At 65.6% G+C, this 114410-nt stretch carries 98 protein-coding genes, 1 pseudogene and 1 riboswitch (2 of these 100 running past the window's edge); of the genes and pseudogenes, 49 read left to right on the forward strand and 50 right to left on the reverse strand.

Translation table 11 applies throughout. The features are described 5' to 3' along the window. The 11 genes from hutH to DN387_RS07050 form a co-directional block, all read left to right on the forward strand. Positions 1–252 carry the end of a histidine ammonia-lyase gene (gene hutH / locus DN387_RS07000; RefSeq protein ID WP_054915779.1) on the forward strand. It extends 1281 nt beyond the left edge of the window, so 252 of the gene's 1533 nt are visible here — the last part of the coding sequence; its start codon lies beyond the left edge, outside the window; it ends in the stop codon at positions 250–252. Between the two features lie 93 nt (positions 253–345). Further along, entirely contained in the window at positions 346–1740 is a 1395-nt protein-coding gene (locus DN387_RS07005) for an amino acid permease (RefSeq protein ID WP_054915778.1), read from the forward strand. Positions 1741–1755: 15 nt separating this feature from the next. Then, positions 1756–2988: an imidazolonepropionase gene (hutI, locus tag DN387_RS07010; protein WP_054915777.1), complete on the forward strand. Its 1233-nt coding sequence runs from the start codon at positions 1756–1758 to the stop codon at positions 2986–2988. Then, positions 2973–3776, forward strand: a complete 804-nt coding sequence (hutG, locus tag DN387_RS07015) for an N-formylglutamate deformylase (RefSeq protein ID WP_054915776.1) — start codon at positions 2973–2975, stop codon at positions 3774–3776. Before hutI ends, hutG begins: the two co-directional genes overlap by 16 nt. Positions 3777–3947: 171 nt before the next feature. Further along, the gene (pip, locus tag DN387_RS07020) at positions 3948–4919 is read left to right on the forward strand and encodes a prolyl aminopeptidase (RefSeq protein ID WP_043862174.1); all 972 of its coding nucleotides are present in this window, start codon (positions 3948–3950) and stop codon (positions 4917–4919) included. Further along, complete coding sequence (gene dtd / locus DN387_RS07025; RefSeq protein ID WP_054915775.1) at positions 4916–5353, forward strand: D-aminoacyl-tRNA deacylase; 438 nt, start codon at positions 4916–4918, stop codon at positions 5351–5353. Before pip ends, dtd begins: the two co-directional genes overlap by 4 nt. Before the next feature lie 262 nt (positions 5354–5615). Beyond that, positions 5616–7331 (forward strand): glucan biosynthesis protein G, encoded by a 1716-nt coding sequence (locus DN387_RS07030; RefSeq protein WP_078479895.1) that lies wholly within the window; start codon positions 5616–5618, stop codon positions 7329–7331. Further along, on the forward strand, positions 7324–9897 hold the full coding sequence (mdoH, locus tag DN387_RS07035; protein ID WP_054915773.1) for a glucans biosynthesis glucosyltransferase MdoH: 2574 nt from the start codon (positions 7324–7326) through the stop codon (positions 9895–9897). The genes DN387_RS07030 and mdoH overlap by 8 nt, the downstream gene beginning before the upstream one ends. 175 nt (positions 9898–10072) lie before the next feature. Further along, the gene (locus tag DN387_RS07040; RefSeq protein ID WP_043862230.1) at positions 10073–10873 is read left to right on the forward strand and encodes a transporter substrate-binding domain-containing protein; all 801 of its coding nucleotides are present in this window, start codon (positions 10073–10075) and stop codon (positions 10871–10873) included. A 76-nt stretch (positions 10874–10949) separates the two neighbouring features. Further along, positions 10950–11912 (forward strand): amino acid ABC transporter permease, encoded by a 963-nt coding sequence (locus DN387_RS07045; RefSeq protein ID WP_043862170.1) that lies wholly within the window; start codon positions 10950–10952, stop codon positions 11910–11912. Next, complete coding sequence (locus DN387_RS07050; protein ID WP_043862229.1) at positions 11905–12639, forward strand: amino acid ABC transporter ATP-binding protein; 735 nt, start codon at positions 11905–11907, stop codon at positions 12637–12639. The genes DN387_RS07045 and DN387_RS07050 overlap by 8 nt, the downstream gene beginning before the upstream one ends. A gap of 85 nt (positions 12640–12724) precedes the next feature. On the opposite strand, the gene DN387_RS07055 is transcribed toward DN387_RS07050, so the two are convergent. From DN387_RS07055 to ubiE, 12 genes are all read right to left on the reverse strand, one after another. Next, entirely contained in the window at positions 12725–14656 is a 1932-nt protein-coding gene (locus tag DN387_RS07055; RefSeq protein ID WP_123753318.1) for a methyl-accepting chemotaxis protein, read from the reverse strand. A 139-nt stretch (positions 14657–14795) separates the two neighbouring features. Continuing rightward, complete coding sequence (locus DN387_RS07060; protein WP_054915771.1) at positions 14796–16712, reverse strand: methyl-accepting chemotaxis protein; 1917 nt, start codon at positions 16710–16712, stop codon at positions 14796–14798. A gap of 176 nt (positions 16713–16888) precedes the next feature. Beyond that, positions 16889–18805, reverse strand: coding sequence for a methyl-accepting chemotaxis protein (locus DN387_RS07065; protein ID WP_054915770.1), 1917 nt, complete (start codon positions 18803–18805; stop codon positions 16889–16891). Between the two features lie 138 nt (positions 18806–18943). Continuing rightward, positions 18944–19651: a 16S rRNA (uracil(1498)-N(3))-methyltransferase gene (locus DN387_RS07070; protein WP_043862166.1), complete on the reverse strand. Its 708-nt coding sequence runs from the start codon at positions 19649–19651 to the stop codon at positions 18944–18946. After that, positions 19648–20433: a twin-arginine translocase subunit TatC gene (tatC, locus tag DN387_RS07075; protein WP_043862165.1), complete on the reverse strand. Its 786-nt coding sequence runs from the start codon at positions 20431–20433 to the stop codon at positions 19648–19650. Before tatC ends, DN387_RS07070 begins: the two co-directional genes overlap by 4 nt. Beyond that, the gene (tatB, locus tag DN387_RS07080; protein ID WP_043862164.1) at positions 20430–20846 is read right to left on the reverse strand and encodes a Sec-independent protein translocase protein TatB; all 417 of its coding nucleotides are present in this window, start codon (positions 20844–20846) and stop codon (positions 20430–20432) included. Before tatB ends, tatC begins: the two co-directional genes overlap by 4 nt. A 4-nt stretch (positions 20847–20850) precedes the next feature. Continuing rightward, positions 20851–21120 (reverse strand): twin-arginine translocase TatA/TatE family subunit, encoded by a 270-nt coding sequence (locus DN387_RS07085; protein WP_043862163.1) that lies wholly within the window; start codon positions 21118–21120, stop codon positions 20851–20853. A gap of 23 nt (positions 21121–21143) precedes the next feature. Continuing rightward, positions 21144–21479, reverse strand: coding sequence for a phosphoribosyl-ATP diphosphatase (locus DN387_RS07090; protein ID WP_043862162.1), 336 nt, complete (start codon positions 21477–21479; stop codon positions 21144–21146). A 1-nt stretch (position 21480) separates the two neighbouring features. Then, entirely contained in the window at positions 21481–21873 is a 393-nt protein-coding gene (hisI, locus tag DN387_RS07095) for a phosphoribosyl-AMP cyclohydrolase (RefSeq protein WP_043862161.1), read from the reverse strand. Between the two features lie 72 nt (positions 21874–21945). Further along, complete coding sequence (ubiB, locus tag DN387_RS07100; protein ID WP_043862160.1) at positions 21946–23550, reverse strand: ubiquinone biosynthesis regulatory protein kinase UbiB; 1605 nt, start codon at positions 23548–23550, stop codon at positions 21946–21948. Continuing rightward, the gene (locus tag DN387_RS07105; RefSeq protein ID WP_043862159.1) at positions 23547–24170 is read right to left on the reverse strand and encodes an SCP2 domain-containing protein; all 624 of its coding nucleotides are present in this window, start codon (positions 24168–24170) and stop codon (positions 23547–23549) included. Before DN387_RS07105 ends, ubiB begins: the two co-directional genes overlap by 4 nt. Then, positions 24170–24940 (reverse strand): bifunctional demethylmenaquinone methyltransferase/2-methoxy-6-polyprenyl-1,4-benzoquinol methylase UbiE, encoded by a 771-nt coding sequence (gene ubiE, locus DN387_RS07110; RefSeq protein WP_054915769.1) that lies wholly within the window; start codon positions 24938–24940, stop codon positions 24170–24172. The genes DN387_RS07105 and ubiE overlap by 1 nt, the downstream gene beginning before the upstream one ends. A 125-nt stretch (positions 24941–25065) precedes the next feature. Between ubiE and DN387_RS07115 the strand changes: the two genes are divergently transcribed. The 3 genes from DN387_RS07115 (at position 25066) to DN387_RS07125 (ending at position 26759) form a co-directional block, all read left to right on the forward strand. Then, a complete protein-coding gene (locus DN387_RS07115) occupies positions 25066–25341 on the forward strand; it encodes a polyhydroxyalkanoic acid system family protein (RefSeq protein ID WP_043862157.1) in 276 nt (91 codons plus the stop codon). 199 nt (positions 25342–25540) lie between these two features. After that, positions 25541–25963, forward strand: a complete 423-nt coding sequence (locus DN387_RS07120) for a phasin family protein (protein WP_043862156.1) — start codon at positions 25541–25543, stop codon at positions 25961–25963. Between the two features lie 10 nt (positions 25964–25973). Then, positions 25974–26759, forward strand: coding sequence for a phasin family protein (locus DN387_RS07125; protein ID WP_054915768.1), 786 nt, complete (start codon positions 25974–25976; stop codon positions 26757–26759). Positions 26760–26901: 142 nt separating this feature from the next. On the opposite strand, the gene DN387_RS07130 is transcribed toward DN387_RS07125, so the two are convergent. From DN387_RS07130 to gshB, 14 genes are all read right to left on the reverse strand, one after another. After that, a complete protein-coding gene (locus DN387_RS07130; RefSeq protein WP_043862154.1) occupies positions 26902–27516 on the reverse strand; it encodes a TetR/AcrR family transcriptional regulator in 615 nt (204 codons plus the stop codon). Positions 27517–27529: 13 nt separating this feature from the next. Further along, on the reverse strand, positions 27530–29212 hold the full coding sequence (phaC, locus tag DN387_RS07135) for a class II poly(R)-hydroxyalkanoic acid synthase (protein ID WP_043862153.1): 1683 nt from the start codon (positions 29210–29212) through the stop codon (positions 27530–27532). 118 nt (positions 29213–29330) lie between these two features. Continuing rightward, positions 29331–30182, reverse strand: coding sequence for a poly(3-hydroxyalkanoate) depolymerase (gene phaZ / locus DN387_RS07140; protein WP_043862152.1), 852 nt, complete (start codon positions 30180–30182; stop codon positions 29331–29333). A 57-nt stretch (positions 30183–30239) separates the two neighbouring features. Then, positions 30240–31919: a class II poly(R)-hydroxyalkanoic acid synthase gene (gene phaC, locus DN387_RS07145; RefSeq protein WP_043862151.1), complete on the reverse strand. Its 1680-nt coding sequence runs from the start codon at positions 31917–31919 to the stop codon at positions 30240–30242. Positions 31920–32269: 350 nt separating this feature from the next. After that, positions 32270–32647, reverse strand: a complete 378-nt coding sequence (locus DN387_RS07150) for a gamma-butyrobetaine hydroxylase-like domain-containing protein (protein ID WP_043862150.1) — start codon at positions 32645–32647, stop codon at positions 32270–32272. 94 nt (positions 32648–32741) lie between these two features. After that, a complete protein-coding gene (gene hslU, locus DN387_RS07155; protein WP_054915767.1) occupies positions 32742–34079 on the reverse strand; it encodes an ATP-dependent protease ATPase subunit HslU in 1338 nt (445 codons plus the stop codon). A 77-nt stretch (positions 34080–34156) separates the two neighbouring features. Then, complete coding sequence (gene hslV / locus DN387_RS07160; RefSeq protein ID WP_028945572.1) at positions 34157–34687, reverse strand: ATP-dependent protease subunit HslV; 531 nt, start codon at positions 34685–34687, stop codon at positions 34157–34159. A gap of 143 nt (positions 34688–34830) precedes the next feature. Further along, positions 34831–36102 (reverse strand): dihydroorotase, encoded by a 1272-nt coding sequence (locus DN387_RS07165; RefSeq protein WP_043862148.1) that lies wholly within the window; start codon positions 36100–36102, stop codon positions 34831–34833. Further along, positions 36099–37103 (reverse strand): aspartate carbamoyltransferase catalytic subunit, encoded by a 1005-nt coding sequence (locus DN387_RS07170; RefSeq protein WP_043862147.1) that lies wholly within the window; start codon positions 37101–37103, stop codon positions 36099–36101. Before DN387_RS07170 ends, DN387_RS07165 begins: the two co-directional genes overlap by 4 nt. Before the next feature lie 12 nt (positions 37104–37115). Continuing rightward, positions 37116–37634, reverse strand: coding sequence for a bifunctional pyr operon transcriptional regulator/uracil phosphoribosyltransferase PyrR (pyrR, locus tag DN387_RS07175; RefSeq protein ID WP_054915766.1), 519 nt, complete (start codon positions 37632–37634; stop codon positions 37116–37118). A 59-nt stretch (positions 37635–37693) separates the two neighbouring features. Then, a complete protein-coding gene (gene ruvX, locus DN387_RS07180) occupies positions 37694–38128 on the reverse strand; it encodes a Holliday junction resolvase RuvX (protein ID WP_043862145.1) in 435 nt (144 codons plus the stop codon). Next, entirely contained in the window at positions 38128–38697 is a 570-nt protein-coding gene (locus DN387_RS07185; RefSeq protein WP_043862144.1) for a YqgE/AlgH family protein, read from the reverse strand. The genes ruvX and DN387_RS07185 overlap by 1 nt, the downstream gene beginning before the upstream one ends. Before the next feature lie 781 nt (positions 38698–39478). Beyond that, positions 39479–40384 carry an energy transducer TonB gene (locus DN387_RS07190; protein ID WP_054915765.1) on the reverse strand — a complete coding sequence of 302 codons (906 nt, stop codon included), beginning with the start codon at positions 40382–40384 and terminating at the stop codon, positions 39479–39481. 99 nt (positions 40385–40483) lie between these two features. After that, the gene (gene gshB / locus DN387_RS07195) at positions 40484–41437 is read right to left on the reverse strand and encodes a glutathione synthase (protein WP_043862142.1); all 954 of its coding nucleotides are present in this window, start codon (positions 41435–41437) and stop codon (positions 40484–40486) included. A gap of 210 nt (positions 41438–41647) precedes the next feature. On the opposite strand from gshB, the gene pilG reads away from it, so the two are divergent. From pilG to DN387_RS07230, 7 genes are all read left to right on the forward strand, one after another. Further along, complete coding sequence (gene pilG, locus DN387_RS07200; protein ID WP_043862141.1) at positions 41648–42058, forward strand: twitching motility response regulator PilG; 411 nt, start codon at positions 41648–41650, stop codon at positions 42056–42058. Positions 42059–42106: 48 nt separating this feature from the next. Further along, positions 42107–42472 carry a twitching motility response regulator PilH gene (pilH, locus tag DN387_RS07205; protein WP_043862140.1) on the forward strand — a complete coding sequence of 122 codons (366 nt, stop codon included), beginning with the start codon at positions 42107–42109 and terminating at the stop codon, positions 42470–42472. Continuing rightward, on the forward strand, positions 42469–43023 hold the full coding sequence (locus tag DN387_RS07210; protein ID WP_078479846.1) for a chemotaxis protein CheW: 555 nt from the start codon (positions 42469–42471) through the stop codon (positions 43021–43023). The genes pilH and DN387_RS07210 overlap by 4 nt, the downstream gene beginning before the upstream one ends. Positions 43024–43038: 15 nt before the next feature. After that, on the forward strand, positions 43039–45087 hold the full coding sequence (locus tag DN387_RS07215; RefSeq protein WP_043862138.1) for a methyl-accepting chemotaxis protein: 2049 nt from the start codon (positions 43039–43041) through the stop codon (positions 45085–45087). 35 nt (positions 45088–45122) lie between these two features. Continuing rightward, positions 45123–50441: an Hpt domain-containing protein gene (locus DN387_RS07220; RefSeq protein ID WP_054915801.1), complete on the forward strand. Its 5319-nt coding sequence runs from the start codon at positions 45123–45125 to the stop codon at positions 50439–50441. Beyond that, on the forward strand, positions 50434–50898 hold the full coding sequence (locus DN387_RS07225) for a chemotaxis protein CheW (RefSeq protein ID WP_043862137.1): 465 nt from the start codon (positions 50434–50436) through the stop codon (positions 50896–50898). The genes DN387_RS07220 and DN387_RS07225 overlap by 8 nt, the downstream gene beginning before the upstream one ends. 77 nt (positions 50899–50975) lie before the next feature. Then, a complete protein-coding gene (locus DN387_RS07230) occupies positions 50976–51593 on the forward strand; it encodes a hemolysin III family protein (protein ID WP_043862136.1) in 618 nt (205 codons plus the stop codon). Between the two features lie 69 nt (positions 51594–51662). On the opposite strand, the gene DN387_RS07235 is transcribed toward DN387_RS07230, so the two are convergent. Both DN387_RS07235 and DN387_RS07240 read right to left on the reverse strand, forming a co-directional pair. Beyond that, on the reverse strand, positions 51663–52382 hold the full coding sequence (locus DN387_RS07235) for a 16S rRNA (uracil(1498)-N(3))-methyltransferase (RefSeq protein WP_043859631.1): 720 nt from the start codon (positions 52380–52382) through the stop codon (positions 51663–51665). A 107-nt stretch (positions 52383–52489) separates the two neighbouring features. Continuing rightward, positions 52490–53896 (reverse strand): adenosylmethionine--8-amino-7-oxononanoate transaminase, encoded by a 1407-nt coding sequence (locus tag DN387_RS07240; protein ID WP_043859630.1) that lies wholly within the window; start codon positions 53894–53896, stop codon positions 52490–52492. A 190-nt stretch (positions 53897–54086) separates the two neighbouring features. Here DN387_RS07240 and DN387_RS07245 point away from each other — a divergent pair, with 190 nt between their 5' ends. The 3 genes from DN387_RS07245 to DN387_RS07255 all read left to right on the forward strand — a co-directional run bounded on the left by DN387_RS07245 (position 54087) and on the right by DN387_RS07255 (position 57261). Next, entirely contained in the window at positions 54087–55853 is a 1767-nt protein-coding gene (locus DN387_RS07245) for a flavin monoamine oxidase family protein (RefSeq protein ID WP_054915764.1), read from the forward strand. Positions 55854–56098: 245 nt separating this feature from the next. Then, positions 56099–56650: a cytochrome b gene (locus DN387_RS07250; protein WP_043863618.1), complete on the forward strand. Its 552-nt coding sequence runs from the start codon at positions 56099–56101 to the stop codon at positions 56648–56650. Between the two features lie 32 nt (positions 56651–56682). After that, on the forward strand, positions 56683–57261 hold the full coding sequence (locus tag DN387_RS07255) for a YceI family protein (RefSeq protein ID WP_043863617.1): 579 nt from the start codon (positions 56683–56685) through the stop codon (positions 57259–57261). Positions 57262–57326: 65 nt separating this feature from the next. On the opposite strand, the gene DN387_RS07260 is transcribed toward DN387_RS07255, so the two are convergent. The 4 genes from DN387_RS07260 to ahcY all read right to left on the reverse strand — a co-directional run bounded on the left by DN387_RS07260 (position 57327) and on the right by ahcY (position 62717). Further along, a complete protein-coding gene (locus DN387_RS07260) occupies positions 57327–59219 on the reverse strand; it encodes a DEAD/DEAH box helicase (RefSeq protein ID WP_043863616.1) in 1893 nt (630 codons plus the stop codon). A gap of 222 nt (positions 59220–59441) precedes the next feature. Next, entirely contained in the window at positions 59442–60227 is a 786-nt protein-coding gene (locus tag DN387_RS07265) for an ABC transporter substrate-binding protein (protein ID WP_043863615.1), read from the reverse strand. Between the two features lie 138 nt (positions 60228–60365). Beyond that, complete coding sequence (gene metF, locus DN387_RS07270) at positions 60366–61211, reverse strand: methylenetetrahydrofolate reductase [NAD(P)H] (protein ID WP_043863614.1); 846 nt, start codon at positions 61209–61211, stop codon at positions 60366–60368. Between the two features lie 96 nt (positions 61212–61307). Further along, positions 61308–62717: an adenosylhomocysteinase gene (gene ahcY, locus DN387_RS07275; RefSeq protein ID WP_054915763.1), complete on the reverse strand. Its 1410-nt coding sequence runs from the start codon at positions 62715–62717 to the stop codon at positions 61308–61310. 21 nt (positions 62718–62738) lie between these two features. Continuing rightward, positions 62739–62844, reverse strand: a riboswitch (S-adenosyl-L-homocysteine riboswitch). 183 nt (positions 62845–63027) lie between these two features. On the opposite strand from ahcY, the gene DN387_RS07280 reads away from it, so the two are divergent. Then, a complete protein-coding gene (locus DN387_RS07280) occupies positions 63028–63426 on the forward strand; it encodes an acyl-CoA thioesterase (protein WP_043863612.1) in 399 nt (132 codons plus the stop codon). Here DN387_RS07280 and DN387_RS07285 read toward each other — a convergent pair. Continuing rightward, complete coding sequence (locus tag DN387_RS07285; RefSeq protein WP_254506035.1) at positions 63402–64733, reverse strand: cation:dicarboxylase symporter family transporter; 1332 nt, start codon at positions 64731–64733, stop codon at positions 63402–63404. The genes DN387_RS07280 and DN387_RS07285 overlap by 25 nt on opposite strands. Before the next feature lie 45 nt (positions 64734–64778). After that, positions 64779–65192, reverse strand: a complete 414-nt coding sequence (locus DN387_RS07290) for a VOC family protein (RefSeq protein ID WP_043863611.1) — start codon at positions 65190–65192, stop codon at positions 64779–64781. 92 nt (positions 65193–65284) lie between these two features. Here DN387_RS07290 and DN387_RS07295 point away from each other — a divergent pair, with 92 nt between their 5' ends. Continuing rightward, on the forward strand, positions 65285–66166 hold the full coding sequence (locus DN387_RS07295) for a LysR family transcriptional regulator (protein ID WP_054915762.1): 882 nt from the start codon (positions 65285–65287) through the stop codon (positions 66164–66166). Here DN387_RS07295 and DN387_RS07300 read toward each other — a convergent pair. Then, on the reverse strand, positions 66150–67385 hold the full coding sequence (locus DN387_RS07300; protein ID WP_054915761.1) for a sodium:proton antiporter: 1236 nt from the start codon (positions 67383–67385) through the stop codon (positions 66150–66152). The genes DN387_RS07295 and DN387_RS07300 overlap by 17 nt on opposite strands. A gap of 170 nt (positions 67386–67555) precedes the next feature. Here DN387_RS07300 and DN387_RS07305 point away from each other — a divergent pair, with 170 nt between their 5' ends. Together DN387_RS07305 and DN387_RS07310 are read left to right on the forward strand one after the other, a co-directional pair. Further along, the gene (locus DN387_RS07305; RefSeq protein WP_043863608.1) at positions 67556–68389 is read left to right on the forward strand and encodes a DMT family transporter; all 834 of its coding nucleotides are present in this window, start codon (positions 67556–67558) and stop codon (positions 68387–68389) included. A gap of 23 nt (positions 68390–68412) precedes the next feature. Next, a complete protein-coding gene (locus tag DN387_RS07310) occupies positions 68413–68799 on the forward strand; it encodes an MAPEG family protein (RefSeq protein ID WP_054915760.1) in 387 nt (128 codons plus the stop codon). A gap of 1 nt (position 68800) precedes the next feature. On the opposite strand, the gene DN387_RS07315 is transcribed toward DN387_RS07310, so the two are convergent. Then, positions 68801–69958, reverse strand: a complete 1158-nt coding sequence (locus tag DN387_RS07315) for a murein transglycosylase A (RefSeq protein WP_054915759.1) — start codon at positions 69956–69958, stop codon at positions 68801–68803. Between the two features lie 131 nt (positions 69959–70089). On the opposite strand from DN387_RS07315, the gene DN387_RS07320 reads away from it, so the two are divergent. Then, positions 70090–70533, forward strand: a complete 444-nt coding sequence (locus DN387_RS07320; RefSeq protein WP_173925103.1) for a cytochrome c — start codon at positions 70090–70092, stop codon at positions 70531–70533. A gap of 98 nt (positions 70534–70631) precedes the next feature. Here the strand turns inward: DN387_RS07320 and DN387_RS07325 are convergent, their stop codons facing one another. From DN387_RS07325 to DN387_RS07340, 4 genes are all read right to left on the reverse strand, one after another. Beyond that, positions 70632–71027 carry a DUF1090 domain-containing protein gene (locus tag DN387_RS07325; protein WP_236171640.1) on the reverse strand — a complete coding sequence of 132 codons (396 nt, stop codon included), beginning with the start codon at positions 71025–71027 and terminating at the stop codon, positions 70632–70634. A gap of 59 nt (positions 71028–71086) precedes the next feature. Continuing rightward, entirely contained in the window at positions 71087–72739 is a 1653-nt protein-coding gene (gene ligB / locus DN387_RS07330; protein WP_054915758.1) for an NAD-dependent DNA ligase LigB, read from the reverse strand. A 112-nt stretch (positions 72740–72851) separates the two neighbouring features. Continuing rightward, positions 72852–74042, reverse strand: a complete 1191-nt coding sequence (gene metK, locus DN387_RS07335) for a methionine adenosyltransferase (RefSeq protein ID WP_043863602.1) — start codon at positions 74040–74042, stop codon at positions 72852–72854. Between the two features lie 19 nt (positions 74043–74061). Beyond that, the gene (locus DN387_RS07340; protein WP_043863601.1) at positions 74062–75057 is read right to left on the reverse strand and encodes a metalloregulator ArsR/SmtB family transcription factor; all 996 of its coding nucleotides are present in this window, start codon (positions 75055–75057) and stop codon (positions 74062–74064) included. A 257-nt stretch (positions 75058–75314) separates the two neighbouring features. Between DN387_RS07340 and tkt the strand changes: the two genes are divergently transcribed. From tkt to DN387_RS07385, 9 genes and pseudogenes are all read left to right on the forward strand, one after another. Beyond that, positions 75315–77312, forward strand: a complete 1998-nt coding sequence (gene tkt / locus DN387_RS07345; protein ID WP_043863600.1) for a transketolase — start codon at positions 75315–75317, stop codon at positions 77310–77312. Positions 77313–77462: 150 nt separating this feature from the next. Then, positions 77463–78530 carry an erythrose-4-phosphate dehydrogenase gene (gene epd, locus DN387_RS07350; RefSeq protein WP_043863599.1) on the forward strand — a complete coding sequence of 356 codons (1068 nt, stop codon included), beginning with the start codon at positions 77463–77465 and terminating at the stop codon, positions 78528–78530. A gap of 12 nt (positions 78531–78542) precedes the next feature. Then, a complete protein-coding gene (locus DN387_RS07355; RefSeq protein ID WP_043863598.1) occupies positions 78543–79706 on the forward strand; it encodes a phosphoglycerate kinase in 1164 nt (387 codons plus the stop codon). Positions 79707–79738: 32 nt separating this feature from the next. Continuing rightward, positions 79739–79957 carry a hypothetical protein gene (locus DN387_RS07360; RefSeq protein WP_043863597.1) on the forward strand — a complete coding sequence of 73 codons (219 nt, stop codon included), beginning with the start codon at positions 79739–79741 and terminating at the stop codon, positions 79955–79957. A gap of 51 nt (positions 79958–80008) precedes the next feature. Further along, positions 80009–80335 (forward strand): MliC family protein, encoded by a 327-nt coding sequence (locus DN387_RS07365; protein WP_043863596.1) that lies wholly within the window; start codon positions 80009–80011, stop codon positions 80333–80335. Between the two features lie 100 nt (positions 80336–80435). Then, positions 80436–81500, forward strand: a complete 1065-nt coding sequence (fba, locus tag DN387_RS07370) for a class II fructose-bisphosphate aldolase (protein ID WP_043863595.1) — start codon at positions 80436–80438, stop codon at positions 81498–81500. 264 nt (positions 81501–81764) lie between these two features. Next, positions 81765–83873, forward strand: a pseudogene (locus DN387_RS07375) (putative bifunctional diguanylate cyclase/phosphodiesterase); the annotation flags it as partial. A gap of 61 nt (positions 83874–83934) precedes the next feature. Continuing rightward, a complete protein-coding gene (locus tag DN387_RS07380) occupies positions 83935–84435 on the forward strand; it encodes a YgjP-like metallopeptidase domain-containing protein (protein ID WP_043863594.1) in 501 nt (166 codons plus the stop codon). 17 nt (positions 84436–84452) lie between these two features. Beyond that, positions 84453–84749 (forward strand): helix-turn-helix domain-containing protein, encoded by a 297-nt coding sequence (locus DN387_RS07385; RefSeq protein ID WP_043863593.1) that lies wholly within the window; start codon positions 84453–84455, stop codon positions 84747–84749. Between the two features lie 68 nt (positions 84750–84817). Here DN387_RS07385 and DN387_RS07390 read toward each other — a convergent pair whose 3' ends face one another. Continuing rightward, on the reverse strand, positions 84818–85270 hold the full coding sequence (locus DN387_RS07390; RefSeq protein WP_054915757.1) for a GNAT family N-acetyltransferase: 453 nt from the start codon (positions 85268–85270) through the stop codon (positions 84818–84820). A 242-nt stretch (positions 85271–85512) separates the two neighbouring features. Between DN387_RS07390 and DN387_RS07395 the strand changes: the two genes are divergently transcribed. Continuing rightward, positions 85513–86250: an ABC transporter substrate-binding protein gene (locus tag DN387_RS07395; protein ID WP_043863591.1), complete on the forward strand. Its 738-nt coding sequence runs from the start codon at positions 85513–85515 to the stop codon at positions 86248–86250. Here DN387_RS07395 and yccS read toward each other — a convergent pair whose 3' ends face one another. From yccS to putA, 8 genes are all read right to left on the reverse strand, one after another. Next, on the reverse strand, positions 86251–88431 hold the full coding sequence (gene yccS / locus DN387_RS07400; protein WP_043863622.1) for a YccS family putative transporter: 2181 nt from the start codon (positions 88429–88431) through the stop codon (positions 86251–86253). 121 nt (positions 88432–88552) lie between these two features. Further along, positions 88553–89734, reverse strand: coding sequence for an NAD(P)/FAD-dependent oxidoreductase (locus DN387_RS07405; RefSeq protein WP_054915756.1), 1182 nt, complete (start codon positions 89732–89734; stop codon positions 88553–88555). Positions 89735–89855: 121 nt separating this feature from the next. Continuing rightward, positions 89856–91193 (reverse strand): ATP-dependent RNA helicase DbpA, encoded by a 1338-nt coding sequence (dbpA, locus tag DN387_RS07410; RefSeq protein ID WP_229589801.1) that lies wholly within the window; start codon positions 91191–91193, stop codon positions 89856–89858. A 105-nt stretch (positions 91194–91298) separates the two neighbouring features. Next, positions 91299–92726 (reverse strand): multidrug transporter subunit MdtD, encoded by a 1428-nt coding sequence (gene mdtD / locus DN387_RS07415; RefSeq protein WP_043863589.1) that lies wholly within the window; start codon positions 92724–92726, stop codon positions 91299–91301. A 110-nt stretch (positions 92727–92836) separates the two neighbouring features. Further along, positions 92837–94168, reverse strand: a complete 1332-nt coding sequence (locus DN387_RS07420; protein ID WP_054915755.1) for a TldD/PmbA family protein — start codon at positions 94166–94168, stop codon at positions 92837–92839. Continuing rightward, positions 94168–95610: a TldD/PmbA family protein gene (locus tag DN387_RS07425; protein WP_054915754.1), complete on the reverse strand. Its 1443-nt coding sequence runs from the start codon at positions 95608–95610 to the stop codon at positions 94168–94170. Before DN387_RS07425 ends, DN387_RS07420 begins: the two co-directional genes overlap by 1 nt. 31 nt (positions 95611–95641) lie before the next feature. Further along, positions 95642–97444, reverse strand: coding sequence for an acyl-CoA dehydrogenase (locus DN387_RS07430; protein WP_054915753.1), 1803 nt, complete (start codon positions 97442–97444; stop codon positions 95642–95644). 204 nt (positions 97445–97648) lie between these two features. After that, complete coding sequence (gene putA / locus DN387_RS07435; RefSeq protein WP_054915752.1) at positions 97649–101602, reverse strand: trifunctional transcriptional regulator/proline dehydrogenase/L-glutamate gamma-semialdehyde dehydrogenase; 3954 nt, start codon at positions 101600–101602, stop codon at positions 97649–97651. A gap of 351 nt (positions 101603–101953) precedes the next feature. Here putA and putP point away from each other — a divergent pair, with 351 nt between their 5' ends. The 9 genes from putP to DN387_RS07480 all read left to right on the forward strand — a co-directional run bounded on the left by putP (position 101954) and on the right by DN387_RS07480 (position 112710). Beyond that, positions 101954–103438 (forward strand): sodium/proline symporter PutP, encoded by a 1485-nt coding sequence (gene putP / locus DN387_RS07440; protein ID WP_054915751.1) that lies wholly within the window; start codon positions 101954–101956, stop codon positions 103436–103438. 128 nt (positions 103439–103566) lie between these two features. Then, the gene (locus DN387_RS07445; protein ID WP_043863583.1) at positions 103567–104403 is read left to right on the forward strand and encodes a 23S rRNA (adenine(2030)-N(6))-methyltransferase RlmJ; all 837 of its coding nucleotides are present in this window, start codon (positions 103567–103569) and stop codon (positions 104401–104403) included. A 211-nt stretch (positions 104404–104614) separates the two neighbouring features. Beyond that, complete coding sequence (locus tag DN387_RS07450; protein ID WP_043863582.1) at positions 104615–106372, forward strand: carbamoyltransferase; 1758 nt, start codon at positions 104615–104617, stop codon at positions 106370–106372. Next, the gene (locus tag DN387_RS07455; RefSeq protein WP_054915750.1) at positions 106356–107486 is read left to right on the forward strand and encodes a glycosyltransferase; all 1131 of its coding nucleotides are present in this window, start codon (positions 106356–106358) and stop codon (positions 107484–107486) included. Before DN387_RS07450 ends, DN387_RS07455 begins: the two co-directional genes overlap by 17 nt. Continuing rightward, positions 107486–108382, forward strand: a complete 897-nt coding sequence (locus DN387_RS07460) for an antimicrobial resistance protein Mig-14 (protein WP_054915749.1) — start codon at positions 107486–107488, stop codon at positions 108380–108382. Before DN387_RS07455 ends, DN387_RS07460 begins: the two co-directional genes overlap by 1 nt. Further along, positions 108379–109800, forward strand: coding sequence for a PIG-L deacetylase family protein (locus DN387_RS07465; protein ID WP_054915748.1), 1422 nt, complete (start codon positions 108379–108381; stop codon positions 109798–109800). The genes DN387_RS07460 and DN387_RS07465 overlap by 4 nt, the downstream gene beginning before the upstream one ends. Beyond that, positions 109797–110753, forward strand: coding sequence for a glycosyltransferase (locus tag DN387_RS07470; RefSeq protein ID WP_054915747.1), 957 nt, complete (start codon positions 109797–109799; stop codon positions 110751–110753). Before DN387_RS07465 ends, DN387_RS07470 begins: the two co-directional genes overlap by 4 nt. A gap of 33 nt (positions 110754–110786) precedes the next feature. Further along, positions 110787–111554 (forward strand): glycosyltransferase family 2 protein, encoded by a 768-nt coding sequence (locus DN387_RS07475; protein WP_043863577.1) that lies wholly within the window; start codon positions 110787–110789, stop codon positions 111552–111554. Further along, positions 111544–112710 carry a hypothetical protein gene (locus DN387_RS07480; protein WP_054915746.1) on the forward strand — a complete coding sequence of 389 codons (1167 nt, stop codon included), beginning with the start codon at positions 111544–111546 and terminating at the stop codon, positions 112708–112710. The genes DN387_RS07475 and DN387_RS07480 overlap by 11 nt, the downstream gene beginning before the upstream one ends. Positions 112711–112743: 33 nt before the next feature. On the opposite strand, the gene DN387_RS07485 is transcribed toward DN387_RS07480, so the two are convergent. Next, positions 112744–113382, reverse strand: coding sequence for a phosphotransferase (locus tag DN387_RS07485; protein ID WP_043863575.1), 639 nt, complete (start codon positions 113380–113382; stop codon positions 112744–112746). Between the two features lie 115 nt (positions 113383–113497). Between DN387_RS07485 and msbA the strand changes: the two genes are divergently transcribed. Further along, positions 113498–114410 carry the 5' portion of a lipid A export permease/ATP-binding protein MsbA gene (gene msbA, locus DN387_RS07490; protein ID WP_043863574.1) on the forward strand. Its footprint extends 890 nt past the window's final position, so 913 of the gene's 1803 nt are visible here — the first part of the coding sequence; its start codon is at positions 113498–113500; its stop codon lies beyond the right edge, outside the window.

Below are 114410 nucleotides of genomic sequence, written 5' to 3' on the forward strand. Positions count from 1 at the left end.
CTGTGGGAAATGGCCGAGAACACCCGCGGCGTGCTGGCCGTGGAATGGCTGGCCGCCTGCCAGGGCCTGGACCTGCGCACCGGCCTCAAGACCTCGCCCAAGCTGGAGCAGGCGCGCCAGGCCCTGCGCGGCCAGGTCGCGCACTACGACAAGGACCGTTTCTTCGCCCCCGACATCGAGGCGGCCATCGCCCTGCTGGCCGCGGGCACGCTGACCGGCCTGCTGCCGGCCAAGGTGCTGCCCAGCCTCTGACGCCACCGGCTGGCCGTGCAGGCCAGCCGTCTGCCGCGCGAACCCTGGCGGGTTCGCGCTGCTTTTCGCCTACAAAAAAAACAGGAACGCGAAATGCAATCTCAAGCACAAGGTCTCAAGCGCGGGCTTACGGCCCGGCACATTCGATTCATGGCACTGGGCTCGGCCATCGGCACCGGGCTGTTCTACGGTTCGGCCGCGGCCATCCAGATGGCCGGCCCGGCGGTGTTGCTGGCCTACCTGATCGGCGGCGCGGCGGTGTTCATGGTGATGCGTGCACTGGGTGAAATGGCCGTGCACAACCCGGTGTCCGGCTCGTTCGGCAAATACGCCAGCACCTACCTGGGGCCCATGGCCGGCTTCGTGCTGGGCTGGACCTACGCCTTTGAAATGATCATCGTGTGCCTGGCCGACGTCACGGCCTTCGGCATCTACATGGGCTTCTGGTTTCCCGAGGTGGCGCGCTGGGTGTGGGTGCTGGGCATCGTGTTCCTGATCGGCGGGCTCAACCTGTGCAACGTCAAGGTGTTCGGCGAGATGGAGTTCTGGCTGTCGCTGCTCAAGGTCGGCGCGATCGTGGCGATGATCCTGGCCGGTTTCGGCATCATGGCCTTCGGCCTGGCCAATGCCGAGGCGGGCAACACGGTGGGCATCGGCAACCTGTTCGATCACGGCGGTTTCATGCCCAACGGTGTCGGCGGCCTGATCGCCTCGTTCGCGGTGGTGATGTTCGCCTTCGGCGGCATCGAGATCATCGGTATCACCGCCGGTGAAGCCAAGGACCCGCAGCGCGTGATCCCCAAGGCGATCAACGCCGTGCCGCTGCGCATCCTGCTGTTCTATGTGCTCACCCTGTTCGTGCTGATGTGCCTGTACCCCTGGCCGCAGATCGGCAGCCAGGGCAGCCCGTTCGTGCAGATCTTCAGCAACCTGGGGATCGGTTCGGCGGCCACGGTGCTCAACATCGTGGTGATCTCGGCGGCGGTGTCGGCCATCAACAGCGATATCTTCGGTGCCGGGCGCATGATGTACGGCCTGGCCGAGCAGGGCCACGCGCCCAAGGGCTTCTCGAAGATCTCGCGCCACGGCGTGCCGTGGATGACCGTGCTGGTGATGGGCGCTGCGCTGCTCGGTGGCGTGGTGCTCAACTACCTGATTCCGGAAAACGTGTTCCTGCTGATCGCCTCCATTGCCACCTTTGCTACGGTATGGGTGTGGCTGATGATCCTGGTGACCCAGGTGGCCATGCGCCGCAGCATGAGCCGCGAAGAGATCGCGCAACTGAAGTTCCCGGTACCGTTCTGGCCGTATGGGCCGGCCGCAGCCATTGCCTTCATGCTGTTCGTGTTCGGCGTGCTGGGCTACTTCCCCGACACCCAGGCGGCGTTGATCGTCGGCGTGGTGTGGGTGGTGTTCCTGGTGGCCGCCTACTGGCTGTGGTGCAAGCCGCGTGGCACGGTAACGCAGCCGGTGTCGACGCCTCAATAGTTACGGAGACTGTGCATGAAAACCCTCTGGCAGCACTGCCATGTGGCAAGCATGGCGCACGGCGCCTACTCGATCATCGAGGACGCGGCCATTGTCACCTGCGCCGGGCGCATCGAATGGATCGGCCCGCGCCAGGCGCTGGCAGACCCTGTGCCTGACAGCACGGTCGACCTGGGCGGCGCCTGGGTCACCCCCGGGCTGATCGACTGCCACACCCACGCGGTGTTCGGCGGCAACCGCAGCGGCGAGTTCGAACAGCGCCTGCAGGGCGTGAGCTACGCCGAGATCGCCGCCCAGGGGGGTGGCATCGCCAGCACCGTGCGCGCCACCCGCGCCGCCAGCGAAGACGAGCTGTATGCCAGCGCCCTGCGCCGGGTGCAGGCCCTGATGCGTGATGGTGTGACCACCCTGGAGATCAAGTCCGGCTACGGCCTGGACCTGGACAACGAGCGCAAGATGCTCAAGGTGGCGCGCCGGCTCGGCGAAACGCTGCCGCTGACCGTGCGCAGCACCTGCCTGGCGGCGCATGCCTTGCCGCCCGAGTACGCCGAGCGCGCCGACGACTACATCACTCACATCTGCGAGCAGATGCTTCCGGCGCTGGCTGGCGAAGGGCTGGTGGACGCGGTGGATGCGTTCTGCGAATACCTGGCGTTTTCGCCGGCGCAGGTCGAGCGGGTGTTTCTCAAGGCCCGCGAGCTGGGCCTGCCGGTCAAGCTGCATGCCGAGCAGCTGTCGTCGCTGCACGGTTCGAGCCTGGCGGCGCGCTACCAGGCACTGTCGGCCGATCACCTGGAGTTCATGGACGAGGCCGATGCCATCGCCATGGCCCAGGCCGGTACGGTGGCGGTGCTGCTGCCGGGGGCTTTCTACTTCTTGCGCGAAACCCAGCTGCCGCCGATGGACGCGCTGCGCAGGCACGGCGTGAAGATCGCGATTGCCAGCGACCTCAACCCCGGCACCTCGCCGGCCTTGTCGCTGCGCCTGATGCTGAACATGGCCTGCACCCTGTTTCGCATGACCCCCGAAGAAGCCCTGGCCGGTGTCACCGTGCATGCCGCCACGGCGTTGGGGCTGGGCGACAGCCATGGCTCGCTGGAGGTCGGCAAGGTGGCCGACTTCGTGGCCTGGGACATCGAACGGCCGGCAGACCTGGCCTACTGGCTGGGCGGCGACCTGCACAAGCGGGTGGTGCGCCACGGCGTTGAACTGACCGATAAAGGGGAGGCTGCATGGACAAGGTCGTGAGTTTTCACCAGGGTACGCTGCCGCTGCTGGTCAGCATTCCCCATGCCGGGCTCAGGCTGACCCCGGCGGTCGAGGCCGGGCTGGTGGACGAGGCCAGGGGCCTGCCGGACACCGACTGGCACATTCCCCGCCTGTACGCCTTTGCCCGTGAGCTGGGCGCCAGCGTGGTGGTGGGCGAGTATTCGCGCTTCGTCATCGACCTGAACCGGCCCGAGGATGACCAGCCGCTGTATGCCGGCGCCACCACCGGGCTGTTTCCGGCCACGCTGTTCGAAGGGCAGCCGCTGTTCAAGGCGGGGCTGGAGCCGAGTGCGGCCGAACGGGCGGGCTACCTGGAGGCCATCTGGCGGCCGTATCACGACACCCTCACCGGCGAGCTGGCGCGCCTGCGCGAGCAGTTCGGCTACGCGTTGCTGTGGGATGCACACTCGATCCGCTCGGTGATCCCTCACCTGTTCGACGGCACGTTGCCGGACTTCAACATCGGCACCTTCAATGGCGCGAGCTGCGACGCGGCGCTTGCCGAGCGGGTCAGGGCGGTGGCGGCCGGCGCGCAGGGCTACAGCCATGTGCTCAACGGGCGCTTCAAGGGCGGGCACATCACCCGTCACTATGGCGCCCCGGCCAACAACGTGCATGCGGTGCAGATGGAACTGGCGCAGTGCAACTACATGGAGGAGGTGGCGCCGTTCACCTACCGCGACGATCTGGCGCAGCCGACCCAGCGGGTGCTGGAGCAGATGCTGGTGGCGATGCTGGGGTGGGGGCGCGAGCGTTACCCGGCATAGGACCGCGGCGCTGCCTTCGCCGGCAAGGCCGGCTCCTGCAGACGGTTGCGAACCGGTAGGAGCCGGCCTTGCCGGCGAAGGGGCCCGAAAGCCGAACACAGGTACATGCTCAAAGCGCATTTCGGGTTTATGATGCCCAACGGCAGCCTATTTCCCCACACGGAGTGCGTAATGCAGACCTTGTACCCGCAGATCAAACCCTACGCCCGGCACGATCTGGCCGTGGAAGCACCGCATGTACTGTACGTCGATGAAAGCGGTTCCCCGGAAGGTCTGCCCGTGCTGTTCATTCATGGCGGCCCGGGCGCCGGCTGCGATGCGCAAAGCCGCTGCTATTTCGACCCCAACCTGTACCGCATCGTCACCTTCGACCAGCGCGGCTGCGGTCGCTCCACCCCGCACGCGAGCCTGGAGAACAACACCACCCAGGCCCTGATCGAAGACATCGAGCGTATCCGCGAGCACCTGAACATCGAAAAATGGGTGCTGTTCGGCGGTTCCTGGGGCTCGACCCTGGCCCTGGCCTACGCCCAGACTCACCCCGAGCGCGTGCAGGGGCTGATCCTGCGCGGCATCTTCCTGTGCCGCCCGCAGGAAATCGAATGGTTCTACCAGGCGGGTGCCAGCCGACTGTTCCCCGACTACTGGCAGGATTACATCGCGCCGATCCCCGCCGACGAGCGCGACGACCTGGTCAAGGCCTTCCACAAGCGCCTTACCGGCAACGACCAGATCGCCCAGATGCATGCGGCCAAGGCCTGGTCCACCTGGGAGGGCCGCACCGCGACGCTGCGTCCCAACCCGCTGGTGGTCGACCGCTTCTCCGAGCCGCAACGCGCCCTGTCGATTGCCCGCATCGAATGCCACTACTTCATGAACAACGCGTTCCTGGAGCCCGACCAGCTGATCCGCGACATGCCGCGTATCGCCCACCTGCCGGCGGTGATCGTGCACGGTCGCTATGACGTGATCTGCCCGCTGGACAACGCCTGGGCGCTGCACCAGGCCTGGCCCAACAGCGAGCTGAAAGTGATTCGCGACGCCGGTCACGCCGCCTCCGAGCCCGGCATCACCGATGCGCTAGTGCGCGCCGCCGACCAGATGGCCCGGCGCCTGCTCGACCTGCCGCTGGAAGAAGCGTGAAGGGCCTGCTGCAACGCGCGCGTGGCGCGCGGGTAGAGGTCGACGGCGAGATCGTCGGGTCCATCGACCAGGGCCTGCTGGTGCTGGTCGCCGTCGAGCCCGGCGACACCCCGGCCCACGCCGACAAGCTGCTGCACAAGCTGCTCAACTACCGGGTGTTCAGCGACCCCCAGGGCAAGATGAACCTGTCGCTCAAGGACATCGACGGCGGCCTGCTGCTGGTATCGCAGTTCACCCTGGCTGCCGACACCCAGAGCGGCCTGCGCCCGAGCTTTTCCACCGCCGCGCCACCGGCACTCGGTGCCGAACTGTTCGATTACCTGCTGGCCCAGGCGAGGCTCAAGTACCCCACGGTGGCGAGCGGGCGTTTCGGTGCGGACATGCAGGTTCACCTGGTCAATGATGGCCCTGTGACATTTATGCTACAAGTATGAAGGTGAAAAGGCCGCTGCTTGCATGAAAACAGCGGCTTTTCAGCATAAATAGTTGCTTGGCCCTGATGCGTTGTAACGCGGCCTGCTGGATAATCGCGCGAAATGTGGGCCTGCGTTCGCAGGCCCGTTTTACTCTGACTTGAGCATCGTCCGGAACCGTTTGGGGAATCATTGTGCCCTTTCGGAGTCCGAACAGTGCTCGCCAACCCGGCATACGTCGCTGGCCGTTGGTTCTTTGATCTGTTTTCGGCGAGGGTTGCTCGTGATTGTAAGTCCCTGTAATGCACCAAGAACTTCCGCCAATCGGCTGCGCAAGGCCTTCGTGGCAGCCTCTGCACTGGTCTGCCTGCTCAGCGCGGGCCAGCTCTGGGCGTTCAACCTCGACGACGTGGCAGCCAAGGCCAAAGACCTGGCCGGGCAGAAGTACGAAGCACCCAAGAGCAACCTGCCGGCCGTGTTCCGTGACATGAAGTATGGCGACTACCAGAAGATCCGCTTCCTGCAGGACAAGGCCGAGTGGGCCCAGGACAAGACCCCGTTCAAGCTGTCGTTCTACCACCAGGGCATGCACTTCGACACGCCGGTGCGCATCAACGAAGTCACCGCCAACAAGGTGCAGGAGATCAAGTACGACCCGAGCCGCTTCGACTTCGGCGACGTGCAGTTCGACCCCAAGGCCACCGACAAGCTCGGCTACGCCGGCTTTCGCGTGCTGTACCCGATCAACAAGGCCGACAAGCAGGATGAAATCATGACCCTGCTTGGCGCCAGCTATTTCCGCGTGGTCGGCAAGGGCCATGTGTATGGCCTGTCGGCCCGTGGCCTGGCCATCGACACCGCGCTGCCGTCGGGCGAGGAGTTCCCGCGCTTCACCGAGTTCTGGGTCGAGAAGCCCAAGCCGACCGACAAGCACCTGGTGATCTACGCGCTGCTCGATTCGCCGCGCTCCACCGGCGCCTACAAGCTGACCCTGCGCCCGGGCACCGACACCATCGTCGACGTCAAGTCCAGGGTGTACCTGCGTGACCACGTCAGCCGCCTGGGCATCGCCCCGCTGACCAGCATGTTCCTGTTCGGCGGCAACCAGCCGTCCAAGGTGCCCAACTACCGCCCTGCGCTGCACGACTCCGAAGGCCTGTCGATCCATGCGGCCAACGGCGAATGGCTGTGGCGCCCGCTCAACAACCCCAAGCACCTGGCCGTGAGCAACTTCAGCGTCGAGAACCCGCGTGGGTTCGGCCTGCTGCAGCGCCAGCGCGAGTTCAGCCAGTTCGAAGACCTCGACGACAACTACCAGAAGCGCCCGAGCGCCTGGATCGAGCCGAGCGGCGACTGGGGCAAGGGCACCGTCGACCTGGTCGAGATCCCGACCGCCGACGAGACCAACGACAACATCGTGGCCTTCTGGAGCCCGGAAAAACTGCCTGAGCCCGGTGTGGCATCCGAGTTCAACTACCGCCTGCACTGGACCATCGACGAGTCCGAGTTCCACTCGCCGAACCTGGGCTGGGTCAAGCAGACCCTGCGCTCCACCGGTGACGTCAAGCAGTCCAACCTGATCCGCCAGCCCGATGGCAGCATCGCCTTCCTGGTCGACTTCGAGGGCCCGGTGCTGGCCGCCCTGCCGGAAGATGCGAACGTGCGCAGCCAGGTGACCACCGACGACAACGCCGAAGTGGTCGAGAACAACCTGCGCTACAACCCCGAGATCAAGGGCTGGCGCCTGACCCTGCGCCTGAAGGTCAAAGACCCGAGCAAGGCCACCGAAATGCGCGCCGCGCTGCTGCGCGACGTGCCGGTCGAACAGCCCAAGCCGGCCAAGCCTGCCAAGCAGGACAAGGCCGCTGCCAAGCACGCCAAGCAGGAAAAACCTGCCCAGCCGCCAGCCGCCGATGCGGCGACCACCACCGGGACACCGGCCACCACCGAACAGGTGTTGACCGAGACCTGGAGCTATCAGTTGCCTGCCGATGAGTAACTCTTCACAAAGGCCGGAATCGCTTGGCGAGTACCTGGCCCATCTGCCCCTGAGCGACGAGCAGCGCGCCGAACTGGCCAGCTGCAATTCGTTCAGCGAGCTGCACCGACGCCTGTCGGCGCAGCCGCCGGTGGGTGAAAACGGTTCGGTACAGGGTTCGGTGGGCAGCCGCCTGACCCTGGACAGCGCCGCGGAACTGGAAGAGGCCGAGATGCTCGCCCTCGACGCCAGTGGCCGGGTGTGCCTGAAGGCCACCCCGCCGATCCACCGCACCCGGGTGATCCCCGAGCCATGGCGCACCAACATCCTGGTGCGCGCCTGGCGCCGGGTCACCGGACGTACCAACGCGCCGGCGCCTGAACAGCGCGAGCTGCCCAAGGCGCGCTGGCGCTGGGTGGGTTCGATGCGCCGCTACATCCTGCTGGCGTTGATGCTCGGCCAGACCGTGGTCGCCGGCTGGTACATGAAGGGCATCCTGCCGTACCAGGGCTGGTCGTTCGTCGACCTCGACGAAATCATGCACCAGTCGTTCATGCAGACCGTCACCCAGGTGTGGCCATATGCGCTGCAGACCAGCATCCTGATCCTGTTCGGCATTCTGTTCTGCTGGGTGTCGGCCGGTTTCTGGACCGCGCTGATGGGCTTTCTGGAACTGCTCACCGGGCGTGACAAGTACCGGATTTCGGGCAGCAGCGCCGGCAACGAACCGATCGAGGCCGGGGCGCGCACCGCACTGGTGATGCCGATCTGCAACGAAGACGTGGCCCGGGTGTTCGCCGGCCTGCGTGCGACCTTCGAGTCGGTGGCGGCCACGGGCAACCTGGACCGCTTCGACTTCTTCGTGCTCAGCGACACCAACGACACCGACATCGCCGTGGCCGAACAGCAGGCCTGGCTGGACGTATGCCGCGAGGCCAAGGGCTTCGGGCGCATCTTCTACCGTCGCCGTCGTCGCCGGGTCAAACGCAAGAGCGGCAACCTCGACGACTTCTGCCGTCGCTGGGGCGCGGACTACCGCTACATGGTGGTACTCGACGCCGACAGCGTGATGAGCGGCGAATGCCTCACCAGCCTGGTGCGGCTGATGGAAGCCAACCCCGACGCCGGGATCATCCAGACCGCGCCCAAGGCGTCGGGCATGGATACCCTGTATGCGCGCATGCAGCAGTTCGCCACCCGGGTGTACGGCCCGCTGTTCACCGCCGGCCTGCACTTCTGGCAGCTGGGCGAGTCGCACTACTGGGGCCACAACGCGATCATCCGCATGAAACCCTTCATCGAGCACTGCGCCCTGGCGCCGTTGCCGGGCAAGGGCGCCTTCGCCGGTGCGATCCTGTCCCACGACTTCGTCGAAGCCGCACTGATGCGCCGTGCCGGCTGGGGCGTGTGGATCGCCTATGACCTGCCGGGCAGCTATGAAGAGTTGCCGCCCAACCTGCTCGACGAGCTCAAGCGCGATCGGCGCTGGTGCCACGGCAACCTGATGAACTTCCGCCTGTTCCTGGTCAAGGGCATGCACCCGGTGCACCGTGCGGTGTTCCTCACCGGGGTGATGTCGTACCTGTCGGCGCCGCTGTGGTTCTTCTTCCTGGTGCTGTCGACCGCGCTGCTGGCGACCAACACCCTGATGGAGCCGCAGTACTTCCTCGAGCCGCGTCAGCTCTACCCGCTGTGGCCGCAGTGGCACCCGGAAAAAGCCATCGCGCTGTTCTCCACCACCATCGTGCTGCTGTTCCTGCCCAAGCTGCTGAGCATCATCCTGATCTGGGCCAAGGGCGCCAAGGAGTTCGGCGGGCGCATCAAGGTCACCCTGTCGATGCTGCTGGAGATGCTGTTCTCCATGCTGCTGGCGCCGGTACGCATGATCTTCCACACCCGCTTCGTGCTGGCCGCGTTCCTGGGCTGGGCCGCGACCTGGAACTCGCCACAGCGTGACGACGACTCCACCCCGTGGAGCGAAGCGGTGCGCCGGCATGGCCCGCAGACCCTGCTGGGCGTGGCCTGGGCGCTGCTGGTGGCGTGGCTGAACCCGAGCTTCCTGTGGTGGCTGGTGCCGATCGTGGGCTCGCTGATGCTGTCGATCCCGGTGTCGGTGATTTCCAGCCGCACCAACCTGGGCCTGCGCGCCAAGGACGAGAAGCTGTTCCTGATCCCTGAGGAATACGCCACGCCGCAGGAGCTGCTGGCCACCGACCAGTACACCCACGAAAACCGCTGGCATGCGCTGAAGGACGGGTTTGTGCGGGCCGTGGTCGACCCGCAACAGAACGCCCTGGCTTGCGCCCTGGCGACCGCGCGCCATGGCGTGGCGGAGGTGGTCGAGCGCAACCGCGCCGAGCGCATCGCCAAGGCCCTGGAAGTCGGCCCGGCCGCGCTGGATGGCGCCACGCGCCTGGCGCTGCTCAGCGACCCGGTCGCCCTGGCACGGCTGCACAGCCGCGTGTGGGCCGAAGACAACCGCGCCTGGCTGGATGTGTGGCGTGAGTCGATTGCCAACGACCCGCACTCGCCGCTGTTGCCGCTGCACCCGCAGCACGAGGGGCAGGCCGCACTCGCCGGGACCTGATCTGCGGGCCCCTTCGCCAGCAACGCTGGCTCCTACAGGTCATCCGTGCCGTTGTAGGAGCCGGCTTTGCCGGCGATGTTTCACTCCTTTTTCTGATACCAACAACGCCCCCCATGCGTTAGCATCCCCCCCGATAATAAAACTCGAAGTTTTCCTGCTGGGGGATCTGGTGATGATGAAAAAGTATCTGTCGATGCTGATGATCGGCGTCGCGGCACTGATGACGGTGAACGCTGCACAGGCAGCCGGCGCCATCGATGACGCGGTCAAGCGCGGCACCTTGCGCGTAGGCATGGACCCTACCTACATGCCGTTCCAGATGACCAACAAGCGTGGCGAGATCATCGGCTTCGAAGTCGATATCCTCAAGGCCATGGCCAAGTCCATGGGCGTCAAGCTGGAAACCGTCTCCACCGCCTACGACGGCATCATCCCGGCCCTGATGACCGACAAGTTCGACATGATCGGCAGCGGCATGACCCTGACCCAGGAGCGCAACCTCAAGCTCAACTTCAGCGAACCCTTCATCGTGGTCGGTCAGACCCTGCTGATCCGCAAGGAGCTGGCCGGCGAGATCAAGACCTACAAGGACCTGAACAACGAGAAGTACCGCCTGACCTCCAAGCTCGGCACCACCGGTGAAATGGTCGCCAAGAAGCTGATCGGCAAGGCCAAGTACCACGGCTACGACAACGAGCAGGAAGCGGTGATGGACGTGGTCAACGGCAAGGCCGACGCCTTCGTCTACGACGCCCCGTACAACGTGGTGGCAGTGAACAAGGCCGGCGCCGGCAAGCTGCTGTTCCTCGACGAGCCGTTCACCTTCGAACCGCTGGCCTTCGGCCTGAAGAAGGGCGACTACGACAGCCTGAACTTCATCAACAACTTCCTGCACCAGATCAAGCACGACGGCACCTACGATCGAATCCACGACAAGTGGTTCAAGGACACCGCCTGGCTGAAGGACATGGAATAAGGCCGCGGCCCCACGCCCGGTTCGAAACCCGACGCGCAGGCTGGCCCTGCGCGTTCGCTTTTACGGAAGTACCCCCGTGATCAAACACAAGAAAGCCCAGTGGCCCTGGCATGGGCTGACGGCGCTGGTCCTGATCGGTCTGGCGCTGAGCCTGTATTACGCAACCTCGGTGATCTCCTACGAGTGGCGCTGGAACCGCGTGCCGCAGTACTTTGCCTATCAGGCCGAAGTTGCCCAGCGCGCCGCCGAAAACGGCGTGATCGAGGCGATCGAGCGCAAGGGCGACATGGCCCGTGTCACCTTGCGTGACGAGAGCGGCGCCGAACAGGTGCTGAACGTCGAGCAGGCCAGCCTGCAGATGGACCGTGGCGACGACGTGGCCGAGGGCGACCTGATCGGCGTGACCCACCAGTGGGCCGCCGGGCCGCTGGCCTGGGGCCTGTTCACCACCTTGTGGATCTCGGTGGCGGCGGGGGTGCTGGGGTTGGTGATCGGCCTGTTCGCCGGCCTGTGCCGGCTGTCCAGCAATCCGACCCTGCGCGACCTGTCGACGGTGTATGTCGAGCTGGTGCGCGGCACGCCGCTGCTGGTGCAGATCTTCATCTTCTACTTCTTCATCGGCACCGTGCTCAACCTGTCCCGCGAGTTTGCCGGGGTGGCGGCACTGGCGCTGTTCACCGGCGCCTATGTCGCCGAGATCGTGCGCGCCGGGGTGCAGTCGATTGCCCGGGGCCAGGGCGAGGCGGCCCGTTCGCTGGGCCTGAGCGCCGGCCAGTCGATGCGCCACGTGGTATTGCCGCAGGCGTTCAAGCGCGTGCTGCCGCCGCTGGCCGGGCAGTTCATCAGCCTGGTCAAGGACACCTCGCTGGTGTCGGTGATCGCCATCACCGAACTGACCAAGAGTGGCCGCGAGGCGATCACCACCTCGTTCTCCACGTTCGAGATCTGGTTCTGCGTCGCCGGGCTGTACCTGCTGATCAACCTGCCGCTGTCGCATTTCGCCAGCCGGCTCGAGCGGAGGCTTGCGCAAAGTGATTGAAGTCCGTGACCTGGTAAAAGTCTTCGACACCCGTGGGCAGGTGGTGCGTGCGGTGGATCACGTCAGTACCGACGTGGCCAAGGGCGAAGTGCTGGTGGTGCTGGGCCCGTCGGGCTCGGGCAAGTCGACCTTCCTGCGCTGCCTCAACGGCTTGGAAACGTTCGACGAGGGCACCGTGGCCATCGACGGCCTGCAACTGGCCGACCCGAAGACCGACGTGAATGCCTACCGGCGTGAAGTCGGCATGGTGTTCCAGCACTTCAACCTGTTCCCACACATGACCGTGCTGGAGAACCTGTGCCTGGCGCAGAAGGTGGTGCGCAAGCGTGGCAAGGCCGAGCGTGAGGCCAAGGCGCGTGCGTTGCTGGAGAAGGTGGGCATTGCGCAGAAGGCCAACGAGTTTCCCTCGCGCCTGTCTGGTGGCCAGCAGCAGCGCGTGGCGATTGCCCGTGCGCTGGCGATGGAGCCGAAGGTGATGCTGTTCGACGAGCCGACCTCGGCGCTGGACCCGGAGATGGTTGGCGAGGTGCTGGACGTGATGAAGACCCTGGCCCTGGAAGGCATGACCATGGTCTGTGTGACCCACGAAATGGGCTTTGCCCGGGAAGTGGCGGACCGCGTGCTGTTCTTCGACCATGGCAAGTTGCTGGAAGATTCGCCACCGGAGGCGTTCTTCACTGCGCCGAAGGACCCACGAGCCCAGGCGTTCCTGCGCCAGGTGCTGTAACCGCAGCGTGGCCTTCGCCAGCAAGGCTGGCTCCTGCAGGGTTTCGCCGCACCTGCAGGAGCCAGCCGTGCTGGCGAAGGGGCCGTTACAGGCTGAACCGCCCGACCAACGTCTGCAACTGCCCCCCCAGCCGCGCCAGCTCCACGCTCGACGCCGCAGTCTGTTGGCTCGCCGTGGTCGTCTGATCGGCAATATCCCTCACCGTCATCACATTGCGGTTGATCTCCTCGGCCACCGAGCTCTGCTCTTCACTGGCCGTGGCGATCTGCTGGTTCATGCCCTGGATGCTCGACACTGTCTCGGTGATCTGCCCCAGCGCCGCGCCCGCCCGCCGGCTCAGTTCGACGCTGTCGCGGCTCAGGTCGCGGCTGCTGTCGAGCAGGTGCACCACCTGCGCCGTACCACTGTGCAGGTTGCCGATCAGCTCCTCGATCTCCTCGGTGGACTGCTGGGTACGCTGGGCCAGGCCGCGCACTTCATCGGCCACCACCGCAAAACCACGCCCGGCCTCGCCCGCCCGCGCAGCCTCGATGGCGGCATTGAGCGCCAGCAGGTTGGTCTGCGAAGAAACCGACTTGATCACATCCAGGATGCTGCCGATACGCTCGCTCTCCTGGGCCAGCTGCTGCATGGCCAGGATCGACTCCTCCACCTGCCTGGCCAATTGCTCGATCTGCCCGATGGCGTCGTTGACCACCTGGTTGCCTTCGCGCGCCTGGCTGTCTGCGGCAGTGGCTGCCGCCGAGGCGAACTCGGCGTTGCGCGCCACCTCCAGTACCGTGGCGGCCATCTCGTTCATCGCGGTGGCCACCTGGTCGGTCTCGTCCTTCTGGTTGCCGGTCATCACCTGGGTGCGCTCGGCGACACTCGATAGCTCGCCCACCGCAGCGGTCAACTGGCCGGTGCCCTGGCCGATGCCACCGATCAGCTCGCGCAGGCTCAGGGCCATCTGCTGCATGCTGTTCTGCAACTGCCCCAGCTCGTCCTGGCGTGATACCCGCAGGTCGCTGCGCAGGTCGCCCTTGGCGATGCATTGCGCCGCTTGCAGTGTGCGTCTGAGCGGTTCGGTGATCTGGCGCGTGATCAGCCACGCGGCCAGGCTGCCGAGTACTAGCGCCAGCAAGGCGATGACGCTGAGCATGCTGCGCGCCTCGAGGGCTTCTTCGTCGCGCAGCTGGATCTGGTGTCGGGTCAGTACGCGGCTGGCATCGCGCAGCTGGTTGCCCATGGTCTCCAGCCCGCCCTGAAGCTGCTCTACCGCAATGGCGGCCTGGCGGTAGCGGTCCAGCAACTGCACATAGCTGGCGAGCGCGGCGGTAGTGGCCTGCAGGTCGCTGGGCGGCAGGTTGCGCCTCAGATCGGCCAGGCTGGCCTGGGCGGCGCCGAGCGCGCTGGCACCCACCTGCTCGAAGGCACTCAGCGGGCTGAAGGTATAGGCCGGGGCGCGGCTTTGCTGGCCGGCGGTCTCGATGTGTCGTGCAAGCGTTGCGAACAGGCGCTGCTCCGAGGCCTGCCGTTCGCTGCCCTGGCGCTCGCCCAGCAGGGTCTTCTGCTCCAGCGTGTCGATGCCGTCGAGCAGGCGCTGCTCCTGTTCACGCAGGGCGGTTTCGTGCGTATGGCGCGTGCCGACGGCCTGCTGCAAGGTGTCGAAGTCGCGCACGAACTGGCCGACCACCTGCTGATTGGCCGTGATCACCTGGCGGTCGGCCGCATCGTCGAACTGCCCCAGCATGCTCTGCAGCAGGCGCTCCAGTTCGGTCAGGGTCGCGCTGATCCTGCGCCTGCTCTCGTCGTCCGCCAGCACCCGGTAGGTGATGCGCTCGGCACGCAGGTCCTTGCTCAGGTCGTTGATCGCGGCAATCTGGGTGAGGCGCTGCGAGCTGTCAATGGATTCGTTCAGTGCATGCCAGCCGCCCAGGGTGGTCGCCAGCGTCAGCAGCAGGACGCTGGCAAATCCCAGGGCCAGCTTGAGCCTGACGCTCAGGTTGCCAAGCATCCGGTACAAAGGTGCGAACATGACGGTTCTCCAGTGAAATGAGGGATGTAGCGCCTGGATAGGGTCGGGCGCAGCTACCTGTGCTCATCGGCCACTGGAGGCCAAGCTGGACCTGCAAATGCTGTAGGAAAATTCCCATCTTGCAGGCGGAAAATTCCACCTAGAGCTGGAAGCGCCCGACCAGCGCCTGCAATTGAACCCCCAGGCGTGCCAGCTCGATGCTGGAGGCCGCGGTCTCTTCGCTGGCGGCGCTGGTCTGGTCGGACACGTCGCGCACGTTGATCACGCTGCGGTTGATTTCCTCGGCCACTGCACTTTGCTGTTCGGCCGCGGCCGCAATCTGCTGGTTCATCGCCTGGATCGACGACACCGTGGTGCTGATGGTGGCCAGCGAGGTGCCGGCGCGCCGGGTCAGCTCGACGCTGCTCAGGGTCAGCTCGCGGCTGTTGTCCAGAATCCCGGCGACCTCGGAGGTGCCGCGGTGCAGGCCGGCGATCAGGCCTTCGATCTCTTCGGTGGATTGCTGGGTGCGTCGGGCCAGGCCGCGTACCTCGTCGGCGACCACGGCGAAGCCGCGCCCGGCCTCGCCGGCGCGGGCGGCCTCGATGGCCGCGTTGAGCGCCAGCAGGTTGGTCTGCTGGGCTACCGACTTGATCACGTCGAGCACGCTGCCGATCTTGTCGCTTTCGGCCTTGAGCTGGGCCATGGCTTCGCCGGAGTGGTCGACCGCCGCCGCCAGGCGCTCGATCTCGTCGATGGCCTCGCTGACCACCCGATCGCCTTCGCCGGCCTGCTGGTCGGCCAGGGTGGCGGCCTCGCTGGCCTGCTCGGCATTGCGCGCCACATCCTGCACGGTAGCGGCCATTTCATGCATGGCAGTGGCCACCTGGTCGGTTTCGACCTTCTGCGTGCTGACCCCGCTGCTGGTCTGCTCGGTCACGGCCGAGAGCTGCTCGGCGGCGCTGGCGATCTGGGTCACGCCCTCGCCGATGCCACCGACCAGCTCGCGCAGGCTCACGGTCATGCGCTGCATCGCACGCTGCAGCTCGCCCAGCTCGTCGCGTCGCTCGGCCACCACGGTCTGGCTCAGGTCGCCGCCGGCCACCCGTTCGACCAGGCGCAGGGTCTGCTGCAGGGGCGTGGTGATCTGGCGGGTGATCACCCACGCGGCCGCGATGCCCAGCAGCAGCGCAACGGCGATCGCCAGGCCCAGGTTGTAGCGTGCCTGCAGGGCCTGCTGGTCGACCAGCTCGGTCTGCGACTGGGTCAGCTCGTCGCTCACCGCCAGCAGGCTGTCGCCCAGCTGTGCCAGGTGCTGCAGGGCCGAGTCGCTGGCGCTGCGCGCCGCGCTGAAGTCGAGCACGGCGGCGCGGTAGTCGGCCAGTGCCCCCGCGGCGGCACGCAAGGTGTCGCGATAGGTGCTCGGTAGCCTGTCGGGCAGTGCGTCAAGCTGGCTGGCCGCCTGGTCGATGGCGGCCAGTGCCGGTGCCTCGAATTCGGCGCGGCCGCTGTAGGTGTAGCCGCGCAGGTGAAAGCGGGCCTGCTGGATCTGCTGGTCCACCGTCACCAGGCTGGCGTAGGCGCTGAAGTCGGCACGCTCGCGCAGGGCCTGCCCGACTGGCGCCAGCAGCGCCACCGCGCGTTCGGCGCTGCTGCCCAGGGCGTCGCGTGCCTGCTGGCGCGCCTGCACCGTGGTCTGCAGCTCGGCGAAGGTGCGCCGGTACTGGTCGAGGGTGTTTTCCTGGCGTTGTACCCGGGCAAGGTTGGCCGGCACGTTGAGGCGCCGCTGCAGGTAGGCCAGGCGCTCGGCCACGTCGTCCAGCTCCTTGTCCATCTGCTGGCCGACGGCAGGCTCAAGGTTGCGCTCGTAGACCAGCCGCTGGTTGCGCACATCCTGGATCTCCTTGTTCACCGCCCCGATGTCGGTGAGCTTGTCGCTGCGGTCGGCAAGGTCTTCCAGGGTGGTCCAGCCGATCAGGGCGATGCCCAGCGTCAGCAACAGAACCAGGGCAAAGCCCAGGGCAAGTTTCAGTTGAATGCTCAGGTTGCCCAGCATCCGATTCATCGTCACAAGCATGGTGGCTCTCCAGGTACGAGGTTCAGACGCACCCGTGGGTGCGCCAATGCGAACGCATCGGCTGGAGCGCCAAGGTCTGGACCTGCAAACGCTGTAGGACTTTTCGCTATTTGTTCGGCGGCCACAGGGGGCCGGACACCGGCAGCGATCAACGCCGCTGCCGGCAGGGCGGGGGGTTACAGGCTGAAGCGGGCGACCAGGGTCTGCAGGTGGGTGCCCAGGCGCGCCAGCTCGACGCTGGAGGCGGCGGTCTCTTCGCTGGCGGCGCTGGTCTGGTCGGACACATCGCGCACCGTCATCACGCTGCGGTTGATCTCTTCGGCCACTGCGCTCTGCTGCTCGGCAGCGGCGGCGATCTGCTGGTTCATGGCCTGGATCGAGGACACGGTGCGGGTAATGGTTTCCAGCGAGGTGCCGGCGCGGCGGGTCAGCTCGACGCTGCTACCGGTCAGGCTACGGCTGTTGTCCATCACCGTGGCGACCTGCTGGGTGCCGTTCTGCAGGCCGGCGATCAGCTCCTCGATCTCTTCGGTCGATTGCTGTGTGCGCTGGGCCAGGCTGCGCACTTCATCGGCAACCACCGCGAAACCGCGCCCGGCCTCACCGGCACGAGCGGCCTCGATGGCGGCGTTGAGGGCCAGCAGGTTGGTCTGCTGGGCCACCGACTTGATCACGTCGAGCACGCTGCCGATCTTGGCGCTTTCGGCCTTGAGCTGACCCATGGCTTCGCTGGAGTGTTCCACCTCGGCGGCCAGGCGCTCGATCTGGTCGATGGCCTCGCCCACCACGCGGTCGCCTTCGCGGGCCTGCTGGTCGGCCATCTGCGCCGCCTCCGAGGCCTCTTCGGCGTTGCGCGCCACTTCCTGCACGGTGGCGGCCATCTCGTTCATGGCCGTGGCCACCTGGTCGGTCTCGACCTTTTGATTGTTGACCCCGGCGCTGGTCTGCTCGGTGACGGCCGAGAGCTGCTCGGCGGCGCTGGCGATCTGGGTGACACCATCGCCGATACCGCCGATCAGCTGGCGCAGGTTCACGGTCATGCGCTGCATGCTGTGCTGCAACTGGCCGAGTTCGTCGCTGCGCTCCACGCGCAGGTCGTGGCGCAGGTCGCCGCTGGCGATGCGGTCCACGGCGCCGAGGGTGTGGCGCAGGGGCACGACGATCTGGCGGGTGATGGCCCACGAGGCGAGGATGCCGAAGAACAGCGCCAGCGCCGTGGCCAGGGCCAGCATCGATTGGGCGTGCTGCGATTCGTCGTCGCGCAGCTGGGTGAGGCTGCGGCTCATCTGCTGGCTCAGGTCGATCAGCAGCGTGCCCTGTTCGGCCATGTGCTGCAGGGCCGCGTCATTGGCGGCCTGGGACTGGCTGAACTGCTCCACCGCGTTGCGGTAGGTGGCCAGCGCCTGGGTGGCGGCGGCCAGGGCATCGGCATGCTCGGCCGGCACCTTGGCCGGCAGGCTGCGGATGACGCTCAGGGCCTGGTCGATGGCCTGCAGGGCGGTCTGCTGCAGTTCGGCCTGCCCGCTGAAGATGTAGCCACGCACGTGGAAGCGGGCCTGCAGCATCAGCGCCTTGGCCTGCACGGCGCTGTTGAAGGTCTGGATATCGCCGCCTTGCAGCAGCCCGCGCTCTACCTGATCCAGCGATGCGGCGGTCTTTTCCGCGCTGCTGCTCATGGTCGCACGGCTGGCCTCGCGGGCCTGGGCCGCCTGCTTGAGGTCGGCGAAGGCGCGCTGGTACTGGGCAACCGCCTCGTTCTGGCGTTGCAGGCGGTCGCCGTTTTCGCTGGGCGGTATGTGCTGTTCCACGTTCTTGAGCTGGCGATCCAGCTCTACCAGGGCGTTCTCTACCGCGTCGGCGCTGGCGGCATCGCGTTTGTGCTCATAGGTCTGGCGGGCGATGCGCAGGTCCTGGGTGATCTGGTGAATCCTGGAAATCTCGCCCAGGGTGTCGCCGCGCTGGGTGACACCGTTGAGCCCCTGCCAGCCGGTGAGTGCGATCAGCAGGGTCAGCAGCAACACGGTGCCGAAGCCGATGCCGAGTTTGAGCGTGACGCTAAAATTGCCCAGATGGTGGGCGAACCAACGGTACATGGGGTGACTCCATTGCGATCAGGCGGGGCGGATGCGTGGTCTGTGGCCAGTGCATCGGCCTGGGGTCACAAAACTGAAGGTGTGTATGAAAGGCGTCGCCGGCAAGGCCGGCTCCTACGCACAGCAGCGGACGCGGTGCTAGAACAACCGCGCCAGCAGGGCGGTGACCGCCGTCTCCACGCGCAGGATGCGCTCGCCCAGCTGTACCGGGTTCAGCCCGGCCTTGCCCAGCAGCTCGACCTCATACGGGATCCAGCCACCTTCCGGGCCGATCGCCAGGGTCACCGGCTCGGTCAATGCGCGCGGGCAGGGCGGGTGGTTGCCAGGGTGGCCGACCAGGCCCAGGGTACCCTCGGCAATCGCTGGCAGGCGATCTTCGACGAAGGGCTTGAAGCGCTTCTCGATCACCACCTCGGGCAGCACGGTGTCGCGCGCCTGCTCCAGGCCCAGCACCAGTTGCTCGCGTATCGCCGCAGGCTCCAGGAAGGGGGTTTGCCAGAAGCTCTTCTCGACCCGGTAACTATTGACCAGGATGAGCTTGCCCACGCCCATGGTGGCCACGGTCTGGAACACCCGGCGCAGCATCTTCGGGCGCGGCAGGGCCAGCACCAGGGTCAGCGGCAGCTTGGCCGGCGGCGGCTGGGTGAACTCGACCGACAGTTCGGCTTCATGGCCCTCCAGGCGCAGCACCACGGCCTGCCCCATCAGCCCCCCCAGGCGTCCCACGCGCAGGGTGTCGCCCACCGCCACGCGGTGGATCTCCTGCATGTGGGTAAAGCGCCGGTCGCCCAGCACCACACGGTCGGCCGCGACGAAGTCGGCCTCCTCGAGCAGCAGCAGGTTCACGGCTGGGTGGCTGGCGGCTGGTCGTCAGGCTCGTCGGCCTGCACCGGGGCACTGCGCTTGCGGATGAGCCCGCCGAACAGCACGCCGACTTCGAACAGCAACCACATCGGCACGGCCAGCAGGGTCTGCGAGAAGATGTCCGGCGGGGTCAGCACCATGCCGACCACGAAGCAGCCGATGATGACGTAGGGGCGGATCTTCTTCAGGTACTTCACGTCGACCACGCCGATCCACACCAGCAGGATCACCGCCACCGGGATCTCGAAGGCCACGCCAAAGGCGAAGAACAGGGTCATGACGAAGTCGAGGTAGCTGGCGATGTCGGTCATCATCGACACGCCTTCGGGCGTGGCGCTGGCGAAGAAACCGAAGATCAGCGGGAACACCAGGAAGTACGCGAAGGCCATGCCGGCATAGAACAGGAAGATGCTCGACACCAGCAACGGCACTGCGATGCGTTTTTCATGGCGGTACAGGCCGGGGGCGATGAACCCCCAGATCTGGTGCAGGATCACCGGGATCGCCAGGAACAGCGAGACGATCATGGTCAGCTTGAATGGCGTGAGGAACGGCGAGGCCACGTCGGTGGCGATCATCGTGGCGTTGGCCGGCAGGTGGGCGCGCAACGGTGCCGAGACCAGGGTGTAGATCTGCTGGGCGAAGGCGAACAGGCCGGCGAAGATCACGAAGATGACCGCGACGCAGCGCAACAGGCGCGTGCGCAGCTCGGTAAGGTGCGAGACCAGCGGCATCGGCTGGTCGTTTTCCGGGATTTCGCTCATGGGGCTCGCGGCGGCTGTGTCGGTTCGGTGGGCGGTGCTGCTTCGACGGCAGGTGCAGGTGCAGGTGTCGGTGCAGTCACAGGTTCTGGTGCAGGCGCCGGCGCAGCCTCGGTGGCGGTGGCGGCTGGCTCCGCGCCGGGGGTGTGCGCCGGATCGGGCTGTACCGATTGCGGGTTGAGGATGCGCCGGGCTTCCTGCTCCATGGAGAGGATGTGCTCGTTGTGTAGCTGGCGCCGGATATCGTCGGCACCGATCTCGCGCTCCACCTCGTTCTTGATCGCGTTGAAGCTGCGTTTCAGTCGGCCGATCCACAGCCCGGCGGTACGTGCAGCGCCCGGCAGGCGCTCGGGGCCGAGCACCAGCAGGGCCACCAGGCCGACAAGCAACAACTCACTGAAGCTGATCCCGAACATGTGTTCACTCTTTCCTGGTCGGCTCTTCGACCTTGTGCGCCTGGCCATCGAAGGTCTGCGGCTGGTTCAGCGGTGCAGCGGCGGGCGGCGGGGTCGGCTGGGCAGGCTGTACGGTGGGCTGCTCCGGCTTGTCTTCCTCTTCGTTCATGGCCTTCTTGAAGCCCTTGATCGATTCGCCCAGGTCGCTGCCCAGGTTTTTCAGTTTCTTGGTACCGAACACCAGTACAACCACCACCAGCAGGACGATCCAGTGTTTCCAGTCAAAAATACCCATGGTGCAATCCTCGATTGAATTCGTTAGGCCGACGGCTGGCGGGCGGCCTTCTCGTCGTGCCCGGACAGGCCGAAGCGGCGGTCCAGTTCGTCCAGCACGGCCTGCGGGTGCTGGCCCAGGGCGGCGAGCATGACCATGCTATGGAACCACAGGTCGGCGGTCTCGTAGATGACATCGCTGCATTCGCCACTGACGGCGGCGTCCTTGGCGGCGATGATGGTCTCGACCGATTCCTCGCCGACCTTTTCCAGGATCTTGTTCAGGCCCTTGTGGTACAGGCTGGCCACGTACGAGGTGTCGGGGGCCGCGCCCTTGCGCGATTCGAGCACTTCGGCCAGGCGGATCAGGGTGTCGCTCATGTCAGTGTCCTGCGCTGTAGATGGCATGCGGGTCTTTGAGTACCGGGTCGACGGTCTTCCACGCGCCGTTCTCGTACACGCGGTAGAAGCAGCTTTCACGGCCGGTATGGCAGGCGATGTGGCCCAGTTGCTCGACCATCAGGATGATCACGTCGGCGTCGCAGTCCAGGCGCATTTCATGCAGCTTCTGCACGTGGCCGGACTCTTCGCCCTTGCGCCACAGTTTGCCACGCGAACGCGACCAGTAGATGGCGCGCTGCTCGGCGGCAGTCAGGCTCAGGGCCTCGCGGTTCATCCAGGCCATCATCAGCACGCGCCCGGTCTTGTGGTCCTGGGCGATCGCCGGTACCAGGCCATCGCTGTTCCAGTTGATCTCGTCCAGCCAGTCTTTCATGTTCGACTCCAAAATAGGCCACGGTCCCGCACCGATGCCACCTGCTAGTGTGCCAGCCACGCAGCAGGCTGGCTATCGGCGCACGATCAGGTAAAGGCCCCCGGCCAGCATCAGCCAGGCCGGCCAGGCTGCCGGGGCGCTGAGGCTCACGGCACCTGCGGCGAGGGTTGCGCCGCCCGCCAGCAGGCCGGCACCGAGCAGGCGCAGGGCCCAGCGATCGCGCTGCTGCCAGGGTGGCGGCGGGTCGTTCAGGTGCGGTTGCGACATGCGTTCGAGCAGGTCGCGGGTCATGCCGGCCAGGTGCGGCAGTTGCTCGACCTGGCTGTGCAGGTTCTGCAGCACGTTTTTCGGGCTGACCCGCTCGCGCATCCAGCGCTCCAGAAACGGCTGGGCGGTGCTCCACAGGTCCAGGTCAGGGTACAGCTGACGGCCCAGGCCCTCGATGTTGAGCAGGGTCTTCTGCAGCAGCACCAGTTGCGGCTGCACTTCCATGTTGAAGCGCCGCGCGGTCTGGAACAGGCGCATCAGCACCTGGCCGAAGGAAATATCCTTTAACGGTTTTTCGAAGATCGGCTCGCACACGGTGCGGATCGCCGCCTCGAATTCGTTGAGCTTGGTCTGCGCCGGTACCCAGCCCGAGTCGATGTGCAACTGGGCCACGCGACGGTAGTCACGCTTGAAGAAGGCGAACAGGTTGCGTGCCAGGTAGTCCTGGTCCTCGGGGGTGAGGCTGCCCACGATGCCGCAGTCGATCGCGATGTACTGCGGGCTCCACGGCTTGACGGTGCTGACGAAGATGTTGCCCGGGTGCATGTCGGCGTGGAAGAAGCTGTCGCGAAACACCTGGGTGAAGAAGATCTCGACGCCGCGCTCGGCCAGCAGCTTCATGTCGGTGCGCTGGTCGGCCAGGGTGGCAAGGTCAGTGACCTGCACGCCATAGATGCGCTCCATCACCAGCACCTTGGGCCGGCACAGGTCCCAGTACACCTGGGGCACGTACATCATCTCCGAGCCTTCGAAGTTGCGTCGCAGCTGGCTGGCGTTGGCCGCCTCGCGCAGCAGGTCGAGCTCGTCGTAGATGGTCTTCTCGTAATCGTTGACCACCTCGACCGGGTGCAGCAGGCGGGCATCGGCCGACACCCGCTCGGCGCCGCGGGCGATCAGGAACAGCCAGGCCAGGTCCTGCGCGATGATCGGCTTGAGGCCTGGGCGCACCACCTTGACCACCACCTCCTCGCCGCTCTTGAGGCGCGCCGCGTGCACCTGGGCCACCGAGGCCGAGGCCAGCGGTTCGACGTCGAAGCGGCTGAAGATCTCGCCCACCTTGGCGCCGAGCTGCGATTCGATCAGCGCCACGGCCTTTTGCGGGTCGAAGGGCGGCACGCGGTCCTGCAACAGCATCAGCTCGTCGGCGATGTCGGCGGGCAGCAGGTCACGGCGGGTGGAGAGCAACTGGCCGAACTTGATGAAGATCGGGCCCAGGTCCTGCAGCGCCAGGCGCAGGCGCGCGCCACGGCTCAGGGGCGACGGCTTGCGCGGTAGCCAGCGCCAGGGCATGGCGAAGCGCAGGGTCATCAGCCACCAGGGCAGGGGCAGGTCGAACAGCAGGTCATCGAGACGGTAGCGGATCACGACGCGCTGGATGCGCAACAGACGGCGGACGGCAAGCAGCTTCATGCGTTATCGCTGGATTCAAGGGATCGGGCAAGGCGCGCAATGCGTGCCTCGAGGCGTTCTACATCGATTTTCAGGGCATCGAGCTCGGCGAAGCGCGCTTCGGCCTCGCGCTGGCCGACCAGGGTGCGGGCCTCTTCGGCTAGGTATTCGCCAAGGTTCTGGTTGAGGCTGGCCAGGCCCTGGCGGGTCCAGCGCGCGCGGCTGCGCAGGTGGCCGCCGATCAGCTGGGTGGCGACCGGGCCGAGCCAGCGCGAGAGTTCGTACTCCCAGTCCAGCTCCAGGTCCTGCAGCACGCCGACCAGGTCGAGCAGCACCGCGCTGTCGCCTTCGAGTTCCACCTGCGGGCTGTGCAGCACCGCCGGCTTGTCCTGGCTCAGGGCCAGTTGCAGCAGGCTGCTGGCCGGCGCACGCAGGGTGCAGTCGGCCTCGGTTTCCCAGTGGCTGGCGAGCATCAGGCCTTCATCGCCGGGCAGGATGTACAGCTGCAGCGCCGGCTGGCGGCAGTCGATGGCAATGATCTTGCCCTCGAGCGCAGCCAGGCGCGGCAGCGCAGTGCTGTCCATGCGCAACACACGGTTGAGACCGTGTTCGACGCTGGCGAGCAGCCCGGCCAGCAACATCAGGGCTTGATACCGCGGTGCAGGGCCACGATACCGCTGGTCATGTTGTGGTAGGTGACACGGTCGAAACCGGCGTCGACCATCATGGCCTTGAGGGTTTCCTGGTCGGGGTGCATGCGGATCGATTCGGCGAGGTAGCGGTAGCTGTCCGCGTCGTTGGTGATCAGCTTGCCGGCCAGCGGCATGAAGGCGAACGAGTAGGCATCGTAGACCTTGGACATCAGCTTGTTGGTCGGCTTGGAGAACTCCAGCACCAGCAGGCGGCCGCCCGGCTTGAGCACGCGCAGCATCGAGCGGATCGCGTCGTCCTTGTGGGTCACGTTGCGCAGGCCGAAGGCGATGGTCACGCAATCGAAATGGTTGTCGGGGAAGGGCAGCTTCTCGGCGTCGGCCTGGACGAACTCGATGTTCCCGGCCGCGCCCTTGTCGAGCAGGCGGTCACGACCGACCTTGAGCATCGAGGCGTTGATGTCGGCCAGTACCACCTGGCCGGTGGGGCCGACCAGCTGCGAGAACTTGCGCGCCAGGTCGCCGGTGCCGCCGGCGATGTCGAGCACGCGGTTGCCAGGGCGCACGCCCGACAGCTCGATGGTGAAGCGCTTCCACAGGCGGTGCATGCCGCCGGAGAGCACATCGTTCATCAGGTCGTACTTGGCGGCCACCGAGTGAAAGACTTCGGCGACTTTCTCGGCCTTCTGGCTTTCGGGGACATCCTTGTAGCCGAAGTGGGTGGTGGGTTCGGCGTGTTCGCCTTTGCGCTGGTCGTTCATATCGCTTCACCGGAAAAAATTACTGGCCATTCTAGGGCGTGCGGCTGCATTTGTCTTGGCGGGGTGTGTCGCAGGCGGAGGCAGGGGCATAATGGGAGTATGCCCTTCTAGCCAGGATTGATTGAATGACCCAGATCAGCGTCGAACGCAAACACAGCCTGGGGCGCGCAGCGGCCCGGGAAAAGGCCGAAGCCCTGGTGGACAAGCTGACCCGCGAGTACGACCTCAAGGCGCAGTGGAACGGTGACCGGGTAGAGGTCAGGCGCAGCGGTGCCAATGGCAGCATCGATATCGGCGACGACAGCATCCGGGTGGAGTTGAAGCTGGGGATGATGCTGTCGATGATGGGCGGCACGATCAAGGCCGAGATCGAGCGGGCCCTGGACAAGGCCCTGGCCTGAAACCGCTGTAGCGGGTCAAGCGGCTTCCGCAGGTTCACTGCAGGCCCTGTGGGCGCGGGCTTGATCCGCGACAGGGGCCTTCGCTGCACAGCAAATCCTGCCCTTAGGGTGAGGATTCTAATTTTTCCCCCTACCTTTGTGCCCAAGCCCAACTTTCACGGGCGTAACTCCATTTCCGTTCAAGCGTGAGGTGCAGAGCATGGCCAAAGTGACCCTGAAGAAAATCGACGACGCCCCGGGCAAGGCCCTGGGCGAGGTGCGCGGCTACGCGCGCAAGATCTGGCTGGCAGGCCTGGGGGCCTACACCCGGGTCGGGCAGGAGGGTGCCGAGTACCTGAAGGAGCTGGTCAAGGCCGGCGAAACCGTGGAGAAAAAAGGCAAGAAACGCCTCGACCACGAACTCGATGCCGCCAACAGCGAGATCCAGTCCGCCAGGCAGGAACTGGGCAGCGTGAAGGGCAAGGTCGAAGTTCAGCTGGATAAAATCGAAAAGGCTTTCGACACACGGGTCGCCAGCGCCTTGAATCGCATCGGCATTCCGTCTAAACATGACGTGGAGGCACTTTCTGCCAAGCTCGAAGAGCTGACGCTGTTGCTCGATCGTGTCGCACGCAAACAATAAGGAGAGCGGGATGGCTGGCAAAAAGACAACTGAGAAAGAGAGCAGCTCCTGGGTCGGGGGGATCGAAAAGTATTCCCGCAAGATCTGGCTGGCTGGTTTGGGTATCTACTCCAAGATCGATCAGGACGGCAGCAAGCTTTTCGAAACCCTGGTCAAGGACGGTGAGAAAGCTGAAAAGCAGGCCAAGGGCAGCGTCAACTCGGCCAAGGCCAGTGCCAAGTCTGCGACCTCGCGCGTAGGCGACGTGAAAGACCGCGCACTGGGCAAGTGGAGCGAACTCGAAGAGGCTTTCGACAAGCGCCTGAACAGTGCCATCTCGCGCCTGGGCGTGCCCAGCCGCAATGAGGTCAAGGCACTGCACCAGCAGGTCGACACCCTGACCAAGCAGATCGAGAAACTGACCGGTGCCTCGGTCAAGTCGGTCTCGGCCAAGGCGCCGGCCAAGCCACTGGCCAAGGCAGCACCGAAAGCGGCGGCCAAGCCTGCGGCCAAAACTGCGGCGGCCAAACCGGCAGCGGCCAAGCCAGCAGCCAAGCCGGCCGCGGCGAAAACCGCAGCCGCCAAGCCTGCAGCGAAAGCGGCGGCCAAACCTGCCGCAAAACCTGCCGCCAAGCCGGCAGCAGCGAAAAAGCCAGCGGTGAAGAAAGCTCCGGCCAAGCCTGCTGCAGCCAAGCCCGCAGCGGCCAAACCGGCAGCGCCAAGTGCCAGTGCGGCACCGGCGCCAAGCCCGGCGGCCACTGCGGCGCCAGCCGCGTCGGCAGCACCAGCACCTTCGAGCCCGGCCAGCCAGGCCTGACTCGAGGTAGCTGTACAGAAAACGCCCGGCCTGTGTGCCGGGCGTTTTTATGTGGGGTGCCTGTGCTGGCCTCATCGCCGGCAAGGCCAGCTCCTACTGGTAGCGCGCCGTCTTTAGGAGCCGGCCTTGCCGGCGAAGCTCTTCAGCCTTCCAGGTACCTCAAGGCCAACTGCTCCGCCGCCAGGCGTGACTCCACCTCCAGGTGCGGCGCCACCAGCATCATCACCTGGTACACCACGATCCCGACCTCGCCCTCGCGCGCCAGAATCCGCTGGTAGTCCAGCGAGAACAGCAAGGTCATGCTGATCTGCTCCACCAGTTGCCCCAGTGCGCGGGTATCGCTGGTCACCTGCCCATGCGCCTTGAGGCTCGCCAGCAATGCCGCCAGCGTGCGCTTGAGCGCATTGAGCAGGGTGCGCATGCCCCGCGCCAGCTTGGGCAGGCGCCCGGTAAGGTTGGACAGGTCCTGGAACAGAAAGCGGTACTGCGCCATGCGCTCCACGATCAGGTGCAGGAACAGCCAGTAGTCCTCGGCATCCAGGCGCACCTCCAGGGGCGGGTCGAGCAGGGGCGTCAGCTCCTCCTCGAAACGCTCGAACAGGCCCAGCACCAGTGGCTCCTTGCCGTGGAAGTGGTAGTACAGGTTGCCCGGGCTGATGCCCATCTCGTTGGCGATTTCCAGCGTCGAGACATTCGGCTCGCCCTGACGATTGAACAGGTGCAGGGCGCACTCCAGGATACGGTCGCGGGTCTTCATCCGTTCTTCTTGCTCAGCGCACCAGCACGTAGGTGCCGGGTGCGGGGTCCATGGGAGGGTAATTGGCGCTTCCCAGCGACAGGTGGGTTTCGCGCTGCGCACCGGAGCGCGCCTGTATCCAGTCGAGCCACTGCGGCCACCAGCTGCCCTCGACCTTCTGCGCATCGTGGTACCAGGCCCGCGGGTCGCTGCTCAGCCTGGGGTTCTCGACAAAATGCGCCTTGGGGTGGCCCGGCGGGTTGAGGATGCTCTGCACATGCCCGCTGTTGGCCAGCACGAAGCGCCGTTCGCCGCCCAGCAGCAGGGCCGAGCGGTACACCGCGTCCCACGGGGTGATGTGGTCGTTGCTGCCGGCCACGTGGAAGCTGTCCACCGTGACCTTGTGCAGGTCGATCGGCGTGCCGCACACCTCGAGGCCGTCGGCGTGCGTCAGCGGGTTGAATTTGAAGAAGTCCAGCAGATCGCCGTGCAGCGCGGCCGGCAGGCGGCTGTTGTCGTTGTTCCAGTACAGGATGTCGAATGCCGGGGGCGCCTTGCCCAGCAGGTAGTTGTTGACGAAGTAGTTCCAGATCAGGTCGTTGGGGCGCATCCAGGCGAACACCCGTGCCATCTCGCGGCCCTCCAGCACGCCCTGCTGGTAGGAGCGGCGCTTGGCCGCCTCCAGGGTCTGCTCGTCGGCGAACAGGCTGGCGGGGCTGTCGAACTGGCTGTCGAGCAGGCTGACCAGGTAAGTGGCGCTGTGCACCCGGCGCATCTGGCGCTTGGCCTGCAGGTGGCCCTGCAGGGCCGCGATGGTCAACCCGCCGGCACAGGCGCCGAGCAGGTTGACGTCGCGGCTGCCGGTGATCGAGCGGCACACGTTCATGGCTTCCTCGACCGCCGCCACGTAGCTCGACAGGCCCCATTCGCGATGCCGGGCGTCGGGGTTGCGCCAGCTGATCATGAAGGTCTGCAGGCCGTTCTTGAGGGCGTACTGCACAAAGCTGTTGGTCGGGCTGAGGTCGAAGATGTAGAACTTGTTGATCTGCGGCGGCACCACCAGCAGGGGCCGGGCGTACTGTTTTTCGCTCATCGGGCGGTACTGGATCAGCTCCAGCAGCTCGTTGCGAAACACCACCGCGCCGGCGGTGCTGGCCAGGTTCCTGCCCACCTCGAAGGCGTCCGGGTTGACCTGGCGTGGCAGGCCGTCGTTGTGGCGCAGGTCGTCGAGCAGGTGGTTCAAGCCGCGCACCAGGCTCAGCCCGCCGGAGTTCAGCAGCTCCTTGACCGCCGCCGGGTTGAGCAGGGTGTTGCTGGGCGACATTGCATCGTTGAGCAGCGAGAACACGAAGTGCGCGCGGGCGCGGTCATCGTCGTCCAGCTGGCTCTCGTCGATCCACTGGCAGGTCTGCTGCTGCCAGGCCAGGTAGGCCTGCAGGCCGCGTCGGTACAGCGGGTTGAGCTGCCAGGCCGGGTCGTTGAAGCGGGTGTCGCGTGGCGAGGGCTGGTAGGGGGTATCGCCCAGCATCACGCGCCCCAGCTGGCCACCCAGCGCCAGCAGGTGGCGCGCCGTGTGCAGCGGGTGACGCAGGCCGTGGCGCCCCAGCTGGTGCACCGTCGACAGCAGGTCGCGACCGCGCAGGCCACTGATGGCGCTGCGCACGTTGAGATAGGCAGCGGGGGTCGGTACCCCGGGCTTCGCGGGCTTGTCTTTCATCCAGGCAACACTCCGTCGTCAGGCCATCAACCAATGTTTCAATGCAAGAGCGACACCAACCCGAACTGGCGCTGACATGCCCCGGCGCTCCTGCCGGGGGTGCAAGCGATAGAGGTGCTCAAGCGCTCGGGGCGGGCCGTGGATGCATGACGGCGCGTTGGCGCTCCTGCTGCAGGAATTTCATGATGATCGGGGCAACGGCTTCGGCCCGGGTGATCAGGAACAAGTGACCGTCGTCGATTATGTGTAGCTGGGCATTGGGAATTCGCCAGGCCAGCAGGCGCATATTGATCAGCGGGATCAGCGGGTCGTCGTCGCCGGCCAGCACCAGGGTCGGCTGCTGGATCTTGTGCAGCCAGTGAATGCTGGTCCAGCCCATGCCGGCGAACAGCTGCCAGTAATAGCCCAGCTTGCCCGAGGAACGCACCTTGGCCGCATGCGACGCGGCCAGGTTCGGGTCGCGGCGAAAGGCCCCGCCGTAGATTTCCGGGGCGATGCGGATCACGTGGGACGGCTGTATGTAGCGCCTGGGGCTGGCCATCAGCCACAGCACCCGCGGCTTGCCCGGCACCATCACCGCACCGGCGGCGGTGGCCGCCAGCACCAGCTTCTTGCAGCGCTCGGGGTAATCGTGGGCGAACTGCTGGGCGAGCGCTCCGCCCCACGACACGCCGATGGCATTGACCTGCCCGTAGTCGAGGTAGTCGAGCATGCGCGCCGTCAGCTTGGCCAGCCCGGGGAAGCGGTAGGGCCGGCGTGGTGTCGACGAACCGCCCACGCCGGGCACGTCGAAGGCGATCACTTCAAGGTCCGGGTCCAGCGCATCGATGAACGGGAACACCAGCTCCAGGTTGGCGCCGATACCGTTGAAGATCAGCAGCGGCGTGAGGTGCGGCTTGCCGGGGCGAACGGCCGTGCGGATGGACTGGCCATCGAGCTCGACGGTTCTGAAGAGGTACGGTTGCGGCATGCGCGAGCCCTGTCGTGAGTAGCAGCGCCGCCTTGCCTGCGGCGGCGCCGGGTGTTTTCAGCGTTCGTGGACGTAGGTGCCGGGCGACGCTTCGGCGCTCGGGTAGGCCTTGTTGCCCAGCTTGGCGGGTGCCGGCTTGAGTGCGCCGGAGCGCTCGGCCAGCCACGCCTGCCAGTACAGCCACCAGGAATCGGTGTGCTTGGTGGAGTTCTCCTGCCAGTCGTCGGCCTGGGCCGGCATCTCGCTGCTGGTCATGTAGCGCGACTTGGGGTTGCCCGGCGGGTTGAGGATGCTCTGGATATGCCCGCTGTTGGACAGCAGGAACTCGACCTTGCCGCCGAACAGCTGCGCCGACTTGTAGCAGGACTTCCATGGTGTGATGTGATCGTTGGTGCCGGCCACGCTGAAGATGTCGGTGGTGACCTGGCTCAGGTCGATCGGCGTGCCGCACACTTCCAGTGCACCGGGGCGCACCAGCGGGTTGTTCTTGAACATTTCGATCAGGTCGCCGTGGAAGGCGGCGGGCAGGCGCGTGGTGTCGTTGTTCCAGAACAGGATGTCGAACACCGGCGGCTCGTTGCCGAGCAGGTAGTTGTTGACCCAGTAGTTCCAGATCAGGTCGTTGGGGCGCATCCAGGCGAACACCTTGGCCATGTCGCGGCCTTCGAGCACACCGGCCTGGTAGGAATGGCGCTTGGCCGATTCCAGGGTCTGCTCGTCGACGAACAGCGCCACCTGGGTATCGAGGGTGGTGTCGAGCACGCTCACCAGCAGGGTCAGGGCATTGACCTTCTTCTCGCCCAGTGCCGCGTAGTGGCCCACCAGCGCGGTGCAGGTGATGCCGCCGGAGCAGGCACCGAGCATGTTCAGGTCCTTGCTGCCGGTGATTGCCAGCACCACGTCGACGGCCTCCTTGAGCGCATCGATGTAGGTCGACAGGCCCCACTCGCGCTGGGACTTGTTGGGGTTGCGCCAGCTCACGATGAAGGTCTGCACCGTGGAGCGCAGGCAGAAGCGCGCCAGGCTCTTTTCCGGGCTGAGGTCGAAGACGTAGAACTTGTTGATCTGCGGCGGTACCACCAGCAGCGGCTTTTCGTGCACCTGCTCGGTGATCGGGCGGTACTGGATCAGCTCCAGCACGTCGTTGCGAAATACCACGGCGCCCTCGGTGGTGGCCAGGTTCTTGCCCACCTCGAAGGCGTCCATGTTGACCTGGCTGGGCATGCCGCCGTTGTGCACCATGTCCTTGGCCAGGTGCGACAGGCCGTCGAGCAGGCTCTTGCCACCGGTTTCGAAGAACCGCTTGACCGCTGCCGGGTTGGCCGCGCTGTTGGTGGGGGCCATGGCCTCGGTCATCAGGTTGATGACGAAGTGCGCGCGGCTGATGTCCTGCTCCGACAGGTTGCTGTTGCCGATCCAGTCGTGCAGTTCCTTGCGCCAGGCCAGGTAGGTCTGCAGGTAGCGGCGGTACAGCGGGTTCTGGCTCCAGGCCGGGTCGCTGAAGCGGCGGTCGTCGCCCTCCGGCTGCAGGCCGGACTTGCCGAAGATCACGTCCTTGAGCTGCAGGCCGAAATGCGCGACGTGCTTGGCACTGTGCAGCGGTTGCTTGATGGCCTGACGCAGCACCATCCGGGCCGAAGACAGCAAATCCTTTCGGCGCAGGCCAATGATGGGGCTCAGGCCCAGGGTGTTTTCAGAGGCTTGGCGCTGCAGGTCATCGTTGTTCTTGTTACTCATCTACGACGCTCCGTTGTCCTGAGACGAGTACCGGCTGGGCTGTGGGCGTTGCACAGACGAATGCCTGGTACTACTGCTCGGGTGACCAGTGATAACGAACTGCGGTCCTGCGACCGGATGCGCGACGGTGATGAGCCCTGCGGGTTTATGCGTGTGAAGACAACCTGCTTTCGCTCGCGACCTCGGCATACCGGCCAGACCCTGCATCAACCCGCCCATGCAGGGTACTTGCCATATCCATTGGTTACCCGACTTTCATGGAATGCGCAAGCCGGCCAATCGCTGGCCGGCGCACGGGCATTCAAGCAAATAGAATTAGAAAATGCGCTCTAAAACGCCGGAGTGCCGGGCTAGAGCATCAGCTTGACGATCGACTCGGAAGGGTCGCGGGATTTGCCGGCCTTGGCCAGTTCGTCGAGGTACTCGGCCCACAGCTGGTCCTGGCGCAGGCACAGCTGTTCGAGGTATTCCCAGGTGAACAGGCCGCTGTCGTGGCCGTCGTCGAAGGTGAGCTTGAGCGCGTACTGCCCGGCGGGCTCGAGCTGGCTCAGGCCGACGCCGAGCTTGCCAAATTGTAAGATCGGATTGCCGTGGCCCTGGACCTCGGCGGAAGGGGAGTGCACGCGCAGAAATTCGGCGGGCAGGTGATACACCTCGTCGGGCCCGTAGGTCAGGCTCAGGGTCTTGGAGGCTTTGTGCAGATTGATGGCGGTAGGCAGACGGGGCATGGCTATAAGGCTCTTGGGCTTCAAGCTGCAAGCTACAAGCTGCAGGAGAAGGCGTCCAGCACCTCCGGCCTGCAGCTCGCCGCTTGCCGCTGAGCTACAGAATGTAGCGCGACAGATCTTCGTTCTGTGCCAATTCGCCCAGGTGGCTGTTGACGTACTCGGCGTCGATGCGGATCGGCGCTTCGCTGTGGGCGCTGGCCAGGTCGCCGGCGCTGAACGACACCTCTTCGAGCAGGCGCTCGAGCAGGGTGTGCAGGCGACGGGCACCGATGTTCTCGGTCTTCTCGTTGACCTGCCAGGCGATCTCGGCCAGGCGCTTGATGCCGTCGGCAGCGAACTCGATGTTCAGCCCCTCGGTCTTGAGCAGCTCGCGGTACTGCTCGGTGAGCGAGGCATGCGGTTCGCTGAGGATGCGCTCGAAGTCTTCCGGGCTCAGGGCCTTGAGTTCGACACGGATCGGCAGACGACCCTGCAGCTCGGGCACCAGGTCGCTCGGCTTGCTCAGGTGGAACGCACCGGAGGCGATGAACAGGATGTGGTCGGTCTTGACCATGCCCAGCTTGGTATTGACCGTGCAACCTTCGATCAGCGGCAGCAGGTCGCGCTGCACGCCTTCACGGGACACATCGGCGCCACCGACGTTGCCGCGCTTGGCTACCTTGTCGATCTCGTCGATGAACACGATACCGTGCTGCTCGACCGCCTCGAGGGCCTTGGCCTTGAGTTCTTCCTCGTTGACCAGGCGCCCGGCTTCCTCGTCGCGCACCAGCTTGAGCGCTTCCTTGACCTTGAGCTTGCGGCTCTTCTTCTTGCCCTTGCCCATGTTGGCGAACAGGTTCTGCAGCTGGTTGGTCATCTCTTCCATGCCCGGCGGCGCGGAAATGTCGACGCCGACCGCTTCGGCCACCTCGATCTCGATTTCCTTGTCGTCCAGCTGGCCTTCACGCAGGCGCTTGCGGAACAGCTGGCGGGTGTTGGAATCGCTGCTGTTGACCGGGTCTTCGTTGAAGCCGGTGCGGGCCGGTGGCAGCAGCGCATCGAGGATGCGCTCTTCGGCGGCGTCTTCGGCACGGTGGCGCACGCGCACGATCTCCTGCTCGCGCAGCAGCTTGATCGCGGCGTCGGCCAGGTCGCGGATGATCGACTCGACGTCACGGCCCACATAGCCCACTTCGGTGAACTTGGTGGCTTCGACCTTGATGAACGGCGCGTTGGCCAGCTTGGCCAGGCGACGGGCGATTTCGGTCTTGCCCACGCCGGTGGGGCCGATCATCAGGATGTTCTTGGGGGTGACTTCCACGCGCAGCTCTTCGGGCAGCTGCATGCGGCGCCAGCGGTTGCGCAGGGCGATGGCGACGGCGCGCTTGGCATCGTCCTGGCCGATGATGTGGCGGTTGAGTTCGTGGACGATTTCGCGGGGGGTCATGGACATAATGGTCGATGGTCCTGTGGGCAAGTGTTCAGCGTGGAAAAGCCCGACCGTCGGGGTCGGGCGCCAGAACAGCTGAATTACTCGGCCAGGTCCTGCTCCTCGATGGTCAGGTTGTGGTTGGTGAACACGCAGATGTCGCCGGCGATGTTCAGTGCGGTCTCGGCGATTTCGCGAGCCGACAGGTCGGTTTTCTGCAGCAGGGCGCGTGCGGCGGCCTGGGCGTAGGCGCCGCCGGAACCCATGGCGATCAGGCCGTCTTCGGGTTCGACGACGTCACCGTTGCCGGTGATGATCAAGGAGGCGTCCTTGTTGGCCACGGCCAGCATGGCTTCCAGACGGCTCAGCGAGCGGTCGGTACGCCATTCCTTGGCCAGCTCGACGGCGGCGCGAATGAGGTGGCCCTGGTGTTTTTCGAGCTGGCCTTCGAAGCGCTCGAACAGGGTGAAGGCGTCGGCGGTGGCACCGGCGAAGCCGGCGATGACCTGGCCGTGGTACAGGCGACGAACCTTCTTGGCGTTGCCTTTCATCACGGTATTGCCGAGGGAAACCTGGCCGTCGCCGCCCATGACGACTTTGCCGTGGCGACGAACTGAAACGATGGTGGTCAAGGGAGAGTCTCCACGCAGCGAGGCGAAAATGCCTGATGCAGACTCATATGGGGGTGGGGGGAAAGATTTCAACCTTTGCGGCCCCTTCGCCCGCAAGCCGGCTCCTACCGGTAGGAGCCGGCCTTGCCGGCGAAGGGTTTGACTCAGGCTTCGTGGCTGATGTGCCCGTCAACCAGGGTGTAACGCACCGCACCCGGCAGGCAGTGCCCGATGAACGGGCAGTTTTCGCCCTTGGAGCGCCATTGTTCGCCAGCCACGGTCGAGGCCTGCGGGTCGAACAGCACCAGGTCTGCCGCCGCACCCACCTGCAACTGCCCGGCCGGCAGGCGCAGGGCCGCCGCAGGGCCTGCAGACAAACGCTGCAACAAGGTTGCCAGGTCGAGCAGGCCGTCCTCGACCAGTGTCATCGCCAGCGGCAGCAGCAACTCGACGCTGCTGATGCCCGGTTCGGTGGCACCGAACGGCGCCAGCTTGGCGTCGCGCTCATGCGGCTGGTGATGGCTGGAAATCGCCTGGATCACGCCCCGCTTGACCGCATCACGCAGGCCGTCGCGGTCGGCGCGGGTGCGCAGCGGCGGTTGCACGTGGTACAGGCTGGAGAAGTCGCGCAGCGCCTCGTCGGTGAGGATCAACTGGTACAGCGCCACATCCGCCGTCACCGGCAGGCCGCGGGCCTGGGCCTGTTCGATCAGCTTGGCGCCACGGGCGCTGGTCAGCTGGCTGAAGTGCGCACGCACGCCGGTCTGTTCCACCAGCAGCAGGTCGCGGGCCAGGGCCACGGTCTCGGCGGTTTCCGGAATGCCCGGCAGGCCGAGGAAACTGGCCATCGCGCCCTCGTGGGCGAGGCCGCCCTGGGCCAGGTCGCGGTCCTGGGAATGGAAGATCACCGTCAGGTCGAAGGTGGCCGCGTAGTCCAGCGCGCGGGCCAGGGTGCGGGTGTTGGTGAAGCTGTTCAGGCCGTTGCCGAAGGCCACGCAGCCGGCATCGCGCAGGGCGATCAGCTCGGCCAGTTGCTCGCCTTCCAGGCCCTTGCTCAAGGCGCCGATCGGGTACACCTTGCTGTGCCCGGCTTCACGGGCGCGGTCCAGGATCAGCTCGGTGACTGCCGAGGTGTCGAGCACCGGCCGGGTCTGCGGCGGGCAGCACAGGCTGGTCACGCCACCGGCGGCGGCGGCGCGGGTTTCGCTGGCGATGCTGCCCTTGCGGCTGTAGCCGGGCTCGCGCAGGGCAACGCTCAGGTCGACCAGGCCGGGCGCGGCCACCAGGCCGGTGGCGTCCAGGGTACGGGCGGGCTTGAAGCCGGCCGGGGCAGCGCCGATGGCGACGATCTTGCCGGCGTCGATGTGCAGGTCGCCGACCTGGTCCAGGCCGCTGGTTGGGTCGATGACACGGGCGCCGAGGATACTCAGGCTCACTGGGCGTTCTCCTGCTCGAATTGACGTTGCGCGGTCTGCCCGCTCATGGCCATGGACAACACCGCCATGCGCACGGCGATGCCGTAGGTGACCTGGTTGAGGATCACCGAGTGGGCGCCGTCGGCCACGGCCGACTCGATTTCCACGCCACGGTTGATCGGCCCGGGGTGCATCACGATGGCATCGGGCTTGGCCCCGGCCAGGCGTGCGGTGGTCAGGCCGAACAGACGGTAGAACTCGCCCTCGCTGGGCAGCAGGCCGCCGGTCATGCGCTCACGCTGCAGGCGCAGCATGATCACCACGTCGACGTCCTTCAGGCCTTGCTCCAGGTCGGTGTAGACCTTCACGCCGTACTGTTCGATGCCGATCGGCAGCAGGGTCTTGGGGCCGATCACGCGGATGTCCGGGCAACCCAGGGTTTTCAGCGCGAGCATGTTCGAGCGCGCCACCCGCGAGTGCAGGATGTCGCCGACGATGGCCACCGAGAGGTTCTCGAAGCCGCCCTTGTGGCGACGAATGGTCAGCATGTCGAGCATGCCCTGGGTGGGGTGCGCGTGGCGCCCGTCGCCACCGTTGATGATCGCCACCTCCGGGCACACGTGCTCGGCGATGAAGTGCGCGGCGCCCGAGTCGGCGTGGCGCACCACGAACATGTCGGCGGCCATGGCTTCAAGGTTGCGCAGGGTGTCGAACAGGGTCTCGCCCTTGCTGGTGGAGGAGGTCGACACGTTCAGCGTGATCACGTCGGCCGACAGCCGCTGGGCGGCCAGTTCGAAGGTGGTGCGGGTACGCGTGGAGTTCTCGAAGAACACGTTGCACACGGTCTTGCCGCGCAGCAGCGGGACTTTCTTGACCGCACGCGCGCCGACTTCGAGAAACGAGTCGGCCGTGTCGAGAATTTCGGTCAGCAGTTCGCGGGGCAAACCGTCGAGCGAGAGGAAGTGGCGCAGCTGGCCCTGGTCATTGAGCTGCAGCGGGCGCTTGGCGTCGATTGGCGTCATCGCGGGGGACTCTTAAAGGGCGGAAGCGGAAGCGAGGTCCTGGCGCTCGAGTTCGAGCGGCGCGGGGCCGGACAATTTTACCCGTTCATGGGCTTGCAGCGACAGGGTGGCGCCCACCACGTTTGGCCGGATCGGCAGTTCGCCGGCATCCAGGTCCAGCAGACACACCAGGGTCACGCTGGCCGGGCGGCCATAGTCGAACAGTTCGTTGAGGGCGGCGCGGATGGTGCGCCCGCTCATCAGCACGTCGTCCACCAGTACCAGGTGCTGGCCTTCGATCTCGAACGGCAGCTCGGACGGGCGCACCTGCGGGTGCAGGCCGTTCTGGCTGAAGTCGTCGCGGTAGAACGACACGTCGAGGGTGCCCAGCGGCGAATCGCTGCCCAGCTCGGCCAGCAGCGCCTGGGCCACCCATACGCCGCCGGTGCGGATGCCGATGAAGCGCGGTTCGGCGATGGCGCGGCGTTGCAGGTGGGCGCGAAGGTCAACGGCCATCTGCCGGATCAGTTCGGCGGGGTTGGGTAGGCTCATGCTTGCTCCTCAAGAGGCCGGGGCAGAGAGCTGGCCCGGCGTGTAACCGATGGTCGGGTTCAGGCCTGTTCGGCGTGGGCGTCGAGCCAGCCTTGCAGCAGCAGGGCGGCGGCAATCGCGTCCACCGGGTTGTCGCGGTAGCTGCCGCGTTGGCCGCCACGGGCCATGCGTTCGCCCTTGGCCTCGAAGGTGGTCAGGCGCTCGTCGTGGGTGTAGGCCGGCACGTTGAAGCGGCCGTTCAGGCGTCGGGCGAATTTCTCGGCGCGCGCGCTCATTTCGCTGGGCGTGCCGTCCATGTTCAGCGGCAGGCCGACGACTACCGCGTCGGGTTGCCATTCCTTGAACAGTTTTTCCACCTGGGCCCAGTCGGGTGCGCCGTTCTGCGCCTTCAGGGTGCACAGCTCGCGGGCCTGGCCGGTGATCACCTGGCCGACGGCGACGCCGATCTGCTTGGTGCCGTAGTCGAAGCCCAGCAGCAGTTTGAGCGCCGCCATCAGGCGTGCCCCGCCTGGCTGGTGAGCAGGCTGAGGTTGATGCCCAGGCTGGCTGCGGCGGCTTCGAGGCGTTGCTCGCAGGCCATGCCGAAGATGATCTCGGGGTCGAACGGGCAGTTGAGCCAGGCGTTGTCGGCCAGTTCCGCTTCCAGCTGCCCGGCTTCCCAGCCGGCGTAGCCCAGGGTGATCAGGCTCTGCGCCGGGCCCACGCCGTCGGCGATGGCGAACAGCACGTCCTGCGAGGTCGACAGGGCCAGCCCGTCGAGCTGGACGGTGGCCTGGAAGGTCTTGTCGTTGGTGTGCAGCACAAAACCGCGGTCGGTCTGTACCGGGCCGCCGATATGGATAGGCACGTGGATGCAGCGTGCCGGCGGCTCGGTGTCCGGGCGCAGCTGCTCGAGGATATCGGCCAGGTTCAGCTCCTGCGGGCGATTGACCACCAGCCCCATGGCACCGTTGGCATTGTGCTCGACGATGTAGGTCAGGGTGTGGGCAAAGTTCGGGTCGGCCATGTGCGGCATGGCAATCAGGAACTGATGCTTGAGGTAACTCGGGCTGAGGTTTTTCATGGGGGTTAGTGTGGCGGCGAGCGGCCACGCTGACAAGGTGCGTGTCGAGCCTGCGGGCCGATTATGCCTGTTTCTTGGCGGTGCTAATCGGCACGGGCTGCTGTGTGAGGCGCTAGTTAGGTGACCCTGCGGTTGCTGATGTCGCGGCACTGCGCCGCTTTTTGAAGCGGGTACATTTTTTTCGCGGCGACCTACAACTGGTAACTGTGTCAGGTGACAGGTGGTTTGGATCAACTCATAGTCTCACCGCAAACCGAGCATTTGGCTTATCTAAAGGAGAAGTGCAATGATCACTCGGATGTCTATCAACGAAGCAATCGGAAATTTCTTTACTAGTGAGGTAACGCTTACAGGACGCGGTGACCCCGATCGCGCTTATCTGGTCTGTGTCAGTGGGACCGGAGAATACTGCGGCAAGGGTAAGACGTACGACAATGGGTGTTTCACAATTACCTTCAAGCCACCTGGCCCAAACCCTCACCATGGCTACCAATTTACGGTTAGGCATCTTGAAGACGATGGCACAGTAGGCAACAACCTGAACTGGTCTACTGCCGTCAACAACCCACTCGAAGGTTAATGATCTGACATGGCGAGTTGAAACTCTTCTCACTGTCTAGCAGTTGAGGCATGCCTCGCAGTTATTGTAAGTGCTGGTCCTGCTTCAATTTCGCGACAACATTTTTTGTTGGCCAGCTTCGGTAGTTTTGATTACGAACACTCGTACTTACAGGTGTTATTTGAGCCGCTTGACGACGTCAGGCGAGTACACCTTCGGCGATCAGTTGCTCGACAACCGATCCCCACGGGCGAAGCGCCACGTTCGAACAATTTCCAGCCGATCGATATCCGACAGGTCCCCGGTGAACGGCGCAAACGGCGCCGCCAGCCGCACGATGCGCTGCGCCGCCTGGTCCAGCAGCGGCTGCCCGGAAGATTCGAGCACCAGCACCTCGTACAGCGAACCGTCATGGTTGATCGACACCAACAGGCGCAAACTGCCGTAGATCTGCTGGCGGCGGGCCTCGTCCGGGTAGTTGAGGTTGCCGATGCGCTCGACCTTCTTGCGCCATTCATCCTTGTACCAGGCGCCCTTGTCGCGCATGGTCGAGGCCGCGCTCAGGCGGTGGATGCGCGGGCGCTTGGCGTACAGCTGCTGTTCGTTGGCCAGCTCCGCCTCGAGGCTGGCGATCTGGCTGGACAGGTCGGCGCTGTCGAACGTCGGCGTGGCCGCCTTGGGTTGCACCTTGGGCTGCTGTTCCTTGGGGCGGGTCTCGACCTTCTGCGGCTTGGGCCTTGTGGTGGACACCACTGCCTTGGGCGGGGCCGGCTGGGGCGCCACTTCGGGCTTCGAAGCCGGGGGCGGCGTCACCTTGTTGATCTTGCTGTCCTGGAACGGGGCGATCTCGGTGGTCTTGGGCACTGCCTTCTTGTCCAGCGTGCCGCTGCCCTGCTGGTTGTCCTGCGCCAGGTAATCGGCCTTCTTCGGTGGTGCCTCGCTCTTGAAGGTGGCCAGGGTGATTTCCATGGTGCGGCGGATTTCTTCAGGCTTGGCGAAGGTAAACCCCAGGCCCAGGATCAGCGCCAGGTGCAGCAGCGCCGCCAGGAACAGGGTAAAGCCCAGCCGGTCCGCCGCGCGGACACGGGGCGGGGCAAAATCGGCAGGAAGGTCGGCAGGAAGCGTCATCGATTATCCAGCAGCCGGGGCAGGGCCGGCGCAGCGGGGTGCCAGTCGAGAATGGACCGGCATGATACCCCACAACGCGGGCCCGCCACTTGTCGGCGGTCAGCGTGCCTTGAGCTTGCGATCAATGGCGTCCATCAACTGCGCGCCGATCTGCGTGCCGTAGGCGTTGTCGATTTCGCGGATGCAGGTGGGGCTGGTCACGTTGATTTCGGTCAGGTGCTCGCCGATCACGTCCAGGCCGACGAACAGCAGGCCCTTCTCGCGCAGGGTCGGGCCCACCTGGGCGGCGATCCAGCGGTCGCGCTCGGTCAGCTCGCGGGCCTCGCCACGACCGCCGGCGGCCAGGTTGCCGCGGGTTTCGCCGCTGGCCGGGATGCGCGCCAGGCAGTACGGCACCGGCTCGCCGTCGATCATCAGGATGCGCTTGTCGCCGTCCTTGATCGCCGGCAGGTAGGCCTGGGCCATGATCTGCTGGGTGCCCAGGGCGGTCAGGGTCTCGAGGATCACCGACAGGTTGGGGTCGCCCACGCGGTGGCGGAAGATCGAGGTGCCGCCCATGCCGTCCAGCGGCTTGAGGATCACGTCGCCGTGCTTGGCGGCGAATTCGCGGATGATGTCCGGGCGCCGGCTCACCAGGGTTGGCGGCGTGCACTGCGGGAACAGCGTGGCGAACAGCTTCTCGTTGCAGTCGCGCAGGCTCTGCGGACGGTTGACCACCAGCACCCCGGCGGCCTCGGCCTGCTCCAGCAGGTAGGTGCTGTAGACGAACTCCATGTCGAAGGGCGGGTCCTTGCGCATCAGGATCACGTCCAGCTCGCTCAGCGCGGCGTCGGTCTCGGCCTCCAGCTCGAACCAGTGCTCGGGGTCGGCGAACACCTTGAGCGGGCGCATGCGGGCACGGGCCACGCCTTCGCTCTGGTACAGGTCGTGCTGCTCCATGTAGAACAGCGACCAGCCACGGGCCTGGGCGGCCAGCAACATGGCCAGCGAGCTGTCCTTCTTGTAGGAGATCTGCGCGATGGGGTCCATGACAATCCCGAGGCGAACGCTCATGGGGTATTTCCTCTCGGCGGCGTGCTGCCGCAGTGGCTCGAATTGAAGTGCGTCAGGGTGGCGCCCGGCGGGCTGGCGGTCAAGGGGAAACGTCAGCCGGCAGGCATCGGCGCAGGGCGCGGCGAGGCTCGATGGAATGCACCCCCAGAGTGTGCTAAAAAGGCCTGGCACGTGGCCTGCAAGGCCCTTCCAGGCGATGGTAGAGCAATTATGGTACAGCCCGACACGGCGTTGAAGGTGATGGTGATCGATGACTCCAAGACGATTCGCAGCACTGCCGAAAAGCTGCTGGGCGAAGCCGGTTGCGAAGTCGTCACCGCGGTCGACGGTTTCGACGCCCTGGGCAAGATCGTCGACCACACCCCGGGGATCATCTTCGTCGATGTGCTGATGCCGCGCCTCGATGGCTACCAGACCTGCCTGCTGATCAAGCAGAACAGCGCGTTCAAGGACATCCCGGTGATCATGTTGTCGTCGCGCGACGGCCTGTTCGACAAGGCGCTCAGCCGCCAGGTGGGCTCTGATCAATTTCTGACCAAACCTTTCAGCAAGGAAGAACTGCTGGATGCGATCCGCGCCCATGTGCCGGGTTTCGCCGCAGAAGAACAACCCGCACCCTGACGCCGCCGCCCTCCTGGCCGCGGCGTCATGCCTTTATTGGGGAACAGCATGGCCCGAGTTCTGATCGTCGACGATTCGCCGACCGAAATGTACAAACTGACCGGAATGCTCGAAAAGCACGGGCACCAGGTGCTCAAGGCCGAGAACGGCGCCGATGGCGTGGCCCTGGCCCGCCAGGAAAAGCCCGACGCGGTGCTGATGGACATCGTGATGCCCGGCATGAACGGCTTCCAGGCGACCCGTCAGTTGAGCAAGGACGACGTCACCAAGGGCATCCCGGTGATCATCGTCACCACCAAGGACCAGGAAACCGACAAGGTCTGGGGCCAGCGCCAGGGCGCCAGCGACTACCTGACCAAGCCGGTGGACGAAGACACCCTGATCCAGGTCCTGAACAAAGTTCTCAAGGCTTGACCACGCGGCGCATGGGCGAATCGCTTACCGCCTTCGAGCTGTTGCTCGAAATCGATCGGCGCTGTCGCCTGCTGGCGGCCGACCTGCCATTGCAGGAAACCCGCCTGCAGACCTGGAGCGGCATCGGCTTTCGCATGGCCGAACACTGGTTCGTGGCGCCCATGGGCGAGGTCGCCGAGGTGCTGCAGGAACCCCGGCTCAGCCGCATTCCCGGGGTCAAGCCATGGGTGGCGGGGGTGGCCAACCTGCGCGGGCGGCTGTTGCCGGTGATGGACCTGTGCGGTTTTCTCGGCCTGGGCCTGTCGGTGGTGCGCAAGCAGCGGCGGGTGCTGGTGCTGGACCACGAGGAGCTGTTCGCCGGGCTGCTGGTGGACGAAGTGGTGGGCCTGCAGCACTTTGCCCTGCACGGCCTGGAGCTGTCGCCGCCGGCGCCGCTGCTGCCGGCTGCGGCCCCCTTCGTGCAGGGGCACTTTCAGCGCGAGCACTGCTGGGGCATTTTCAGCCCCTTCGCCCTGGCCCAGGCGCCAGGCTTTCTCGATGTGGCGTTGTAAAGGGATGCCAGACCTGTGACCAAGTTCAAGACCCGCCCCTCGGTACAAGGCTCGCGCAGCAGCGCGCAGATCGCCGCACTGTTCATCGTGCTGATCCTGTCGATCATTCTGCTGTTCGCCAACTTCGCCTACCTCAATACCCAGGCCAACTACGACAAGCAGTACATCGGCCATGCCGGCGAGCTGCGCGTGCTGTCCCAGCGCATCGCCAAGAACGCCACCGAGGCCGCTGCCGGCAAGGCCGTGGCGTTCAAGCTGCTCAACGATGCGCGCAACGATTTCGAACAGCGCTGGGGTTACCTGAAAAAAGGCGACCCGGCCACCGGCCTGCCGTCGGCCCCGGTGGCGGTACGCGGCGAGATGGATGCGGTGCAACGCGACTGGGAGAGCCTGCGCAAGAGCACCGACGCGATCCTGGCCAGCGAGCAGACCGTGCTGTCGCTGCACCAGGTGGCCGCGACCCTGGCCGAGACCGTGCCGCAGTTGCAGGTCGAGTACGAAAAGGTGGTGGAGATCCTGCTGCAAAGTGGCGCCCCCGCCAGCCAGGTGGCGGTGGCCCAGCGCCAGTCGCTGCTGGCCGAGCGCATCCTGGGCTCGGTCAACACCGTGCTGGCCGGCGACGACACCGCGGTGCAGGCCGCCGATGCCTTCGGCCGCGATGCCAGCCGCTTCGGCCAGGTGCTCGACGGCATGCTCGGCGGCGCGCCGTCGATCCAGGTCACCCGCGTCCAGGACCCGGATGCCCGTGCGCGTCTGGCCGAGATCGCCGAGCTGTTCCAGTTTGTCGCAGGCTCCGTCGACGAGATTCTTGAAACCTCGCCCGAGCTGTTTCGCGTGCGCGAGGCGGCCGGCAGCATCTTCAGCCTGTCGCAGACATTGCTCGACGAAGCCTCGCATCTGGCCAACGGCTTCGAGAACCTGGCCTCCGGGCGCACCCTGGATACCGTCGGCGGCTACGTGCTGGGCCTGCTGGCGCTGGCCTCGATCATCCTGATCGGGCTGGTGATGGTGCGCGAAACCAATCGCCAGCTCAGCGAAACCGCCGAAACCAACGAACGCAACCAGCAGGCGATCATGCGCCTGCTCAACGAGATCCAGGAACTGGCCGACGGCAACCTGACCGTCACCGCCTCGGTCACCGAGGACTTCACCGGGGCCATCGCCGACTCCATCAACTATTCCATCGACCAGTTGCGCGACCTGGTGGCGACCATCAATCTCAGCGCCGAGGAAGTCGCCAGCGCGGTGCAGGAGACCCAGACCACCGCACACCTGCTGGCCAAGGCCTCCGAGCACCAGGCCCAGCAGATCACCGATGCGTCGATTGCGGTGGGCGACATGGCCGAGTCGATCGACAGGGTGTCGGGGCACGCCTACGAGTCGGCCAAGGTGGCCGAGCGCTCGGTGGCCATTGCCAACAAGGGCAACGAGGTGGTGCACAACACCATCAACGGCATGGACAACATCCGCGAGCAGATCCAGGACACTGCCAAGCGCATCAAGCGCCTGGGCGAGTCGTCCCAGGAAATCGGCGACATCGTCAGCCTGATCGACGACATTGCCGACCAGACCAACATCCTCGCCCTCAACGCGGCGATCCAGGCGTCGATGGCCGGCGAGGCCGGGCGCGGCTTTGCGGTGGTGGCCGATGAGGTGCAGCGCCTGGCCGAGCGCTCATCCTCGGCCACGCGCCAGATCGAGGCGCTGGTGCGCGCGATCCAGGCCGACACCAACGAGGCGGTCATCTCCATGGAGCAGACCACCGCCGAAGTGGTGCGCGGGGCGCGTCTGGCGCAGGATGCCGGGGTGGCGCTGGCCGAAATCGAGGGTGTATCGCAGACCCTGGCCGAACTGATCCACAGCATTTCCGATGCCGCGCAGTTGCAGACCTCGTCGGCCGGGCAGATCTCCCACACCATGGCGGTGATCCAGCAGATCACCTCGCAGACCTCGTCCGGCTCGACCGCCACCGCCGAGAGCATCGGCAACCTGGCGCGCATGGCCAGCGAGATGCGCCGTTCGGTGTCGGGCTTCACCTTGCCGCCAACCACGGAGCCGCGCTGACCGGCGCGTGGGACTTTATGGCTACTAAAGTGCGTATCGCCGAGCGCCACGACAAGGTGGCCCTGGCCTGGGTCAAGGGCCCCATCGACGACTGCCTGGCCCAGGCCCGCCAGGCGTTGGAGCAGTTTGCCGGCGACGCTGGCGACAGCCAGGTGCTGGAGCGTTTCGACGCGCCGCTGCGCCAGGTGCGCGGCTGCCTGCAGATGCTCGAGCTGGAAGGTGCGGCCTTGCTGACCCGTGAAATGCAGCAGCTGGCCCAGGCCCTGGGCGAAGGCCGCGTGGCCTCTCGCGGTGACGCGCTGGGCGCGTTGTTCAGGGCGCTGGAGCAGTTGCCGCAGTACCTGCAACGCCTGCGCGGCGCCCGGCACGAGCTGCCGTTGCTGGTGCTGCCACTGCTCAACCCGTTGCGTGCCGCGCGTGGCGCGCTGGCGCTGGCCCAGGCCAGCCTGCCGGGCGAGCAGGCCGTCGCCGAGCCCGCTGCCGGGCTAGGCCTGAGCCTCGGCGCGCTGCGGGACCCGCTTGAGGCGGTGCCGGGGCGCGATGCGATGCGTTCGGTGGTGCTGGCAGTGCGCGAAGACCTGGTGCGCATCAAGGAGCAACTGGACCTGTTTGTGCGCAGCGACCGCCAGCAGGTCGAGGCGCTGGCCCCGCTGCTGGCGCCATTGCGCCAGATCGCCGATACCCTGGCGGTGCTCGGCTTCGGCCAGCCGCGCCGGGTGATCATCGACCAGGTGGCGGTGCTTCAGGCCCTGGCCCAGGGCCAGCGGGTGCCCGAGGACGCGCTGCTGATGGATGTTGCCGGGGCGCTGCTGTATGTCGAGGCGACCCTGGGCGGCATGGTGGGCTCGATCGAGTCGGTCAGCCAGGCCAGCGTACCCGGCACCGACCTGGACGACATTCGCCGACTGGTGCTGGACGAGGCCCACGGCGTGCTGCTGCAGGCCAAGGACCTGATCGCCGATTGCCTGGAGGCCGGCTGGGATCGCCTGCGCCTGCAACCGCTGCCGGGGCTGTTCACGCAGATCCGCGGGGCGCTGGCGATGCTCATGCTGCCCCGGGCGGCGGCGCTGGTGCGGCGCTGCCATGATTACGTCGAGACCCACCTGCTGTACGCCGAGCGGCTGCCGGACAACGCCGCGCTGGATCACCTGGCCGATGCCCTGTGCAGCCTGGAACTGTACCTGCAATGGCGCGCCATCGACCCCCAGGCCGACCTGGACGAATGGCTCGAGCGTACCCAGCTGGCCCTGGCCGCACTGGGGTTCCCGAGCCTGCCGCCGGCCCCGCCGGCACCCGCGCCTGCGCCCGAGATGCTTGAGGCGCCGCTGGACGACGAGCTGCGCGAGGTGTTCCTGGAGGAAGCCGAGGAGGTGCTGCAGCAGTTGCAACAGCACTGGGCGATATGGCGGGGCAACCCGGCGGCACGTGACGCGCTGGTGGAAATGCGCCGCGCCTTCCACACCCTCAAGGGCAGCGGCCGCATGGTGCGCGCCCAGGTGCTGGCCGAGCTTGCCTGGGCCGCCGAGCACCTGCTCAACCGCATGCTCGAAGGCCGGGTCGAAGCCAGCGGCGATGTGCTGGCCGGGCTCGAGCAGAGCATTGCGCTGCTGACGCCGTTGCTGGATGAATTCGCCCAGGCCCAGGCTCTGCCCCATGCCGAGGTCGAGCGCCTGGCCACGCGCCTGCATGCGCTGGCGATGAACGACCCGCTGGGCGTCACAGCCCCGGAGCCGGCCTTCGACCCGCGCCTGCTGGAGATCTTCCGCAACGAGGCGCAGACCCACCTGGCCAGTGTCGACGAGTTCCTGCAGGCCGCCGAGGCGCAGTTGCCGGTGCCGGTCAGCGACAGCCTGCAACGGGCGCTGCATACCCTCAAGGGCAGCGCCGCGATGGCCGGGGTGGTGCCGATCGCCGAGCTGGCCAGCGCACTGGACCTGCTGGCCCGCGAATTCAAGGCCCACCAGCTGGGCCTGGACCTTGACGAGCTGTACCTGCTGCAGATGGCCGAACCGCTGCTGCGCCGCGGTCTGGCACAGCTCGACAGCACCCCGCTGGCACCCATCGGCGGTGCCCGGACCCTCATCGAACAGATCGACCAGGTGGTTGCTGCGCGCCTGCAGGCACTGCGCGATGCGCCGAGCCAGGGCCTGCGGGTCAAGCGCGACCCGCAACTGATCGCCAGCTTCCTGGCCCAGGGCATGGACATCCTGCTGGACGCCGAAACCCTGTTGCAACGCTGGCAGGAGCACCCCGGCGAGCGCCAGGAGCTGACTGCGCTGCTGGATGAACTGACCACCCTGGGGCAGAGCGCGCACCTGGCCGACCTGTGGCAGGTGGACGAACTGTGCGAGGCGCTGCTGGACCTGTACGGCGCGGTGGAGGAGAGCAGCCTGGCGGTCAGCGAGCGCTTCTTCGGCGAGGCGCAACGGGCCCATGAAGCCCTGATCGACATGCTCGACCAGATTGCCGCCGGCCAGGAAGTGGACCCGCAACCGCAACGCCTGCACGCATTGCGCGAGCTGCTCGAGCAAGGCCTGGCGCCGGATGCCATGGGCCTGGTGCGCAGCCAGGGCGAGCAGCCCGGGCAGATCGCCGAACTGGGCGACGCCACCCGCGCGCTGCAACGCCAGGCGCACGACAGCGAGGTGGTCGAGCTGTTTCTGGAGGAGGCCCGCGACATCCTCGAAGGGGCCGACCAGGCCCTGGCGCGCTGGGCCGGCGACCCCGACAACGGCTCGGCGCTGTCGTCGCTGCAGCGCGACCTGCAGACCCTCAAGGGTGGCGCACAGCTGGCGCAGGTGGGGGCGGTCGAGGTGCTGGCCCAGGAGCTGGAGTTGCTCTACGAAGGCCTGGTCGATCGCCGTTACCAGCCCGGCAACCTGTTGCCGGGCCTGCTGCGTGAAAGCCATGCGTTGCTCGGGCGTCTGCTCGAGCAGGTGCAGCAGGGACAGGCAACGGAGCTGGTGGTGGAACAGCTGGCAGCCCTGCGCGAGTTCCGTCACACCGCACCGGCGCCCGAGCCCCAAGGCAAGCCGGCGGAGCCCCAGCGTCACGAGGGCGACAAGGAACTGCTGGAGATCTTTCTCGAGGAAGGCTTCGACATCGCCGAAAGTGCCGGTGCCGCGCTGCTGCGCTGGCAGGCCGACCCGCGCAACGGGGTGGAGGTGGAGAACCTGCTGCGCGACCTGCACACCCTCAAGGGCGGTGCGCGCATGGTCGAGATCGCGCCCATCGGCGACCTGGCCCATGAACTCGAATTCCTCTATGAACACCTGGCGGCCGGGCAGCTGCAACCCAGCCCGGCGCTGTTCAGCCTGCTGCAGAACTGCCATGACCGCCTGGCGCACATGCTCGATGCGGTGCGCCTGCACCAGCCGCTGCACGCCGCCACGGCGCTGATCGACTATATCCGCAATTTCAGCAGTGCTGCCCTGAGCGACACCGCCGCCGCAACGCCCGGCGCCGAGGTGGCCCCGGTGGAAGTGGCGGCGCCGAGCCCGGAGCGTGCCCCGGCCGACATGGTCAAGGTGACGGCCGAGCTGCTCGACGACCTGGGCAACCTGGCGGGCGAGAACTCGATCATTCGCGGGCGCATCGAACAGCAGGTGAACGATGCACAGGTGGCCCTGGGCGAGATGGAAACCACGCTCGAGCGCATGCGCGACCAGCTGCGCCGGCTCGATACCGAGACCCAGGGGCGCATCCTCAGCCGCCAGCAGAGCGAAGGCGAGGCGCTGGGCTATGACGACTTCGACCCGTTGGAAATGGACCGTCATTCACAGTTGCAGCAGCTGTCGCGGGCCCTGTTCGAGTCGGCCTCCGATCTGCTGGACCTGAAGGAAACCCTGGCCGTGCGTGCCCATGACGCCTACAGCCTGCTGCAACAGCAGGCGCGGGTGAACAGCGAGTTGCAGGAAGGCCTGACGCGCACCCGCATGGTGCCGTTCGAGCGCCTGGTGCCGCGCCTGCAGCGGGTGGTGCGCCAGGTTGCCAGCGAGCTGGGCAAGCAGGTCGAGCTGGTGGTGGGCAATGCCGAGGGCGAGCTGGACCGCAGCGTGCTCGAACGCATGGTGGCGCCGCTGGAACACATGCTGCGCAACGCCGTCGACCACGGCATGGAAAACCGTGCGGCGCGCCTGGCGGCGGGTAAGCCGGAGCAGGGCACCATCGCCCTCAACCTGCTGCACGAAGGCGCCGATATCGTCATCGAAATGACCGACGATGGCGCCGGCGTGCCGCTGGAGGCGGTGCGGCAAAAGGCGATCAAGCGCGGCCTGCTGGACCCTGCCACCGAACTGAGCGACCACGAGGTGATGCAGTTCATCCTGCGGCCCGGGTTCTCCACTGCCGAGAAGATCACCCAGATTTCCGGGCGTGGCCTGGGCATGGACGTGGTGCACGAAGAGGTCAAGCAACTGGGCGGCTCGATGGTGATCAACTCGGTGCCGGGCAAGGGTGCGCGTTTTCTGATTCGCCTGCCGTTCACCGTGTCGGTCAATCGCGCACTGATGGTGAACTACGGCGAAGAACAGTACGCGGTGCCGCTGAACACCATCGAGGGCGTGGTCCGTGTACCGCCGGCCGAGCTCGAGGCCTGCTACCAGCTGGACCCGCCGTGCTACCGCTACGCCGGCCACCGCTATGAACTGCGCTACCTCGGCGAACTGCTGCAGGGCGAGGTGCAGCCGCGCCTGCTGGGGCAGAGCCTGCCGCTGCCGGTACTGTTGGTGCAGGCCCACGACCAGCAGTTCGCCGTGCAGGTGGACAGCCTGGCGGCCAGCCGTGAAATCGTGGTCAAGAGCCTTGGCCCGCAGTTTGCCGCAGTGCACGGGCTGGCCGGGGCGACCCTGCTGGGCGATGGCCGCGTGGTACTGATTCTCGACCTGCTGGCGCAACTGCGTGCGCTGCACCTGCAGTTGTCCAAGGTGGCCCAGGGCGCCGCACGCCTGCGCCTGGAGCACCCTGGCAATGCCGCCGCACGTCCGTTGCTGGTGCTGGTGGTGGACGATTCGGTCACGGTGCGCAAGGTGACCGGGCGCCTGCTGGAGCGCCATGGCATGAACGTGCTGACGGCCAAGGATGGGGTCGATGCCATGAGTGTGCTGGCCGAACACCGTCCCGACATCCTGCTGCTGGACATCGAGATGCCACGCATGGACGGCTTCGAGGTGGCCACCCAGGTGCGCCAGGACCCGCACCTGAAGGACCTGCCGATCATCATGATCACCTCGCGTACCGGCCAGAAGCACCGCGACCGCGCCATGGCCATTGGCGTCAACGACTACCTGGGCAAGCCCTACCAGGAGTCGGTGCTGCTGCAGAGCATCGCCCGCTGGAGTACCCCGCATGCTTGAACAGACCCCTCGCAACAATCGGCGCAACACCCTCACCGGGCTGTTGCTGCCGTTGAGCGACCGCAGCCTGGTGCTGCCCAACGTGGCGGTGGCCGAGCTGATCGGCTACCAGCCGTGCACGCCCTTGCCGCATCAGCCGGCCTGGTTGCTGGGCTGGATCGACTGGCGCAGCCAGCGCCTGCCGCTGCTGAGCTTCGAGGCGGCCTGCGGTGGCCAGACCCAGGTTGGCGAGCGCGCGCGCATCGTGGTACTCAATGCCCTGGGCGATACGCCGCGGCGTTTCTTCGCCCTGCTGGTGCAGGGCATACCGCGCACGTGCAAGCTCGACAGCCAGCTCAACTACGTCGATGTGCCGCTGGCGCCGCTGGAGCTGGCGGCGGTGCAGGTGGGCGAGCAGGTGGCGCGGGTACCGGACCTGCCCGGGCTGGAACAGCTGTTGCAGACGGCCGGGGCCTAGTACCAACCGCGTAATGCACTTGATGCCGGGCTTGTGTAGGGTAGGGGAGCGAATCATTCTACGGAGGGCATCAATGCATGTACCACGGTGAACGTTTCAATGCCTGGACCCACCTGGTGGGCGCGGTTCTGGCCTGCATCGGCGCGATCTGGTTGCTGGTGGTGGCCGGGATGCAGGGCGACCCCTGGAAGATCGTCAGCCTGGCCATCTACGGCTTCACGCTGATGCTGCTGTACAGCACTTCGACCCTTTATCACAGCGTGCGCGGTCGGGCGAAGGTGATCATGCGCAAGCTCGATCACCTGTCGATCTACCTGCTGATTGCCGGCAGCTATACCCCGTTCTGCCTGGTGAGCCTGCGCGGTCCGTGGGGCTGGAGCCTGTTCGGGGTGGTGTGGGGGCTGGCGGTTATCGGCATGCTGCAAGAGATCAAGCCGCGCTCCGAGGCGCGCGTGCTGTCCATCGTGATCTACGCACTGATGGGCTGGATCGTGCTGGTGGCGGTCAAGCCGCTGCTGGCCAGCCTGGGTACGGCGGGGTTCGCCTGGCTGGCGGCGGGGGGCGCGCTGTACACCATCGGCATCATCTTCTTTGCCTATGACAGCCGCTTCCGCCATTGGCATGGCATCTGGCACCTGTTCGTGATTGCCGGCAGCCTGCTGCACTTTATCGCGATATTTTTCTACGTGCTTTAGGGCCCCTTCGCCGGCAAGGCCGGCTCCTGCAGTAGGAGCCGGCCTTGCCGGCGAACGCCGCGACGCGATCTAGAAGTCGCCCCACAGCTGCTGCGCCACTGCCAGCGCCACCACTGGCGCGGTTTCGGTACGCAGCACCCGCGGGCCCAGGCGCGCGGCATGGAACCCCGCCGCCTTGGCCTGCTCCACTTCTACCTCCGACAAGCCGCCCTCCGGCCCGATCAGAAACGCCAGGCTCGCGGGCCTGGCATGGCTGGTCAAGGGTTCGGCCACCGGGTGCAGCACCAGTTTCAGCGCTTCGTCTCGCGCCTTGAGCCAGTCTGCCAGCAGCACCGGCGAATGGATCGTCGGCACTGTCGAGCGCCCGCATTGTTCGCAGGCACTGATCGCCACCTGGCGCCAGTGGGCCAGGCGCTTGTCGGCACGTTCGTCCTTCAGACGCACCTCGCAGCGTTCGCTGACGATCGGGGTGATCACGCTGGCGCCCAGTTCGGTGGCCTTCTGGATCGCCCAGTCCATGCGCTCGCCACGGGACAGGCCCTGGCCCAGGTGCACGTGCAGGGGGGATTCGGCCTGGCCGGGGAGGGCCTGGGCGAGCGTGACGCGTACGCTCTTCTTGCCGACCTCGAGCAGTTCGCCCAGGTATTCCTGGCCGCTGCCGTCGAACAGTTGCACCGCATCGCCCGGCGCCATGCGCAGCACGCGGCCGATGTAGTGGGCCTGGGCCTCGGGCAGGTCGTGCTCGCCCAGGCTCAGGGGGGCGTCGATGAAGAAGCGGGACAGTCTCATGGTTCTGCTCTGAATAAGATGGAGGCAGTTCGGGCGCCATCGCGGGTAAAGCCTGCTCCTGCAGGGTTACAGGTGATCCCTGTGGGAGCTGGGACCCGCGATGCTGTTTAGCCCGGATCGCGGAAATCAGGATGGAAATCGGCCGGCACCGCCACGCTCACGCTGCTGCGCGTGGCGATATCGATGCCCTCGCTGGCCACCTCGGCCAGGAAGTCGATCTGTTCGGGGGTGATCACGTACGGCGGCAGAAAGTACACCACGCTGCCCAGCGGGCGCAGCAGCGCACCACGGGTCAGGGCATGCTCGAACACCTTCAGGCCACGCCGCTCCTGCCACGGGTAGGCGGTCTTGCTGGCCTTGTCCTGCACCATCTCGATGGCCAGGGCCATGCCGGTCTGGCGCACTTCGGCCACATGCGGGTGGTCGACCAGGTCCGCGGTGGCCGCGGCCATGCGTGTGGCCAGGGCCTTGTTGGCCTCGATCACGTTGTCCTGCTCGAAGATGTCCAGGGTCGCCAGCGCCGCAGCACAGGCCAGCGGGTTGCCGGTATAGCTGTGCGAGTGCAGGAACGCGCGCAGGGTCGGGTAATCGTCGTAGAACGCGCTGTACACCTCGTCGGTGGTCAGGCACGCGGCCAGCGGCAGGTAGCCGCCGGTGAGGGCCTTGGACAGGCACAGGAAGTCGGGGCGGATGCCGGCCTGCTCGCAGGCGAACATCGTGCCGGTGCGCCCGAAGCCTACGGCGATCTCGTCGTGGATCAGGTGCACGCCGTAGCGGTCGCACGCCTCGCGCAGCAGCCTGAGGTACACCGGGTGGTACATGCGCATGCCGCCGGCGCCCTGGATCAGCGGTTCGACGATCACGGCGGCGATGCTCTGGTGGTGCTCGGCCAGGGTCTGTTCCATGGCGGCGAACATCGTGCGCGAATGGTCTTCCCAGCTCACGCCCTCGGGGCGCAGGTAGCAGTCGGGGCTGGGCACCTTGAGGGTGTCGAGCAGCAGCGCCTTGTAGGTCTCGGTGAACAGCGGCACGTCGCCCACCGACATCGCCGCGATGGTCTCGCCGTGGTAGCTGTTGCTCAGGGTGACGAAGCGCTTCTTGTCCGGCTGGCCCTTGTTGAGCCAGTAATGGAAGCTCATCTTCAGCGCCACTTCGATGCACGAGGAGCCATTGTCGGCGTAGAAGCAGCGGTTCAGGCCCTCGGGGGTGAGCTTGACCAGGCGCTCGGACAGCTCGATCACCGGCTGGTGGCTGAAGCCTGCGAGGATCACGTGTTCGAGCTGGTCGACCTGGTCCTTGATGCGCTGGTTGATCTTCGGGTTGGCGTGGCCGAACACGTTGACCCACCAGGAACTCACCGCGTCGAGGTAGCGCTTGCCTTCGAAGTCTTCGAGCCATACGCCTTCGCCACGCTTGATCGGAATCAGCGGCAGGTGCTCGTGGTCTTTCATCTGGGTGCAGGGATGCCACAGGACCTTGAGGTCACGTTCCATCCACTGTTGATTCAGGCCCATGGGCTCTCTCCTGGCGACGCGGGTTCGGGTAACCGCGCAAGCCTATGCAAAGCGCCGGGGCAGGACAACCCATAAGGCGCAAACGGTGCGGGCATTAGTGGCAGGCCCGGGCGGCCTGACGTATCCTTCACCGACGTTTTTCCCGGGGGGTTCACCCCGCATTTTCCGCCTTTGATCCGGAGTTCGCCGAATGTCTGCTGGTTGGCTGCGCGCCTGCGCGCTGGTAATGATAGGGCTGTTCAGCGCGGGCGCCCTCGCGGCTGCCAAGCAGCCGACGGCCATCGTGGTCGGTGGCGGCCTGGCAGGTCTCACCGCCGCCTACGAACTGCAAAACAAGGGCTGGCAGGTGACCCTGCTGGAAGCCAAGCCGGGCATGGGCGGGCGTTCGGGCCTGGCCACCAGCGAGTGGATCGGCAACAGCAAGGCCCAGCCGACCCTCAACCGCTACCTCGACACCTTCAAGCTGGCCACCCTGCCGGCGCCGGAGTTCGTGCGCGTACCGAGCTACCTGATCGATGGCGAGTACTTCAGCGCCGCAGACCTGGCCACCAAGCAGCCGGCCACCGCCGAGGCACTCAAGCGCTACGAGAAGACCCTCGACGACCTGGCGCGCTCGATCAGCGACCCTGAAAACCCGGCGGCCAACAGCACCCTGTTCGCCCTCGACCAGCTCAACGTTTCCGGCTGGCTGGACAAGCTGCAACTGCCACCGACCGCGCGCCAGCTGGTCAACCAGCAGATCCGTACCCGCTATGACGAGCCTTCGCGCCTGTCATTGCTGTATTTCGCGCAGCAGACCCGCGTGTACCGCGATGTCAGCGATCGCGACCTGCGCGCCGCCCGTCTGCCCGGCGGCAGCCCGGTGCTGGCGCAGGCTTTCGTCAAGCAACTGAAGACCATCAAGACCAGCGCACCGGTCAGCGCGATCATCCAGGACAAGGACGGCGTCACGGTCAAGGTCGGCGCGGTGGGCTACAGCGCCGACTACGTGGTGCTGGCGGTACCGTTGCGCGCCCTGGCCAAGATCCAGATGACCCCGGGCCTGGACAACCAGCACCTGGCGGCGCTCAAGGGCACCAACTACGGCTGGCGCGACCAGCTGCTGCTCAAGTTCAAGACCCCGGTCTGGGAAAGCCGTGCGCGCATGTCGGGCGAAATCTACAGCAACACCGGCCTGGGCATGCTGTGGATCGAGCCGGCGCTCAAGGGGGGCGCCAACGTGGTGATCAACCTGTCCGGTGACAACGCGCGCCTGCTGCAGGCGTTCGGCGACAAGCAGATGGTCGACCAGGTGCTGATTCGCCTGCATGCGTTCTACCCGCAGGCGCGTGGCGCGTTCACCGGTTATGAAGTGCGTCGCTACAGCACCGATGCCGGCACGGGCGGTGCGTACCTCGCCTACGGGCCGGGGCAGATCAGCAAGTTCTGGCGCCTGTGGGAGCGTCCTGTGCAGCGCGTGGCGTTTGCCGGCGAACACACCGATGCGTTGTACCCCGGCACCCTGGAAGGCGCTCTGCGCAGCGGCCAGCGCGCGGCGGGCCAGGTGGTGGACATGTCCAACGGCAAGTCGTTCGACCCGGCCAAGCTGGCGCCGGTGGCGGCCGGGGCCGCAGCGGCAGCGGTGGCGGCCAAGGACAGCAAGCCTGGCTTCTTCTCGCGGTTGTTCGGTGGCGGTGACAAGCCGGTAGACAAAGCGCCGGCCAAGCCGGTTGATGCGGCGCCAGCTCCTGCGCCAGCCCCAGCCCCAGCCGCTGCACCTGCGCCGGCGCCAACGCCCGCTGCGGCTGCGCCAGTAGCCAGGCAGGCGCCGGCAAAGCCTGCGCCTGCTGCCAAGAAGGCCCCGGCGAAAGCTGCGCCAGCCAAGAAGCCTGCGGCCAAGGCCCAGCCGGTCAAAAAGCCTGCGGCCAAGCCGGTGGCGAAGAAGCCGGCGGCGGCTACCCAAGCCAAGACGCAGTAATGCAGTGACCGCATCGCGGGTCAAGCCCGCTCCCACAGGATCGCCGAAGACCCTGTGGGGGCGGGCTTGACCCGCGATGCGCGTCCAGCAGCACCAGAATTCCTTCCTGCCGAGTTAATGTTTCCTTAACCTGTTCGTCTCACACTAAAGATCATGTTTCTCGATCGTTCAAAGCGAAATTTTCCGCTTTAATTCGATAGATAACCGGTTAGTCTTGGGCACAGTTCTTACAGGGAAACACGGCAATGCAACTGCGCAATTCTCCTTCTCGCTATGGCGTGGTCAGTATCGTCCTGCACTGGGGCGTGGCCCTGGCGGTTTTCGGCCTGTTCGGCTTGGGGCTGTGGATGGTCGGCCTGGACTACTACAGTGCGTGGCGCAAAACGGCACCCGACCTGCACAAGAGTATCGGCCTGACCCTGCTGGCGATCATGCTCGGTCGCGTGCTGTGGCGCTTCATCAGCCCGCCACCACCGGCCCCGGCCAACCACGGCCCGCTTACCCGCTTCGCCGCCAAGGCCGGCCACGGCCTGCTGTACGTGGGCCTGTTCGGGGTGATGATCACCGGCTACCTGATCTCCACCGCCGACGGCGTGGGCATCCCGGTGTTCGGCCTGTTCGAGGTGCCGGCACTGGTCAGCGACCTGCCCAACCAGGCGGATGTCGCCGGGGAAATCCATTTCTACCTGGCCTGGGGGTTGGTGATCTTCGCCGGCCTGCATGGCTTGGCCGCCCTCAAGCACCACTTTATCGACCGTGACGCGACCCTCACCCGCATGCTGGGCCGCAAAGCTTGATGTTCAACCTCAACTCCAAAGGAATAGAAGTAATGTTGAAAAAGACTTTTGCCGCTCTGGCGCTCGGTACCGCCCTGTTCACCGCTGGCCAGGCCATGGCTGCCGACTACAAGATCGACAAGGAAGGCCAGCACGCCTTCATCGACTGGAAAGTCAGCCACCTGGGCTACAGCTTCATCCACGGCACCTTCAAGGACTGGGACGGTACCTTCAGCTGGGATTCCGCCAAGCCGCAGGACAGCAAGATCTCGGTAGACGTGAAGACCGCCAGCCTGTGGTCCAACCACGCCGAGCGTGACAAGCACATCGCCAGCAAGGACTTCCTGGACGTTTCGAAATTCGCCGACGCCAAGTTCGTCTCCACCGCCGTCAAGCCCACTGGCGACAAGACTGCCGACGTGACCGGCGACCTGACCTTCCACGGCGTGACCAAGCCAGTGACCTTCAAGGCCACCTTCAACGGTGAAGGCAAGGACCCATGGGGCGGCGAGCGCGCCGGTTTCAACGCCACCACCACCCTGGACCTGAAAGACTTCGGCATCAAGCTGCCTGGCGACGTGGCACAGACCGCCCAGCTGGACATCTCGCTGGAAGGCGTCAAGCAGAAGTAATTGCCTGGCCTGTAAACAAGAACGCCGCCCCTAGGGGCGGCGTTTTTGTGTGCGCAGTGGCGGGATCAGCGGTTGCGCGTCAGCAGCGCAGGCTTCTCGCCACGTGGGCGGCTTGGCAGCTGCTCGAGCTGTTCGGCGGTCGGGAACCGGTCGATCTTGGATTCCTTGTGCACGATCTTGGGCTGCGACTGGCCGTCACGCGGGTTGCGCACTGCCGGTTCCTGCGACGACTGATCGTCACGGGCCGGGCGGCGGTTGCGGTTGTTGCTGCCGTCGCGGCGCGCCTGGCCATCGCGACCACCGCCACCGCTGCGTGCACCACCGCGCTTCTCGCCATTGCTGCCGGCGCCACCGCTACGTGCACCACCACCGGTGTTGCTGCGTGGCTGGCCACCGCGGGGTGCGCCGGTGCCGGTACCGGCGGCTGCCGGTGCGCCCGGGCGACGGTTGCGGCCCTGGCCGCCCTTGTTCTGGTACGGGCTGACGTAGTCGGCACGGTTGCCGAAGTTGTCCACTTCGTCGTCCAGGAAGGCTTCAGGGTCACGGTCGGCCGGGATTTTCGGAACTACTGCTGCCTGACCCGAGGGTGCCTGGCGGGTTTTGCTGTTGTCACGGGGCTTGCGCTCTTGGCGCCCGCCGGCGGCCTTCTCAGTGGCTCTGTCGCCTGCGGGCTTATCCTTTTCCTGGCCTTTGTCCTTGCCCTTGTCCTTGCGCCCGCCGGCATTGCTGCCGTCGGCACGCTGGCCACGGCCACCGCGCGGGTTCATCTGCGGACGTTCACGGGCTTCGGGTTTTTCGGCTTCGACCGTCGAGGCATCGAAGCCCATCAGGTCGCCGTCCTGGATTTTCTGGCGGGTGACGCGCTCGATGCTCTTGAGCAGCTTCTCTTCGTCCGGCGCCACCAGCGAGATGGCCTCGCCGGAACGGCCCGCACGGCCGGTACGGCCGATACGGTGCACGTAGTCTTCCTCGACGTTGGGCAGCTCGAAGTTGACCACGTGGGGCAATTGGTCGATGTCCAGGCCGCGGGCGGCGATGTCGGTGGCGACCATGATGCGCACGGTGCCGGCCTTGAAGTCGGCCAGGGCCTTGGTGCGCGCATTCTGGCTCTTGTTGCCGTGAATCGCCGCGGCAGTCAGGCCGTGCTTCTCGAGGTACTCGGCCAGGCGGTTGGCGCCGTGCTTGGTACGTGTGAAGACCAGCACCTGCTCCCAGGCACCCTGGGTGATCAGGTGGGCCAGCAGGGCACGCTTGTGGCTGGCGGGCAGGCGGTACACACGCTGCTCGATACGCTCGACCGTGGTGTTGGGCGGCGTGACCTCGATGCGCTCGGGGTTGTGCAGCAGCTTGTCGGCCAGGTTGGTGATGTCTTTTGAGAAGGTCGCCGAGAACAGCAGGTTCTGGCGCTTGGCAGGCAAGCGTGCGAGGACCTTCTTCACGTCATGGATGAAGCCCATGTCGAGCATGCGGTCGGCTTCGTCGAGCACCAGGATCTCAACGTGGCTCAGGTCGACGCTGCCCTGGCCGGCGAGGTCCAGCAGACGGCCGGGGCAGGCCACCAGCACGTCGACGCCGCGGGACATGGCCTGCACCTGCGGGTTCATGCCGACACCGCCGAAGATGCAGGCGCTGACGAACTTGAGGTCGCGGGCGTAGATCTTGAAGCTGTCGTGGACCTGGGCGGCGAGTTCGCGGGTGGGGGTCAGCACCAGTACCCGCGGCTGGCGTGGGCCATGGCGCTGGGACTTGTCGGGGTGGCCACCTGGAAACAGGCGTTCGAGAATCGGCAGTGCAAAGCCACCGGTTTTACCAGTACCTGTCTGCGCCGCGACCATCAGGTCGCGACCTTGCAACACGGCGGGAATGGCCCGCTGTTGCACCGGCGTAGGCTGGGTATAGCCCGCTGCCTCGATAGCGCGGACTAGAGCCTCGGAGAGACCGAGGGAAGCAAAGGACATGAGTAATCCTGTTCTAGTGGGGGCTAAGCCCTATGGGAAGTTCGTGCCTGGCGCGACGGGCATCAGGTGATGCTATCGCGTCCGGTCCTGCTGGGCCTTCAATGCGCATCCGGGGGGCGGCGGGCGGGCTCTGGGCGCGCTGTCCTGCCGATCGGGATGCCTTTTGCAAGGCCGAGCGTCCGGGCGTAAGCCTGGCGGGGTTGGCGGAGTATAACAGAGCAATCAGTGCGTGCTGCGTTCCTGCTGCTCAACGGTTTGCGGAATGTTCACCTCGGCGCCTGCGTAGCGTGCGTTCAGCTCGGCATAGGCCGGCTCCTGCTTGAAGCGGCGCAGCTCGGCGGCGAAGCGTTGCGCCAGCAGGTCCATGCCGGCATTGCGGCGTACTGCCAGGAACTGGGGCTGGCGGTCGATCACCAGCCCCAGTTCGCTGACCTGTTGCTCCAGGCCCAGGCTCTTGATCACATGCCGGCCAACCCGGCGATCGGTGACCAGCAGGTCTATGCGCCCCAGTTGCAGCTTGCCCAGGTTGGCTTCCAGGGTAGGTGCCGGCTCGCGCTTGAAGTCGGGTGAATCGGCAAACGCCGGGCCGTAGGTATAGCCGGGCGCGGTGCCCACGGTCAGCCCCTTGAGGTCTTCCAGGTGCCTGATGGCGTGGGGCCGGGCGTTGGCCTGGAACAGCACGAACTCCACGTGCGACAGCGGTTCGCTGGGGTAGAACAGCTGGGCGTCGCGCTGCTCGGTCTTGAAGATGTCGAGCACGCCGTCGGCCAGCCCCTGTTCGACCATCGCCAGGCAGCGCTTCCATGGCAGGAACTGCCATTGCACCTCGATGCCCAGGCGCTTGAACACCTCGGCGGTGACCTCGTAGTCGATGCCCTTGGCCTCTCCGTTTTCCTGGTACACATAGGGCGGCCAGGGGTCGGTGACGATGCGCAGCCTCTCGCCATGAGCCAGGGTACTCAGGCAGGCGAGGAACAGGGCGGCGAACAGTCGGTAAAGATCGGGCATGGCTGGAGAGTACGATGGCTGCTCGAGAATGGCCAGCCTGGCTCGGCCAGCAGCTCAGCCAGGTGCGAAGGCCTGGAGGCGGGCGTCGACAAAAAAGGGCCTTGGCGTGTGCCAGAGCCCTTGTCGTCGGTGCAGCAGTCAGCGTGGCAGCTTGAGGTTGTTCCACACTGCCAGGCTGGGTTCGGCCTGGTTCAGGGTATAGAAGTGCAGCCCCGGTGCGCCGCCTTGCAGCAGTTTTTCGCACATTTCGGTGATGACCTGTTCGCCGAAGGCCTGGATGCTTTGCACATCGTCGCCATAGGCTTCCAGCTGCTTGCGGACCCAGCGCGGGATCTCGGCGCCGCACGCATCGGAGAAGCGCGCCAGCTTGCTGTAGTTGGTGATCGGCATGATGCCGGGTACCACCGGGATGTCCACGCCCAGCTTCTGCACGCGCTCGACGAAGTGGAAGTAGCAGTCGGCGTTGAAGAAGTACTGGGTGATGGCGCTGTCGGCGCCGGCCTTGGCCTTGCGCACGAAATTGATCAGGTCGTCTTCGAAGTGACGGGCCTGGGGGTGCATTTCCGGGTAGGCGGCCACTTCGATGTGAAAGTGATCACCGCTTTCCTGGCGAATGAATTCGACCAGCTCGTTGGCGTAGCGCAGCTCGCCACTGGCCATGCCCATGCCCGACGGCAGGTCGCCGCGCAGGGCCACGATACGCTTGATGCCGGCGGCCTTGTACTGGGCCAGCAGGCTGCGCAGGTCGTCCTTGCTGTCGCCCACGCACGACAGGTGCGGCGCGGCCGGTACCTTCACTTCGCTTTCCAGCTGCAGCACGGTGTTGAGCGTGCGGTCGCGGGTCGAGCCACCGGCACCATAGGTGCAGGAGAAGAAGTCCGGGTTGTAGCTGGCCAGGGTGCGAGCCGTGGCGAGCAGTTTTTCATGTCCAGCGTCGGTCTTGGTCGGGAAGAACTCGAAGCTGTAACGGCGTTCCTGAGACATGGCGAAATCCTGGTAAACCGATCGTGCTGGCCAGCCGTGAGGCTGGCCACAGAAAAAAGCCGGTGACGCTGTGGCAGCGTCACCGGCTTTGGCCCATCAGTAGCGGTAGGCGTCTGGTTTGAACGGGCCTTCAACAGTCACGCCGATGTAGTCGGCCTGCTGTTTGGTCAGTTGGGTTACCACGCCGCCGAAACCGCGGACCATTTCCAGGGCCACTTCTTCGTCGAGTTTTTTCGGCAGTACTTCAACGGTCAGGCGCTCGGCTTTCTGGGCCGGCGACAGGTCGGCGTACTTCTGGCCGAACAGGAAGATCTGTGCCAGTACCTGGTTGGCGAACGAACCGTCCATGATGCGGCTCGGGTGGCCAGTGGCGTTGCCCAGGTTCACCAGGCGGCCTTCGGCCAGCAGGATCAGGTAGTCGTCGTTCTGCGCGTCGAAATCGCCAGGGCCGGTACGGTGGATCTTGTGAACCTGTGGCTTGACCTCTTCCCATGCCCAGTTCTTGCGCATGAAGGCGGTGTCGATTTCGTTGTCGAAGTGACCGATGTTGCATACCACGGCGCGCTTTTTCAGGGCCTTGAGCATGTTGGCATCGCACACGTTGACGTTACCGGTGGTGGTCACGATCAGGTCGATCTTGCCCAGCAGGGCCTTGTCGACGCTGGCTTCGGTGCCGTTGTTGATACCGTCGATGAACGGCGAAACCAGCTCGAAGCCGTCCATGCAGGCTTGCATGGCGCAGATCGGGTCGACTTCCGAGACCTTGACGATCATGCCTTCCTGACGCAGCGACTGGGCCGAACCCTTGCCCACGTCACCGTAGCCGATCACCAGCGCCTGCTTGCCCGACAGCAGGTGGTCGGTGCCGCGCTTGATGGCGTCGTTGAGGCTGTGACGGCAGCCGTACTTGTTGTCGTTCTTGCTCTTGGTGACCGAGTCGTTGACGTTGATCGCCGGGATCTTCAGCTCGCCCTTGGCCAGCATGTCGAGCAGACGGTGCACACCGGTGGTGGTCTCTTCGGTCACGCCGTGAACGCGGTCCAGTACCTGCGGGTACTTCTTGTGCAGCAGCTCGGTGAGGTCGCCGCCGTCGTCGAGGATCATGTTGGCATCCCATGGCGCGCCATCCTTGAGGATGGTCTGCTCCAGGCACCACTCGTATTCCTGCTCGGTCTCGCCCTTCCAGGCGAATACCGGGATGCCGGCGGCGGCAATGGAGGCAGCGGCCTGATCCTGGGTGGAGAAGATGTTGCACGACGACCAGCGCACTTCGGCGCCCAGCGCGACCAGGGTCTCGATCAGCACGGCGGTCTGGATGGTCATGTGGATGCAGCCGAGGATTTTTGCACCCTTGAGCGGCTGTTCAGCGGCGTACTTGCGGCGCAGACCCATCAGGGCCGGCATTTCGGACTCGGCGATGATGGTTTCGCGGCGGCCCCAGGCAGCCAGGGACATGTCGGCGACTTTGTAGTCGGTAAAATCTGCAGGCGTGTTTACAGCGCTCATCAAGAGCCTCCATTCGTAGTGTGCGAATGGGCGCCGTTGTGCGTTAAGTGCCCGTGCGGGGAACCCCGTGCAGGCAACGCCCCATCCGAGCCTGACAGGAGAACCTGCTGCAGCGCCCCTCGGACAGGTGGCGGGAACGGCATCGAGTGGTGATGACCGTCTGTGAAGCGTTGGCGATTATAGCTGCGCCCGCGCATCGGCCCAAGGCTTTCTGTCAATTAATCGAGACGATAGTCGATGTTCAATGGAGGCCGCCGGCAGGCTCTGCCATCATTGTCGGCATCGATTGGCAAGACGGTCAGGAGTACGCATGAACTTTCACACCCGCAAATGGGTAAAACCCGAAGACCTCAACCCCAACGGCACCCTGTTCGGTGGCAGCCTGCTGCGCTGGATCGACGAAGAGGCGGCGATCTACGCGATCGTGCAACTGGGCAACCAGCGTGTGGTGACCAAGTACATCTCGGAGATCAACTTCGTCAGCGCTTCGCGCCAGGGCGACATCATCGAGCTGGGCATCACCGCCACCGAATTCGGCCGCACCTCCATCACCCTCAAATGCGAAGTGCGCAACAAGATCACTCGCAAGAGCATCCTCACCGTCGACAAGATGGTCTTCGTCAACCTGGGTGAGGACGGCTTGCCGGCACCCCATGGGCGTACCGAGATCAAGTTCATCAAGGATCAGTTCGATACCTCGGTGGAATGACGGCGGTAGCTGCACAGTTCAAGCTTCAAGTCAGGGGCAGCGGGGCTGGCGGGGGTGGTTTGGCCAGGTGCCTTGAGCTGGCCCTCCCAGCGTGCGATCACCAGTGGCGCCAGCGCGTTACCCAGCACGTTGAGTGCAGTGACCGGCATGTCCATCAGCCGATACACCCCGGCGATGATCGCCACGCCCTCGACCGGCAGCCCTGCGGCGGTCAGCGTGGCGGTGAGGATGATGAACATGAAGCCCGGCACCCCCGCCGCACCCTTGGAGGTCAGCACCATGATCAGCACCAGCATCGCCTGGTCAGCCAGGCCCAGGTCGATGCCATAGGCCTGGGCGATGAACAGCGTGCCAAGCGCTGCGAACAGCGACGCGCCATCGAGGTTGAATGAATACCCCAACGGAATGACCATGCTGGTGATCGGGCGTGGCGCGCCGTAGCGCTCCATCTTCTCGATCAGTTGCGGCATCACCGTGGCCGAGGCGGCGCTGCTGTAGGCCAGCAGCAACTCGCTGCGTATCTCGCGCAACAGGTGGAAGAACCGCACCCCCGCCAGCCTGGCCACCGCCCCCAGCACGCACAGCGCAAAAAGCAGCACCGCCACGTAGGTAATGCCGATCAGCTTGGCCAGTGGCAGCAGTGCGCTCAGGCCGAAGCTGGCAACGGTGACGCCGATCAGCCCGAAGATGCCGATGGGTGAGTAGTGCATCACCAGGTGGGTGACCTTGAACATGGTGTCCGATACGCCCTGCATCACGCTGATCAACGGTGCCTTCTGCTGCTGGGGCAGCATCGACAGGGCGCAGCCGAACAGGATGGCGAAGAACAGCACCGACAGCAGCTTGCCCTCGGCCATGGCCAGCACGATGTTGTCCGGCACGATGGCCACCAGGGTGCGCCCCAGGTTCTGCGTTTCGGTGCTGGATGCCAGCGTGGTGACCGGTGCCTGCAGCGTGCTGCTGAAGTCCGCGCCGGCGCCGGGCTGGAACACGTTGCCGACCACGAGCCCGAACAGGATCGCGATGCTGGTGATGGTGAAGAAGTACACGAACGTCTTCATCCCGACCCGGCCCAGGGCGCGCGTGCTGCCGGCGCCGGCGATGCCGACGGTCATGCAGGCGAACACCAGCGGTACCACGATCATCTTCATCAGCTTGATGAACAGGTCGCCGGCCGGCTGCAGCAGGTTGTCGATGAACCAGGCCTTGTGCTCGGGGAACTGGTTGAGAAGGATGCCGACGATCACGCCGGCGACCAGGCCGATCATGATGCGCGTGACCAGGCTGGAAGGTGTGCGAATGCCCATGGGGTGCCCCTTGTTGTTGTGGTTGTGGGGAGTGCGAAGGGTGCGTTACTGCGCGAACAGGCCGGCGAAATCCTTGAAGCCCTTGACCTCGATCGGATTGCCGCTGGGGTCGAGGAAGAACATCGTGCGTTGTTCGCCCGGCTCGCCCACAAAGCGCACCACCGGCGGGATCTCGAATGCCAGGCCACGCCGGGTGAGGCGCACGGCCAGGGTCATCCACTCGTCCAGTGGCAGTACCACGCCGATATGCGGCATCAGTACCTTGTGCTCGCCAACCTGCCCGGTACGGGTGGTGGCGAACGGCGTGCCCAGGTGCAACGAGAGCTGGTTGCCGAAGAAGTCGAAGTCGACCCAGGTCGCGGTGCTGCGCCCTTCGGTGCAGCCCAGAACATCTCGATAAAAAATACGCGCCTGTTCCAGGTCGCAAACGTGGTATGCAGCGTGAAAGGGTCTGTTCATGGCGTATCCCCCGTGTGGTTGAGCGTTGAGGGTAAGTAGGCCGTGTGACGGGGTAAAACGGCTTTGCCTTGCTCTGAGCGAAAGAAAAACTTATGGATGTGCGCTTTCTGAAAAGCCTGGTGGCAGTGGTGGAAACCGGCTCGATTGCCGCGGCCGCGCGTCGCGAGAACCGCACGGCAGCGGCGATCAGCCAGCGCGTGCAGGCGCTGGAACGCACACTGGGCTGCACCTTGCTGCTGCGTACTGCGCATGCCATCCGCCCCTCGGACCAGTGCCTGCTGCTGTTGCCCAGAATCCAGGCGATCATCGAGCAGGCGCGTGAACTGCAGCACGACCTGAGCCAGGACGGATTGACGGGGGACGTCAGGGTGGGCGCGGTGTCGACGGCGTTGACCGGGGTATTGCCGGGGCTTATCGAGCGTCTGGCGCGATCGGCGCCGGGGCTCAAGCTGCAGATCACCCCGGGTGATTCGCGCAGCCTGTACGAGAAGGTGCTCGGCGGCGAACTGGATGCCGCGATTCTGGTGCGCCCGCCCTTCACGCTGCCCAAGGCACTGGCGCTGCAGGTGCTCAAGGTCGAGCCGCTGATTCTGATCGCGCCGGCTGCACAGGCCGCGCTGGCCCCCGATACATTGCTGCGCGAGCACCCGTTCATTCGCTATGACGCACAGTCGTGGGGCGGGCAGATCGCCCAGCGCTACCTGGATGAGCAACTGATCACGCCGCAGTTGCTGTGCGAGCTGGATGCGCTGGAAACCATCGTGATGCTGGTGGCCCAGGGCATGGGGGTATCGTTGGTGCCGCAATGGGCCGGCATGCCCCATGAGGGCATCTGTGCCTGGCCGCTGGGCGATGACCCGCGCCACGCGCGGGCACTGGTGGTGCTGCACGGCTCGACGCCGCGCCGGCCAGTGGCCATGCGGCATCTGCTGGGGCTGCTGGGCAGCCCCTCGCCGGTCAAGGCTGCTCGGTAACCCCGCGCACCACGCGACCGATGCTCAGGCCCTGCAGCAGGATCGACGACAGCACCACGATGTAGGTGATGCTCAGCAGCAGGTCACGTTCGGGGCCCGATGGCAGCGACAGCGCCAGGGCCACGGACACACCGCCGCGCAGGCCGCCCCAGGTGAGCACGCGGATGGTGCCGCGCGGCACCGTTCTCCAGCGGCGCAGCATGACGATCGCCGGCGCCACGGTCAGCAGGCGCGACAGCAGGATCGCCACTGCCAGCACCCCGGCCGCAGCCAGGTGCATCCACGAGAACGGCAGCAGCAACAGCTCCAGGCCGATCAGCGCGAACAGCAGCGCGTTGAGCATGTCGTCGATCAGTTCCCAGAAGCCGTCCATGTAGCGCCGGGTCATGTCGTTCATAGCCAGGTTGCGACCCAGGTTGCCGATGATCAGGCCCGCTACCACCATCGCGATGGGCGCCGAGACGTGCAGTTCGTAGGCTGCGGCCGAGCCGCCGATCACCAGCGCCAGGGTCAGCATGACCTCCACCTGGTACTGCTCGATGCTCTTGATCATGCGGTAGGTGACGTAGCCGATCACCGCGCCGAACAGCGCGCCGCCGATGGCCTCGCGGGCGAACAGGATCGTGGTGTCGCTCACGCTCGGGGTCTCGCCCAGTTGTGCGATGCCCAGCAGCACGGTGAACACCACGACCGCGGTGCCGTCGTTGAACAGCGACTCGCCGACGATGGTGGTCTTCAGCGGCTTGGACGCATTGGCGGTACGCAGGGCGCCGAGCACCGCTATCGGGTCGGTGGGCGAGATCAGTGCGCCGAACAGCAGGCAGTACAGCAGGTTCACGTGCCAGCCGAACAGGGCGAAGATCCAGTGCGCCAGGTAGCCGATCACCACGGTGGCGATCAGCACGCCGACGGTGGCCAGGAGGCCGATCGGCCAGCGGTAGTCGCGCAGGTCGGCCAGGTTCACGTGCAGCGCCCCGGCGAACAGCAGGAACGCCAGCATCCAGTGCATCAGCAGGTCGTTGAAGTCGATCTGGCTCATCAGGCCCTGCACCCGTTCTTCCAGGCCCGGGTAGCCGATGACGCTCAGGCCCTGGAGGATCAGGGAAAACAGCAGTGCAGTGACCATCACGCCAATGGTCGGCGGCAGGCCGATAAAGCGGTAGTTCACATAGGTGAGGAGGGTGGTGAGGCAAATAAACGCGGCAACTAGCTCAAGCATCCTAGGTCCTGTAATGGCTTCCAAGTCAGTGCCCGAATGGCTCGGGCAGGGCTTGGATGCGCCGGCGCGAGGTTCAGGACACACTTTTTCGATCAACGTTGACCGCAGGCTGGCTGTTTTGTTGCGCCTGGTTGAAACTGCGCAGCCGTGCACTACCCAGGAACTCAACCGTGCTCGCCACTTCGCTGGTGCTGATCGCCGCCCTGCTGCATGCCACCTGGAACACCCTGATCAAGTTCAGCGGCGAGCGTCTGCTGGTGATTGCCAGCATGGACGTGGTGGCGCTGCTGTTCGCCCTGGCGATGGTGGCGTTCGTACAGGTACCGCCGCCCGAGATCTGGCCGTGGATGCTGGCCTCGGCGGCGTTCGAGCTGTTGTACCGCTACCTGCTGATCAAGGCCTACCGGGTCGGCGACCTGGGCCTGGTCTACCCCCTGATGCGCGGGTTGTCGCCGCTGGTGGTGCTGGCGCTGACCCTGACCTTTGCCGGCGAGACGCTGAGCACCCAGCAGATCTTCGGCATTCTGCTGATCCCGTGCGGCATGGCCTGCCTGCTGTGGCAGGGCGGTGGCGGCGAACGTCTGCCCTGGTCGATGCTGCCGGTGGTGGCGCTGATCGGCCTGTGCATCGGCTGCTACACCTGGCTCGACGGCAGCGCGATCCGGCTGTGGTCGCAGCCGCTGGACTACCTGGTGTGGCTGACGCTGATCAGCGCCTGGCCGTTCCCGTTGCTGGCGACGGTGGCCCGGCGCGCGCCGTTTGCGCAGTTCTGGCGCAGCCAGTGGAAGCTGGGCCTGGCCGTGGGGTTGTGCGTGCTGTCCAGCTATGCGCTGGTACTGTGGGCCATGCAACTGGGCTCGGTGGCCGAGGCTGCGGCGCTGCGCGAGGTGAGCGTGATCCTGGTGGTGCTGATGGGCATGCGCTACCTCAAAGAACCTTTCGGCGGGCCGAGGCTCTTAGCTTGTGCACTGGTACTGATCGGCATGCTGATCATGAAACTCTGACCCCAACAACAAGGACCCCTGCCATGACCGTCGCCTTCTGGTGTGTATTGATCGCGTTGCTGCTGCCGTTCGTGTGCACCAGCATCGCCAAGTTCGGCAGTGGTCGCTTCAGCCTGCGACAGAACCATGACCCGCGCGGTTTTCTGGACAAGCTCGAAGGCCTGCCGCGCCGCGCCCATGCGGCGCAGCTCAACAGTTTCGAGTCGATTCCGGCGTTCGTCGCGGCGGTGGTGATCGCCGACATCGTCGGCAATGCCGAGCAGGTCACCCAGGACGTGCTGGCGGTGCTCTACATCACCAGCCGCCTGCTCTACATCATCTGCTACCTGGCCGACTGGGCCGCGCTGCGCTCGGTGGTGTGGTTCGCGGGCATTGGCCTGATCGTCAGCTTCTTCGTGGTCTCGGCCTGAGCTACTTGCCTTCCACCTGCGGCACCACCGGCAGTGCCGCGCCCTTGGGCCACAGCAGCCAGATCTGACCCTGCTGCTTCATGTCCCCGGCCAGAGCGCCGGCCTCGCTGCCGGTACCCCAGAACAGATCGGCGCGCACTTCGCCGGTGATGGCCCCGCCGGTGTCCTGCGCGGCCACCGGGCGTACCACCGGCGCGCCGTCCGGGCGGGTGGTTGACAGCCACAGCAGGCTGCCCAGCGGGATCACCTTGCGGTCGATAGCCACGCTGTAGCCGGCGGTCAGCGGCACGTTCAGCGAACCGCGCGGGCCTTCGTTGCTGTCCGGGCGGGTGCTGAAGAACACGTAGCTGGGGTTGCTGGCCAGCAGCTCGGGCACGCGGCTCGGGTTGGCCTGGGCCCAGGCGTGGATGCTGCCCATGGTCACGTCTTCCTTCTTGAGCTGGCCCTGCTCGACCAGCCAGCGGCCCACCGGGCGATACGGGTGGCCGTTCTGGTCGGCATAGCCCACGCGCAGCTGCTGCCCACTTTCGAGCTGGATGCGCCCGGAGCCCTGGATCTGCAGAAACTGCAGGTCCATCGGGTCGGTCAGCCAGGCCAGCACCGGCGCCTTGACGCCTTGCTGCTGGATCACCCCGGCGGTGTCGTAGGGCTTGAGCACGCGCCCGTCCAGGCGACCGCGCAGGCGCTTGCCCTTGAGTTCGGGGTAGATACTGTCGAGCGCCACCACCACCAGGTCATCGGGGATGCCATACACCGGCACGTTGGCCGTGGCGGTACGGGTCATGCTGCCGGGGTACACCGGTTCGTAGTAGCCGGTGATCAGGCCGTTGGCGTTGTTTTCGGCCGAGCGCAGGCCGTACACCTCGAGTTGCGTCTGCAAGAAGCCACGCACCTGGGTGGCGTCGTCGGGCACCTGCACCGCAGCAGCGCAGGGGGTGGCCCAGACCGGATCGTTCTTGAGGCGCTCGCACGCGCTGCGCCAGGCATTGAAGCCGGCCAGCAGGTCGCTGTCGGAGACCTTGGGCAGGTCTTTCCAGGTGGCGGGGCTGTAGGTGGCGAGCGGGTGCGGTGCGGATTTATCCGGGGCGCTGCCGTTGCAGCCGACCAGCAGGGCCAGCAACGCGGCGGTCAGGCCAAGGCGGCTCAGGGCGGTTTTCATGCGGGGTAGTCCTCTACGGTGTGCCTGGCGTTCAGGGCGGCCAGGCAACCCTTGTTTTTGGTAGGGGTATTGGTGTTTGCCGGCAAGGCGGGGATACTGGCCGCCTTTTTCCGTGTGCCGAGCCAAGCATGATGTTCAAGCGAATGACTGTGATCCTGGTGGCCTGCCTGGCCCTGAGCGCCTGTGGCGGTGTCGACCCCAACTCGCCGTTGGGCCAGCGCAAGGCGATTTTCAAGCAGATGCTCAAGACCAGCGAAGACCTCGGCGGCATGCTGCGTGGCCGGCTCGCGTTCGACGGGCAGAAATTTGCCGATGGTGCGGTGAAGCTCGACGCGTTGTCGCACCAGCCGTGGCAGCATTTCCCGCAGGTGCGCGAGGAGGACAGCAGCGCCACGCCCGATGTGTGGCAAAAGCAGGCGCGCTTCCAGGAGCTGGCGCGGCAGATGGAGCAGGTGACCGGCGAGCTGGTCGCCCAGACCCGTACCCAGCCATTGGAGCCTGCGGCGGTCGCGGCCCCGATGGGCAAGGTGGAGGCGGCGTGCAAGGCCTGTCATACCGAGTTTCGCAATCATTGATGGGGTGAGCTGGCCGGCCTTTTCGCCGCAGGGCCGGCTCCTACAGGTGGCGCGCTGTACGTAGGAGCCGGCCTTGCCGGCGAAGGGTTCAACGCGGACTACTTCTCCAGCTCATCCAGTGCCTGTTGCAGTTCCTTCTTCGACTCGGCCAGTTTGTCCTTGCGCTTGTTGATCTTGTCGGCGTCGCCTTTCTTCATGGCCTTGTCCAGGTCCTTGGTGCGCTGCGTCACTTCATGACGGGCATCCAGCACCTTCTGTTCACGCTGTTTCTTCAGGCCGGCATCGGTGCAGTGCTCGGTCACTTCGCTCAGGGCCTTCTCGAGGCCGGCCTGCTGGGCGCTGTTGCCGTGGGCGCGGGCCTGTTCGATCTGTTCGCTGAGCGCCTGCTTCTTGGCAGCGCAGCCGGTCAGGCCGGGTTGTTCCTCGGCAGCCATCAGCGAAGTGGCGAGCAACGAGCAGGCGGCGAACAGGGCAAGCGGGGAAAGCAGTTTCATAGTGGCTCCGTGGTCGCGGGCTTGGCAGAAACCCATGATGCTGCCCTGATCCGACAAATTTAGAAACCCTCGATTGTATGTTCACGTAACCGCGCCGCCAGGGCCTGCACCTGCGGGTGAGCGAAAAAGGCCAGCAACTGGCCGGCACGGTGGGCACCCACGCCAGGCTCGGCCTGCCACTGCGCCGCATCGCGGGCAGCCAGCGCGGCCCACGTGTCGCCCGCTGCCAACGCACGCGGGGCCGGCATACCCAGGGCCCGCGCCCAGGTGGCAAAGGGTCGCTGACGGGCCTGTTCGAGGGCGGGGTACAACGGATGTTCGGCGGGCAGTTCCAGCACATCGGCCAGTGTGCGCAACTGGCCGGCGTCGACCAGGCGCTCCCAGCTGGCCGGCCCGGCACCTGGGAGTGCCAGGCCCTGCTTGCCGCCCAGCCACTGCAACCTGGCCAGGAACTGCTGACGACACTCGGCGCTCAGCTCCCAGCAGCTCAACGGATGAAACGCATCGGCTGCCGGTACCTTCATCTCACGCCGTTCGAGGGCGCGGTGCACCACGCCGTCCAGACGGGGAATGGTCAGGCCTGCCAGGCTGATCGCCACCTGATCGCCCGGGCGAATGTCCAGTTGCTGCCAGCGTCTTAGCGAGCCCACGCTGACCTGGCGCACCGTGCGGTCATCCAACTGCACCGGTGCCAGTTGCAGCACCGGGGTGATGCGACCGGTGCGCCCCACGTTGAACTGCACGCGTCGCACCTCTGCCAGCACCTGGGCGAAGGGGTATTTCCATGCCGCTATCCAGTACGGCGCCCGGGCCTGCCAGCGCTCGCCGGGCGGACGCCGGCCCTGGCGCAGCACCACGCCGTCGCTGGCGAATGGCAGTGGCGTGCGGTACCAGTGCTGGCGCCAGTGGGCGGCCTGGTCGAAGGTCTGCACCGGCTGGCTGAACGCCTCGCTGTAGGCAAAGCCCAGGGCGCTCAGGCGTGCCAGGCGCTCGCGCTGGTCCAGGGGGCCCTGCGGCCAGGCCCAGGCGAACAGCTCGACCACCGCGCCCTGCGCGGGGGTGAGCTGCTTGCGCGCCAGCAACCCGGCGACGTTGCCGCGGGCATTCCGGCTGCCCGCTGCGGCCTGCACATGCCCGTCCAGGCGCCAGAACAGCTCGCCTTGCAGTATCAGGTCCAGAGGTTCGGGCAACGTGTGGGGGAGGGCGCCCAGTGCCGGCAGGTGGCGGCTCCAGTCATGCCCGTAGGCGCCGTCGCCGCGGCTGATCAGGCGCACCAGCCGGCCCTTTGCATAGACCAGCGTGGCGGCCACGCCATCCACCTTGGGTTGTACCCAGAGGTCCTGCTTGCCGTGCATCCAGGCGCGCACGGCGGCTTCGTCGGGCAACTTGTTCAGGCCGGTGTGGGGGATGGGGTGGCGCAACGGGCCGGTGGCGGTTCCGAGCGGGTCTGCCGGGGGCGCACCGGTGCCGGGGAAGCAGGCTTGCAAGTGTTGCAGGCGAGCCCGGCTCTGGTCGTAGAGCTCGTCGCTGATCAACGCGACGCCCAGGCGATGGTAATGATCGTCCCAGTCGGCCAGGCGCTCGCCCAGCTGCTTGAGTTCGCTTTGCGCCACTGCCGGTGGCCAGTCGGGGCAGGGCCGGGCGAGGGCGGTGGTTGGGGTACAGGCGAGCGTGCTGGCGAACAGCAGGCCGGACAACAGCTTGAAGGGCATGGCGAGCGTCCTTGCTCGGCGGGTGGAACTTCAAGCCTAGGCAAGAAAAAGCCCCTGCCAGTCGCCTGGCAGGGGCTCTTGTTTACCGGGTGTTGCTTGTACCGGGTGTTGCTTACAGCCCGGCGGCCGCGCGCAGCGCGTCGACACGGTCGGTGCGTTCCCAGGTGAACGTGGTGAAGGTGTCGTCGCCCACGGTCTTGACCTGCGGGGTGCGGCCGAAGTGACCGTAGGCCGCGGTTTCCTGGTACATCGGGTGCAGCAGGTCGAGCATGGTGGTGATCGCATACGGACGCAGGTCGAAACACTCGCGCACGATCTGGATGATCTTCTCGTCGGCAACCTTGCCGGTGCCGAAGGTGTTCAGCGAGATCGAGGTCGGCTGGGCCACGCCGATGGCGTACGACACCTGGATTTCGCAGCGCTCGGCCAGGCCAGCGGCAACGATGTTCTTGGCCACGTAGCGACCGGCGTAGGCGGCCGAACGGTCAACCTTGGACGGGTCCTTGCCGGAGAAAGCGCCACCCCCGTGACGGGCCATGCCGCCGTAGGTGTCGACGATGATCTTGCGGCCGGTCAGGCCGCAGTCGCCCACCGGGCCACCGATGATGAAGTTGCCGGTGGGGTTGATGTGGAACTGGGTGTCCTTGTGCAGTAGCTCGGCCGGCAGCACGTGCTTGACGATCAGCTCCATCACGCCTTCGCGCAGGTCGGCGTAGGACACGTCCGGGTTGTGCTGGGTGGACAGCACGATGGCGTCGATGCCCACCACCTTGCCGCCTTCGTAGCGGCAGGTGACCTGGGACTTGGCGTCCGGGCGCAGCCACGGCAACAGGCCGGACTTGCGCGCTTCGGCCTGACGCTGCACCAGCTGGTGCGAGAAGCTGATCGGGGCTGGCATCAGCTCCGGGGTTTCGTTGCTGGCGTAGCCGAACATCAGGCCCTGGTCGCCCGCGCCCTGGTCTTCAGGCTTGCTGCGGTCAACGCCCTGGGCGATGTCTACCGACTGCTTGCCGATGATGTTCATCACCGCGCAGGTGGCGCCGTCGAAACCGACGTCGGAGCTGTTGTAGCCGATGTCGACGATCACGTTGCGCACGATGTCTTCGAGGTCGACCCAGGCCGAAGTGGTCACTTCGCCGGCGATGATGGCCACACCGGTTTTCACCAGGGTCTCGCACGCCACGCGGGCGAACTTGTCTTCGGCGATGATGGCGTCGAGCACCGCATCCGAAATCTGGTCGGCGATTTTATCCGGATGCCCTTCAGACACGGACTCGGAGGTGAAAAGGGAGTATTCGCTCATCTCGACGGGTTCCTAAAATTTACCGATGGTGAGTGTCGCCAGGTGGTCGCTGAAAGTGGCGAACCTGAATCTGGAAACCATTACGTAAGCCCACATAGAGGCTGTCCTCGGGAACCAGCCCCGCGGCGCTGGCCCAACGGGCCAAATCATCCTGTTCAAAGCCCAGCCAGAGATCGCCGCACGCCTGGCGCGCCCAGCTCTGATCGTGGCTGCACAGTTCTGTTACCAACAGGCTTCCGCCTGGTCTGACACGCTTGGCCAGGTGCCCGAGGGCCTGGGCAGGCTCGCTGAAATGGTGCAGCACCATGTTCAGCACCACGCAGTCGGCCTGTACATCCGTTGCATGCAGGGCATCGGCCAACAGCAGGGTTACGTTAGCCAGGCGCTCGCGCTGGCACACCTGGCGCGCCAGCTCGAGCATGGTCGGGCTGTTGTCCAGGGCGGTGACGTGGGTGAAGCGCCGCGCCAGTTCGGGCAGAAACTCGCCATCGCCGGGGCCGACCTCCAGGGCGCTGGCCAGCGGGTCGAAGCTGAGCTTGTCGAGCAGCGCCAGCAGGCTTTCGCGGTACTGCGCCAGGCCGGCGATCAGGTCCTGCTGGGCGCGGAACTTCTCTTCCACACGCAGGAAGAAGTCCTGGCTGGTGGCGGCCCGGCGCACCTGCACCTGGCCGATGCGCGCCTGCACCTCGGCCGGCAGTTCCAGCGCGTCGACCTCCTCCAGCAGCGCCCCGTGCAGCTTGCCGCCCAGGCGCTGGCTGTCGGGCAGTGCGCGGCGATAGAAGATCGCGTTGCCTTCGCGCCGGGTGGCCACCAGGTCGGCCTGGGCCAGTACCTTGAGATGGTGGCTCATGCCCGACTGGCCGATGGCGAAGATCTGCGCCAGCTCCAGCACCCCGAACGAATCGCTGGCCAGCGCGCGCAGCACGTTCAGCCGCAGCGGGTCGCCGCCGGCCTTGCACAGGGCAGCCAGCGCGTCGCTTTGCTCGGGGTCGATGGAGGGGGCGTGAAGGTTCATGGGCGGCAGTCTAGTCAGCGTGCAGCGGCCTCGCAAGTTCTATATCAAAAAGTTTTGATATTGCTCGATGGGCGGGCCCGGCCCGGCATGGCAGGCGACAATTTCTGCCGTTTTGTCGGCGCAACACGGGATTAGTCGCTCAATCGCACTAAAAACGTCCCTCATCGACCATCCGTGATTGCCCCCGGGCACGTGCCTGGGCGAAAATGGCCGCCTTTTTCCGTTCGTTAATATTCAAGCCCCCCAGGAGACAAGCGATGCCCAGCCGTCGTGAGCGTGCCAACGCCATTCGTGCCCTCAGCATGGATGCCGTGCAAAAAGCCAACAGCGGCCATCCCGGTGCCCCGATGGGCATGGCGGATATCGCCGAGGTTCTTTGGCGTGACTTCTTGAAGCACAACCCGAGCAACCCGCACTTCGCCGACCGTGACCGCTTCGTGCTGTCCAACGGCCACGGCTCGATGCTGATCTACTCGCTGCTGCACCTGACCGGCTACGACCTGTCGATCGACGACCTCAAGGCGTTCCGTCAACTGCACAGCCGCACCCCGGGCCACCCGGAATTCGGCTACACCCCAGGCGTCGAGACCACCACCGGCCCGCTGGGCCAGGGTCTGGCCAACGCCGTGGGCTTTGCCCTGGCCGAAAAAGTGCTGGGCGCCCAGTTCAACCGTCCAGGCCACGACGTCGTCGACCACCACACCTATGTGTTCCTGGGTGATGGCTGCATGATGGAAGGCATTTCCCACGAAGTTGCTGCACTGGCCGGTACCCTGGGCCTGGGCAAGCTGATCGCCTTCTACGACGACAACGGTATCTCCATCGACGGCGAAGTCGAAGGCTGGTTCACCGACGACACGCCGAAGCGTTTCGAAGCCTACCACTGGCAGGTGATCCGCAATGTCGACGGTCACGACCCAGAAGAGATCAAGACCGCCATCGAGACCGCGCGCAAGAGCGCGCAGCCGACCCTGATCTGCTGCAAGACCACCATCGGCTTCGGTTCGCCGAACAAGGGCGGCAAGGAAGACTGCCACGGCGCGCCACTGGGCGATGCCGAAATCGCCCTGACCCGCCAGGCCCTGAACTGGAACCACGGCCCGTTCGAAATCCCGGCCGACATCTATGCCGAGTGGGATGCCAAGCAGGCCGGCGCCGCCGCCGAAGCCGCCTGGGACCAGCGCTTTGCTGCCTACGCCGCAGCCTTCCCTGAACTGGCCAGCGAACTCAAGCGTCGCCTGAGCGGCGAACTGCCAGCCGACTTCGCCGAGAAGGCTGCCGCCTACATCGCCGAAGTGGACGCCAAGGGCGAAAGCATCGCCAGCCGCAAGGCCAGCCAGAACACCCTGAACGCCTTCGGCCCGCTGCTGCCGGAGTTCCTCGGTGGCTCGGCGGACCTCGCCGGCTCCAACCTGACCCTGTGGAAAGGTTGCAAGGGCGTCAGCGCCGAAGATGCCAGCGGCAACTACATGTACTACGGCGTGCGCGAGTTCGGCATGACCGCCATCATGAACGGCGTTGCCCTGCACGGCGGCCTGGTGCCTTACGGCGCGACCTTCCTGATGTTCATGGAATACGCCCGCAATGCCGTGCGCATGTCGGCCCTGATGAAGCAGCGCGTGATCCACGTCTACACCCACGACTCCATCGGCCTGGGCGAAGACGGCCCGACTCACCAGCCGATCGAGCAGCTGACCAGCCTGCGCACCACGCCGAACCTGGACACCTGGCGTCCGGCCGACGCGGTCGAATCGGCCGTGAGCTGGAAGCACGCCCTGGAGCGCAAGGACGGCCCTTCGGCGCTGATCTTCTCGCGTCAGAACCTGCAGCACCAAACCCGCGACGCCGGCCAGATCGCCGACATCAGCCGTGGTGGCTACGTGCTCAAGGACTGCGCAGGCGAGCCTGAGCTGATCCTGATCGCCACCGGTTCCGAAGTGGGCCTGGCGGTGCAGGCGTTCGACAAGCTGACCGAGCAGGGCCGCAAGGTGCGCGTGGTATCGATGCCATGCACCAGCGTGTTCGATGCCCAGGACGCCAGCTACAAGCAGTCGGTTCTGCCACTGCAGGTGGGCGCGCGGATTGCCATCGAAGCTGCCCACGCCGACTTCTGGTACAAGTACGTGGGCCTGGAAGGCCGCGTCATCGGCATGACCACCTACGGTGAGTCGGCGCCGGCTTCGGCACTGTTCGAAGAGTTCGGCTTCACCCTGGAAAACATCCTGGGTACGGCTGAAGAGCTGCTGGAAGACTGATAAAACCAGTTGGAGCGGCGTTGAACCCATCGCGGGTCAAGCCCGCTCCCACAGGGATCACGAGTGTCCTTGTGGGAGCGGGCTTGACCCGCGATTGCCGCGACTCGGTTCCTGCAGGTTGCAGATAACATTCTGTTCCGTGAGCATCCCATGCCCCAACCGCGTCCCTACAAAGTTGCACTCAACGGCTACGGCCGCATCGGTCGTTGCGTCCTGCGCGCACTCTTTGAACGGGGGGCCAGCGCGGGCTTCGAGATCGTTGCACTGAACGACCTGGCCGATCAGGCCAGCCTCGAATACCTGACACGCTTCGACTCCACCCACGGGCGCTTTCCCGGTGAGGTCAGGGTCGACGGCGATTGTCTGCATATCAATGGCGACTGCGTCAAAGTACTGCGCAGCGCCACCCCCGAAGGCATCGACTGGGCCGCGCTCGACGTCGACCTGGTGCTCGAATGCTCCGGGGCCTACAACACCCGCGCCGACGGCCAGCGTTTCCTCGACGCCGGCGCACCACGGGTGCTGTTTTCCCAGCCGATGGCCAGCGAGGCGGATGTCGACGCCACCGTTGTCTACGGCATCAACCAGGATTGCCTTGAAGGCGGCGAACGGCTGGTATCCAACGCCTCCTGCACCACCAACTGCGGCGTGCCGCTGCTGCGTGTGCTCGACCAGGCCTTCGGCATCGAGTACGTGCAGATCACCACCATCCACTCTGCAATGAACGACCAGCCGGTGATCGATGCCTACCACCACGAAGACCTGCGCCGCACCCGTTCGGCGTTCCAGTCGGTGATTCCGGTGTCTACCGGGCTCGCGCGGGGTATCGAACGCCTGCTGCCGGAACTTGCCGGGCGAATCCAGGCCAAAGCGGTACGCGTGCCGACGGTGAACGTGTCGTGCCTGGACATCACCCTGCAGACCGCCCGCGATACCACCGCGGCCGAAGTCAACCAGGTGCTGCGTGAAGCGGCCCTGAGTGGCCCGCTCAAGGGGTTGCTGGCCTACACCGAACTGCCCCACGCCAGCTGTGATTTCAACCATGACCCACATTCGGCCATCGTCGATGCCAGCCAGACCCGCGTTTGCGGCCCCCGCCTGGTGAACCTGCTGGCCTGGTTCGACAACGAATGGGGGTTCGCCAACCGCATGCTCGACGTCGCCGAACATTTTCTGCGCGTCGTGGACTCAACCAGCACCACTCGCAAACAGCCCTGAAGGACTGCATTCATGACCGTTTTGAAGATGACCGACCTCGATCTGCAAGGTAAGCGCGTACTGATCCGCGAAGACCTCAACGTGCCTGTGAAGGACGGTGTGGTCAGCAGCGACGCGCGCATCCTGGCCTCGCTGCCGACCATCAAGCTGGCCCTGGAGAAGGGCGCGGCCGTGATGGTCTGCTCGCACCTGGGGCGCCCGACCGAAGGCGAGTTCTCGGCCGAGAACAGCCTCAAGCCGGTGGCCGACTACCTGAGCAAGGCGCTGGGCCGTGAGGTGCCGCTGGTGGCCGACTACCTGGGCGGCGTGGACGTGAAGGCCGGCGACATCGTGCTGTTCGAGAACGTGCGCTTCAACAAGGGCGAGAAAAAGAACGCCGACGAACTGGCCCAGCAATACGCTGCCCTGTGCGACGTGTTCGTGATGGACGCCTTCGGTACCGCCCACCGTGCCGAGGGCTCGACCCACGGCGTGGCCAAGTTCGCCAAGGTCGCCGCTGCCGGTCCGCTGCTGGCCGCCGAGCTGGATGCACTGGGCAAGGCCCTGAAGGCCCCGGCCAAGCCGATGGCCGCCATCGTCGCCGGTTCCAAGGTATCGACCAAGCTGGACGTGCTCAACAGCCTGAGCCAGGTGTGCGACCTGCTGATCGTCGGTGGCGGCATTGCCAACACCTTCCTGGCCGCTGCCGGCCACCCGGTGGGCAAGTCGCTGTACGAAGCCGACCTGATCGACACCGCCAAGGCCATCGCGGCCAAGGTCAACGTGCCGCTGCCGGTGGACGTGGTGGTGGCCAAGGAATTTGCCGAAAGCGCCACGGCTACCGTCAAGCTGGTGGGCGAGGTGGCCGAGGACGACATGATCCTGGACATCGGCCCGCAGACCGCCGAACAGTTCGCCGAGCTGCTGAAGTCGTCCAAGACCATCCTGTGGAACGGCCCGGTGGGCGTGTTCGAGTTCGACCAGTTCGGCAACGGCACCAGGACCCTGGCCAAGGCCATCGCCGACAGCGCCGCGTTCTCGATTGCCGGCGGTGGCGACACCCTGGCGGCCATCGACAAATATGGCGTGGCCAGCCAGATCTCCTACATTTCTACCGGTGGCGGTGCATTCCTCGAGTTCGTCGAGGGCAAGGTGCTGCCGGCGGTGGACGTGCTGGAACAACGGGCCAAGGCCTGACTCGCTCAGCCTGGCAAAGGGAGTGTGGCCTGATGGTCAAGCGGTTGCCTGTGTTTATCCTGGCCGGTCTGCTCAGCGCCTGCGCTGGCAGCCCGGAGCCTGCGGCGGATGCCCCCGGCAAGCCGAAGGGCGGTTGCTACCAGTCGCAGTGGCAGGCAGAGACCGTGCCGGTGATCAACAAGAGGCTCGGCCCGGACGGGCTGGAGAAGTATGACGAGGAACACCAGCGCCAGGCCCCGGGTTGCCCTTGATCGGTTCGAGGCAACCTGTTGGCCGGTTCGTGGTCTTCTAGAGGATATTCGATGAAAAGCGTTGTAGCCCTGATGGCCCTGGTTCTGATGGCAGGTTGCGCAAGCCTCAAGCCAACCCCGGCCCCGACCGACAACTGGACCCGCTGGGTCTGTGACAGTCAGGCCGAGGTGCTGTGGCGGTTTGCCGATGCCAGCCAGGAAGAGGTGGATGTACGCCTTGGTGGCGGCGATCAGGTCTACCGGCTCAAGCCGGAGCCCGGTGCATCGGGTGCGCTGTACAGCGATGGCGTGCTGGCCCTGCACACCAAGGGCGATGAAGGCCTGGTGTACTGGGTAGCGACCAACGATTTGATAGGGCGGGGCTGCAAGGCACCGTGACTGGCCGGGCCGACCGCTGTCGGCCCACACTACTTGAATAGCAACCGCCGCTGCGGCAGGCTTGCACGAAAAACGACGCTTGTCGGGAGAGAGATACACAATGGCACTCATTAGCATGCGCCAGATGCTGGACCACGCCGCCGAATTCGGCTACGGCGTTCCGGCTTTCAACGTCAACAACCTCGAGCAAATGCGCGCCATCATGGAAGCCGCCGACAAGACCGACTCCCCGGTGATTGTCCAGGCCTCGGCCGGTGCCCGCAAATACGCCGGTGCGCCGTTCCTGCGCCACCTGATCCTGGCGGCGATCGAAGAATTCCCGCACATCCCGGTGTGCATGCACCAGGACCACGGCACCAGCCCTGACGTGTGCCAGCGTTCGATCCAGCTGGGCTTCAGCTCGGTGATGATGGACGGCTCGCTGGGCGAAGACGGCAAGACCCCGACCGACTACGACTACAACGTGCGTGTCACCCAGCAGACCGTGGCCATGGCCCACGCCTGCGGCGTTTCGGTAGAGGGCGAGCTAGGCTGCCTGGGTTCGCTGGAAACCGGCATGGCCGGTGAAGAAGACGGCATCGGCGCCGAAGGCGTGCTGGATCACAGCCAGATGCTGACCGACCCTGAAGAAGCCGCCGATTTCGTCAAGCGTACCCAGGTCGATGCCCTGGCCATCGCCATCGGCACCAGCCACGGCGCCTACAAGTTCACCAAGCCGCCTACCGGCGACGTGCTGGCGATCGACCGCATCAAGGAGATCCACAAGCGCATCCCCAACACTCACCTGGTGATGCACGGTTCGTCTTCGGTGCCGCAGGAGTGGCTGGCGATCATCAACCAGTACGGTGGCGACATCAAGGAAACCTACGGCGTACCGGTTGAAGAAATCGTCGAAGGCATCAAGTACGGCGTGCGCAAGGTCAACATCGACACCGACCTGCGCCTGGCGTCCACCGGTGCCATGCGCCGCCTGATGGCCACCAACCCGAGCGAGTTCGACCCGCGCAAGTTCTTCGGTGAAACCGTCAAGGCCATGCGCGACGTGTGCATCGCTCGCTACGAAGCCTTCGGCACCGCCGGCAACGCCTCGAAGATCAAGCCGATCTCCCTCGAAGCGATGTTCCAGCGCTATGCCAAGGGCGAGCTGGCCGCCAAGGTCAACTAAGCCTGGTTGGTTGTACGAAAAACCCGCAGCGATGCGGGTTTTTTTATGCCCGTGCGGCCTGCTTCACCGGCCGGAACCGGGGGTTTTCGGCTGCGGGGCCGCCACGGACACCGGATCTGGCCCAACGCGACAGACCGTTAGTCGGGCAACACTTTGTTTATACCGATGATGCCAATGTGCTGACTTCAGATTTGTTTCAGCCAGGTCTAGAGTAAAGCCTCAAGTTCCATCCGGAATCTGGCGTCGTTACACAAGAGAAGCAGCATGGATTGCGCGCACCCTCACACTCACGACAGCGGTTCGGTTTTACTGATCGTCGATGACTACCCGGAAAACCTGATCAGCCTGCAAGCCTTGCTTGCGCGTGAGGACTGGCATGTGCTGACCGCAAGCTCCGGTACCGAAGCCCTGAGCACGCTGCTCGAGCATGAGGTGGACCTGGTGCTGCTGGATGTGCAGATGCCCGGTATGGACGGCTTCGAAGTCGCGCGCCTGATGCGCGGCAGCCAGCGCACCTGCCTGACCCCGATCATCTTCCTGACCGCCAACGAACAGTCCCAGGCGGCCGTGCTCAAGGGCTATGCCAGTGGCGCGGTGGACTACCTGTTCAAGCCATTCGACCCGCACATTCTCAAGCCCAAGGTCCAGGCCCTGCTCGACCAGCAGCGCAACCGGCGTGCCTTGCAGCGCTTGAGCCGCGACCTGGAGGCCGAGCGCGCATTCAACGCCTCGGTGCTGGACAACGCCGCCGAAGGCATCCTGGTGGTGGCCGAGGACGGTCGCATCCGCTTTGCCAACCCGGCCATCTCGCGCCTGCTCCAGGCCCCGGTGGAGCAATTGCAGGGCGCAGACCTGCTGGGCTTCGTGCAGTCGCCCGTGCCAACCCGGTGGCGCGACTCGGCGTTCTACCAGGCCTACCAGGAGCGCGATATCTACCGCCTGCACGACGCCGTGCTGCTCACCGCCTCCGGGTTGCCGCTGCCGGTGGCGCTGTCGTGCGCGGCGCTGCCCGGCGAGCAGCGGGCGATGGTGGTGACGGTGCTGGACATGTCGGTGGTGCGCAACCTGCACCAGCAGTTGGAGTTCCAGGCCGTGACCGACCCGCTGACTGGGCTGCTCAACCGCCGCGGGTTCTGCCAGGCCGCCGAAGCTGCGCTGCTGCGCAGCGAGCATTCCGACAAGGCCCAGGCCCTGATGTACATGGACCTTGACGGTTTCAAACGGATCAACGACTCGCTCGGCCATGCGGCCGGCGACCGCGTGCTGCACTGGGTGGGCGAACAGCTCAAGGAATGCCTGGGTGCCTACGCGATCCTCGGGCGTATGGGCGGCGACGAGTTCACGGCCTTGCTCGATACCCTGGAATACCCGGAGCAGGCGGCGCGCTTTGCCGAAAAGCTGATCGAGCGCATGTCCATCTGCCAGCAGATCGACGGCCTGGAGGTGACGCTTGGCGTGAGCATCGGCATCGCCACCTACTCCGACTGCGGGCCGCACCTGGACGGCCTGCTGCGTGCGGCGGACGCGGCCATGTATGCCGCCAAGCAGGCCGGTCGCCAGCAGTACCGCTACTACGACCAGGAGCTCAACGGTCGTGCTCGCTCGCGCCTGATGCTCGAAGACAGTGTGCGCGACGCGATCGAGCGGCACGACTTCAGCCTGGTGTATCAGCCGCAGGTGGCGTTTGCCGATGGTCGCCTGCGCGGGTTCGAGGCGTTGTTGCGCTGGCAGCACCCCAGTGTCGGCGATGTGCCGCCGGGGTTGTTCCTGCCGTTGCTGGAGGAGGCCAGGCTGGTCTCGCGGCTGGCCAGCTGGATCTACACCCAGGGTGCGGCGCAGCGGCGCGCCTGGGAGGCTCGGTTCGAGCCGGACCTGGTGCTGAGCATCAGCCTCAGCCGCGTGCAGTTCGCCATGCCCAACCTGGTCGAGGAACTGGGGCGGGTGATCGCCAGCCATGGCCTGCGCCCGGCCCAGCTTGAGGTGGAGGTGGCGGAAACCTCGCTGGCCGCCAACCTCGACATCGCGCTGCGTCAGTTGCGCAGGCTGCGCGAGCTGGGCGTGCGAGTGGCGCTGGACGATTTCGGCGCCGGAGAGTGCTCGCTGCGCCTGCTGCGCGACCTGCCCATCGACACGCTCAAGCTCGACCGGCACCTGGTGGCGCGCCTGCCCGGTTCGGCGGCGGACGCGGCGCTGGTCCGCAGTGTCATCGGCCTGTGCCGCGACTATGGCGTGTGTGTGGTGGCCGAGGGCGTCGAGACGCGGGAGCAGGCGCAGTGGCTGCAGGCAAACGGTTGCGCCTATGCCCAGGGCTTCCTGGTGGCACGGCCCCTGACGGCGCAGCGCGCCGGTGATTTCCCGGCTTTTTTCGACTGGCGCAACGAGGCGGCCGGGGAATTGAGTACACTGACGCCTTTGCCTGCAATGCCCCGTGCCCATGACCGTACTCAAGTACCTGCAAGCCTATCCGCCTGCCCTGCAAGACCAGGTGCGCCAGATGATTGCCCAGAACCGTCTGGGTGACTACCTGCGCCAGCGCTACCCCGAGCGCCATGCGGTACAGAGCGACAAGGCGCTGTATGCCTATGCCCAGGCCCTGAAGCAGGAGCACCTGCGCAATGCGCCGAACCTGGACAAGGTGCTGTTCGACAATCGCCTCGATCTCACCCACCGCGCGCTGGGCCTGCACACCGCGGTATCGCGCGTGCAGGGCGGCAAGCTCAAGGCCAAGAAGGAAATCCGCATCGCCTCGCTGTTCAAGGACGCGGCGCCGCAGTTTCTGAAGATGATCGTGGTGCATGAACTGGCGCACCTCAAGGAGAGCGACCACAACAAGGCGTTCTACCAACTCTGCGAATACATGCAGCCGGGCTACCATCAACTGGAGTTCGACCTGCGCATCTACCTGACCTGGCGCGACCTGTCCGGCGCCCAGTGAGCGAAAGGGAATTGCCAATGGAAGTGAGCAAGACCAAGACCAGTTTCTATCGTCGCCTGTACGTGGCGTGGCTGATCGACAGCCGTACCGCCAGCAGCGTGCCGGCGCTGATGGAGGCCACCGGCATGCCGCGGCGAACGGCGCAGGACACCATCGCGGCGCTGGCCGACCTGGACATCGTGTGCGAGTTCGAGCAGCAGGAAGGTGCGCGCAACCATGCCGGGCATTACCGGATACGTGACTGGGGCGCGATCGACAAGCAGTGGATCACCCAGCATCTGCGCAGTATCCGCCAGGTGCTGGGCTACCCCTGAAGCCCCACCGCCGGCAAGCCCGGCCCCTGCACCTACCCCTGTAGGAGCCGGCCTTGCCGGCGAAGCGTCTAGCCCCGGCGCATGCCGATGTGCGGGATGCCATCCTCCAGATACGCCTCCCCGGCCACCTCGAACCCGTGCCGCGCATAGTAGGCCTGCAGGTGCGCCTGTGCGGACAGGTACACCGGCACCCCTGGCCAGTGCTTCTCGGCCTGCGCCAGCCCCTGCACCATCAGTGCATGCCCCAGCCCCTCGCCCCGCGCCGACGGCGCAATCACCACCCGCCCGATCACCACGTCGCCGCCCTGTGACTCGGGGTCCAGCAGACGCAGGTACGCCACCAGCTCGCCATCGCGCCAGGCCATCAGGTGGCAGGTGTCGCCCTCCAGGTCCTGGCCATCGGTTTCCAGGTACGGGCATTTCTGCTCCACCACGAACACCTCGATGCGCAGCGTCAGCAGCGCGTACAGCTGTTGCTTGCCAAGGTCGGTGTGATGCTTGCAGATCCAGTCGATGCTCATCGCGTTTCTCTCCTGTGTAATGCCCCGATCATAACCACGCCGAGCACCTCAGGGCGAAGGTCGCGAATTGCCATGGATCAAGTCGGCGCGGAATCGGCAAAAATAGAGGCAATTAGCTATCACCCGGCACTGCCCGATACCGGAATCTTTGTGTAATCTGGCCGTGCAGCCTAGCTTTGCGCCAACAGAAATCTCATGCCATTCAACAAGAACGCGGACCCGATCCGCTAAGGGATTTGAGCATGCGGCCACTGCTTCGAGCCTTGGGTTTGCTTGGATTGCTGCTCTGTGCCCAGTCGGCCCAGGCCGAAAAACTGCGGCTGGTGGCCGATGCCTGGCCCCCCTTCACCGACGCCCGCCTACCCAGGGGCGGGCTGGCCACCGCCCTTGTCACCACCGCCCTGGAGCGTGCCGGGTTTGCCAGCGAGTTCGAGCAGGCGCCGTGGGCGCGCGCGCTGCTGGGCATCGGCGAGGGCCGCTACGATGTGCTGATCAACGCCTGGCAGAGCGATGCGCGTACCCGCATCGGGGCCTTCTCCCAAGGCTACCTGAGCAACCGCGTGCGGCTGCTCAAGCGCAAGGGCGACGTGCTGCGTTTCGATACCCTGAGCGATCTCTACCCGCACGCCATCGCGGTGGTGCGCGACTATGCCTATGCGGCCGAATTCGACAATGACGGGCGTCTGCAGAAGGTGCCGGTGCGCGACTTTTCGGTGGCGGTGGGCATGCTGGCTGCCGGGCGGGTGCGCCTGACCCTTGAGGACGAATACGTGGCGCGCTACTACCTGCAGCGTGAAAGCGCGAACGTGCGCAACCGCGTGCAGTTCTTCGGCAAGCCGGTGAGCGAGAACAGCCTGCACATCCTGGTCAGCCTCAGGCATCCGCAGCATGCCCAGATCGTGGCCGGCTTCGACAAGGCCATCGCCGCCATGAAGGCCGATGGCAGCTATGCCCGGTTGCTCAAGGACTACGGCCTGTAGTCAGGCCGGGGTGTCCTTGATCAGGTGCGCGGCCAGGGTGCGCAGCGGGCCCAGCTGGCGGCAGATCAGTGCCAGCTGGGTCTGCACCAGGCGCTGGTTCTCGTCCATTTCCTCGGGCATCTGCTCAAGGCTCGCCGCCAGGGCTTCCTCGGCGTCGCTGTGGATCGCCACCGGGGTCTTGCTGGCAAGGCCAGTGGCGATTTCGTCGAGGCTGGCGGCCAGGCTGGCACCCGCGCCGTCGATCAACTGCTCGTGGGCCTCGGGTGCCAGTGCGCTGTCACGGTGTGCACCCAGCCCGGAGAGGTAGCTGAGCAGGGTGTGCGAGAGCACCAGGAAGCGAAAGCCCACGTCGGCCTCTTTGCGAAAATGCCCCGGCTCCATGAGCATGTTGGCCAGCGTGGTCGACAGCGCCGCGTCGGCGTTGTGCGCGTTGCGCCGGGCCAGGCGGTAGGCCAGGTCGTCGCTCTTGCCCTGGGCGTACTGCTGCATGATCTGGCGCAGGTAGGTGCTGTTGCAGCTCAGGGTGTTGGCCAGCACCTTGTTCAGCCGACGGCCCTGCCAGTCGGGCAGGAACAGGAACACCGCCAGGATCGCGATCAGGCTGCCCACCAGGGTGTCGAACAGGCGCGGCAGGAACAGACCGTAGCCGTCACCGATCTGGTTGAAGCAGAACAGCACCATCAGCGTGATCGCCGCCGTCGCCAGGGTGTAGCGGGTGGTGCGGTTGACGAAGAACACCACCCCGGCGGCCACCGCGAACAGCGACTGGATGATCGCGCTGGGGAACAGGTCGAACAGCGCCCAGCCCACGGTCAGGCCGATGGCGGTGCCGATGATCCGCTGCACCAGCTTGCGCCGGGTGGCGCCATAGCTGGGCTGGCACACGAACAGCGTGGTGAGGATGATCCAGTAGCCCTGGGTGGGGTGGATCAGGTGCACCATGCCGTAGCCGATCGACAGCGCCAGCGGCAGGCGCAGGGCGTGGCGAAAGATCAGCGAGGTCGGCGTGAGGTGCTGGCGCAGGCGGCTCCACACATCCTTGAGGCTGCGCGGCGAGCGGTCGAGCAGGCTCGAATCGCTGTTGTCGGCCAGGTTGTCGGGGTTGCTGGCATCGCCGAGCAGGCGGTCGAGGGTTGCCAGGTTCGCCGCCAGCGCCCGCAGCGAGCGCAGCAGGCCACGCCAGGCCGGGTTGCTCTGGATGCGCAGGTGCTCGAGCGAGGCGTGCAGGTCTTCCAGTGCGGCGGCGAAGCTGGTGTCGTAGACGAACGGCTGGCGCAGCTGGATCGACTCGGACAATTGCACGCACGCCTTGCCCTGCTGGCGCAGCAAACGCTGGCAGCGAAACAGCACGTCGCTGTGGAAGAACGCCTCGGTGAGAGCGTTGTAGGGGTAGTGCGAGGAACTGGCGCGCTCGTGGATGTCCTGGGCCAGAAAGTACAGCTTCAGGTAGCGGCTCACCTTGGAGCCGGGGCGGCCATTGCCCACGCGGTGCAGGATGATTTCCTTGGCGGCGTTGAGGGCGGCCACCACCTTGCCGTTCTGCTGGGCCAGTTCCAGGCGGCGGGCCTCCACGTCCAGCTGGCGGATGGGCTCGAACAGGGTGGCCTTGAGCTTGAGGTAGCGGCCCAGTTCGCGAAACAGCCGCGCCAGGCTCTGCTGCACCGGCTGGTTGGAGAACAGCGCCTGCCACAGCACCGACAGCAATCCGTACCAGGCGGCGCCTGCCACCAGCAGCAAGGGCTCGTGCCAGAAGTCGGTGACCTGGCCGCCGCGCTGGTCCACGCCGATCATGGTGTACACCGACAGGATCAGTGTGGCCGAGGCGATGGCGCCGTAGCGCTCGCCCAGCGCGCCGAGCATGGTCAGCGCGAACGCCGCCAGCGCCAGGGCGCAGCCGAAGAGGATCGGGTAGGGGAACAGCAGCTCCACCGACAGCGCAGCGACGGTGAAGCACACCAGGGTCACGGCCAGGGCGTTGAGCCGGCCCTGCCAGCTGTCGTCGGTCTCGGCCAGGGCGCTGGCGATGATGCCCAGGAACAGCGGGATCAGCAGCCCCATCTCGTCCTGGTACCAGCACAGCGCCATGCTGCCGGTCAGCGCGATCAATACCCGGATGCTGTAGCTGAACTTGTCCAGGGCCCACAAACGACGCAGCGAGTGACGCAAGGAAGACGATGACATGATAGGGCGGCAGGCCTGCTTGGCGATGATCGAAATTGAGCCGGTCACGGTGGCAGCGAACTGTCACCGTGGTCACGTACCAGCAAAATTTGTTCCGTGATGCGCGATTCTAACGCGAAGGTTAGACGAACTGCGCGGCCGCGTAGGCCGATGCCCAGGCCCACTGGAAATTGAACCCGCCCAGGTGCCCGCTGACGTCCAGCACTTCGCCCACGAAATACAGGCCGGGGCTTTTCAGCGACTCCAGGGTCTTGGACGACACTTCGCGGGTGTCGACCCCGCCCAGGGTGACTTCGGCGGTGCGGTAGCCCTCGGTGCCGGCCGGCACCACCTGCCAGGCCGCCAGTTTGTCGGCGACCTCGGCCAGTTCGGCCGGGGTGTACTGCTTCATCGGCCGGGACACGAACCAGTGCTCGGCCAGCAGGTTGGCCATCTTCTTGGTGAAGACCTCGCCAAGCAGGGTCTTGAGTTCGCTGTTGGGGCGTTCGGCCTGTTGCTGTTGCAGCCAGGCGAGGGCGTCATGCTCGGGCAGCAGGTTGATCTCGACGCTGTCGCCGCTGTGCCAGAACGACGACACCTGCAGGATCGCCGGGCCGCTGAGGCCACGGTGGGTGAACAGCAGGTTCTCGCGAAAGCTGGTGCCGTTGCAGCTGGCCACGCAGTCCACCGAGGTGCCCGACAGCTCGGTGCACATGGCCTTGAGCTGCGGCTCGGTGATGGTGAAGGGCACCAGCCCGGCGCGGGTCGGCAGCAGGGTGTGGCCGAACTGACGGGCCACCTGGTAGCCGAACCCGGTGGCGCCCAGGGTCGGGATCGACAGGCCGCCGGTGGCGATCACCAGCGACTGGCATTGCAGCGTGCCCATGCTGGTTTCGAGTAGGTAGCCAGGCTCGAGCTTTTCGATCTGCTCGATGCGCGTGTCCATGCGCAGCTCGGCGCCGGCGCTCTGAAGCTCGCTGAGCAGCATGTCGAGGATGTCGCTGGACTTGTTGTCGCAGAACAGCTGGCCGAGTTTTTTCTCGTGATAGGGCACGGCGTGCTTGCCGACCATCTCGATGAAGTCCCACTGGGTGTAGCGGGCCAGGGCCGACTTGCAGAAGTGCGGGTTGTGCGAGAGGAAGTTGGCCGGCTCGGTGTACAGGTTGGTGAAGTTGCAGCGCCCGCCACCGGACATCAGGATCTTCTTGCCGGGCTTGTTGGCATGGTCCAGCAGCAGCACCTGGCGGCCGCGGTTGGCGGCGTGGATGGCGCACATCAGGCCGGCGGCGCCAGCGCCGATGATGATCACTTCGGTGGAACGCACTGCAAAATCCTCAAATAGGTGTTGAAGCTATCGCGGGTCAAGCCCGCTCCCACAGGAGGTACGCAAGTCCTTGTGGGAGCGGGCTTGACCCGCGATGAGGCCCTGATAGGCGATAAACGACTCAGACGATGCGAACCCGCAGCGAGCGCCCCTTGATCTTGCCGCTGTTGAGCCGCTGCAGCGCCTGCTTGGCCACGCCGCGTTCCACCGCCACGAAGGCCTGGAAATCGAAGATCGCGATCTTGCCCACCTGGGTGCCCGGGATGCCGGCATCACCGGTCAGCGCACCCAGGATGTCGCCCGGCCGCAGCTTGTCCTTGCGCCCGGCACCGATGCACAGCGTGCTCATGGTCGGCACCAGCGGGCCGCCGGCCTGGGGTTTGAGGCTGTCGATCTGCTCCCAGCGCAGGGGCGCCTTCTGCAGCTGCTCGATGGCCTGGGCGCGGTGCGCTTCGGACGGGGCCACCAGGCTCGCCGCCAGGCCCTTCTCGCCGGCACGCCCGGTGCGGCCCACGCGGTGCACGTGAATTTCCGAGTCCCGCGCCAGCTCCACGTTGATGACCATGTCCAGCGCATCGATATCCAGCCCGCGCGCGGCCACGTCGGTGGCCACCAGCACCGAGGTGCTGCGGTTGGCGAACAGGGTCAGCACCTGGTCACGGTCGCGCTGCTCCAGGTCGCCATGCAGCGACTCGGCGGCGATGCCCTTGGCCTTGAGATGATCGACCACTTCCTGGCACTGCTGCTTGGTGAAGCAGAACGCCACGCACGACTGCGGACGAAAGTGCGCCAGCAGGGTAGTCACCGCGTCCATGCGCTGCTCGGGCGAGATCTCGTAGAAGCGCTGCTCGATCTGCGTGTCGGCATGCAGCGACTCGGCCTTGACCTGCTGCGGGTTGCGCATGAATGCGGCCGACAGCTGCTTGATGCCGGCCGGGTAGGTGGCCGAGAACAGCAGGGTCTGGCGACGCTCCGGGGTTTGCCCGAGGATGTCGGCGATGGCGTCGTAGAAGCCCATGTCGAGCATGCGGTCGGCTTCGTCGAGCACCAGGGTGTTGAGCCCGTCGAGCACCAGGGTGCCCTTGCGCAGGTGCTGTTGCACGCGGCCCGGGGTGCCCACGATGATGTGCGCGCCGTGTTCCAGCGAGGCGATTTGCGGGCCCAGGGACACGCCGCCGCACAGGGTCAGGATCTTGATGTTGTCTTCGGAGCGGGCCAGACGGCGCAGCTCCTTGGCCACCTGGTCGGCCAGCTCGCGGGTGGGGCACAGCACCAGGGCCTGGCAGCCGAAGTAGCGCGGGTTGATCGGGTTGAGCAGGCCGATGCCGAACGCGGCGGTCTTGCCGCTGCCGGTCTTGGCCTGGGCGATCAGGTCCATGCCCTTGAGGATCACCGGCAGGCTCTGGGCCTGGATCGGGGTCATCTGGGCGTAGCCGAGGGCGTCCAGGTTGGCCAGCATGGCGGCTGACAGCGGCAAGGTGGCAAATTCGGTGGCAATGGTGGTCACGAGGCGGGCCTGCAAAACAAAATGTCGCGCAGTGTACCAGCCTCGTGGCCATTAGCCCTAAGCCTCGATCTCCGGTTCCGGACGACGGGCACGCCTTCCGTCCGCCCTGGACAGCTGCATGAAGATCGCCGCCGCCAGCATCGACATCAGGCCGATGGTCAGGAAGGTCAGCTGGAACGCGCCCAGCGTGGTCTCCACCCCATCGCCGCTGCCGGCGCCGGTAAAGCCGCCCAGCAGTGCGCCGGCGCAGGCCACACCCAGGCTCAGCGAGAGCTGCGCCACCACCGACAGCAGGCTGTTGCCGCTGCTGGCGCTGGCGTCGTCCAGGTCGATCAGGGTCACGGTGTTCATCGCCGTGAACTGCAGCGAGTTCACCGCCCCCAGCAGCCCCAGTTGCACCAGCAGCAGGGCATACGGGGTGTGTTCGTTGACCAGCCCCAGGCTGCACAGCAGCACGCCCAGCAGCAGGGTGTTGCCGGTGAGGATGGTGCGGTAGCCCAGGCGCTCGATCAGCGGCCGGGCGATGGACTTGGCGACCATCGCCGAGGCGGCCAGCGGGATCATGCTCATGCCGGCCTGGGACGGCGAATAGCCCAGCGCCACCTGCAGCAGCAACGGCACCAGAAACGGCAGTGCGCCGCTGCCCAGGCGGGCGAACAGGTTGCCGAGGATGCCCACCGAGAAGGTACGGGTGCGAAACAGCCGGGGCGAGAACAGCGGGTTGTCGATGCTGCCGGCGCGCAGCCAGTAGGCGGCCAGGCACGCCATGCCGGCGAACAGCAGCAGCATCACGCGCAGGTGCGGCAGGTGCAGCTCGCCCAGGCCCTCCATGGCGATGGTGATCAGCACCATCGCGGCGCCGAACAGCACAAAGCCCACGCCGTCGAAGCGTGTGCGCTCGGAGCCGCGCAGGTCGGGGATGAACTTCCACACCGCATAGCAGCCCAGCGCGCCGACCGGCAGGTTGAGCAGGAAGATCCAGTGCCAGCTCAGGTACTCCACCAGCCAGCCGCCCATGGTCGGGCCCAGCAGCGGGCCGAGCAGGCCGGGGATGGTGATGAAACTCATGATGCGCACCAGTTCGGTGCGCGGGTAGGCGCGCAGCACCACCAGGCGCCCCACCGGCAGCATCAGCGCGCCGCCCAGGCCCTGGATCACGCGGGCGCCGACCAGCATGCCGAGGCTGTTGGACAGTGCACACAACAGCGAGCCGATGCTGAACAGCAGGATCGCGCTGAAGAAGATGCGCTTGGTGCCGAAGCGGTCGGCGATCCAGCCCGAGGCCGGGATCAGCAGGGCCACGGTGAGCATGTAGGCGATGATCACCGACTGCATGCGCAGCGGGTTTTCCGCCAGGTCGCGGGCCATGGCCGGCAGCGCGGTGTTGAGGATGGTGCCGTCCAGCGACTGCATGAAGAAGGCGATGGCCACCACCCAGGGAATCCAGCGGGCGGTGACGGGGTCCAGCGGGGTGCGGTTGGGCATGCTCTATGTCCTTGAGGGCCCCTTCGCGGGCAAGTCGAAGCGTCGAACCGCAGCTCCCACAGGGGCGGCGGTGATCCCTGTGGGAGCGGGCTTGACCCGCGATGGCGGCATCACAATGTCAGCGTCAGGCGTTTGACCAGCGCCCCCGGCAAATGGCTCGAACTGGTCTGGCGCTGTCCGTAGGTGCTGGTCGACAGGATCAGCTCGCGCTCGGTCGTGAGCGCCTCCAGCTGCGAGCCGAGCAGGCTGTATACGCTGTCGTCGAAGCGCATGGTGCTGACCGGCGCCTGGATCTGACCGTCCTCGACCCAGAATGTCGCAAAGCGCGTCAGCCCGGTCATGCGCGCCGCCGGCAGGTCGGAGTAGTTCAGGTACCACAGGTTGCTGATGTACAGCCCCGTACCCAGCCTGGCGAGCACCTCATCCAGCGCCAGCTCGCCGGCGGCCAGGCTCAAGGCGCTGGGCCACTCGTGGGCCTCGGCGCCATTGGCGACCTGCTCGAACTCGGCGGCGCTGCGCGCGTTGGTCAGCTGTTCGCGCGCCTGCCCTGCGTCCACCAGCTGCACGTCGCTGCGTGGGTAGCCTTCGCCGGAGAACGCCGGGCTCAGCGAGCCGCTGACCTGTTCGGTGATGTTCACCAGCGGGCTCAATGCCGCATCGCCGGCATACAGGCGTTGCAGCGGGCTGTCTTTGCTGGCGATGGCCTGCGCCGAAAAACCGCCCCAGCACAGCATGCCCATGATCTCGTCCATCGCTGCCGGTGCCAGGTAGGCGCGGTACTGGCCGGGGGCGAGGGTCTTGAGTGGACGACCCAGGTACTCCAGCTGCTCGCGGGCCTGGGCCAGGCGCCGGGCGAACGCGGCGTTGTCCCACACCTGCCCGGCGTAGTTGGCCTTCACCGCCTGGCCGTTGGCGTGGAACAGGCTGAAGTCGAAATTGAAGCTGTTGGCCTGATGCCAGCCAGAGGCGCCGAACGAACTGGCAAAGCCGCGACTGATCGGCCCGGCGGCATAGATGCCCACCAGGTCCAGCGCGCCGGCGCCGTGTTCGATCTGCTCGAGCACCCGTGCGGTATCCGGCAGCGGGCCGTCCTGTACCTGATGGCTGTGCCAGGCACTGTCGTTGAGCAACAGGTACGGGTCGGCAGGGATCAGCGGCAGGATCTGGCGCAGCTCGGCCAGTGCCTGGTGCAGGCGCTCGCGGTCCAGCGCCGGCTCGCCGCTGAGGGTCAGGTGCAGGTCGGCCTGGCGACCGTCGGCAATCAGCTTCAGGCTCGCACCGGCCTGTTGCACGTCGCCGGCCTGGCGCACCCTGGCATGGTTGAATCGGATGAATTGCGACTGCTCGGCGCTGTAGCTCAGGGTGAACTGTTCGGGGGCGCGCACGTTGTCGCGCAGCCATGCGACCAGGTCCTGGAAGTTGTGCAAAGGGCTGGCGGCCATCAGGCGTCTCCTCCGAATACGTCGATCTGGCTGAACACGCAGGCCGGCGAGGCATGGCCCACGCGCACCACCTGGTTGGGTTCGCCCTTGCCGCAGTTGGGCGTGCCGAGCACCTGGAAGGTACTGGCGTCGCCCACGGCGCTGAGGTTGCGCCAGAAACCGGCGGAAATACCGCGGTAGTTGGGGTTCTTGACCACGCCCTTGAGTTCGCCGTGCTCGATCAACTGGCCCCATTCGCAGCCGAACTGGAACTTGTTGCGCGCATCGTCGATGGACCACGAGCGGTTGGTGCGCATCAGGATGCCGTGCTCGATGCCGCCGATCAGTTGCGCCAGGGACTTGTCGCCCGGCTCGATGTTGAGGTTGGCCATGCGGTCGATCGGTGCGCGGTTCCAGCCGCAGGCGCGGCTGTTAGCCACGCCGTCCAGGCCCGAGCGGAACTGTGACAGCGCACCGCCCAGCGGGCGCACCAGTACACCCTCGCGAATCAGGAACTGCTTGTGGGCCGGGGTGCCGTCGTCATCGTGCGCGTAGCTGGCCAGCTCTTCGGGGATGGCCGGGTCGAAGGTCACGTTGAGCAGTGCCGAGCCGTACTGCAGGTGGCCGAAGTCCTGGGCCTTGATGAAGCTGGTGCCGGCGTAGTTGCGCTCGTCGCCCAGGATGCGGTCCATCTCCAGCGGGTGGCCGATGGACTCGTGGATCTGCAGCATCATCTGGTCGGGCATCAGCAGCAGGTCGCGTACCCCGCTCGGGGTGTTGGGCGCCAGCAGCAGTTGCAGGGCCTGGTCGGCCACCTGGGCACCGGCACCGAGCAGGCCGCAGCGCCCGATCACATCCACGCCGCCCTGCTGGCCGAAGTTCTCGCGGCCCAGGCTGCGGCTCTGGCTGTCGCTGCCGTCGAAGGCGGTGACGCTCATGCCGGGGAACACGAAGCGTTGCGCCTGGCGCAGTTCGGCGCCGGCACTGTTGAGGTAGATCTGCTCGACCGTGCTCAGGCCCAGGCTGGCCTGCCAGTTCACCAGGCGCGAATCGCCCGGCACGCTGGCCGATTCGCGGGCCAGCAGTTCATAGCAGTCGGCCAGGGCCGGGAAGGTGCTGTTGAGGTTGGGCGAGCAGTAGTCGGCGCGGGCGCTGGACACCGGTTGCTCGCGCAGGTCGAGCAGGGCGTGGCGCGCGATCTGGCGGGCCAGCGCCTCGGCCTGGTCAAGGGCGCGTTGCAGGCCGGCCTGGGACAGGTCGGCGGTGGCCGCGTAGGCCTCCACGCCGTTGACGCGCACGGTGAGCATCGCGCCCTGGTCGCGGGTCAGGCTGGGTGGTTCGGCGATGTTCTTGCGCACCGACAGGTGCTGGTGGGCTTCCTGCACATAGCGCAGGGAGAAAAACTCGGCGCCGCTGTTCAGGCCAGCGAAACGCTGGCGCAGCGGCGCGGTGAAATCGAACATGCGCGAACCTCCGGGTGACGGTGGTTCCCCCTCAGAACCACTCCTCGTGCATGCCCGGGCAGGTGTCGTCGCGGGCCTCGAGCAATGCGAGGTCATTATGGCAGGCCGGTACTTCCCAGGTGAGGAAAAACCGTGCGGCCTGCAACTTGCCCCGATAGAACCCGGTATCGGCCGGGTTGCCGCGGGCCAGGCCCTGTTCGGCGCGAATCGCCTGCTCCAGCCAGCGCCAGCCGATCACGCAGTGACCGAAGGCCTTGAGGTACAGCGCCGAGTTGGCCAGGGCGCTGTTGACCTGGCCTGTGGACAACTCGCCAAGCAGGCCCAGGGTCACGTGCTGCAGGCGGCTGAGCAGTTGTTCCAGCGGTTCGCGCAACGGGTCCAGGCGGGTGTAGGCCTGGGCCTGGGCGCAAGTGCCGGCGATCAGGCGTACCAGTTGCTTGAGGCCGGCGCCACCGTGCTGGGCCAGCTTGCGCCCGAGCAGGTCGAGTGACTGGATGCCGTGGGTGCCTTCGTGGATCGGGTTCAGGCGGTTGTCGCGGTAGTACTGCTCTACCGGGTAATCGCGGGTGTAGCCGTGGCCACCGAGGATCTGGATCGCCAGCTCATTGGCCTTGAGGCAGAACTCGGACGGCCACGACTTGACGGTCGGGGTCAGCAGGTCGAGCAGTTGCTGGGCCTGTTGGCGCTCGTCTTCGGTGGCGGCGGTATGGCTGTCGTCGAACAGCCGGGCGGCGTACAGGCCCAGGTCGAAAGCGCCTTCGACGTAGGCCTTCTGGGTCAGCAGCATGCGTTTCACATCGCTGTGCTGGATGATCGGCACGGCGGCGGTGGCGGGGTTCTTGTTGTCGGGCAGGCGGCCTTGCGGGCGCTGGCGGGCGTAGTCCAGCGAGTACAGGTAGCCGGCGTAGCCGAGCATCACCGCGCCCATGCCCACGCCGATGCGCGCCTCGTTCATCATCTGGAACATGCAGGCCAGGCCCTGGTGCGGCTGGCCGATCAGGTAGCCGACGCACTGGCCGTTGTCGCCGAAGTTGAGTGCGGTGGAGGTGGTGCCGCGCCAGCCCATCTTGTGGAACAGGCCGGCCAGCACCACATCGTTGCGCTGGCCCAGGCTGGCGTCCGGGTTGACCAGGAACTTGGGCACGATGAACAGCGAAATGCCCTTTACCCCGGGTGGTGCGTCGGGGAGTTTGGCCAGTACCAGGTGCACGATGTTCTCGGACAGCGTGTGATCGCCCCCGGAGATGAAGATCTTGTTGCCCTTGAGGCGGAAGCTGCCGTCGGCGGCGGGTTCGGCGCGGGTGCGGATATCGGCCAGCGAGCTGCCGGCGTGGGGTTCGGTGAGGGCCATGGTGCCGAAGAAGCGGCCCTCGATCATCGGTTGCAGGAACAGGCGCTTTTGCTCGTCGGTGCCGAAGTTCTCGATCAGGTTGGCGGCGCCCATGGTCAGGAACGGGTAGGCGGTGGTGCCGGCGTTGGCGGCCTGAAAGTGGGCGAAGCAGGCTTGCGAGAGCAGGGTGGGCAACTGCATGCCGCCGGCCTCGAAGTCGCGGTTGGCGTTGAGAAATCCGGCGTCGAGGAAGGCGTCGACGGCAGGTTTGACCTCGGGAATCAGGATGGCCTGGCCGTTCTCGAAGCGTGGCTCGTGCTCGTCGCCCTTGCGGTTGTGCGGGGCGAAGTATTTTTCGGCCAGGGTGCGAGCGGTGTGCAGCGCGGCGTCGAAGGTTTCGCGGCTGTGCTCGGCGAAGCGTGGGCGTTGGGTGAGGGCCTCGGCGTCGAGCACTTCGTAGAGTTCGAAGGCCAGGTTGCGGGCGCTGAGCAGGGTGTCGGACATGGCGGCCATACCTTGGTGGGGATGGGGCCGAGTCTAGGCATGCGGGCGGGAGGTGGACAGGTTAATAGGTGGGGGTGATGAGGGGTCAGAACCGTTGTCAGGTGTGTGTCCGCAAAAAAAATCGCGGGCCAGGCCGGCCCCCACAAGAATCTGCATCGATCCTGTGGGGGCGGGCCTGACCCGCGATTGGCAACGCCTCGGTGGTTAGCCGATGGTCATCAGGCTGGCATTGCCGCCTGCCGCGGCGGTGTTCACGCTCAACGCACGCTCGATCACCAGGCGCTCCAGCGCAATTGCGGTTTCACCCGACGACAAGCCCTGCACACCCACGATCGCACCGGCACGCTTGGCCACCTGCTCGCACACTGCGCGCAGCTGGTCCGAATGGCCGTGATGCAGCACCGCGTCGAACACCACCTCGTCCTTGGCCCAGTCGCTCACCAGCTTGATGCGCGCCTGCACATCCTTCGGCAAGCGCCCACGCAAGGCCTTGCCCGGCTCGCCGTCGACGAACACTGCCGAGCTGCCCACCGCCAGTACCGCTGCCAGTTGAGTCAGCAGATCAGCCTCCGACTCGGCCAGGCACAGCACGTGCTCGCGCGGCAGGATGGTGTAGCTGTTGCGCTCGCCGGTCGGGCCGTTGAGCAGGCGGGTGACGCCGCTCTGCGACTGTTGCGCGAACTGCTCGCACAGCTGCGCCAGCTCGGCCTGCTGGTTGCTGCCGGCCCACGCCTTGAGCGATTGCAGCGGCTTGAGCAACTGCTCGCGCAGACGCACGTCCGGGGCAGTGCCGGCGTCGCTGCGCTGGAACGACTGCTCGATGGCATCGGCCGGGCGCGTGGACAGCAAACGGTACAGGTACAGCGGGCCACCCGCCTTGGGGCCGGTACCCGACAGGCCTTCACCACCGAACGGCTGCACGCCGACCACGGCGCCGACGATGTTGCGGTTGACGTAGACGTTGCCGGCATGGACGTTGTCGATCACCTTGGCGATGGTCTCGTCGATGCGGGTGTGCACGCCCAGGGTCAGGCCGTAGCCGGATGCATTGATCTGCTCGATCAGCTGGTCGAGGTGCTTGCGGTTGTAGCGCACCACGTGCAGTACGGGGCCGAAGATCTCACGCTGCAGTTCATCGAAGCTTTCCAGCTCGATCAGGGTCGGCATCACGAAGGTGCCGCGCTTGATCTCTTCACCGTCGGCAATGGCCACCTGATACACGTTGCGACCCTTGTCGCGCATGCCCTGGATGTGTTTTTCGATGCCAGCCTTGGCCTCGGCGTCGATCACCGGGCCGATGTCCACGCTCAGGCGCTCCGGGTTGCCCAGGCGGCTTTCGGCCATGGCGCCCTTGAGCATCTCGATCACGCGGTCGGCCGAGTCTTCCTGCAGGCACAGCACGCGCAGGGCCGAGCAACGCTGACCGGCGCTGTCGAAGGCCGAGGAGACCACGTCGATGACCACCTGCTCGGTCAGCGCCGAGGAGTCGACGATCATCGCGTTCTGGCCACCGGTTTCGGCGATCAGCGGGATCGGACGGCCCTGGCTGTCCAGGCGGCCGGCAATGTTGCGTTGCAGCAGGCGCGCCACTTCGGTGGAACCGGTGAACATCACGCCCTTGACCCGGTCATCGCCTACCAGGCGCGCACCGACGGTCTCGCCACGGCCCGGCAGCAGTTGCACCACGCCTTGCGGGATGCCGGCCTCGAGCAGCAGGCGCACGGCCTGGGCGGCCACCAGCGGGGTCTGCTCGGCAGGCTTGGCCAGTACTGGGTTGCCGGCAGCTAGCGCTGCAGCCACCTGGCCACTGAAGATCGCCAGCGGGAAGTTCCACGGGCTGATGCACACCACCGGGCCCAGCGGGCGGTGGGCGTCGTTGCTGAAGTCGTTGCGTGCCTGCACCGCGTAGTAGCGCAGGAAGTCGACCGCTTCGCGCACCTCGGCGATGGCGTTGGCGTAGGTCTTGCCGGCTTCGCGGGCCAGCAGGCCCATCAGCGGCTGGATCTCGCCTTCCATCAGGTCGGCGGCACGTTCCAGGATCGCGGCACGCTCGGCCGGCGGGGTGGCCTGCCAGATCGGTGCGGCGTTGAGTGCGCACTGGATGGCGTTGTCGGCGTCCTCGACGGTGGCTTCCTGCACGTGGCCGACCACGTCACGGTGGTCGGACGGGTTCAGCACCGGTGCGGCAGCTTCGTCGCTGGACGCGCAACCGAGCATCGGCTCGGCCTTCCAGTCGTTGTGCGCGGTGGCCAGCAGGGCGCACGACAGCGAGGCCAGGCGGTGTTCGTTGGCCATGTCGATGCCGCTGGAGTTGGCGCGCTCGGCACCGTACAGGTCACGCGGCAACGGGATGCGCGGGTGCGGCAGGCCGAAGCCGCCTTCCTGGGTGGCCATGCGCTCGATGGTCGCGACCGGGTCGGCCACCAGTTCCTGGATCGAGATCGACTGGTCGGCGATGCGGTTGACGAACGAGGTGTTGGCGCCGTTTTCCAGCAGGCGACGCACCAGGTAGGCCAGCAGCGTTTCGTGGGTGCCGACCGGGGCGTACACGCGGCACGGACGGTTCAGCTTGCCGTCGGCCACCTTGCCCACCACCTGTTCGTACAGCGGCTCGCCCATGCCGTGCAGGCACTGGAACTCGTACTGGCCTGGGTAGTAGTTCTGCCCGGCGATATGGTAGATGGCCGACAGGGTGTGGGCGTTGTGGGTGGCGAACTGCGGGTAGATGGCTTCGGGCACCGACAGCAGCTTGCGGGCGCAGGCGATGTAGGAGACGTCGGTGTACACCTTGCGGGTGTACACCGGGTAGCCTTCCAGGCCTTCGACCTGGGCGCGCTTGATCTCGCTGTCCCAGTACGCGCCCTTTACCAGGCGGATCATCAGGCGGTGACGGCTGCGGCGTGCCAGGTCGATGACGTAGTCGATCACGTAAGGGCAGCGCTTCTGGTAGGCCTGGATCACGAAGCCGATGCCGTTCCAGCCGCTCAACTGCGGCTCGAAGCACAGGCGTTCGAGCAGGTCCAGCGACAGCTCCAGGCGGTCGGCCTCTTCGGCGTCGATGTTCAGGCCGATGTCGTACTGCTTGGCCAGCAGGGTCAGCGACAGCAGGCGCGGGTACAGCTCGTCCATCACGCGCTCGTACTGGGCGCGGCTGTAGCGCGGGTGCAGGGCCGAGAGCTTGATCGAGATGCCCGGGCCTTCATAGATGCCGCGGCCATGGGAGGCCTTGCCGATGGCGTGGATGGCCTGCTCGTAGGAGGCCAGGTATTTCTGCGCGTCGTGCTCGGTGAGCGCGGCTTCACCGAGCATGTCGTAGGAGTAGCGGAAACCCTTGGCTTCGAACTTGCTGGCATTGGCCAGGGCTTCGGCAATGGTCTCGCCGGTGACGAACTGCTCGCCCATCAGGCGCATGGCCATGTCGACGCCCTTGCGGATCATCGGCTCGCCGCTCTTGCCGATGATGCGGCTGAGCGAGGAGGTGAGGCCGGATTCGTTGTGCGTGGACACCAGTTTGCCGGTCAGCAGCAGGCCCCAGGTGGCGGCGTTGACGAACAGCGACGGGCTGTTGCCCAGGTGCGGCTGCCAGTTGCCGGTGCTGATCTTGTCGCGGATCAGCGCATCGCGGGTGCCCTTGTCGGGAATGCGCAGCAGGGCTTCGGCCAGGCACATCAGCGCCACGCCTTCCTGGGACGACAGCGAGAACTCCTGCAGCAGGCCCTGGACGATGCCGGCGCGGCCGCTGGCGCTCTTCTGGTTGCGCAGCTTTTCGGCAATGCCGGCGGCCAGCTTGTGGGTGGCCTCGGCCATGGGCGCGGGCAGGCGTGCCTGCTCCAGCAGCATCGGCACCACTTCCGGTTCCGGACGACGGTAGGCGGCGGTGATCGAGGCGCGCAGCACCGACTGCGGCAGGATGCTTTCGGCGAACTCGAGGAAGCACTGGTGCGAGTGGTCGGCCTGCACATCGCCGGCGTCGTCGCCCTGATTGCCGGGCTGACCGCTGAGTTCGGTCAGGGTGGCGCCACCCTCGAGCTTCTCCAGGTAGTTGAAGATCGCCTGCTTGATCAACCAGTGCGGGGTGCGGTCGATGGACTGCGCAGCCGTTTTCAGTCGCTCGCGGGTAGGGTCGTCGAGTTTGACCCCAAGGGTGGTCGTCGCCATTTCTTATCCTCATTATTGCCACTGGGCCGTGGCTAAGCTGGCGCCAAGATTAGCCGGGCGCCTTTGTGGGTGCAACCTAGTGCAACCCAAATAATCGCGTTGAGGAGTGCAACTCGTCCGGTGGCTAAAACCCCACAGCATAAATGGCTGTTCAAGGTGCATTTGCTTATGTAAACGGCGGTTTTTGCTCCCAAATGGAGCAAAAACACGTTGTTATGCGAAATATCCGACCAGGTGCAACTTGACTGAAGAAACTGGTTGCACCTTGTTCGCGTTGTTGCATAGGATTCGCCGCCTGGGTGCAACCGTTAGCGGCTGTCACTACATAAAAACAAACGCCAGGGCGCAACAATGAGTTTTAGCAATCCACTCACGATCACGTTCGTGATCTACATCGCGGCAATGGTGCTGATCGGCTTCATGGCCTATCGCTCCACCAACAACCTTTCCGACTACATCCTCGGTGGCCGCAGCCTCGGCAGCGTGGTGACCGCGCTCTCGGCCGGTGCCTCGGACATGAGCGGCTGGTTGCTGATGGGCCTGCCGGGCGCCATCTACATGTCGGGCCTTTCCGAAGCCTGGATCGCCATCGGCCTGACCGTCGGTGCCTACCTGAACTGGCTGTTCGTGGCCGGCCGCCTGCGCGTGCAGACCGAGCACAACGGCGACGCGCTGACCCTGCCGGACTATTTCGCCAGCCGTTTCGAAGACCACAGCGGCCTGCTGCGCATCATTTCGGCAATCGTGATCCTGGTGTTCTTCACCATCTATTGCGCCTCCGGCATCGTGGCCGGTGCCCGCCTGTTCGAAAGCACCTTCGGCATGTCGTATGAAACGGCGCTGTGGGCCGGTGCTGCTGCCACCATCGCCTACACCTTCGTCGGTGGCTTCCTGGCGGTGAGCTGGACCGATACCGTGCAGGCCACGCTGATGATCTTCGCGCTGATCCTGACCCCGGTGATCGTGCTGATCGCCACCGGCGGCTTCGACACCACCTTCCTGGCCATCGAAGCCCAGGGCGCGGGCAACTTCGACATGTTCAAGGGCGCGACCTTCATCGGCATCATCTCGCTGATGGGCTGGGGCCTGGGCTACTTCGGCCAGCCGCACATCCTGGCGCGCTTCATGGCGGCAGACTCGGTGAAATCGATCGCCAATGCCCGTCGCATCTCCATGACCTGGATGATCCTGTGCCTGGCCGGTACCGTGGCCGTGGGCTTCTTCGGCATCGCCTACTTCTCGGCGCACCCTGAAGTGGCCGGCCCGGTCACCGAGAACCACGAGCGCGTGTTCATCGAACTGGCCAAGATCCTGTTCAACCCGTGGATTGCCGGTGTGCTGCTGTCGGCCATCCTGGCAGCAGTGATGAGTACCCTGAGCTGCCAGCTGCTGGTGTGCTCCAGCGCCCTGACCGAAGACTTCTACAAGACCTTCCTGCGCAAGAACGCCTCGCAGGTCGAGCTGGTATGGGTCGGTCGCCTGATGGTGCTGGCGGTTGCGCTGATCGCCATCGCGCTGGCCGCCAACCCGGACAACCGCGTGCTGGGCCTGGTGGCCTACGCCTGGGCCGGCTTCGGTGCCGCCTTCGGCCCGGTGGTGCTGATTTCGGTACTGTGGAAGGGCATGACCCGCAACGGCGCACTGGCCGGTATCGTGGTGGGCGCGGTGACCGTGATCCTGTGGAAGCAGTTCGACACCATGGGCCTGTACGAAATCATCCCGGGCTTCCTGTTCGCATCGCTGGCGATCTACTTCGTGAGCAAGGCGGGCAGCCCGTCGGCTGCGATGGTCAAGCGTTTCGAAACCGCTGAAGCGGCGTTCCACGCCGACAAATAACACGGCTGCATCATGCTGCCCGGCAACGGCCCGGCCTCTTCTGGAGGTCGGGCCGTTGTCATTCTGGCGGCTGTCACCTGACGGCGCGGGCCTGACAGGGTAAACTTCCGGGCCTTGCAGGAGTTGCCATGAACTATCGTCACGCCTTTCACGCCGGCAACCACGCCGACGTGTTCAAACACCTCGTATTGACCCGGCTGATTGCGCTGATGTCGCGCAAGGAGCAGCCGTTCGCCTACCTCGACACCCACGCCGGCCTTGGCCTGTATGACCTGCAGGGCGACCAGGCGACCCGCACCGGCGAGTGGCTGGAAGGCATCGGCCGGCTCTGGGGGCGCGACGACCTGCCCGAGGTGACGGCCGATTACCTGCGCATCCTGCGCAAGATGAACCCCGACGGCGAGCTGCGCTACTACCCGGGGTCACCCGAGCTGGCACGGCGCCTGGCACGCCAGCAGGACCGCGTGCTGCTCAACGAGAAGCACCCCGAAGACGGGCGCCTGCTCAAGGAAAACATGAAGAAGGACCCACGCGTGGCGGTGCACCTGGGCGAGGGCTGGCACGTGCCGAGGGCTTTGCTGCCGGTGCAGGAGAAGCGTGCGGTGATGCTGATCGACCCGCCCTTCGAGCAGGCCGACGAGCTCAAGCGATGCACGGTGGCGATGAAGGAGACGATTGGCCGCATGCGCCAGACGGTCGCGGCCATCTGGTACCCGATCAAGGACCAGCGCCAGCTGGTGCGTTTCTATCAGGACCTGACCAGCACCGGTGCGCCGAAGCTGCTGCGGGTGGAGCTGTATGTGCACCCGCAGGACAGCCCGCAGGGCTTGAACGGCTCTGGCCTGGCGATCGCCAACCCGCCATGGGGCCTGGAAGAAGAGCTGCGCGCACTGCTGCCGTGGCTGGCCCAGGTGCTGGGGCAGACCCAGGGCAGCTGGCGCATGGACTGGCTGATTGCCGAGTAGGGTGTTGTGAATGTGTTGGCCTATCGCGGGTCAAGCCCGCTCCCACAGAGGCAATGATGTCCTTGTGGGAGCGGGCTTGACCCGCGATGGGTTCCACGCCAGCAGTGCGCCCTGCACTCCGTACCACGCTTTACGCTATAATCCCGCCCTTTCGCTGCCACCCGCCCATGAGGCCGGGGCGCACATCTACAGATTTGAAGAGGCTAGACCCTTGGCATTGACGATTCTTGGCCTGTCCGGCGCCCTTAGCCATGATCCTTCCGCGGCCCTGTACATCGACGGCAAGCTGATTGCCGCCGCTGAAGAAGAGCGCTTCGTGCGCGACAAACATGCAAAGAACCGCATGCCCTACGAATCGGCGAAGTTCTGCCTCGAACAGGCCGGCATCAAGCCGTCCGATGTCGATGTGGTAGCGATTCCGTTCGCCCCCATCAGCCTGTTCGGCAAGGCCCGCTGGCACTACGCCAAGCGCTACTGGTACGCCCCGGATCGCGCCCTCGACGCGCTGCTGATGGGCAACCGTCGCTACAAGCGCTACCGCAACAAGATCGTCTGGTGCCTGGAACAATTGGGCTTCGATCCGAAAAAGATCAAGATCGAACCGGTCGAGCACCACCTGGCCCACGCCTCCAGCGCCTACCACTGCTCGGGTTTCAAGGAAAAGACCGCGATCCTGGGCATCGACGGCAAGGGCGAGTACGCCACCACGTTCTTCGGCTACGGCGAAAACGGCAAGATCCACAAGATCAAGGAATTCTTCGACCCGGACTCCCTCGGCGGCCTGTATGGCGCGATCACCGAGTTCCTGGGCTTCGAAATGCTCGACGGCGAGTTCAAGGTCATGGGCATGGCGCCGTACGGCGACGCCAGCAAGTATGACTTCTCGCGCCTGGCCAGCTTCGAAAACGGCGAGCTGGAGATCAACACCGACTACGCCAACGTCATCGGCCTGCGCCGCTATAAAGAGAAGGGCAAGGGTTTCTACTTCTCGCCCAAGCTGATCGAGTGGCTGGGCCCCAAGCGCGAAGGCGACATCGCCGACGAGCCGTACATCCACTATGCGGCCAGCATGCAGGCGCTGTTCGAGAAGCTCGCGCTGCAGATGATCGACTACTACCTGGGTGACGTGCTCAAGGAAACCGGCAAGCTGGCCTTTGCCGGCGGCTGCGCGCTGAACGTCAAGCTGAACCAGAAGATCATCGCCCGTCCCGACGTGAAGGAGCTGTTCGTGCAGCCCGCCTCGGGCGACGCCGGCACCGCAGTCGGTGCTGCCGCCTATGTGTCCCACGCCCGTGGCGTACCGGTCGAGAAGATGGAACACGTCTACCTCGGCCCGGCGTACAGCAACGAGGACGTGATCGCCGCCTGCGCCCGTCACGAACACAAGCCGACCTGGCGCAAGCTGGACAACATGCCCGAGCAGATCGCCCGGATCATGGTCGACGGCAACCCGGTGGCCTGGTTCCAGGGCCGCATGGAGTTCGGCCCGCGGGCCTTGGGCGGACGTTCGATCATCGGCTGCCCGAGCGTGCCGGGCGTGGCCGACCGCATCAACCACCAGATCAAGTTCCGCGAGCGCTGGAGGCCTTTCTGCCCGTCGATGCTCGACACCGTGGCGCCGCAGATGATCAAGATCGATCACCCGGCCCCGTTCATGACCTTCACCTTCGAAGTGGCTGAAGAGTGGAAGACCCGTGTGCCGGAAGTGGTCCACGAAGATGGCACCTCGCGGGCCCAGGTGCTCAAGCGCGAGTACAACCCGCGCTACTACGACATGATGAAGGCGCTGGAGACCCTGACCGGCAACGGCGTGTCGCTCAACACCTCGCTCAACCGTCGTGGCGAACCGATGATCTGCTCGCCGACCGATGCCCTGAACATGTTCTTCGGCTCGGACCTGCAGTACCTGATCATGGAAGACATCCTGGTGGTCAAGGACGGCGCGAAAGCTTATGACAGCGTTGGCTGAACGGCACGTCCTGCAGTTTTGCCACGGCTATGACGGGCCGTTTCTCGATTGCGCCCGTCAGTACGCCAGCCTGTTCGCGGGCAAGGGCTACCGCGTCACCACGGTGTTTCTCACCGGCGCCGCCGATCCGCAGGTGGCGGCGGGCTGTGCGAGCGATGAAGTGCTGTTTCTCGAGTTCAGCTCCAAGGCCATTCGTGGCTTGAAGCTGGGCGCGATTCGCGAACTGCGCCGCATTGCCGCGTCGCGCCGATTCAGCTTCTGCATCGCCCACCGCTTCAAGCCGATCTACATCGCCCTGCTGGCCACCCGCCTGCCGGTGATCGGCGTGCACCACGCCTTTGGCGACTACCAGCGGCGTACCCGCCAGCTGTTCGCCAACCTGTTCAGCAAACGCCTGAGCCTGCTCGGGGTGTCGGACGCGGTGCGCGACGACATGCGCCAGTGCCTGCCCAAGTGGCCGGCCGAGCGTATCCAGACGCTGTACAACCGCATCGATATCGACGCCCTGCAGGCCAGTCTGGTGCCCGCCGCGCAGGCGCGCCAGGCCCTGGGCCTTGATGCGAAGGCGTGGATCGTCGGCAACGTCGGCCGGCTGCACCCGGACAAGGACCAGGCCACCTTGCTGCGCGGGTTTGCCCAGGCGCTGCCGGCACTGCCGGCAGGCGCCCGCCTGGCAGTGCTGGGCACCGGCCGCCTGGAGCACGCGCTCAAGGCGCAGGCCGAGGCGCTGGGGATTGCCGCACAGGTGGACTTTCTCGGCCAGGTACCGGATGCACGGCGCTATTTCAGTGCCTTCGACGTGTTTGCCCTGAGCTCGGACCACGAGCCTTTCGGCATGGTGCTGCTCGAAGCGATGGTGGCCGGCGTGCCGTTGCTGGCCACCGCCTGCGGTGGCGCCAAGGAAGTGGTCGAAGGTGTCGGCATCCTGTTCCCGCTCGGGGATGCCGAGCGTCTGGCGCAAGGCCTGCAACACCTGGCCGAGCTGGACCAGGCGCAACGCCAGGCCTGTGCCGAGCGCATGCTCGAGCGCCTGCGCGAACGCTTCTCCGACACGGCCGTGCGCGAGACTTTCTGGCACCTTCCCCAGGTTGTCGAACTGACGGGGCAGGCCTGATGCTCAATTATGTACAAGGCTGGCGTGAGCGCGGCTGGCGCGTGATCGATGCGCCGGCCTACGCCGACGCCTGGCAGCGCTTTGGCGGCAGTGTGGCGACCCACCCGCTGGTGCTCGCGCAACTGGCCGAGATGGCCGATATTCCGGTGCGTTACCTGGGCTGGTATCAGGGCGACCAACTGAAGGCGGCCATCCCCACCTGGGACCGCTACCTGGCACTGTCCAAGGACGTGCTCAAGCGCCGGGGCAAGAAGGGTCTGTTCGACCTGGGCAATGCCGAGCTGATTCTGCCGGCCGCTGCCGATGCACAGGCGCCGCTGCGCCATGCCGGGCGCTACCTGTCCGAGCTCAACCAGGGCCGTTTCAGCGGCCTCAAGGCGCAGCCCGAAGCCCTGGCCATGGCACGCCAGCCCGAAGAACTGTCGAAGAAGTTTCGCTACAACCAGCGCCGCGAACTGCGTTTGCTGGAAGAGGCGGGTGGGCAGGTACGGGCCATCACCGAGTACACCAGTGCCGAGATCGCGTCGATGTATTGCGACCTGTTCCAGCGCCGCTGGGGCTTTGCGGCCACCGGTGCCGAGCGCATGGCCGAGATGGTCGAACGCCTGCGCGCGTTGCTGATCGGCTCGGTGCTGTTTCTGGAAGACAAGCCGATCGCGATCCAGCTGGTGTATCGCGTCGAGGCTCCCGAGTGGGTCAGCGTCGAGTACGTCAACGGCGGCGTCGACCCCGAGACGCGTGCGTTCAGCCCGGGCAGCGTGCTGAGCTTTCTCAACACCCAGAGCGCCTGGGAAGCCGCGCGCGCGCTGAACAAGCCGCTGCGGTTCTCCTTCGGCCGCGCCGATCGCGAGTACAAGGACCGATGGTGCAACCCCGTGCCGGTGTTTCAGGTGTGAGCCGCAAGCAGCAGTTGCTCAGGCGCCATCGGCAGCGCAAGCGCATGACGCTGGTCATTTTGCTGGTCATTCTGCTGGCCAGTGCCTGGCTCGCCTGGTGGCTGCCGCTGGTGCTCGGCGTACTGGCCTGGTCCGCTCACGAGGCCTGGTTCAGCGACCATCTGTTCTATGCGCCGGCCAGTGATTACGACTATCTCATCGACAGCGACCAGTCCTACCCCCTGCGCCTGACGCAAGGTCGATTGGGTGTGCCGGCCGGGTGCAGCCTCGAGGAGGGCGACACGCTGCTGCTCAAGGTCTGTCTGCGCGCTTCGCTGTTCGGTCGGCTGCTTGACCCGGCGGTGAGGATCGAAGGCGGCACATCCGATACACAGGTGTTCGAGCGCGGTGTGAAAGGGGTGCGTTACCTGAACCTGACCGGGCAGCACACCGCCCTTGTGGAGGGGCGACTACGTCTGCGCGGCCAGTACTGTCGGCTGGATGAACAGGTCGAGCTGTTGGTGTGCCGACATCCGGACTACCTCGCCGGGCCGTTGCTGGTGATCGCCCCGCATGCCGATGATGCCGAGCTGGCAGCCTTCGGCGCTTATGCCCAGGCCCGGGAAAGCTGGATCGTCACACTCACGGCCGGTGAAATCGAAACCGAACACTACCGGGCCATGGGCCTGGATGCAGTCGCCGCAGCTCGCCTCAAAGGCCAGTTGCGCAGCTGGGACAGCATCGCCGTGCCGCTGTGGGCCGGTGTACCGGCCGAGCGCTGCGTGCAGCTTGGCTATTTCTGCATGCAACTGGCGGCCATGCAGGCCGAGCCACTGATGGCGCAGGGGTCGCGCGAGGCGGACATGCTCGACACGCGCCTGTTCCGGCGTTTCAACCGTGTCGGCCTTGCCAGCGACGTCGATGGCGTCCCCTCCTGGCGCAATCTGGTGCAGGACCTGTGTGAACTGATCGAGCGTATTCGCCCGCAGACCATCGTGCTGCCCGAGCCGTTGCTCGATCCCCACCCCGATCATGTGTGCGCCCGCAACGCAGTGCTAGAGGCCCTTGCGCTGACGCACCATCAGCCGCGGACGCTGCTGCACTACGCCAATCACCTGCATGACAACGACCGTTGGCCAATGGGGGATGCGGGCAGCGGAGTGGCGCTGCCGCCCCACTTCCAGGGGCAGGTGGCGATGCGCCCCTGGGTGCTGGCGTTGAGCGAGGAAAAGCAATGGCACAAGGCTATGTCTTTGGGCATGATGCACGACCTGCAGCCCGGAGCCCCCTTCAAGCGTCGCCTGCGCCGCTTTTTGCAGCGCGTCCTGGCAGGGCGGCGTTGGCCGACCACTGGTGAAAACGAGTTTTTCCGCAAGGCCGTGCGCCGGCACGAGCTGTTCTGGGTCGGTGCCGAAACCGACAAGAGAGAGCAACAGTGAAAGTCCTATTTCTGGTTCAGAAAGAGCAACGGGCCATTCTGGATCGCTTGTATGAAGGCGTAGGTGCAGCCTGCGACTGTGATATCCGTTGGCTGACCGACGCCGAGCAGGACAATCTGCGCGCTTATTTCAAGCAGCACGTCAATGTCGAACAGTACGACCGGATCGTGTTTTTCCTGCGCTTCAAGAAAGAGATACGTCAGGTCGGCTTTATCCGCACCGTGCCCAATCTGGTCATTCTCGAGCACGACGCTTATCAGAACTACATCCCGTGCAAGTACACGGGCAAGTTCAGCAAGCACTACCAGCAGATACCTTGGGCGCGGGTGATCACGTCGGGGGCGGTGGTAAGCCGGCGCCTGCGTGACGAGGGCTTCGACGCGGTGTTCGTGCCCAAAGGCTACGATCAGGCGCTGCTGCGCAATGAAGGGCGCGAGCGCGACATCGAACTGGCCTTTGTCGGCAGCCTTCGCAGCGTGGCCTACTCCGGGCGCAAGGCAATGCTCGACTCGCTCGCGAGTGTCGAGAACCTTGTCGTCACGCGCACCAAATCGGGTGAGGAGTACAGCCAGACCCTCAGCCGCATCCGCTTTTTCGTCAGTGCCGATGTCGGCATGGGCGAGTACATGATCAAGAATTTCGAAGCGATGGCCTGTGGCTGCGTCTTGTTTGCCTATGACCAGGGCGACGAGGAAAACCAGGCTCTGGGTTTTGTCGATATGCACAACATCGTGCTGTATCGCGACTTGGCAGAGCTGCGAGCCAAATTGAAACAGCTGCGTGAGCAGCCCGAGCTGGCCGACGAGATCTCCCGTCGCGGGCAGCAGTTGGCCGAGACGCGTTATACGTTTCACGCCTTGGGCAAGACTATTGTCGAGACCATGCGTGCGCCGCTGCGTGCGCATGCCCAGCCTGGCTGGTGGGCACGGCTGCGCAGCGCGGTAGGCCGTTAAGGCCGTTCATCTGTCACTTATCGAGGAAGCAACATGCTCTTCAGCGAAAGCAGCGAAATCACCCTGATGGTGACCAGTTGCGGCCGGTTCGATCTACTCAAGCGCACGCTGGAAAGCTTCGACCGATTCAATACGGCGCCCATCCGGGAAGTTTTCATCACCGAAGACTCCGGTGACGAGGCAGTACGCGATTGCGTCCCTGTGCACTGGCGCGAGCACACCACCTGCATTGTCAACAACCCCAAGCTGGGCCAGTTGCGCTCGATCGATGCTGCCTACGCGCAGATCAAGACACGCTGGGTGTTCCATTGCGAGGACGACTGGGACTTCTATCGCCCAGGCTTCATCGAAGACTCCCAGGTGCTGCTGGAGGCCGACCCGCAGGCCTTGCAGGTGTGGTTGCGCAGCTTCAACCACGACCTGCAGGTGCACAGCCCTTACGTATTCCTCAACGAGCGCCAGGTGCTTCAGGGCATCGCGTTCTACCAGTTGGGCTCGCACAAGCCGGATTGGCAGGGCTTTTCCTTCAACCCCGGGTTGCGCCGCCTGGCCGACTATCAGCAGCACGCGCCGTATGCCGGGCACAGCGGTGAAAAGAGCCTTTCGCGTCTGTATGCCAGCGAAAACCGCTATGCATTGATACTGGAAAATGATGCCGTGCTGCACACGGGTTTCGGCGGACATGTCGAGTTGCCCCAGGAGAAACAGAACAAGTTGCGCCGTAAACAAAGGGATCGCTTCAAGCTGATTGGAGCGCTGGTAGTTGGAATGGTAATAGGCTGGATGTTGAATGTTATTTAGTGAGGTCCATTTGGAAAACAGCAACAGCCGTCGCTACTTTGGCGCGGCCATCATTCTGTTTCTGCTCAGCTTCATCCTGATGGACTCGTCCAAGTGGACGAACAACATCTTCTACGCGTTTATTGCTTTGCCCGGGTTGGTGTTTCTGCTCAAGGAACGGGGCGTCGGGCTGTTTCAGCACGGCCTGACCTGGGCCTGGCTGGCGTTCATGCTGTGGTTCCTCGTGCCTGCCGCCATTGCCGGCAATGGGCAGTTCTACAAGCACATCCTGTATGTCTGCGTGTTTGTGTTTGTGGTTGCCGGGCTGACGAGTCCGCAATTTTTCCGCTCGTCCGCGTTCACCCGCGCGCAGTTCTGGATCATTTTCGCCTACATCTTTGGCTACGCTACCTATGCCTACGCCACAGGCATCTTCCCCTTTGGCGAGCGTGTACGCTTGTTGCCTTCGCGCATGGAGAACATTATCTATGCCAGCATCTGGTTGCTCTGCGCCCTGGCGCTGGCCCTGCCTGCATGGGTCAGGGAGCGGCGCTGGATCGAGGCGATAGCTGCAGTGGCGCTGTCGCTGTTTGCGGTGGCGTTTGTGTTGCAAACACGTACCGCGCTGGTTGGCGCTGCCTTTCTGCTGGGCGTCTGGGCGCTGTACGGCATCCTGCGGTTCCCCAGGATTGGTTTGATCTGCGTGTCGGCGGCCGCTGCAGCCATGCTTCTGGTCTTGTGGCTGGTGCATGAGCAGCATTGGTTCCTGTCGCTGTTCGAGCGTGGCGATTCGTACCGTGTCGAACTGTTCCATATCATGGTCGGGGAATGGCGCAATTGTGGTTGGGCGCTAGGGTGCGGGGTCGACTTCAAGACCGCCAAGACCCTTCAGGACGGCCTGCCTATCCAGCACCCGCACAACGTCTTCGTGGCGATGGGGCTGTATACCGGCGGTGTCTCGCTGGTGTTGCTGCTGGCGGTGATGGGCGCGACCCTGTGGCAGGCCTGGCGCAACCGGGATCCATGGGGCATGTACCTGGCGTGCGCGCTGGTTATGCTCAACTTCGACGGCAGCAAGCTGATAGGCAACCCTGACGAACTCTGGCCACTCGTGCTGCTGCCTGCGGCGCTGGTGCTGGGGCGCGTGGCGCAGCGTCCGAGGCGCGTGCGTCTGTGATCCAGTCGACCACCTTCGGGTGGTCGATTTGTTTCAGGCCAGTGCGGCGCTCAGTTCGGCGGCGCTGCAGGTGTGCTGGTGGGCAAGGTAGGCGCTGCTGAAGGCATCGCCACCGTTGTCCAGCAACCAGGCCCGGTCCTGCGGGTAGCGCAGCATGTGCTTGAAGTTGCGCAGGCGTAGACGCTTGGTCAGCGCCTGGCGGTAGATGCGCAGGTCGGCAATATCGATCAGGCCCAGTTCGCCTTCCGGTGTGAGCACCACGTTGCCCAGGTGCGCAGAACGGAAGTAGACGCCTTTCTCGTGCAGTTGCGCGATGAATGCACCCAATTGCGCGCGCCGTCGGTCATCACTGAGCGGGTCCTCGAGCAACTGGCGCAGGGTTTGCCCCGGCAGGGGGTCGTAATGCACGGCATCCCGGGCGATTTCGGCTATTCGATACACCTGGCGCACACGCGGGCAGGGGATGCCACGTTCGGCCAGGGTGCGGCAGTTATCGGCAAAACGCTTGGCGTAGGGGTACCACGCCGCGGACGTGATCAGGCGCTTGCGGCGGAACAGCTTCAGCATCGAGCCGTCGCCCAGACGCAGCACCTTGTCTCCCGTACCGTCAGCCTCCAGGACTTGGGCGCCTTCGCGCAGGGCAAGGTAACGGGCATGTTCAAGGGCTTGCATCGATACTCCGGTGTCTGGGGCCTGAGGCTTGTTTGGCCGGCTATATTACCCCAGCACCGAGTGGCGAAAACCGCTTGTGATACAATCCCGCTTCTTTTTGATACGACGGATTCTCATGACCGCCCCTGAATCGTCCGCGCCTTCGAGCTTGAAAATCTATTTTCGACTGCTCGGTTACGTGAAGCCCTACGTGGGCATGTTCCTGGTGAGTATCCTCGGCTTCGTGATATTCGCCTCGACCCAGCCCATGCTGGCAGGCATCCTCAAGTATTTCGTCGATGGCCTGAGCAACCCCGAAGCGGTGCTGTTCCCCACCGTGCCTTACTTGCGCGACCTCCAATTGTTGCAGGCTGTGCCGCTGCTGATCGTGCTGATCGCCGCGTGGCAGGGCCTGGGCTCGTTTCTGGGCAACTATTTCCTGGCCAAGGTTTCCCTGGGTCTGGTGCACGACCTGCGGGTCGAGTTGTTCAACAAGCTGCTGGTACTGCCCAACCGCTATTTCGACAGCCACAACTCCGGACACCTGATTTCGCGCATCACCTTCAATGTGACCATGGTCACCGGCGCCGCCACCGATGCAATCAAGGTGGTGATCCGCGAAGGCCTGACCGTGGTGTTCCTGTTCGGCTATCTACTGTGGATGAACTGGAAGCTGACCATCGTGATGCTGGCGATTCTGCCGCTGATCGCCTTCATGGTCAGCAGTTCGAGCAAGAAATTCCGCAAGCAGAGCAAGAAGATCCAGGTGGCCATGGGTGACGTGACGCATGTCGCGTCCGAAACCATCCAGGGCTATCGCGTGGTGCGCAGCTTCGGGGGCGAGAACTACGAAGAGCAGCGCTTCAACAACGCCAGCCAGAGCAACACCGAGAAGCAGCTGCGCATGACCAAGACCAGCGCGGTATACACACCGATGCTGCAATTGGTGATCTACTCGGCCATGGCCGTGCTGATGTTCCTGGTGCTGTACCTGCGCGGCGACTCCACCGCCGGCGACCTGGTGGCCTACATCACCGCGGCCGGTCTGC

This window comes from Pseudomonas sp. FBF18, from assembly GCF_024261405.1.
Lineage (GTDB): Bacteria > Pseudomonadota > Gammaproteobacteria > Pseudomonadales > Pseudomonadaceae > Aquipseudomonas > Aquipseudomonas palmensis.

What these genes read in the sequence shown, in the direction of transcription:
- DN387_RS07005 (WP_054915778.1), top strand. Translation starts at nt 346, where the DNA reads ATGCAATCTCAAGCACAAGGTCTCAAGCGCGGGCTTACGGCCCGGCAC.
- hutI (WP_054915777.1), top strand. Translation starts at nt 1,756, where the DNA reads ATGAAAACCCTCTGGCAGCACTGCCATGTGGCAAGCATGGCGCACGGC.
- hutG (WP_054915776.1), top strand. Translation starts at nt 2,973, where the DNA reads ATGGACAAGGTCGTGAGTTTTCACCAGGGTACGCTGCCGCTGCTGGTC.
- pip (WP_043862174.1), top strand. Translation starts at nt 3,948, where the DNA reads ATGCAGACCTTGTACCCGCAGATCAAACCCTACGCCCGGCACGATCTG.
- mdoH (WP_054915773.1), top strand. Translation starts at nt 7,324, where the DNA reads ATGAGTAACTCTTCACAAAGGCCGGAATCGCTTGGCGAGTACCTGGCC.
- DN387_RS07040 (WP_043862230.1), top strand. Translation starts at nt 10,073, where the DNA reads ATGAAAAAGTATCTGTCGATGCTGATGATCGGCGTCGCGGCACTGATG.
- DN387_RS07055 (WP_123753318.1), bottom strand. Translation starts at nt 14,656, where the DNA reads ATGTTCGCACCTTTGTACCGGATGCTTGGCAACCTGAGCGTCAGGCTC.
- DN387_RS07060 (WP_054915771.1), bottom strand. Translation starts at nt 16,712, where the DNA reads ATGCTTGTGACGATGAATCGGATGCTGGGCAACCTGAGCATTCAACTG.
- DN387_RS07065 (WP_054915770.1), bottom strand. Translation starts at nt 18,805, where the DNA reads ATGTACCGTTGGTTCGCCCACCATCTGGGCAATTTTAGCGTCACGCTC.
- tatC (WP_043862165.1), bottom strand. Translation starts at nt 20,433, where the DNA reads ATGAGCGAAATCCCGGAAAACGACCAGCCGATGCCGCTGGTCTCGCAC.
- tatB (WP_043862164.1), bottom strand. Translation starts at nt 20,846, where the DNA reads ATGTTCGGGATCAGCTTCAGTGAGTTGTTGCTTGTCGGCCTGGTGGCC.
- DN387_RS07085 (WP_043862163.1), bottom strand. Translation starts at nt 21,120, where the DNA reads ATGGGTATTTTTGACTGGAAACACTGGATCGTCCTGCTGGTGGTGGTT.
- DN387_RS07090 (WP_043862162.1), bottom strand. Translation starts at nt 21,479, where the DNA reads ATGAGCGACACCCTGATCCGCCTGGCCGAAGTGCTCGAATCGCGCAAG.
- hisI (WP_043862161.1), bottom strand. Translation starts at nt 21,873, where the DNA reads ATGAAAGACTGGCTGGACGAGATCAACTGGAACAGCGATGGCCTGGTA.
- ubiB (WP_043862160.1), bottom strand. Translation starts at nt 23,550, where the DNA reads ATGAAGCTGCTTGCCGTCCGCCGTCTGTTGCGCATCCAGCGCGTCGTG.
- DN387_RS07105 (WP_043862159.1), bottom strand. Translation starts at nt 24,170, where the DNA reads ATGTTGCTGGCCGGGCTGCTCGCCAGCGTCGAACACGGTCTCAACCGT.
- ubiE (WP_054915769.1), bottom strand. Translation starts at nt 24,940, where the DNA reads ATGAACGACCAGCGCAAAGGCGAACACGCCGAACCCACCACCCACTTC.
- DN387_RS07115 (WP_043862157.1), top strand. Translation starts at nt 25,066, where the DNA reads ATGACCCAGATCAGCGTCGAACGCAAACACAGCCTGGGGCGCGCAGCG.
- DN387_RS07120 (WP_043862156.1), top strand. Translation starts at nt 25,541, where the DNA reads ATGGCCAAAGTGACCCTGAAGAAAATCGACGACGCCCCGGGCAAGGCC.
- DN387_RS07125 (WP_054915768.1), top strand. Translation starts at nt 25,974, where the DNA reads ATGGCTGGCAAAAAGACAACTGAGAAAGAGAGCAGCTCCTGGGTCGGG.
- DN387_RS07130 (WP_043862154.1), bottom strand. Translation starts at nt 27,516, where the DNA reads ATGAAGACCCGCGACCGTATCCTGGAGTGCGCCCTGCACCTGTTCAAT.
- phaC (WP_043862153.1), bottom strand. Translation starts at nt 29,212, where the DNA reads ATGAAAGACAAGCCCGCGAAGCCCGGGGTACCGACCCCCGCTGCCTAT.
- phaZ (WP_043862152.1), bottom strand. Translation starts at nt 30,182, where the DNA reads ATGCCGCAACCGTACCTCTTCAGAACCGTCGAGCTCGATGGCCAGTCC.
- phaC (WP_043862151.1), bottom strand. Translation starts at nt 31,919, where the DNA reads ATGAGTAACAAGAACAACGATGACCTGCAGCGCCAAGCCTCTGAAAAC.
- DN387_RS07150 (WP_043862150.1), bottom strand. Translation starts at nt 32,647, where the DNA reads ATGCCCCGTCTGCCTACCGCCATCAATCTGCACAAAGCCTCCAAGACC.
- hslU (WP_054915767.1), bottom strand. Translation starts at nt 34,079, where the DNA reads ATGTCCATGACCCCCCGCGAAATCGTCCACGAACTCAACCGCCACATC.
- DN387_RS07170 (WP_043862147.1), bottom strand. Translation starts at nt 37,103, where the DNA reads ATGACGCCAATCGACGCCAAGCGCCCGCTGCAGCTCAATGACCAGGGC.
- pyrR (WP_054915766.1), bottom strand. Translation starts at nt 37,634, where the DNA reads ATGAGCCTACCCAACCCCGCCGAACTGATCCGGCAGATGGCCGTTGAC.
- ruvX (WP_043862145.1), bottom strand. Translation starts at nt 38,128, where the DNA reads ATGGCGGCGCTCAAACTGCTGCTGGGCTTCGACTACGGCACCAAGCAG.
- DN387_RS07185 (WP_043862144.1), bottom strand. Translation starts at nt 38,697, where the DNA reads ATGAAAAACCTCAGCCCGAGTTACCTCAAGCATCAGTTCCTGATTGCC.
- DN387_RS07190 (WP_054915765.1), bottom strand. Translation starts at nt 40,384, where the DNA reads ATGACGCTTCCTGCCGACCTTCCTGCCGATTTTGCCCCGCCCCGTGTC.
- gshB (WP_043862142.1), bottom strand. Translation starts at nt 41,437, where the DNA reads ATGAGCGTTCGCCTCGGGATTGTCATGGACCCCATCGCGCAGATCTCC.
- pilG (WP_043862141.1), top strand. Translation starts at nt 41,648, where the DNA reads ATGGTACAGCCCGACACGGCGTTGAAGGTGATGGTGATCGATGACTCC.
- pilH (WP_043862140.1), top strand. Translation starts at nt 42,107, where the DNA reads ATGGCCCGAGTTCTGATCGTCGACGATTCGCCGACCGAAATGTACAAA.
- DN387_RS07225 (WP_043862137.1), top strand. Translation starts at nt 50,434, where the DNA reads ATGCTTGAACAGACCCCTCGCAACAATCGGCGCAACACCCTCACCGGG.
- DN387_RS07230 (WP_043862136.1), top strand. Translation starts at nt 50,976, where the DNA reads ATGTACCACGGTGAACGTTTCAATGCCTGGACCCACCTGGTGGGCGCG.
- DN387_RS07235 (WP_043859631.1), bottom strand. Translation starts at nt 52,382, where the DNA reads ATGAGACTGTCCCGCTTCTTCATCGACGCCCCCCTGAGCCTGGGCGAG.
- DN387_RS07240 (WP_043859630.1), bottom strand. Translation starts at nt 53,896, where the DNA reads ATGGGCCTGAATCAACAGTGGATGGAACGTGACCTCAAGGTCCTGTGG.
- DN387_RS07245 (WP_054915764.1), top strand. Translation starts at nt 54,087, where the DNA reads ATGTCTGCTGGTTGGCTGCGCGCCTGCGCGCTGGTAATGATAGGGCTG.
- DN387_RS07250 (WP_043863618.1), top strand. Translation starts at nt 56,099, where the DNA reads ATGCAACTGCGCAATTCTCCTTCTCGCTATGGCGTGGTCAGTATCGTC.
- DN387_RS07255 (WP_043863617.1), top strand. Translation starts at nt 56,683, where the DNA reads ATGTTGAAAAAGACTTTTGCCGCTCTGGCGCTCGGTACCGCCCTGTTC.
- DN387_RS07260 (WP_043863616.1), bottom strand. Translation starts at nt 59,219, where the DNA reads ATGTCCTTTGCTTCCCTCGGTCTCTCCGAGGCTCTAGTCCGCGCTATC.
- DN387_RS07265 (WP_043863615.1), bottom strand. Translation starts at nt 60,227, where the DNA reads ATGCCCGATCTTTACCGACTGTTCGCCGCCCTGTTCCTCGCCTGCCTG.
- metF (WP_043863614.1), bottom strand. Translation starts at nt 61,211, where the DNA reads ATGTCTCAGGAACGCCGTTACAGCTTCGAGTTCTTCCCGACCAAGACC.
- ahcY (WP_054915763.1), bottom strand. Translation starts at nt 62,717, where the DNA reads ATGAGCGCTGTAAACACGCCTGCAGATTTTACCGACTACAAAGTCGCC.
- DN387_RS07280 (WP_043863612.1), top strand. Translation starts at nt 63,028, where the DNA reads ATGAACTTTCACACCCGCAAATGGGTAAAACCCGAAGACCTCAACCCC.
- DN387_RS07285 (WP_254506035.1), bottom strand. Translation starts at nt 64,733, where the DNA reads ATGGGCATTCGCACACCTTCCAGCCTGGTCACGCGCATCATGATCGGC.
- DN387_RS07290 (WP_043863611.1), bottom strand. Translation starts at nt 65,192, where the DNA reads ATGAACAGACCCTTTCACGCTGCATACCACGTTTGCGACCTGGAACAG.
- DN387_RS07295 (WP_054915762.1), top strand. Translation starts at nt 65,285, where the DNA reads ATGGATGTGCGCTTTCTGAAAAGCCTGGTGGCAGTGGTGGAAACCGGC.
- DN387_RS07300 (WP_054915761.1), bottom strand. Translation starts at nt 67,385, where the DNA reads ATGCTTGAGCTAGTTGCCGCGTTTATTTGCCTCACCACCCTCCTCACC.
- DN387_RS07310 (WP_054915760.1), top strand. Translation starts at nt 68,413, where the DNA reads ATGACCGTCGCCTTCTGGTGTGTATTGATCGCGTTGCTGCTGCCGTTC.
- DN387_RS07315 (WP_054915759.1), bottom strand. Translation starts at nt 69,958, where the DNA reads ATGAAAACCGCCCTGAGCCGCCTTGGCCTGACCGCCGCGTTGCTGGCC.
- DN387_RS07320 (WP_173925103.1), top strand. Translation starts at nt 70,090, where the DNA reads ATGTTCAAGCGAATGACTGTGATCCTGGTGGCCTGCCTGGCCCTGAGC.
- DN387_RS07325 (WP_236171640.1), bottom strand. Translation starts at nt 71,027, where the DNA reads ATGAAACTGCTTTCCCCGCTTGCCCTGTTCGCCGCCTGCTCGTTGCTC.
- ligB (WP_054915758.1), bottom strand. Translation starts at nt 72,739, where the DNA reads ATGCCCTTCAAGCTGTTGTCCGGCCTGCTGTTCGCCAGCACGCTCGCC.
- metK (WP_043863602.1), bottom strand. Translation starts at nt 74,042, where the DNA reads ATGAGCGAATACTCCCTTTTCACCTCCGAGTCCGTGTCTGAAGGGCAT.
- DN387_RS07340 (WP_043863601.1), bottom strand. Translation starts at nt 75,057, where the DNA reads ATGAACCTTCACGCCCCCTCCATCGACCCCGAGCAAAGCGACGCGCTG.
- tkt (WP_043863600.1), top strand. Translation starts at nt 75,315, where the DNA reads ATGCCCAGCCGTCGTGAGCGTGCCAACGCCATTCGTGCCCTCAGCATG.
- epd (WP_043863599.1), top strand. Translation starts at nt 77,463, where the DNA reads ATGCCCCAACCGCGTCCCTACAAAGTTGCACTCAACGGCTACGGCCGC.
- DN387_RS07355 (WP_043863598.1), top strand. Translation starts at nt 78,543, where the DNA reads ATGACCGTTTTGAAGATGACCGACCTCGATCTGCAAGGTAAGCGCGTA.
- DN387_RS07360 (WP_043863597.1), top strand. Translation starts at nt 79,739, where the DNA reads ATGGTCAAGCGGTTGCCTGTGTTTATCCTGGCCGGTCTGCTCAGCGCC.
- DN387_RS07365 (WP_043863596.1), top strand. Translation starts at nt 80,009, where the DNA reads ATGAAAAGCGTTGTAGCCCTGATGGCCCTGGTTCTGATGGCAGGTTGC.
- fba (WP_043863595.1), top strand. Translation starts at nt 80,436, where the DNA reads ATGGCACTCATTAGCATGCGCCAGATGCTGGACCACGCCGCCGAATTC.
- DN387_RS07380 (WP_043863594.1), top strand. Translation starts at nt 83,935, where the DNA reads ATGACCGTACTCAAGTACCTGCAAGCCTATCCGCCTGCCCTGCAAGAC.
- DN387_RS07385 (WP_043863593.1), top strand. Translation starts at nt 84,453, where the DNA reads ATGGAAGTGAGCAAGACCAAGACCAGTTTCTATCGTCGCCTGTACGTG.
- DN387_RS07390 (WP_054915757.1), bottom strand. Translation starts at nt 85,270, where the DNA reads ATGAGCATCGACTGGATCTGCAAGCATCACACCGACCTTGGCAAGCAA.
- DN387_RS07395 (WP_043863591.1), top strand. Translation starts at nt 85,513, where the DNA reads ATGCGGCCACTGCTTCGAGCCTTGGGTTTGCTTGGATTGCTGCTCTGT.
- yccS (WP_043863622.1), bottom strand. Translation starts at nt 88,431, where the DNA reads ATGTCATCGTCTTCCTTGCGTCACTCGCTGCGTCGTTTGTGGGCCCTG.
- dbpA (WP_229589801.1), bottom strand. Translation starts at nt 91,193, where the DNA reads ATGCTGGCCAACCTGGACGCCCTCGGCTACGCCCAGATGACCCCGATC.
- mdtD (WP_043863589.1), bottom strand. Translation starts at nt 92,726, where the DNA reads ATGCCCAACCGCACCCCGCTGGACCCCGTCACCGCCCGCTGGATTCCC.
- DN387_RS07420 (WP_054915755.1), bottom strand. Translation starts at nt 94,168, where the DNA reads ATGGCCGCCAGCCCTTTGCACAACTTCCAGGACCTGGTCGCATGGCTG.
- DN387_RS07425 (WP_054915754.1), bottom strand. Translation starts at nt 95,610, where the DNA reads ATGTTCGATTTCACCGCGCCGCTGCGCCAGCGTTTCGCTGGCCTGAAC.
- DN387_RS07430 (WP_054915753.1), bottom strand. Translation starts at nt 97,444, where the DNA reads ATGTCCGACACCCTGCTCAGCGCCCGCAACCTGGCCTTCGAACTCTAC.
- putA (WP_054915752.1), bottom strand. Translation starts at nt 101,602, where the DNA reads ATGGCGACGACCACCCTTGGGGTCAAACTCGACGACCCTACCCGCGAG.
- putP (WP_054915751.1), top strand. Translation starts at nt 101,954, where the DNA reads ATGAGTTTTAGCAATCCACTCACGATCACGTTCGTGATCTACATCGCG.
- DN387_RS07445 (WP_043863583.1), top strand. Translation starts at nt 103,567, where the DNA reads ATGAACTATCGTCACGCCTTTCACGCCGGCAACCACGCCGACGTGTTC.
- DN387_RS07455 (WP_054915750.1), top strand. Translation starts at nt 106,356, where the DNA reads ATGACAGCGTTGGCTGAACGGCACGTCCTGCAGTTTTGCCACGGCTAT.
- DN387_RS07460 (WP_054915749.1), top strand. Translation starts at nt 107,486, where the DNA reads ATGCTCAATTATGTACAAGGCTGGCGTGAGCGCGGCTGGCGCGTGATC.
- DN387_RS07475 (WP_043863577.1), top strand. Translation starts at nt 110,787, where the DNA reads ATGCTCTTCAGCGAAAGCAGCGAAATCACCCTGATGGTGACCAGTTGC.
- DN387_RS07480 (WP_054915746.1), top strand. Translation starts at nt 111,544, where the DNA reads ATGTTATTTAGTGAGGTCCATTTGGAAAACAGCAACAGCCGTCGCTAC.
- DN387_RS07485 (WP_043863575.1), bottom strand. Translation starts at nt 113,382, where the DNA reads ATGCAAGCCCTTGAACATGCCCGTTACCTTGCCCTGCGCGAAGGCGCC.